The sequence below is a fragment of the Vibrio sp. D431a genome, assembly GCF_030248655.1.
In the GTDB taxonomy this organism is placed as follows: Bacteria; Pseudomonadota; Gammaproteobacteria; order Enterobacterales; family Vibrionaceae; genus Vibrio; species Vibrio alginolyticus.
Window position 1 is genome coordinate 224,717 of record NZ_JAHGAP010000001.1, and the last position, 114,155, is coordinate 338,871.

121 protein-coding genes, 1 pseudogene and 1 CRISPR repeat array (2 of these 123 running past the window's edge) are annotated in these 114,155 nt (G+C 40.3%); of the genes and pseudogenes, 62 read left to right on the forward strand and 60 right to left on the reverse strand.

Annotated elements, in window-relative coordinates; all coding sequences use genetic code 11:
• The 6 genes from KJB35_RS01240 to KJB35_RS01265 all read left to right on the forward strand — a co-directional run.
• Positions 1-2,614, forward strand: the 3' portion of a protein-coding gene (locus tag KJB35_RS01240) for an ATP-binding protein (protein WP_285469041.1). It extends 1,043 nt beyond the left edge of the window; 2,614 of the gene's 3,657 nt are visible here — the last part of the coding sequence; the start codon falls outside the window, past its left edge; the stop codon is at positions 2,612-2,614.
• Positions 2,611-3,246 (forward strand): hypothetical protein, encoded by a 636-nt coding sequence (locus KJB35_RS01245; RefSeq protein ID WP_285469042.1) that lies wholly within the window; start codon positions 2,611-2,613, stop codon positions 3,244-3,246. Before KJB35_RS01240 ends, KJB35_RS01245 begins: the two co-directional genes overlap by 4 nt.
• Entirely contained in the window at positions 3,243-4,532 is a 1,290-nt protein-coding gene (locus tag KJB35_RS01250) for a hypothetical protein (RefSeq protein ID WP_285469043.1), read from the forward strand. Before KJB35_RS01245 ends, KJB35_RS01250 begins: the two co-directional genes overlap by 4 nt.
• A complete protein-coding gene (locus KJB35_RS01255) occupies positions 4,529-5,386 on the forward strand; it encodes a hypothetical protein (RefSeq protein WP_285469044.1) in 858 nt (285 codons plus the stop codon). Before KJB35_RS01250 ends, KJB35_RS01255 begins: the two co-directional genes overlap by 4 nt.
• A gap of 84 nt (positions 5,387-5,470) precedes the next feature.
• Complete coding sequence (locus KJB35_RS01260) at positions 5,471-5,839, forward strand: hypothetical protein (protein ID WP_285469045.1); 369 nt, start codon at positions 5,471-5,473, stop codon at positions 5,837-5,839.
• 125 nt (positions 5,840-5,964) lie between these two features.
• A complete protein-coding gene (locus KJB35_RS01265) occupies positions 5,965-6,597 on the forward strand; it encodes a bifunctional 2-polyprenyl-6-hydroxyphenol methylase/3-demethylubiquinol 3-O-methyltransferase UbiG (RefSeq protein ID WP_285469046.1) in 633 nt (210 codons plus the stop codon).
• 333 nt (positions 6,598-6,930) lie between these two features.
• Here KJB35_RS01265 and KJB35_RS01270 read toward each other — a convergent pair whose 3' ends face one another.
• Both KJB35_RS01270 and KJB35_RS01275 read right to left on the reverse strand, forming a co-directional pair.
• Positions 6,931-7,812 carry a hypothetical protein gene (locus tag KJB35_RS01270; protein ID WP_285469047.1) on the reverse strand — a complete coding sequence of 294 codons (882 nt, stop codon included), beginning with the start codon at positions 7,810-7,812 and terminating at the stop codon, positions 6,931-6,933.
• Positions 7,813-7,838: 26 nt separating this feature from the next.
• Positions 7,839-9,641 carry a hypothetical protein gene (locus tag KJB35_RS01275; protein ID WP_285469048.1) on the reverse strand — a complete coding sequence of 601 codons (1,803 nt, stop codon included), beginning with the start codon at positions 9,639-9,641 and terminating at the stop codon, positions 7,839-7,841.
• A 168-nt stretch (positions 9,642-9,809) separates the two neighbouring features.
• Between KJB35_RS01275 and KJB35_RS01280 the strand changes: the two genes are divergently transcribed.
• Positions 9,810-10,079, forward strand: coding sequence for a hypothetical protein (locus tag KJB35_RS01280; RefSeq protein WP_285469049.1), 270 nt, complete (start codon positions 9,810-9,812; stop codon positions 10,077-10,079).
• A 70-nt stretch (positions 10,080-10,149) separates the two neighbouring features.
• On the opposite strand, the gene KJB35_RS01285 is transcribed toward KJB35_RS01280, so the two are convergent.
• Entirely contained in the window at positions 10,150-11,832 is a 1,683-nt protein-coding gene (locus tag KJB35_RS01285; protein ID WP_285469050.1) for a hypothetical protein, read from the reverse strand.
• Between the two features lie 283 nt (positions 11,833-12,115).
• Between KJB35_RS01285 and KJB35_RS01290 the strand changes: the two genes are divergently transcribed.
• Entirely contained in the window at positions 12,116-12,481 is a 366-nt protein-coding gene (locus KJB35_RS01290; protein ID WP_285469051.1) for a hypothetical protein, read from the forward strand.
• On the opposite strand, the gene KJB35_RS01295 is transcribed toward KJB35_RS01290, so the two are convergent.
• Together KJB35_RS01295 and KJB35_RS01300 are read right to left on the reverse strand one after the other, a co-directional pair.
• Entirely contained in the window at positions 12,468-12,791 is a 324-nt protein-coding gene (locus KJB35_RS01295; protein ID WP_285469052.1) for a hypothetical protein, read from the reverse strand. The genes KJB35_RS01290 and KJB35_RS01295 overlap by 14 nt on opposite strands.
• A 652-nt stretch (positions 12,792-13,443) precedes the next feature.
• Positions 13,444-14,673, reverse strand: coding sequence for an RtcB family protein (locus tag KJB35_RS01300; RefSeq protein ID WP_285469053.1), 1,230 nt, complete (start codon positions 14,671-14,673; stop codon positions 13,444-13,446).
• A gap of 251 nt (positions 14,674-14,924) precedes the next feature.
• Here KJB35_RS01300 and KJB35_RS01305 point away from each other — a divergent pair, with 251 nt between their 5' ends.
• Positions 14,925-15,239, forward strand: coding sequence for a hypothetical protein (locus KJB35_RS01305; RefSeq protein WP_285469054.1), 315 nt, complete (start codon positions 14,925-14,927; stop codon positions 15,237-15,239).
• A gap of 2 nt (positions 15,240-15,241) precedes the next feature.
• Positions 15,242-16,864, forward strand: a complete 1,623-nt coding sequence (locus tag KJB35_RS01310; protein ID WP_285469055.1) for an RNA repair transcriptional activator RtcR family protein — start codon at positions 15,242-15,244, stop codon at positions 16,862-16,864.
• A 225-nt stretch (positions 16,865-17,089) separates the two neighbouring features.
• Here KJB35_RS01310 and KJB35_RS01315 read toward each other — a convergent pair whose 3' ends face one another.
• The 3 genes from KJB35_RS01315 to KJB35_RS01325 form a co-directional block, all read right to left on the reverse strand.
• A complete protein-coding gene (locus KJB35_RS01315; RefSeq protein WP_285469056.1) occupies positions 17,090-17,494 on the reverse strand; it encodes a hypothetical protein in 405 nt (134 codons plus the stop codon).
• A gap of 66 nt (positions 17,495-17,560) precedes the next feature.
• A complete protein-coding gene (locus tag KJB35_RS01320) occupies positions 17,561-18,340 on the reverse strand; it encodes an endonuclease (RefSeq protein ID WP_285469057.1) in 780 nt (259 codons plus the stop codon).
• Positions 18,341-18,597: 257 nt separating this feature from the next.
• Positions 18,598-19,056 carry a hypothetical protein gene (locus tag KJB35_RS01325; protein WP_285469058.1) on the reverse strand — a complete coding sequence of 153 codons (459 nt, stop codon included), beginning with the start codon at positions 19,054-19,056 and terminating at the stop codon, positions 18,598-18,600.
• A gap of 126 nt (positions 19,057-19,182) precedes the next feature.
• On the opposite strand from KJB35_RS01325, the gene KJB35_RS01330 reads away from it, so the two are divergent.
• The gene (locus KJB35_RS01330) at positions 19,183-19,809 is read left to right on the forward strand and encodes a trypsin-like peptidase domain-containing protein (protein ID WP_285469059.1); all 627 of its coding nucleotides are present in this window, start codon (positions 19,183-19,185) and stop codon (positions 19,807-19,809) included.
• 53 nt (positions 19,810-19,862) lie between these two features.
• Here KJB35_RS01330 and KJB35_RS01335 read toward each other — a convergent pair whose 3' ends face one another.
• From KJB35_RS01335 to KJB35_RS01360, 6 genes are all read right to left on the reverse strand, one after another.
• Positions 19,863-20,372, reverse strand: a complete 510-nt coding sequence (locus KJB35_RS01335; RefSeq protein WP_285469060.1) for a carboxymuconolactone decarboxylase family protein — start codon at positions 20,370-20,372, stop codon at positions 19,863-19,865.
• Positions 20,365-20,967, reverse strand: coding sequence for a peroxiredoxin (locus tag KJB35_RS01340; protein WP_285469061.1), 603 nt, complete (start codon positions 20,965-20,967; stop codon positions 20,365-20,367). The genes KJB35_RS01335 and KJB35_RS01340 overlap by 8 nt, the downstream gene beginning before the upstream one ends.
• A 111-nt stretch (positions 20,968-21,078) precedes the next feature.
• Positions 21,079-22,131 (reverse strand): hypothetical protein, encoded by a 1,053-nt coding sequence (locus KJB35_RS01345; RefSeq protein WP_285469062.1) that lies wholly within the window; start codon positions 22,129-22,131, stop codon positions 21,079-21,081.
• A gap of 139 nt (positions 22,132-22,270) precedes the next feature.
• A complete protein-coding gene (locus KJB35_RS01350; RefSeq protein ID WP_285469063.1) occupies positions 22,271-22,552 on the reverse strand; it encodes a hypothetical protein in 282 nt (93 codons plus the stop codon).
• Between the two features lie 21 nt (positions 22,553-22,573).
• The gene (locus KJB35_RS01355) at positions 22,574-23,416 is read right to left on the reverse strand and encodes a hypothetical protein (protein WP_285469064.1); all 843 of its coding nucleotides are present in this window, start codon (positions 23,414-23,416) and stop codon (positions 22,574-22,576) included.
• Entirely contained in the window at positions 23,413-24,210 is a 798-nt protein-coding gene (locus tag KJB35_RS01360) for a hypothetical protein (RefSeq protein WP_285469065.1), read from the reverse strand. Before KJB35_RS01360 ends, KJB35_RS01355 begins: the two co-directional genes overlap by 4 nt.
• A gap of 151 nt (positions 24,211-24,361) precedes the next feature.
• Here KJB35_RS01360 and KJB35_RS01365 point away from each other — a divergent pair, with 151 nt between their 5' ends.
• Positions 24,362-25,102: a hypothetical protein gene (locus tag KJB35_RS01365; RefSeq protein WP_285469066.1), complete on the forward strand. Its 741-nt coding sequence runs from the start codon at positions 24,362-24,364 to the stop codon at positions 25,100-25,102.
• A gap of 590 nt (positions 25,103-25,692) precedes the next feature.
• Here KJB35_RS01365 and KJB35_RS01370 read toward each other — a convergent pair.
• The 8 genes and pseudogenes from KJB35_RS01370 to KJB35_RS01400 form a co-directional block, all read right to left on the reverse strand.
• Positions 25,693-26,313 carry a hypothetical protein gene (locus tag KJB35_RS01370; protein ID WP_285469067.1) on the reverse strand — a complete coding sequence of 207 codons (621 nt, stop codon included), beginning with the start codon at positions 26,311-26,313 and terminating at the stop codon, positions 25,693-25,695.
• Between the two features lie 117 nt (positions 26,314-26,430).
• Positions 26,431-27,420 carry a hypothetical protein gene (locus KJB35_RS01375; RefSeq protein WP_285469068.1) on the reverse strand — a complete coding sequence of 330 codons (990 nt, stop codon included), beginning with the start codon at positions 27,418-27,420 and terminating at the stop codon, positions 26,431-26,433.
• A 140-nt stretch (positions 27,421-27,560) separates the two neighbouring features.
• Positions 27,561-27,845 carry a hypothetical protein gene (locus KJB35_RS01380; protein WP_285469069.1) on the reverse strand — a complete coding sequence of 95 codons (285 nt, stop codon included), beginning with the start codon at positions 27,843-27,845 and terminating at the stop codon, positions 27,561-27,563.
• Between the two features lie 86 nt (positions 27,846-27,931).
• Positions 27,932-28,747 (reverse strand): methyl-accepting chemotaxis protein, encoded by an 816-nt coding sequence (locus KJB35_RS28415; protein WP_373417387.1) that lies wholly within the window; start codon positions 28,745-28,747, stop codon positions 27,932-27,934.
• Between the two features lie 24 nt (positions 28,748-28,771).
• Positions 28,772-29,923: pseudogene (locus KJB35_RS28420) on the reverse strand (FIST signal transduction protein); the annotation flags it as partial.
• Between the two features lie 290 nt (positions 29,924-30,213).
• Positions 30,214-30,687 (reverse strand): hypothetical protein, encoded by a 474-nt coding sequence (locus KJB35_RS01390; RefSeq protein WP_285469071.1) that lies wholly within the window; start codon positions 30,685-30,687, stop codon positions 30,214-30,216.
• A 310-nt stretch (positions 30,688-30,997) separates the two neighbouring features.
• Positions 30,998-31,285, reverse strand: coding sequence for a hypothetical protein (locus KJB35_RS01395; RefSeq protein ID WP_285469072.1), 288 nt, complete (start codon positions 31,283-31,285; stop codon positions 30,998-31,000).
• A gap of 11 nt (positions 31,286-31,296) precedes the next feature.
• Positions 31,297-31,971, reverse strand: a complete 675-nt coding sequence (locus tag KJB35_RS01400) for a hypothetical protein (protein ID WP_285469073.1) — start codon at positions 31,969-31,971, stop codon at positions 31,297-31,299.
• 438 nt (positions 31,972-32,409) lie between these two features.
• Between KJB35_RS01400 and KJB35_RS01405 the strand changes: the two genes are divergently transcribed.
• The 4 genes from KJB35_RS01405 to KJB35_RS01420 all read left to right on the forward strand — a co-directional run bounded on the left by KJB35_RS01405 (position 32,410) and on the right by KJB35_RS01420 (position 38,226).
• Positions 32,410-32,970, forward strand: a complete 561-nt coding sequence (locus KJB35_RS01405; protein ID WP_285469074.1) for a hypothetical protein — start codon at positions 32,410-32,412, stop codon at positions 32,968-32,970.
• Positions 32,971-33,143: 173 nt separating this feature from the next.
• A complete protein-coding gene (locus KJB35_RS01410; protein ID WP_285469075.1) occupies positions 33,144-35,804 on the forward strand; it encodes a phospholipase effector Tle1 domain-containing protein in 2,661 nt (886 codons plus the stop codon).
• Complete coding sequence (locus KJB35_RS01415) at positions 35,794-36,426, forward strand: hypothetical protein (protein WP_285469076.1); 633 nt, start codon at positions 35,794-35,796, stop codon at positions 36,424-36,426. The genes KJB35_RS01410 and KJB35_RS01415 overlap by 11 nt, the downstream gene beginning before the upstream one ends.
• Before the next feature lie 342 nt (positions 36,427-36,768).
• Positions 36,769-38,226: a hypothetical protein gene (locus KJB35_RS01420; RefSeq protein WP_285469077.1), complete on the forward strand. Its 1,458-nt coding sequence runs from the start codon at positions 36,769-36,771 to the stop codon at positions 38,224-38,226.
• Positions 38,227-38,630: 404 nt separating this feature from the next.
• On the opposite strand, the gene KJB35_RS01425 is transcribed toward KJB35_RS01420, so the two are convergent.
• Positions 38,631-39,047, reverse strand: a complete 417-nt coding sequence (locus KJB35_RS01425; protein WP_285469078.1) for a hypothetical protein — start codon at positions 39,045-39,047, stop codon at positions 38,631-38,633.
• Positions 39,048-39,103: 56 nt separating this feature from the next.
• Positions 39,104-39,727 carry a hypothetical protein gene (locus tag KJB35_RS01430; protein ID WP_285469079.1) on the reverse strand — a complete coding sequence of 208 codons (624 nt, stop codon included), beginning with the start codon at positions 39,725-39,727 and terminating at the stop codon, positions 39,104-39,106.
• Positions 39,728-40,111: 384 nt separating this feature from the next.
• Between KJB35_RS01430 and KJB35_RS01435 the strand changes: the two genes are divergently transcribed.
• The 9 genes from KJB35_RS01435 (at position 40,112) to KJB35_RS01475 (ending at position 48,643) form a co-directional block, all read left to right on the forward strand.
• Positions 40,112-40,633: a hypothetical protein gene (locus KJB35_RS01435; RefSeq protein ID WP_285469080.1), complete on the forward strand. Its 522-nt coding sequence runs from the start codon at positions 40,112-40,114 to the stop codon at positions 40,631-40,633.
• A 16-nt stretch (positions 40,634-40,649) separates the two neighbouring features.
• Positions 40,650-40,913, forward strand: coding sequence for a hypothetical protein (locus KJB35_RS01440; RefSeq protein ID WP_285469081.1), 264 nt, complete (start codon positions 40,650-40,652; stop codon positions 40,911-40,913).
• 152 nt (positions 40,914-41,065) lie between these two features.
• Positions 41,066-42,844, forward strand: a complete 1,779-nt coding sequence (locus tag KJB35_RS01445) for a hypothetical protein (RefSeq protein WP_285469082.1) — start codon at positions 41,066-41,068, stop codon at positions 42,842-42,844.
• A gap of 131 nt (positions 42,845-42,975) precedes the next feature.
• Entirely contained in the window at positions 42,976-43,467 is a 492-nt protein-coding gene (locus KJB35_RS01450) for a hypothetical protein (RefSeq protein WP_285469083.1), read from the forward strand.
• A gap of 50 nt (positions 43,468-43,517) precedes the next feature.
• The gene (locus KJB35_RS01455; RefSeq protein ID WP_285469084.1) at positions 43,518-43,895 is read left to right on the forward strand and encodes a hypothetical protein; all 378 of its coding nucleotides are present in this window, start codon (positions 43,518-43,520) and stop codon (positions 43,893-43,895) included.
• A 148-nt stretch (positions 43,896-44,043) separates the two neighbouring features.
• The gene (locus KJB35_RS01460) at positions 44,044-44,715 is read left to right on the forward strand and encodes a hypothetical protein (RefSeq protein WP_285469085.1); all 672 of its coding nucleotides are present in this window, start codon (positions 44,044-44,046) and stop codon (positions 44,713-44,715) included.
• Between the two features lie 372 nt (positions 44,716-45,087).
• Positions 45,088-45,231 (forward strand): hypothetical protein, encoded by a 144-nt coding sequence (locus KJB35_RS01465; protein ID WP_285469086.1) that lies wholly within the window; start codon positions 45,088-45,090, stop codon positions 45,229-45,231.
• A gap of 164 nt (positions 45,232-45,395) precedes the next feature.
• Positions 45,396-46,292 carry a M48 family metallopeptidase gene (locus tag KJB35_RS01470; protein WP_285469087.1) on the forward strand — a complete coding sequence of 299 codons (897 nt, stop codon included), beginning with the start codon at positions 45,396-45,398 and terminating at the stop codon, positions 46,290-46,292.
• Between the two features lie 86 nt (positions 46,293-46,378).
• Positions 46,379-48,643 carry an FtsK/SpoIIIE domain-containing protein gene (locus tag KJB35_RS01475; protein ID WP_285469088.1) on the forward strand — a complete coding sequence of 755 codons (2,265 nt, stop codon included), beginning with the start codon at positions 46,379-46,381 and terminating at the stop codon, positions 48,641-48,643.
• 61 nt (positions 48,644-48,704) lie between these two features.
• Here KJB35_RS01475 and KJB35_RS01480 read toward each other — a convergent pair whose 3' ends face one another.
• The 3 genes from KJB35_RS01480 to KJB35_RS01490 form a co-directional block, all read right to left on the reverse strand.
• On the reverse strand, positions 48,705-49,088 hold the full coding sequence (locus KJB35_RS01480) for a hypothetical protein (protein ID WP_285469089.1): 384 nt from the start codon (positions 49,086-49,088) through the stop codon (positions 48,705-48,707).
• A gap of 32 nt (positions 49,089-49,120) precedes the next feature.
• The gene (locus KJB35_RS01485; protein ID WP_285469090.1) at positions 49,121-49,453 is read right to left on the reverse strand and encodes a hypothetical protein; all 333 of its coding nucleotides are present in this window, start codon (positions 49,451-49,453) and stop codon (positions 49,121-49,123) included.
• A 72-nt stretch (positions 49,454-49,525) separates the two neighbouring features.
• Entirely contained in the window at positions 49,526-50,146 is a 621-nt protein-coding gene (locus KJB35_RS01490; protein ID WP_285469091.1) for a hypothetical protein, read from the reverse strand.
• Positions 50,147-50,629: 483 nt separating this feature from the next.
• Between KJB35_RS01490 and KJB35_RS01495 the strand changes: the two genes are divergently transcribed.
• Both KJB35_RS01495 and KJB35_RS01500 read left to right on the forward strand, forming a co-directional pair.
• The gene (locus KJB35_RS01495) at positions 50,630-50,974 is read left to right on the forward strand and encodes a hypothetical protein (RefSeq protein WP_285469092.1); all 345 of its coding nucleotides are present in this window, start codon (positions 50,630-50,632) and stop codon (positions 50,972-50,974) included.
• A 145-nt stretch (positions 50,975-51,119) separates the two neighbouring features.
• Entirely contained in the window at positions 51,120-51,491 is a 372-nt protein-coding gene (locus tag KJB35_RS01500) for a zf-TFIIB domain-containing protein (RefSeq protein WP_306309399.1), read from the forward strand.
• Positions 51,492-51,546: 55 nt separating this feature from the next.
• Here the strand turns inward: KJB35_RS01500 and KJB35_RS01505 are convergent, their stop codons facing one another.
• The 4 genes from KJB35_RS01505 to KJB35_RS01520 are packed head-to-tail and all read right to left on the reverse strand — an operon-like array spanning position 51,547 to position 53,202.
• Positions 51,547-51,870 carry a hypothetical protein gene (locus KJB35_RS01505; protein ID WP_285469094.1) on the reverse strand — a complete coding sequence of 108 codons (324 nt, stop codon included), beginning with the start codon at positions 51,868-51,870 and terminating at the stop codon, positions 51,547-51,549.
• Positions 51,871-51,872: 2 nt separating this feature from the next.
• Positions 51,873-52,361 carry a hypothetical protein gene (locus KJB35_RS01510; protein WP_285469095.1) on the reverse strand — a complete coding sequence of 163 codons (489 nt, stop codon included), beginning with the start codon at positions 52,359-52,361 and terminating at the stop codon, positions 51,873-51,875.
• An 8-nt stretch (positions 52,362-52,369) separates the two neighbouring features.
• On the reverse strand, positions 52,370-52,816 hold the full coding sequence (locus KJB35_RS01515; RefSeq protein ID WP_285469096.1) for a hypothetical protein: 447 nt from the start codon (positions 52,814-52,816) through the stop codon (positions 52,370-52,372).
• Entirely contained in the window at positions 52,813-53,202 is a 390-nt protein-coding gene (locus KJB35_RS01520) for a hypothetical protein (RefSeq protein ID WP_285469097.1), read from the reverse strand. The genes KJB35_RS01515 and KJB35_RS01520 overlap by 4 nt, the downstream gene beginning before the upstream one ends.
• Positions 53,203-53,343: 141 nt before the next feature.
• Here KJB35_RS01520 and KJB35_RS01525 point away from each other — a divergent pair, with 141 nt between their 5' ends.
• The 4 genes from KJB35_RS01525 to KJB35_RS01540 all read left to right on the forward strand — a co-directional run bounded on the left by KJB35_RS01525 (position 53,344) and on the right by KJB35_RS01540 (position 57,574).
• Positions 53,344-55,044 (forward strand): ATP-binding protein, encoded by a 1,701-nt coding sequence (locus KJB35_RS01525; RefSeq protein WP_285469098.1) that lies wholly within the window; start codon positions 53,344-53,346, stop codon positions 55,042-55,044.
• Between the two features lie 62 nt (positions 55,045-55,106).
• Positions 55,107-56,780 (forward strand): phosphoadenosine phosphosulfate reductase family protein, encoded by a 1,674-nt coding sequence (locus KJB35_RS01530; protein WP_285469099.1) that lies wholly within the window; start codon positions 55,107-55,109, stop codon positions 56,778-56,780.
• 443 nt (positions 56,781-57,223) lie between these two features.
• The gene (locus KJB35_RS01535; RefSeq protein WP_285469100.1) at positions 57,224-57,367 is read left to right on the forward strand and encodes a hypothetical protein; all 144 of its coding nucleotides are present in this window, start codon (positions 57,224-57,226) and stop codon (positions 57,365-57,367) included.
• Between the two features lie 9 nt (positions 57,368-57,376).
• Entirely contained in the window at positions 57,377-57,574 is a 198-nt protein-coding gene (locus KJB35_RS01540) for a hypothetical protein (RefSeq protein WP_285469101.1), read from the forward strand.
• A 28-nt stretch (positions 57,575-57,602) separates the two neighbouring features.
• Here KJB35_RS01540 and KJB35_RS01545 read toward each other — a convergent pair whose 3' ends face one another.
• The gene (locus KJB35_RS01545; protein WP_285469102.1) at positions 57,603-58,283 is read right to left on the reverse strand and encodes an ATP-grasp domain-containing protein; all 681 of its coding nucleotides are present in this window, start codon (positions 58,281-58,283) and stop codon (positions 57,603-57,605) included.
• 47 nt (positions 58,284-58,330) lie between these two features.
• Positions 58,331-58,978: a hypothetical protein gene (locus KJB35_RS01550; protein ID WP_285469103.1), complete on the reverse strand. Its 648-nt coding sequence runs from the start codon at positions 58,976-58,978 to the stop codon at positions 58,331-58,333.
• A gap of 228 nt (positions 58,979-59,206) precedes the next feature.
• On the opposite strand from KJB35_RS01550, the gene dnaB reads away from it, so the two are divergent.
• The gene (gene dnaB / locus KJB35_RS01555; protein ID WP_285469104.1) at positions 59,207-60,595 is read left to right on the forward strand and encodes a replicative DNA helicase; all 1,389 of its coding nucleotides are present in this window, start codon (positions 59,207-59,209) and stop codon (positions 60,593-60,595) included.
• Between the two features lie 108 nt (positions 60,596-60,703).
• Here the strand turns inward: dnaB and KJB35_RS01560 are convergent, their stop codons facing one another.
• From KJB35_RS01560 to cas3f, 7 genes are all read right to left on the reverse strand, one after another.
• Positions 60,704-61,726 carry a hypothetical protein gene (locus tag KJB35_RS01560; RefSeq protein WP_285469105.1) on the reverse strand — a complete coding sequence of 341 codons (1,023 nt, stop codon included), beginning with the start codon at positions 61,724-61,726 and terminating at the stop codon, positions 60,704-60,706.
• A 98-nt stretch (positions 61,727-61,824) separates the two neighbouring features.
• Positions 61,825-62,283, reverse strand: a complete 459-nt coding sequence (locus KJB35_RS01565) for a hypothetical protein (RefSeq protein WP_285469106.1) — start codon at positions 62,281-62,283, stop codon at positions 61,825-61,827.
• 29 nt (positions 62,284-62,312) lie between these two features.
• Positions 62,313-63,057: a CRISPR direct-repeat array (repeat unit 26 nt; unit sequence TTTAAGCTGCCTGCGCGGCAGTGAAC).
• A gap of 130 nt (positions 63,058-63,187) precedes the next feature.
• Positions 63,188-63,742, reverse strand: a complete 555-nt coding sequence (gene cas6f / locus KJB35_RS01570) for a type I-F CRISPR-associated endoribonuclease Cas6/Csy4 (RefSeq protein WP_285469107.1) — start codon at positions 63,740-63,742, stop codon at positions 63,188-63,190.
• Entirely contained in the window at positions 63,742-64,728 is a 987-nt protein-coding gene (gene csy3, locus KJB35_RS01575; RefSeq protein ID WP_285469108.1) for a type I-F CRISPR-associated protein Csy3, read from the reverse strand. Before csy3 ends, cas6f begins: the two co-directional genes overlap by 1 nt.
• Before the next feature lie 9 nt (positions 64,729-64,737).
• The gene (gene csy2, locus KJB35_RS01580) at positions 64,738-65,661 is read right to left on the reverse strand and encodes a type I-F CRISPR-associated protein Csy2 (RefSeq protein ID WP_285469109.1); all 924 of its coding nucleotides are present in this window, start codon (positions 65,659-65,661) and stop codon (positions 64,738-64,740) included.
• Positions 65,661-66,947 (reverse strand): type I-F CRISPR-associated protein Csy1, encoded by a 1,287-nt coding sequence (gene csy1, locus KJB35_RS01585; protein WP_285469110.1) that lies wholly within the window; start codon positions 66,945-66,947, stop codon positions 65,661-65,663. Before csy1 ends, csy2 begins: the two co-directional genes overlap by 1 nt.
• 85 nt (positions 66,948-67,032) lie before the next feature.
• The gene (gene cas3f / locus KJB35_RS01590) at positions 67,033-69,984 is read right to left on the reverse strand and encodes a type I-F CRISPR-associated helicase Cas3f (protein WP_285469111.1); all 2,952 of its coding nucleotides are present in this window, start codon (positions 69,982-69,984) and stop codon (positions 67,033-67,035) included.
• 114 nt (positions 69,985-70,098) lie between these two features.
• On the opposite strand from cas3f, the gene KJB35_RS01595 reads away from it, so the two are divergent.
• The 3 genes from KJB35_RS01595 (at position 70,099) to KJB35_RS01605 (ending at position 71,769) form a co-directional block, all read left to right on the forward strand.
• The gene (locus tag KJB35_RS01595) at positions 70,099-70,518 is read left to right on the forward strand and encodes a hypothetical protein (protein WP_285469112.1); all 420 of its coding nucleotides are present in this window, start codon (positions 70,099-70,101) and stop codon (positions 70,516-70,518) included.
• Positions 70,511-71,329, forward strand: a complete 819-nt coding sequence (locus tag KJB35_RS01600; RefSeq protein ID WP_285469113.1) for a hypothetical protein — start codon at positions 70,511-70,513, stop codon at positions 71,327-71,329. The genes KJB35_RS01595 and KJB35_RS01600 overlap by 8 nt, the downstream gene beginning before the upstream one ends.
• Before the next feature lie 89 nt (positions 71,330-71,418).
• Positions 71,419-71,769 (forward strand): hypothetical protein, encoded by a 351-nt coding sequence (locus KJB35_RS01605; protein WP_285469114.1) that lies wholly within the window; start codon positions 71,419-71,421, stop codon positions 71,767-71,769.
• Between the two features lie 51 nt (positions 71,770-71,820).
• Here KJB35_RS01605 and KJB35_RS01610 read toward each other — a convergent pair whose 3' ends face one another.
• From KJB35_RS01610 to KJB35_RS01625, 4 genes are all read right to left on the reverse strand, one after another.
• The gene (locus tag KJB35_RS01610; protein WP_285469115.1) at positions 71,821-72,138 is read right to left on the reverse strand and encodes a hypothetical protein; all 318 of its coding nucleotides are present in this window, start codon (positions 72,136-72,138) and stop codon (positions 71,821-71,823) included.
• Between the two features lie 66 nt (positions 72,139-72,204).
• Positions 72,205-72,627, reverse strand: coding sequence for a hypothetical protein (locus tag KJB35_RS01615; RefSeq protein WP_285469116.1), 423 nt, complete (start codon positions 72,625-72,627; stop codon positions 72,205-72,207).
• Positions 72,615-72,833, reverse strand: coding sequence for a hypothetical protein (locus KJB35_RS01620; RefSeq protein WP_285469117.1), 219 nt, complete (start codon positions 72,831-72,833; stop codon positions 72,615-72,617). The genes KJB35_RS01615 and KJB35_RS01620 overlap by 13 nt, the downstream gene beginning before the upstream one ends.
• Positions 72,834-72,878: 45 nt before the next feature.
• Positions 72,879-74,246 carry a hypothetical protein gene (locus KJB35_RS01625; RefSeq protein ID WP_285469118.1) on the reverse strand — a complete coding sequence of 456 codons (1,368 nt, stop codon included), beginning with the start codon at positions 74,244-74,246 and terminating at the stop codon, positions 72,879-72,881.
• A 166-nt stretch (positions 74,247-74,412) separates the two neighbouring features.
• Between KJB35_RS01625 and KJB35_RS01630 the strand changes: the two genes are divergently transcribed.
• The gene (locus KJB35_RS01630) at positions 74,413-75,204 is read left to right on the forward strand and encodes a bifunctional 5,10-methylenetetrahydrofolate dehydrogenase/5,10-methenyltetrahydrofolate cyclohydrolase (protein ID WP_285469119.1); all 792 of its coding nucleotides are present in this window, start codon (positions 74,413-74,415) and stop codon (positions 75,202-75,204) included.
• Between the two features lie 32 nt (positions 75,205-75,236).
• On the opposite strand, the gene KJB35_RS01635 is transcribed toward KJB35_RS01630, so the two are convergent.
• Complete coding sequence (locus KJB35_RS01635; protein ID WP_285469120.1) at positions 75,237-75,830, reverse strand: hypothetical protein; 594 nt, start codon at positions 75,828-75,830, stop codon at positions 75,237-75,239.
• A gap of 134 nt (positions 75,831-75,964) precedes the next feature.
• On the opposite strand from KJB35_RS01635, the gene KJB35_RS01640 reads away from it, so the two are divergent.
• Together KJB35_RS01640 and KJB35_RS01645 are read left to right on the forward strand one after the other, a co-directional pair.
• Complete coding sequence (locus KJB35_RS01640) at positions 75,965-77,191, forward strand: site-specific DNA-methyltransferase (protein ID WP_285469121.1); 1,227 nt, start codon at positions 75,965-75,967, stop codon at positions 77,189-77,191.
• Between the two features lie 29 nt (positions 77,192-77,220).
• Positions 77,221-77,724 carry a hypothetical protein gene (locus KJB35_RS01645; protein ID WP_285469122.1) on the forward strand — a complete coding sequence of 168 codons (504 nt, stop codon included), beginning with the start codon at positions 77,221-77,223 and terminating at the stop codon, positions 77,722-77,724.
• On the opposite strand, the gene KJB35_RS01650 is transcribed toward KJB35_RS01645, so the two are convergent.
• Positions 77,721-78,170: a hypothetical protein gene (locus KJB35_RS01650; RefSeq protein WP_285469123.1), complete on the reverse strand. Its 450-nt coding sequence runs from the start codon at positions 78,168-78,170 to the stop codon at positions 77,721-77,723. The two genes, KJB35_RS01645 and KJB35_RS01650, sit on opposite strands and share 4 nt — an antisense overlap.
• Before the next feature lie 109 nt (positions 78,171-78,279).
• Here KJB35_RS01650 and KJB35_RS01655 point away from each other — a divergent pair, with 109 nt between their 5' ends.
• The 8 genes from KJB35_RS01655 (at position 78,280) to KJB35_RS01690 (ending at position 87,278) form a co-directional block, all read left to right on the forward strand.
• Positions 78,280-78,876: a murein L,D-transpeptidase catalytic domain family protein gene (locus KJB35_RS01655; protein WP_285469124.1), complete on the forward strand. Its 597-nt coding sequence runs from the start codon at positions 78,280-78,282 to the stop codon at positions 78,874-78,876.
• Positions 78,877-78,995: 119 nt separating this feature from the next.
• Positions 78,996-79,541 (forward strand): hypothetical protein, encoded by a 546-nt coding sequence (locus KJB35_RS01660; RefSeq protein WP_285469126.1) that lies wholly within the window; start codon positions 78,996-78,998, stop codon positions 79,539-79,541.
• Positions 79,542-79,630: 89 nt separating this feature from the next.
• On the forward strand, positions 79,631-79,999 hold the full coding sequence (locus KJB35_RS01665; protein ID WP_285469127.1) for a hypothetical protein: 369 nt from the start codon (positions 79,631-79,633) through the stop codon (positions 79,997-79,999).
• 106 nt (positions 80,000-80,105) lie between these two features.
• On the forward strand, positions 80,106-85,088 hold the full coding sequence (locus KJB35_RS01670) for a hypothetical protein (protein WP_285469128.1): 4,983 nt from the start codon (positions 80,106-80,108) through the stop codon (positions 85,086-85,088).
• A complete protein-coding gene (locus KJB35_RS01675; RefSeq protein WP_285469129.1) occupies positions 85,085-85,348 on the forward strand; it encodes a hypothetical protein in 264 nt (87 codons plus the stop codon). Before KJB35_RS01670 ends, KJB35_RS01675 begins: the two co-directional genes overlap by 4 nt.
• Positions 85,349-85,463: 115 nt before the next feature.
• Positions 85,464-85,952 carry a hypothetical protein gene (locus tag KJB35_RS01680; RefSeq protein ID WP_285469130.1) on the forward strand — a complete coding sequence of 163 codons (489 nt, stop codon included), beginning with the start codon at positions 85,464-85,466 and terminating at the stop codon, positions 85,950-85,952.
• An 83-nt stretch (positions 85,953-86,035) separates the two neighbouring features.
• The gene (locus KJB35_RS01685; RefSeq protein ID WP_285469131.1) at positions 86,036-86,722 is read left to right on the forward strand and encodes an AAA family ATPase; all 687 of its coding nucleotides are present in this window, start codon (positions 86,036-86,038) and stop codon (positions 86,720-86,722) included.
• Positions 86,715-87,278 (forward strand): hypothetical protein, encoded by a 564-nt coding sequence (locus KJB35_RS01690; RefSeq protein ID WP_285469132.1) that lies wholly within the window; start codon positions 86,715-86,717, stop codon positions 87,276-87,278. Before KJB35_RS01685 ends, KJB35_RS01690 begins: the two co-directional genes overlap by 8 nt.
• Here the strand turns inward: KJB35_RS01690 and KJB35_RS01695 are convergent.
• The 7 genes from KJB35_RS01695 to KJB35_RS01725 form a co-directional block, all read right to left on the reverse strand.
• Complete coding sequence (locus KJB35_RS01695) at positions 87,271-87,741, reverse strand: hypothetical protein (protein ID WP_285469133.1); 471 nt, start codon at positions 87,739-87,741, stop codon at positions 87,271-87,273. The two genes, KJB35_RS01690 and KJB35_RS01695, sit on opposite strands and share 8 nt — an antisense overlap.
• Before the next feature lie 75 nt (positions 87,742-87,816).
• Complete coding sequence (locus KJB35_RS01700) at positions 87,817-89,193, reverse strand: ParB N-terminal domain-containing protein (protein ID WP_285469134.1); 1,377 nt, start codon at positions 89,191-89,193, stop codon at positions 87,817-87,819.
• Positions 89,193-90,494 carry a ParA family protein gene (locus KJB35_RS01705; RefSeq protein ID WP_285469135.1) on the reverse strand — a complete coding sequence of 434 codons (1,302 nt, stop codon included), beginning with the start codon at positions 90,492-90,494 and terminating at the stop codon, positions 89,193-89,195. Before KJB35_RS01705 ends, KJB35_RS01700 begins: the two co-directional genes overlap by 1 nt.
• Positions 90,495-90,625: 131 nt before the next feature.
• Positions 90,626-90,817: a hypothetical protein gene (locus KJB35_RS01710; protein WP_285469136.1), complete on the reverse strand. Its 192-nt coding sequence runs from the start codon at positions 90,815-90,817 to the stop codon at positions 90,626-90,628.
• A 114-nt stretch (positions 90,818-90,931) separates the two neighbouring features.
• The gene (locus KJB35_RS01715) at positions 90,932-92,011 is read right to left on the reverse strand and encodes a hypothetical protein (RefSeq protein WP_285469137.1); all 1,080 of its coding nucleotides are present in this window, start codon (positions 92,009-92,011) and stop codon (positions 90,932-90,934) included.
• Positions 92,012-92,126: 115 nt separating this feature from the next.
• Positions 92,127-93,158, reverse strand: a complete 1,032-nt coding sequence (yejK, locus tag KJB35_RS01720; protein ID WP_285469138.1) for a nucleoid-associated protein YejK — start codon at positions 93,156-93,158, stop codon at positions 92,127-92,129.
• Positions 93,159-93,266: 108 nt separating this feature from the next.
• Entirely contained in the window at positions 93,267-94,010 is a 744-nt protein-coding gene (locus tag KJB35_RS01725) for a Crp/Fnr family transcriptional regulator (protein ID WP_285469139.1), read from the reverse strand.
• 77 nt (positions 94,011-94,087) lie between these two features.
• On the opposite strand from KJB35_RS01725, the gene KJB35_RS01730 reads away from it, so the two are divergent.
• The 3 genes from KJB35_RS01730 (at position 94,088) to KJB35_RS01740 (ending at position 97,009) form a co-directional block, all read left to right on the forward strand.
• Positions 94,088-94,834: a hypothetical protein gene (locus KJB35_RS01730; protein ID WP_285469140.1), complete on the forward strand. Its 747-nt coding sequence runs from the start codon at positions 94,088-94,090 to the stop codon at positions 94,832-94,834.
• A gap of 119 nt (positions 94,835-94,953) precedes the next feature.
• The gene (locus KJB35_RS01735) at positions 94,954-96,798 is read left to right on the forward strand and encodes a hypothetical protein (RefSeq protein WP_285469141.1); all 1,845 of its coding nucleotides are present in this window, start codon (positions 94,954-94,956) and stop codon (positions 96,796-96,798) included.
• Between the two features lie 13 nt (positions 96,799-96,811).
• Complete coding sequence (locus KJB35_RS01740) at positions 96,812-97,009, forward strand: hypothetical protein (protein WP_285469142.1); 198 nt, start codon at positions 96,812-96,814, stop codon at positions 97,007-97,009.
• A gap of 123 nt (positions 97,010-97,132) precedes the next feature.
• On the opposite strand, the gene KJB35_RS01745 is transcribed toward KJB35_RS01740, so the two are convergent.
• Positions 97,133-97,777 (reverse strand): RNA ligase family protein, encoded by a 645-nt coding sequence (locus KJB35_RS01745; RefSeq protein ID WP_285469143.1) that lies wholly within the window; start codon positions 97,775-97,777, stop codon positions 97,133-97,135.
• The gene (locus KJB35_RS01750; protein WP_285469144.1) at positions 97,759-98,223 is read right to left on the reverse strand and encodes a hypothetical protein; all 465 of its coding nucleotides are present in this window, start codon (positions 98,221-98,223) and stop codon (positions 97,759-97,761) included. The genes KJB35_RS01745 and KJB35_RS01750 overlap by 19 nt, the downstream gene beginning before the upstream one ends.
• A gap of 93 nt (positions 98,224-98,316) precedes the next feature.
• Between KJB35_RS01750 and KJB35_RS01755 the strand changes: the two genes are divergently transcribed.
• From KJB35_RS01755 to KJB35_RS01800, 10 genes are all read left to right on the forward strand, one after another.
• Complete coding sequence (locus KJB35_RS01755; protein ID WP_285469145.1) at positions 98,317-99,552, forward strand: AAA family ATPase; 1,236 nt, start codon at positions 98,317-98,319, stop codon at positions 99,550-99,552.
• Positions 99,553-99,628: 76 nt separating this feature from the next.
• Positions 99,629-100,093 carry a hypothetical protein gene (locus KJB35_RS01760; protein WP_285469146.1) on the forward strand — a complete coding sequence of 155 codons (465 nt, stop codon included), beginning with the start codon at positions 99,629-99,631 and terminating at the stop codon, positions 100,091-100,093.
• A gap of 50 nt (positions 100,094-100,143) precedes the next feature.
• Positions 100,144-100,563, forward strand: a complete 420-nt coding sequence (locus KJB35_RS01765) for a hypothetical protein (RefSeq protein WP_285469147.1) — start codon at positions 100,144-100,146, stop codon at positions 100,561-100,563.
• 108 nt (positions 100,564-100,671) lie between these two features.
• Positions 100,672-101,124, forward strand: a complete 453-nt coding sequence (locus KJB35_RS01770; RefSeq protein WP_285469148.1) for a hypothetical protein — start codon at positions 100,672-100,674, stop codon at positions 101,122-101,124.
• Between the two features lie 84 nt (positions 101,125-101,208).
• Entirely contained in the window at positions 101,209-101,745 is a 537-nt protein-coding gene (locus tag KJB35_RS01775) for a hypothetical protein (protein WP_285469149.1), read from the forward strand.
• A 13-nt stretch (positions 101,746-101,758) separates the two neighbouring features.
• Positions 101,759-102,148, forward strand: coding sequence for a hypothetical protein (locus KJB35_RS01780; RefSeq protein WP_285469150.1), 390 nt, complete (start codon positions 101,759-101,761; stop codon positions 102,146-102,148).
• A gap of 130 nt (positions 102,149-102,278) precedes the next feature.
• Positions 102,279-104,099 (forward strand): hypothetical protein, encoded by a 1,821-nt coding sequence (locus KJB35_RS01785; RefSeq protein ID WP_285469151.1) that lies wholly within the window; start codon positions 102,279-102,281, stop codon positions 104,097-104,099.
• 156 nt (positions 104,100-104,255) lie between these two features.
• On the forward strand, positions 104,256-105,983 hold the full coding sequence (locus tag KJB35_RS01790; RefSeq protein WP_285469152.1) for a hypothetical protein: 1,728 nt from the start codon (positions 104,256-104,258) through the stop codon (positions 105,981-105,983).
• A 206-nt stretch (positions 105,984-106,189) separates the two neighbouring features.
• Positions 106,190-107,047: a hypothetical protein gene (locus KJB35_RS01795; protein ID WP_285469153.1), complete on the forward strand. Its 858-nt coding sequence runs from the start codon at positions 106,190-106,192 to the stop codon at positions 107,045-107,047.
• The gene (locus KJB35_RS01800) at positions 107,034-107,249 is read left to right on the forward strand and encodes a hypothetical protein (RefSeq protein WP_285469154.1); all 216 of its coding nucleotides are present in this window, start codon (positions 107,034-107,036) and stop codon (positions 107,247-107,249) included. Before KJB35_RS01795 ends, KJB35_RS01800 begins: the two co-directional genes overlap by 14 nt.
• Positions 107,250-107,385: 136 nt before the next feature.
• Here the strand turns inward: KJB35_RS01800 and KJB35_RS01805 are convergent, their stop codons facing one another.
• Both KJB35_RS01805 and KJB35_RS01810 read right to left on the reverse strand, forming a co-directional pair.
• On the reverse strand, positions 107,386-108,672 hold the full coding sequence (locus tag KJB35_RS01805) for a Y-family DNA polymerase (RefSeq protein ID WP_285469155.1): 1,287 nt from the start codon (positions 108,670-108,672) through the stop codon (positions 107,386-107,388).
• Positions 108,660-109,361 (reverse strand): S24 family peptidase, encoded by a 702-nt coding sequence (locus KJB35_RS01810; protein ID WP_285469156.1) that lies wholly within the window; start codon positions 109,359-109,361, stop codon positions 108,660-108,662. Before KJB35_RS01810 ends, KJB35_RS01805 begins: the two co-directional genes overlap by 13 nt.
• Positions 109,362-109,559: 198 nt before the next feature.
• Between KJB35_RS01810 and KJB35_RS01815 the strand changes: the two genes are divergently transcribed.
• A complete protein-coding gene (locus KJB35_RS01815; protein ID WP_285469157.1) occupies positions 109,560-111,080 on the forward strand; it encodes a hypothetical protein in 1,521 nt (506 codons plus the stop codon).
• A gap of 48 nt (positions 111,081-111,128) precedes the next feature.
• Here KJB35_RS01815 and KJB35_RS01820 read toward each other — a convergent pair whose 3' ends face one another.
• The 3 genes from KJB35_RS01820 to KJB35_RS01830 all read right to left on the reverse strand — a co-directional run bounded on the left by KJB35_RS01820 (position 111,129) and on the right by KJB35_RS01830 (position 113,354).
• Positions 111,129-111,353: a hypothetical protein gene (locus KJB35_RS01820; RefSeq protein WP_285469158.1), complete on the reverse strand. Its 225-nt coding sequence runs from the start codon at positions 111,351-111,353 to the stop codon at positions 111,129-111,131.
• Positions 111,354-111,571: 218 nt separating this feature from the next.
• A complete protein-coding gene (locus tag KJB35_RS01825; RefSeq protein ID WP_285469159.1) occupies positions 111,572-112,600 on the reverse strand; it encodes a hypothetical protein in 1,029 nt (342 codons plus the stop codon).
• Between the two features lie 76 nt (positions 112,601-112,676).
• On the reverse strand, positions 112,677-113,354 hold the full coding sequence (locus KJB35_RS01830) for a hypothetical protein (protein WP_285469160.1): 678 nt from the start codon (positions 113,352-113,354) through the stop codon (positions 112,677-112,679).
• Between the two features lie 278 nt (positions 113,355-113,632).
• Here KJB35_RS01830 and KJB35_RS01835 point away from each other — a divergent pair, with 278 nt between their 5' ends.
• Complete coding sequence (locus KJB35_RS01835; RefSeq protein ID WP_285469161.1) at positions 113,633-114,103, forward strand: hypothetical protein; 471 nt, start codon at positions 113,633-113,635, stop codon at positions 114,101-114,103.
• Positions 114,104-114,108: 5 nt separating this feature from the next.
• Positions 114,109-114,155, forward strand: partial view of a 3'-5' exonuclease gene (locus KJB35_RS01840; RefSeq protein ID WP_285469162.1) — the start only. The gene runs 520 nt beyond the window's last position; the window shows 47 of its 567 coding nt (coding positions 1-47); the start codon lies at positions 114,109-114,111; its stop codon lies off the right edge, out of view.

Sequence of the window (114,155 nt, forward strand, 5' to 3'; positions counted from 1 at the left end):
AAGTGTTCAACTTGATTTCTTGCCTGAAAAACGAAAGCAACTTGAGCTAAATGAGGCTAGACACTCTGATTTACAGAAAAAAGTTAGCAATGTGGAGTCTCAGTACGATAAGGACGTTTCGGTTGCCCAAGCAAACTACAATGAGCAACTACAAGGGATTCAAAATCAGATCGCTAGCTTAAAGCTTAGTGAGCAAACGGGCATTAATGAAGTTAATGAAACCTTGCGTTCAAAGAAATTGACACTAGATAGCGGATTCCGCTCAGCGTTTGGTGAGATTGTAGAGCGCGAAAGTGAAGACTCAAAAACTCTAGCTGTTTTGAATCAACAACTTTTGACCGTTAACGCTCCAGAGAAAATGCTCAAAGAGCGCTCAGAACTTGAGCGAACAATTGCACGTGAGCAAGATGCATTATCTAGTCAAAGACTAGAGCACAAGGAAAAAGAGAACGAACTTTTTAGGGCTCGAACTGAACGCAATAACGAGCTTGATAAGGTTGCATCTTTAAGCTCGACGATAGAAGCAACTCTAAATGAACTTGGTAAAGTTCAACTCAGATTAGATCCTAAAACTGGGACGCTTTATTCGTTTTTAGAGGAAATGATGCCAGAATGGCGTTCATCTCCATTAGGTAAACTACTTCCAGAATCAATCCTCATGAGTGATAAGCTTTCGCCTGAACTTGAAATGGCAGGTGGTGACCTCATTTACGGGTTAAAGCTTGATGTAACGTCTCTTCCTGAGTGTTCAGTGACCAATGATAGTGACAATGAGAAGCTTTTAGAGCTTATTGCACAGCTCGACTCATTGAATGAACAAAAGGGTCAGTTAAGCTCAAAGATTGAAAAGCTAAACTCACTAATCCCAAGTCTTGAGCGTGAGATTTCAACTCTTGAGGGTGAAATTGAAATTATTTCTGCTCGTCTAAATCAAGCTAAAGATAACTTCGAAAACAAAGTCGTAGCAATTTCTCGTGAAAGAGAAAATGCGAAGAAATCTCTGGAGACTGAGGTTAAATCAGTATCAAGTCGCTTATCATCTCTTGCTCAAGAGAAGTTAGCACTAACTACTAGTCATGATGAGTCTGTTTCCAATATCGAGAGCGCAGCTCTTGAAGACAAGATGAATCTATCTACCGCTACGGAAGCTAAGATTAACGCCCTTGATACGCAAAAGCTTGAACTGACAAGTTGTTTTGACCAGACCCTTACTGCATTGAAGTTGGAAAAGGAGCAAAGACTTAGTGAGCAAGGTGTTTCACGTGAGGTCTACGCAAAGTATGAGTCTCTTATCTCTGAGTTAAAAGTTGATATTGATAAGATTCAAGAAAAAGAGAAAGAGATTCTTCGCTATCGTGAATGGCTAAAGGAGTACCACACACTTCAGCCTTCGCGTCGCAAGGAAAAGGCCGATCTGAACTCACAACTGAGTCAATTAACGAGTGCTATCTCCAAGCTAAAGCATGAAAGAGAAAAGATTGAGAGCACCAAGAAGCAACAGACTAAACAACTTGAGTCTGAGAAGGCTCGTTTGACTGACCATTTAGAAAAGATCTCTTTCTTAACTGCTCGTATTGCAAACAACCAAGAGTTACACAGCAAGCCTGCATCTGAAAGTATCGGATACCAAGGTGATTTACTGACCTTGTTGAATCAAGCGGAGTCTTCACTAAAAGATTACGCTGACAGAAAGGTGGTGCGCTCAAAGGATGTGCGTGAACTTGAAGAAGTTACTCGAAGTCTAGGTGAGGGTGAACTACTTGCTCTTTGGAGAGATACGTCCTCGCAAAGAAGTGGCAACTCAGATGGTGAGCACATTCAGGTTCTAGATGAGATAATTACAAACATCATTCCTCAAATTACTGCAATGACAATTGCTAGTGCCACAAATATGGGCAGTATGCTCGTTAACTTCAAAGATGCTTTGTTGGACTTTGACAAGGAGATTAAAGGGCTAGGTCGCAAGATCTCAGAGCAGGTGCGTCAAATTAACAATTTCACAATGGTTGAAAGTATTGACATAAACGTTGCTAGCACACTTAGCAAAATCAGTGGGTGGGGTGATATAAACGATTTCGCTGCAATCTTTGCTGAGTGGGACAGAAGCGGCGCTAATACATTACCTTCGAAAGAGTTCTTCTCTGCACTAAAACTAGTAGCAACTCACATCACTGAAGATAAACTCAAAAAGCCAGCGGAACTCTTCGATATTAAGTTTGAAGTCGTTGAGAATGGCAAGAGAAAGGTTGCAGTCACAGACAATGACATGAAGATTCTGTCAAGTAATGGCACCAACCTTCTGATTCAATCACTGCTCTATGTTTCGATGCTGTCAAATCAGCGTGGTTCAAGTTATTTGTCAATCACCTTTCCTACAGATGAGATTGGCAAGCTAACAGCCGAAAACCAAATTGTGCTCATGAAGCTACTTGAGGCAAACAACTTTAAGATTGTTGCAGCTCTACCTGATCCGAAAGGGCAAACTATGAGCTTGTTTAAGCACTTGTACCACATTACGCCAAAAGGTGTGATTACAAACAAGAAAAACCCTTCAAAACTTGAGCTTGCGAAGGAAAAGAAGCGTTTAGCTAAGGAACATGAGGAAAGCAAATGATTACTGCACGAGTAACAGAGTCACTTTTAAGCCAAAAGTTTATCTGCCCACATTCAGATCGTGAGGGTTATGTTGCCCTCAACGATGAAAAGAATCGAATTAAGATTGCATCAACTCTAAGTGATCTTAATCGCGTGCTTAAACAAACAAGCCGTGGTGGTGCGTATTATGCAGCTTACAAGAGCGTGAACGGGTCTAACAAGGCAACTTTGCGTAGAACGCTACAAGATTGCCATGAGTTGATTAGACCTGTTGTAGGGTTCATTGCGCTCGTTTCTGAAGCTCAACAGGCGGATTCAGTGTTGGGTTCAGGTGCAATTCTTACTCAAGAAAAAGTAATAACGCAGATCAACTCTAGTCAATCGCTACAAGGTCGTCTCGATAAGGTGTGTCGACTGCCAAAAGTAAAACAAAGAAAACACTTAGAGACTACGCAGGAAAAGGTAGAGCAGGTCTTTGAATTCTTGAAGAGAAACAGCCTTGTTGCTTTATCAAATAAGGAGCGTGGAGAGTTCACGGTTACAGGTAAAATGGACTTTATGTATGAACTAATAGAGTACATTGATAATCGCGAAAACATTGTAGAGCAGATGGCTGAGCAGAAAGATGCCCAGCAGGAGTTGGGAGTTTGAGTGGATTTAGTAAACACGGTGGCGTCGAGCACCTTCTTAAACTTTTAGACTCAGGCAAGGATGTTTTAGTCAAGGCGTACGTCGAAGGTACAGTTACTGAGGACTTCAACAATGCTGGCCGCATTGCAAAGCTATGTGAGGGTCGAGCGCTTATTCGAACAGCACGTGGCTACCGCGTGCATCCAAAGCTAGAAGGCTTTTTCAATTATTTTTTAGAGACTGAAGCATCTCAGTATTTAAACACTCAACACGCTGAACGAATTCCTGAGATTAGTGAGTTGTGTGACCGATACCTTGAGTTGAAACTTAAGGGGTCGAATAAGAAGCTACAGGACGACACCTTTGATCTGCTTGAAGCTGTAGTATACGAATTAATCATGGACTTGACCGAGTCATGTCGTCGACTAAGGGCGCGTGTTGAAGATGACTTTGGTTACGGCAAAACCTTGCATCAAAAACGGCTTGAAAATGAAAAGGCTGTTTTACAAGCGGAGCGGCTCGTAAAAGGTCTTAAGTCATTCTCCTTTAGATTGCTAGCTGAGTTTGCTAGTGATTGCACAGAGATTAACTCGTTGCTTTGCGGGGAGCTTTATACTGCCATTAGGCGCTGTCAGGCAGACTTAGAAGTTACAATGGAGCGACTTCGAGCTCTCATGCTCAAATATCGAGAGCGTGAAAAAGACCGAGATTTGATCTCGTCGTTCGATAAGTTCTTAGATCAAGAGCACGAATGGGTTGTGGACTTAGACTCTTACTTCCCAGATGAAAAAGACCTTGAAGAGCAAGCTTTATTACAGAAATTCCATGTAGCAGAAGGGCTCGAATTAGCTTCTTGTCCAGACATAGATGACTGCGATCAAGATGATGACCTGACTTCAATTACTGAGGCGATGCTAACCTCTTCAAATTCAGAACGAGAGGTTAAGGAGTTGAAGATTTCTGAAGCCTTGGAGTTTTCAGAAGAAGTAGATGAACGTGAGGTTGAACTTGAGGAGATTGAAAGTCACTGTGATAACTTGTTCACTAAGGTCTTTGAAACTGAGTCCAGTATGTCAGCTGTCGACTACTACAACTCTATCGAGTCTTTGAATTCAGACATGCCACTACAATGTGATTTGGATGTTTGGTTATTCGGTGTAATGAGCTTTTATGGAGCTATGACTTCCGAAAATAAAGAGACCTTTATCTGTGAAGGGGTTGGTGAACGCACCTACAAACCTGATGGTTTCACAGAGTCGTACGGGAACACACATATAGAAGATGTGATTATTGAGTATGTAGAGTGATAGATTCAGAAAAGTTAACCAACAAAGATCTTAACTGGCTGTTTTCTCTGAAATTGTCAATAGCAAAGGACTACACATCGACCCGACGCAGTGGAATAGCCAAATATCTTAATGAAGAGTTTGGTGTTGGGTTTGTGAAAGGTGGCTATATTCACCTGAGTAGAGATGACAGAATTAAAGTGAGAGGGCTTTTAAAGCGTTCTTTAGGGTTTGATATCTATCGAGACCCTATGCCTAAAAGTAGAATCGAGACAGCCAAGATCGTCTCGAACGAAAAGCTTTGCACAAAGCCTGTTCGCAACAAGTTAATCTCACTATCGTCTCAAAGCGGTGTGATAAAAGTAAACGGTGAAGAGTTTAAGCTTTTCTCTGGGGGCTACATGACACTTCCGATGACGGAATTAACTTCAATTGAGCATAGCTCAGTCGTGGTTGTTGAAAACTTCGAGGCATTCATCGCATCTGCAAATGTTGAGTTTGATTTGGACGACCCTCTAATTCTCTACCGTGGGGATAGTATGGGGGCTGTTGTTTCGAGTGATATACGTGATGTGTTAGGGGTCGACTTTATTTACGGTTGGTTTGATTATGATTTTGCGGGTATTTCGCTCGCGAAAAGTATGAAGTGTGATGCCATCTTTCTTCCAGAGGTGTCGGATTTAGAACTACTGAAATATGGGCGCGAATCTCTCTACGAAAAGCAGCAAAAGTACCTTAAGGGCATTGAAGGCTGTATTGAGCATGAGAAGTTAGAACCATTGGTGAGAAATAAGGTTGGGCTAACTCAGGAAGCAATAATCGCCCATGAAATTAAGATGGAGAGCTATTCGATAATTGGTTGCCGACAAAATTGATCTTTAGCTATAATGCCACAAATTGTCTTTATTGATGAACGTAAAGAAATTGTTCATTAAATAGTTTTTAAGGAGATTTTGGCGATGGCAGCTCAAAAAGTAGTCCGCAAGTACGTTAGGTTTACAGAGTGGAACGATCATGAAGGTGAGCGTTGGCACCGTTTCATAGATATGAATGACCCAAACCTACCAGTGCTAGAAAGCATAGTGAATTCTCTATCTGGGGAAGAAGATTGCCCTTACAAGTTCAAGAGAGACGAGAGTGGGGAACTTGCTCTTTATTCTGAAGAGTCGGTCAACATGATTATTGAATCGTTCGATGATGACTGCGGTTACATGGATGCGTATGACCGCGCTGAGGTTAAAGAAGACCTTCAAGATAAAGTCCCTTCAGGCAAAGATTCTTTTGAGTTCTTTGACTCTCAGATCTACAAAATGCAGTGGGCTAAATAAGCCACTACCAAACTAATTAGCGTTTCCACAGGGAACGCTTTTTTTACGCCTAAATCATGCGATCTGGGTGAGCGGTAGTGTCTTAGATCGTGTGGTTTAAGTGCGTCAAGCATAGGAAACCACAGATGAATCCAAACTTTAAGTACTACTCAGAGAACTCGGAAAAATTAAACCAACAATACAATTCAGTAACTTTTGAAAACGTGCACAGCCAGTGGATGGAATATTGGCCTAAGGCAACCAACGAAAACAAAGTTATTCATGTACTTGATGTAGGCGCTGGTACTGGTAGAGATGCAGCATGGTATGCCTCGGCTGGTTGTAAAGTTACAGCTGTAGAGCCCGTAAAAGAGATGTTGGAGCATGGTTGCTTGAACACTGAGGGTCTTGATGTTGATTGGGTATGTAGCTCCCTTCCGGACTTGAATGGCGTGCCAAAGTCAGCTGGTGGGTATAACTTCGTTGTATTGTCAGCTGTTTGGATGCATCTGAACAAAAGTGAGAGACGATGTTCACTGAAAGTCATTAGTGAGTTACTGACCGAAGGAGGGTTGTTGATTGTCTCTCTACGTCATGGAGGATTTGATGACGGTAGAGTGTCTTACGATTTATCGGTTGAAGAACTTGAAGAGCTTTGTTCTGAGGTTGGGTTGATTGCAAAGGTGTCCACTAGCGCCGAAGATCGGCTAGGGCGAGGGGGTGTTTTCTGGGAAACGGTTGTTATAGAAAAGGCAGGGAGTGTTCAAAAAGCGTTCTAATTTGGCTTAACTGTACATAATGGTACTTTTGATACGTTGAGAAAGGATCTCAAATAAACAAAATAAAACAGTTTTTGACTACAAATTGAACATTTTGCCTTGCGGTATGAATTCGCCACTTTGTGGGGGATTTCGGTTTGGTATCATTGGGAAGAATAGCGGTGCCTATTTCTTGAACTAGAAGTGGGTTAAATTGGTTTTAGATTCAATATTAACAAGTTAGAAAAAGCACCAAGCAAGGTAAAACATCGGCATCTATGTGGAGAAAAGTTAATAGCAAATGGAGCTAGTGGCTAGGACTTTTCTTCACATAGAAACCTTCCATTTCGCAACTTAGCTCTTTATATGCTGAAGATTTAATCTATTTATGATTTCATCAAAGCTTAAGTTCTCACCTGACATATCGGTCTCGAAAAGTACCTTATCAAAAATGAAGATTCCATTTTTACTCTGGTCATCACTTCGGGTGATTAATCCATCACTTCGTATGGTTAGCATTGGCATTTCAAGCAAGGTGTGGTGTTTATGGGTCTCGTCGTTGCCAACAAATACAAGTCTGTTAACTTTTCGCACAAGCTTTTCAAAATCGACACCTTTGAAATTTCCGCCTTTTTCAGGTTTTGATTTTGAATACTTATGCGTTACAAAACACGCCAGAGCCGTTTTTGGCTTAAATCGTTTTACAGCTTCGTTCCCATCAACCCTTAGAACATTGCTACCGTATCTTACGAGTTGGTTTCCGGAGTTTTGAAGCTCTTCCATTAAGACTTTATTGTGCTTTTCAACCCTAAAATCAGGGTGTTGCATATAGTTGTCAGTGGCCTTTATACCTAATTCTTTTGCAATAATCCCATTACCAGAACCAATTTCTATAGTTTTGGTAAGATCTGGAATTAGTTTCCTTAAATCCTCCATCAACTCGATAGTCGGTAGAACATAAATTCCACTTATTTGCATACATATTTTTACATCGCGTAACGAAAAGCGTGACAAAAGGTCTACATGGTCAACGATTCGAGGTAAACCATTTTCATCAACAATGTACGGAAGTACGTTTTTTCTGACCAAGTTTACTTCTTCTTCGTCAACGACTGAGAGTCCCGATAAGCCCTGAGTGGCTAGTCTATTTAAGATTAATTTGTTCATAGCGGAAATAGTTAAAAAGGAAAATAAGGTGGTAATTTTACATGCTGACCACCGTGGATGCCACTCCACGATGATCTCATTTTTCTTTTAATGAGCTAGATATGATTCTTTGCTAGCTTCTTGCCTCTTTTGATTCGGCTATCAGGGAGGTCAATTCCCGTTATAGAGCATAGCTGGTTTAGCGCTTTGGTCTCAGATAGATTGTTAATTATCTGGTATAGTCCGAAGAGGGTATCTTGATAATCTTTGACTTTTGTGTGAATAGATTTGTTATTTAGGTAATCTGTTAATGCTGTTTTTCTATATAGAGACAATGCATGTTCGACGTACTTAGCAAGATCTTTTGTGGTTTGAATTTTACCACCCGATGGAATTATTTTTGCTGGGTTCCCTAATCCATAACCCGCTGAAATACTTTCAGGGTTTGAACGAATGATTCTTCCCATCATCATATATTTATTATAAATAGACTCTCTATCATCTAGATTTACATTCAAAAGTTTTATTTCTTTGGTGTTACTTATAGACTCAATGTTATTAAAAGAATGAAATAATAAATTTATCGTATCTTCTATTGATGGGATGAAATCTATTCCAAAATGATAACCCCAAAGTGATGAACTTGGTAAAATACTTTTTAACTCTTCTATTTCCTTTTCAAATTCGAAATAAAAATCAATGAACTCCTGATTGTATGTGTTTTTGATGGTATTTCTATTTGATGAAGCAGCATAGTTTAGCGATACCGATATCATATTGATCGATGAATCATCTTCCTCTTTCATTGCTAAATAACGATTCACAGCTTTGTTGTATAATGTTTCTAGTTTATTAAAGAATTCTTTATTTGAAACTAAATATGAGTAATATGCTATAGAATTAGTTGCAATCATATCAAAAAGATCTGAGTCGGGTAATTTTTCTAGCAATTTATTTTTGCTTGGAGTGTTAATATCACGCTTGAAAGCATCCATTTCTCGCTCTGCGTATGGGTCTTCTGATTTGTCAAAATGTTCTTTTATTGTGTCTCGGTAGTTTTGTGAGCGCTTAACAGCATTGGTGAACGAGCGTAGATCTGTTAAATCAATGTCTTCAAATAATAATTGGTGTTCATCAAATATCTTATTAAAGTACTTTTCCTTTGACACTTTATCTGGCAGGTTTAGATACACTTCGCCTATGAAAAGTTTAAAGAGTCGATTGAAATCTTTATCCTTGTATGGCTTATTGAGGTTCTCAATTAAATCAGTTTCAAGCAAAATATCTTTTGCAAAAATAAGAGCTTGTTCAAATGATGTGTTTTTATCATCATAATATAAATCAATCGAAGATATGTAAGTCTCTAAACCGTTTCCTTTGGTGTATTCACACGGTTTTACTGATACCCTTTCACAATTAAGTAGTTTTTGATCGCGATTGATTACTAGAATCTTATATTCATCAATTAAGCTAGATAATTTATTACAAGTAAACTCTGTAAAGTTATTCGTTAGCTCTACGGCTTTTTCGAAGTCTTTAAATAGTTTTTCGTCAGACGATGCTTTTAATGCCCCGTTCGTGAAAAGGCTTATATTCCATTGAACGTGGTTTAAAGCTATTACATCATTAATCAGACCTTTTAATGTTTCAATATCATCGCAGTATTCATTAGGAATTCTAATTGCACTCCTATTTGCAGTATCGTTTTCTCTGAGATGGATACTGATAGATTCCAGTAAAGACATTCTTGAATCATTACTGAATTTAGATAAGTAGTTCTCTAAAGCACCGTAAGCCTCAAACTGGTCTCTGTATAAATGGGAGGTAATGTTATAAAAGACTGCGGTTTCTAATGCTTTAAATAACTCTTCTTTATAATTTTTCATTCTTCGTAAGCTCTTTTGTGTGACAGGTTGCATTTCTATCACTCCCATAGCTGATAGTCAATGCGCCTAACACAGTCTCAAGATTTATGTCAATATCAATACTTAAAAAAACACATGTGTGATAAGTCTAAATCTCTTTTGCTAGATTAAAAACCTCAAGCGGCGTCATTGTGATGCTGCACTTAGCAAAGGTAAAAAAAAATGACTAATTTCCCTGTAGTTCCTCAAAGCCCAGTGGAAGGTGAATTTATTCCAGCTCAAAATGAAAATGAAGATTTCTTAAGAGGCTATGTTAAAGGAGCTCAAGACATGACCGATTTTTTTGCGGAAAATATAGAATCTTTGTTGCCATTGATTGCTCTGAATCGGCTTGGTTTTGATTCTTCTGACATTAATAGGGCTTTGTCTGACGGTCTTCGGAACGGGAGTACGGAATGTGCAAGGCTTATGGGGTCAATGCCGAGAAGATAAATTTCGGGCGACATCTAAGCTATCCAGTGATGTGAGCAAGAGATGCTTGCTCACATCACACTTCTTGTATCTATTCGATTCCTAGAAGTCTGTACGTTCTTATTGCTTCCTTGTCTTCTACGCGAACAAGAATTTCCTTGTTCGTGTTTAGGCTAAAAGAGATGCCAATTGCAGGATCTGTAACAGGCTCGATTCGTGTGTTAGCCAACGCTGAATCGATAGCTGCCCTATGCTTGAACAGACTTTGTTTTAAAGCTGTCCCGTATGATGAGACATTTTGCTCACTCCCACCATTGTACTCACCTTGTAGAATAAACAACATTGATGGATCAAGGTTTGATACGTTAGAGTGCGTACAATCTTCACTAGTCCATGGAGTAGGGCTAATTTTAACTACATCATTCCATGAGTTATTTAGTCCATATTTCGAAACACGTTCATCAGTGTTACTTACGCACGTGCAGTACTCGCGGCGCTCATTCTCGTTATCCCAGACAAAAATTGGACGTGAAGTTGTTGTTGGTACATTAAGGCGAAACAAAGAAGCGTAGTTTCCAAGCTTAATCTGACAAGCAAGAGCATTTGGCAAAACTTCTCTTAAGAATGTTTTGACAGTCATGTCCTTAACCGTATTTACGGTTGGCTTCTGTTCTCCGAATTTGTGACCATTAACGGCTTTCATCGCAATTTCAAAAGGATTTTGGGATTTTTGTTCCTTTGTATCGAGAGCTACAGATTTTTTCCAATACGTAGGCAAGTCATCAGGTCTCGCCATTCTTCTTACAAGGGCGCTCATTAAGCCTTCTTGCTCAAACTCCTTCATTGCCACGGATAGCTGACTCATGGATACGTTTGAAATATCCTTTGATTTATAATTTTCGACTGCTGTCCTAGAAACGATTTCACGTAGAGCTTTTTCGACAGACCACCCTTTATCTAACTCATCAATTGCGGCACCCAAGAATGAACCTCCTAGATGATGCAATGAGAATAATGCATTGCGTAACGTTTCGTTCTCATGACAAATGTTGTAAAGAGTTGGTACGATAACTTCGATTCGACCACTTAAATCTCTCACAACGGAAAGGATGTTTTTAAGTGCCATAATGCGAGATTTGTGAGATTTGCTAATACCCTTATGTGGTTCAGAGAATATAGAAATTTCGTTCACGTAGTCGTAAGCTCTTTTGAGTCCATAACGCTTTTTGAGACGAAGCAGTGACTCTTTGACCTCGTTGTACTCTTCAAGATATGTACGAGCTCTGTAGTCATCAGAGATGCGACCATGGAAGTGTTTGAACTTACGATCATCGTAACCCGCAGTATTACCCTCTAGTAAATTAGATCCGTTGGCGTTTAGCATCGACGGCGAGAAAGCGCGAATGATTTTTGATTTTTGCACTCGATGTGCAAATTCACCTAAGGCCACTTTTAGGTGGGGATTCGTAGTAGGTATACTTTCGTCTAAACTCCAGAGAGCTGAAATCAGATCCCCATTGTCGTCCATGTATGCAAGTGAACCGAATTTTCGAAAAAAGTTCGCGCATTTTGTGCAGTTGTAGGTTTGCTTTAGCTCGGTTGGAAGCAACTCAATTAGCTCTGTTCGAGAAATTACGGCATTAGTAACAAACAAAGGACGCACCTCTGAGATAAGGTGTAGTCGATGTGCGATCGAGCCATAGATTGGGTCATTAAGAAAATCTTCGCTTGAGTGGTTGTGTGAGCAGGTTTGAGTAGAGATTGAATTCTTCATTTTATTATTCCTAGTAATTTTATCTATACACATAGCCAGCTTCGTGCCAAGTTTTTGCGTAAGCAGAAAGAAAATTATAAATTACTGTATTTAAAAGAAAAAAATTGTAGGAATAAAAAAAAGAGAGGGTAAGGTGAGTTTGACTACTCGAACTTCGTTATACACAGTGAATAATTTAATATCTACTCCGTATACATGAAAGTGTAGATTCTAAGGTAGATCATCTGAACTTGAGTAAATGTTGTGGTATTATGACCAAATATTTTCTCCTAAGGATTAGTCAGTGAACAAGTATCTCGTATTAATGAAGTCCAAGGAAGTTGGGTGTGACTACACAATTGCCTGTGGTCAACAATTTCAAATGGTTCTGTCCGAGTTGAATATAAAGGATTTCGCCTTGGAGCAGGCGAAGCAGTACGTTGCCTCAGATGGCGACCTAGAAGACATCAATCTAGGTTTTGTAGAGCCTTTAGACGTTCTTACTATTATTGATGTAAGCAACTCTGAGATCGAACACTTCGACATGAAGTCTTGGTTGAACGACCTTCAGGACGCAGTTAAAAAACAAGATAACGAAGATGAAGAGCGAGAGCTCTTAAAGGCTCTTTTGAGCAAGCATGGGCTTCCAGTAGACTTTAAATGTCAGTGAGTGGGGTGGCAATCCAAGCTACTGGGCCATCTTCTGACTCATGAAATGAAAGAAAGAATGAGTTTTCGGTAGGAAGTTTGGGGAACCACTTAGAAAACCCTTTGTAAGGTTTATTTAGGTCTGATAGTTCTTCTACGTAATCTTCAGAAACATCGGGGTCGTCATATATTTCAAGAATGGTCAGGCTAAAATTGTTTGCTAGTGCCCAAGCATTTAAAACATGTGGGGCAACATTTTCTCCGAAATTTGGAATTTCAGGGTGAGTCCAGCAACCTTCGGCGTTACGGTCTACTTCTATAGGCTTAATCATTTTTAACTCCTGCAAAATTTGATATACCTATAATGCCACAAAAATGGAGCTCGTAACGGTGTGGTAAGCTACGGGTTTATTAAATCGCCTTTCTTTTAAACAAAAAATCGGGGACTGTTGCCAGACCCCGATATATTATCGGTTCATCCTAAGATAAACCTTCTTGTTTCATGGTTGGGTGAGCTATTACGCACTCTTTAAAGGATTGCTGCTTTTAAAGCCAACCTCCCCAGATTCACAGATTCAGTATGGTCAACTGACCTTGAGAGTAACTGAAACCCTTTCCAGCCTTCACGTAGCTTTATGGGCGCTCCCTGAGCGCACTACGGTAGCGAATAAAAAACCGTTTCGCACTAACGGCTTCATCTACTCTCGCGCTCCCTTTGTCTGTGATCAACATGCCGAGAATATATGAAAATTGCGTTCTTAACGTGATCGCTTACGTACTACCATGTAGATTTTAATATGTGTTAGCCACCCAAGATTTCATACTTCTGTATGTTGAAGCGTCGGTCTCGCCGTGTATACCTCGCGACATATTAGCGCGGTGCGTTCGGAATGTACTCAAAATAGTCTTTTTAGTCCCGCTACTGAATACGCGTACATTCAGTTAATTAAAGTTAGTAATCTGAAGTAAGGATTACAACTTTTTTTACCCCTTAATGTTTAAAAATTGGCAAAGTGTATGTGCAACCTCGACGAGATCGCTTTGAGCTGCCATAACCATATCAATGTCTTTGTAAGCCATCGGGGTCTCATCAAGAATGCCATGATCAGTTCTTGCTTCTATTCCGGCCATTGCTTCCTTGTGTTGTTCAATGGTAAAGCGTTTTCTCGCTTCACTTCTAGACATTGCTCTTCCTGCGCCGTGAGAGCATGAATTGAATGAGTGTGGATTTCCTTTCCCTATTCCAATGTAGGTTCTTTTTCCCATGGAACCCGGTATCACAACCTTCATTCCAGCACGTGCACAGAGCGACCCTTTTCGGGTAACCCAGACGTTGCTACCAAAGTGGTTCTCTTTGGTAATGTAATTGTGATGGCAGTTAATCACGTCTTCACTTAATTGTGCATTTGGGCAAAATCCTTTAAGTGCGTTAAACGTTGCTTCAACCATAGCTTCTCGGTTTTGTGTTGCGTATTTTTGTGCCCAATTCACTGCCTTCATGTACCCTTTAAAAAGATCTGTACCTTCAACAAGGTAAGAGAGGTCTTTGTTTGGGAGTTTGTCTAGTATGAAGTACTTCTCCATCTCTTCTTGAGCCCACTTCACAAATGTTCCACCGATTTTTGCGCCTGCACCTCGTGACCCTGAGTGTACAAGTATCCATACGCGACCTAACTCATCTTCGGCAAGTTCTAGAAAATGATTTCCTCCGCCTAATGTGCCAATCATTAGTGATACATCCGACAATCCTTTTAATTGAGGGTACTCTCGAACTAATTCATTGTACTCATCTTTTAGTGAGTCCCATCGACGTTTATGTGTTTCTGGGAGTTTTTTGAACTTACCGACATCATTTTCTAGACCGTTGTCTGTTCTTCCGTGTGGCACTACTGATTCAATTGCCGATCTAACAATTGAAAGGTCACTAGGAAAGTCGCTCTTTCTAAGATTTGTTCTTTGAGCGATAACGCCGCAGCCAATGTCGACCCCAATAGCTGCTGGGATAATTGCCTTTTGAGTAGCAAATACAGAACCAATTGTTGAGCCTTTTCCTGCATGGATATCTGGCATTGCTGCTATATGTTTGAAGATGAAAGGCATCTGAGCGACATCTTTTAACTGTGCTATTGCAGACTCTTCTGCTTGTACGCCTTTTGTCCAAAGGAATAAGTTGGCGTTTGTGGTTTCAATGTAGTTGTAGTTTGTTTTTTGCATGAGCTTGATTTGTTTTTATCTGTTGTATCTACCAATAGCTATTTTCATGCCAACATTTAAAGGTCGTTTTTGTCTTGATGTAAGTTATTGTTTTGATTGGTTTAATTTAGGCGCCAAATTAATAAATCACATTTTTCAAATAAGCAAATAGGGCGAGTGGGTATATGGAAAGGATACGTGTATATACACATTGAATAGCCATAGAGGGTGTGGCATTATAGGAGGATGGTTTTTAAAGTCGGTTAGTGAGAATGAGTAATACAATTGAACTGGTGTTAGTTGGTAATGCCGGAGCGGCAGTCCAATCAAAGATTGATAGCCTGAATCTGGGTTTTCTTGTTTACCCAAACCAAGGTTTGGATGGTGGTATACAACTTGTTTTTTCAACCCAGATTAGAGCAACGAGCGTCAATGCCGATACAAGCAGAGCTCAAGTGACTGAGTTGATACGTATTGTTGAGAGTGTTGGGGAGAGCGATATAGATGGATCGGTACTTTCTCTGACTGTGGAAGACGATAATGATATTTTAACAGGCGCTTACACATCGAAGCCATTTGAGGTGTGAACATGAACTTAATTGGATTTCTTGGTATTCAACGTGACAAGCGCGGGTGGAACGCCAATCGTTGGAAAGAGTGGCGACCTTCGGTAGCTGCTGTAATGCAAAATGACATCTTGATACAGGACTACTACTTAATCTACCCATCAAGTGAGTTTGAGTTGATGAGGCTGATCAAGTCTGATATTGAGACCGTGTCTCCATCAACGAATGTAATTCCTGTTCTCATGGACTTGGAGGACGAATTTGAGCCTCTTTCTGTTCTTGATGGATTGATGTCCTTTTTGCAGGAAATTCCTCGAAACAAAGAGTACTTGATTAGTTTGGCTACGGGTACGCACGTTTCTCATATGGTGTGGTTTGACATAGTTCGCCGCAATATCCTCAATGCTAAACTCTTGCAGCTTCATCCTTTAACAAGAGACGAAAAGGCTAATGCTGAAATTGAGTGTATTCAAAGAGGTAAATCTCGTTGCCTTGATATGAACATGGCACGTTACTCGAATTACAATGTAATGCTAGAAGAGGATACCCGAGTCCTTCAGGAATTTCTAAAGGATGGGGTTATCACTCAAAATAAAGAGTACAACCAGTTAATTTCGACCATTGAGCGCGTTGCTTTACGCAACAACATGCCAATTTTGATTGATGGTAAGACGGGGGCAGGTAAAACCCAACTAGCCAAAAGGCTTTTTTCTCTGAAGAAAGATAAAGGCGTCTTGTCTGGAGATTTCAAATACATCAACTGCGCTACACTAAGACCCGAAACCGCTCAGTCTGTATTGTTTGGTCATGTTAAAGGTTCTTTTACGGGCGCGAGCTCGAACCGAGTTGGTTTGCTTAAAGCAGCTGACCAAGGAGCTTTGTTCCTTGATGAAATTGCTACTCTGCCATTAGATGTCCAAGGTATGCTGTTGCACGCACTAGAAGAAAAAAGCTTCATGCCAATGGGGTCAGACACTCCAGTAAGCAGCGATTTTTGTTTGATTTCGGGTACAAATGTAAACTTGCTTGAAGCTGTGGAGAAGGGGGCGTTCAGGGAAGACCTGTTGGCACGTATTGACTGTTGGCATTTTACTTTACCTTCGCTTTCAGAGAGACCGGAGGATATTGAGCCCAATGTAGACGTTGAGCTTGCTAAGTACGAACATCTAAATGGTGATCGAGTCCGCTTTCAGACCGAAGCTAGAAAATCTTACTTAAACTTCGCTATGACAGGGGTGTGGAAGAGAAATTTTCGAGACCTGTCCGCTAGTATAACAAGGTTAGCAACTTTGGCTGAGGGTAATATGATCTCAGAAGAGGACGTACAGGAGGAGATCTTAAGACTTGAGAAAAGCTGGGGGATTACTAATAACAAATCTCGTGCTTTCGCGGCACAGGGGTCTTCAGAGAATTTATTAGGTAAACTTGGCATTGATGTCTCATCCAAGACCCTTGCAGAGCGAGCAGGTCTTGAGGCTGTCATTAAAGTCTGCATGGAAAGTACTACTGCAAAAGAGGCGGGTTTAAAAGCTTACCCAAACAGCCAAGGAGTCAACATTATTTCCACGATTAATAATTACCTCTCTAGAGCCACAGGTATGAAGTTTAAGCAAATTAAAGAGTTGCTTAACGAACATGGCGACTAGAGATTTCTGTTGGAAATGACTTCAGTTTTGGAAACAGCCTGAGAACACAAGGAATGAGTGTTGAATATCTTTAATTGTTCGCTATTGTCCATCATTGTCCATCGATGGACAATGACGGACAATGACGGACAATGACGGACAATGACGATGATATTTTGTCGTAAGGTGTTGTGATTGGAGGCTAAACACAGAAGAATGAAACACCTGTGTTTAGCTTGGAGCGTGTTATGCCAACTTTGTGTATTTAGAGTTGTCGGCTGGTTTTGATAGTGCGTCTTCGAGTTTAAATCTTTTGCGCAACATTTCAATTTGGCTTGGTGTGAAACGTTTTGTAGAGAACTTATTTCTGAATTTCATGACATTCTGTCTTGCAGTTCTGTCGTAACTTTGACCATTTAAGGCTCTGTTATTTTCAACATGTTCTTCAACTAACGCTTTTTGATATTCAATTTCATTAACTGCGTAACCAAGTGCACGGCGTAGACTCTCTGCCTCTCTTCGACTAAAGATCTTAGCCGCGATAAAGGCTCCGATACCCGCAAGAATGGGTGTGAAAAGCACCTCGATAAACTTAATTAAAAGAGTGACCAACTCTTGTGGGTTGATTGAGCCACTAAATATTTCTGTCATGTTCAATTACCTATCCTGTGAAACCATAGGTATTATCTCAAAAACACACTTACGAATCAATTGTTTTTAAAAACAGATGCGAGTCGTATATGGGTTCTCAACATTGAAATCTCTTTTAAGTAGATTGTTGTAATCGCATTCCCATTTTGTAGGCTCAAGCATCGACCAACTCTCCATAAGTCGACGGTAAGACTTGCTATATCTGACTGGGTATTTATCTGCCATGTACAAGTGAACGCGACCAATCCAGCCCCATTTTTCTTTCGGCGGCATAAAGCGCCTGCCTGTTTCGTCAAAGTAAATTTTACCTGCAAGCCCATAATCAAAGCCTGATTCTAGTTTTGCGTACTTGAAGTGAGCTCTATCCCCGTTTATTTCACCAACAGCGTATTGAAGGTTTACCAGATCGCCTTCCGCTCTATTAAACTCGTTGCTAGTTCTCTGGCAATATGAACGTGCCTCTCGACTAGATTTGCCGTTTGAGCACTCCATTCCTCGGTACACCCAACTTATCGGTAAGATATGTTCTGCTTCACCTCTAGAGGCTCGTTTAAGGTCTTTGCGGACTTTGTAGTTGCAGGAATGGAGATCAATACGTATTGAGCGACCAGAGGTTTTTAGCTTGCACCCACTGTAGAAGGCAAAAGGGTGGTATTTGAGAGTAATCTTTGACAACCAAGCCTTGGCATCACTGAAGTTTTTGGGTGGGGTTGGGTCAATTGATGATTGAATTTCACTAACTGTTCCAGAGATGCTTCTAGCAAGAAAAAAGGGCGTGCTGGCAAGTGTCGATGTGGAGAAGGTTAGGGTTGATAAGGCTGCGCCTAATAAAATGTAAGTTTTCATTATGACTCGTTCTTTCCCTTAATATTAACGAGCCATAAGTGTATGTTCAAACAAGATTTGGTTAACTTCCTTTAACCAACGGATAGGTAATTTTCCAAAACCATGTTCCATGTTAGAAGGAAGTAGCCAATATATGTAGTAGTAGGTGGTGCTAGAAACGCAATTGAGCAAGTTGCAAACAAAATGAAGTTTAAGGGATTGCACACGATTCGAATCCCTCTAAAAATACATTAGGAAATCGTGAAGGTATGGCGTTGCTAGGTGACGTTGATGCGCCCTGTAAAGAAGCCGATTGGCCAATTGGTTAGATAACCTTCGTCATCATAATGTGCAGTGACTATCTCATCTCTGAACAATAGGTCAATGCTAACAACATCCTTCAGCCAAGGTCGTGTTTTGTCTTCAATGTAGTCACCGATGAGGTTGATAATCTCTTTACTGTGAGTGATGACCGTAATTTTCATGTTTGGGACTGCCTCAGCTAGATCACAGATTTGTTTAACTACATTAGCGTGGTGAACTGGATGTAAGCCAATTTCTGGTTGCTCTAAGGTTACTGAAGTAAGCTTTCGTAGTTCCTCAATCCCAACGACAGATCTGATGCCATCTTCATTCTTATTCAGGAAACGCTCTTTGGCGATGAAATTTTCTCTATCTTCTCTAGATATGTAATCGTTGTAAATCTCAGAATCTCTGTAAACAACTAGCTTAATCATTGGATAGTCCATTTTGATAAAAGTATGGTCAAGAATGTTATAGTGCTACAAGTTTTCAATCAAGTGTTTTTAGAAACAAGAAATAGATTTGAGATAGGTTTTTTCTTCGGTTACGTTAAATGAAAAATGAGAAAACTAGCTCTAATTTTACCTGCACTTTTACTTCAAGGCTGCGCTTATGTACAAAATGGTACGTTCGATTATGCGGAAAACTCTCCAGATCTAAATTATTTACCAATTGGTATCCCTTATTTGGCTGGTGGGCACGGGACAGGGGTTCCAATTACAGATAATGTAAGTATTACTGCCGCTCACCTTGCTACTTACGACTACAGTAAGGTCATAGCATATCACCCAGATTGTGATATTGCTTTGATTGCCGCTGATAATACTGATAAGGAGAAACTAAAAATTGGGACTGTGTTTGAAAACCAAAAGGTCTCTAGTTACGGCTTTGGCTTGAGCAGCACCGAGATTGTTAGTCATGGTCAATTTATTATGAATGTGACTTTAGATGGTTACCCTAAGTGTGTTTACAGTCTCAGTACTTCAGCACAAAAATCAGGCATGTCAGGAGGAGCTGTCGTGAATGACAAAAATGAACTAGTGGGTGTTATTCATGGTGTTGGGTTTAATCCGCCTATAGACAACATAACTGGAAAACCAATTAAGTTGCCTCGATATTCTTATTTTGTGTCAATGAACTTTATTAGAGGGTGGTTAGAACAGAATGTGCCAGAATTGGCAAAGTGATGTAATTTTTTAGATGGAAAGATTAAGCCTGACATTGTGTCAGGCTTTTTTTATTACAATTTATGGGCAAAGCTATTAATGACTGATGCGATGCGTATAGATTCATTAACAACATCGTGTGAAACACCATGATCAAGAAGAACTTTTTCATGACCAGCCATGCATGGTTTACAGTGATTCACGGCTGACACTGCTAGAGCGTAGAGTTCAAAGTCAGTTTCGTTGACACCATGTTGTTTCATAAATGTCATCTTCAGCTTTGGTTTTGTTGTTGCAAGGCTCTTTAAGTTCATTCTTGCAGAGTAATAGATGTTCGTCATCGACATTAAGCTAGAAGCCCCCAGTGACGCATGTGCGACTTTTTCACCGTGAGTGGAGATAACATACCTCTTTGCAATCTCAACTAGGTCTTTGCGGCCTGTAGAGGCAAGACAAGCTAGGATTATCGCGTCACTTTGCTCTCTAGATAAAATACCTGATGCATTATCGATGATATTGATCATATTCATCTCTAAGTCCTTCTCATATGGTTCGAAGGTTACACCCATAACTAAACTATTCACTTAGGTATCCTCCTAAATCAACATCTAGTGTTTCACCAACAGAATCTCCAAGCGAGCAGGCAGCACATAGTTCACCAGTCTGCAAACGATCTAGTATACGAACGATCTCTGAAGGGTTTCTGCCAACACTGTCATCATTAGCTGACGCGTGTCTAATTATCCCTTTGTCGTCTACTATGAATGTTGCTCGCAAAGTCACTCCAGCAGCCTTATCAATCGTTCCAAGCGAGGTTGAAAGCGTGTGGGCAGGATCTGCTATAAGAGGGTACTCAAGGTTTTCTATTCTTTTGTCGGCTTTTCTCCAGCCTAAGTGACAAAACTCGGAGTCAGTACTAAATGCTAACAAAGTTGCATTATGTTCTCTTTCGAGTTTCTCTCGAACCTCTTGGAAGGCTTCTAGTTCGGATGGGCAGACGAAGGTGAAGTCTTTCGGGTATCCAAAGATCACTAAATACTTGCCTTTAATTGTTTCGTTTCCGCGCTTTTGCACAAGGTTGCCTTCGCGGTCATAGTTAACAGAATAACTAGATATTTTTCCATCTTGTTCTGATGTGTTTAGGTTAAACTCTGGGAATTGGTCATTTACTGTAAGCATCTGAAATTATTTGTGTTTGTGAATTCTTATAATTACAGATTAAGAAATGATGTTGATAGGTAGCAACAGGATTTAACTATAGATTTAATAGTTAAATCCTATCAAAGGGGACTATCGGCAATCTAAATATTCGCTGAACTTATACTCAAGAACGCCTGATGTTGTATTGGTGTGCATGATAAGAGTCCCAAATATATCAAGCAATTCATCCTTGTAACTGCCTTGTTTTGATTTGGCATGAATGAGCAGTGACTTGTAATACTCCATTAAGTACTTGGGATCGGTATCAGCTTTGTTTAGTTCCAATGATAAAGGGAGAATAGATACAATCTCTTTGTGAGATGTAGGGCTTAAATGGTCTACAACAATGCTTAACATTACCTCAAGAATGTCTTCAGGAAAATGCTCTCCTTCTCCAGCTTGTTCAAAGCCATTGATTACAGATTGAAGTAATTTACGCTTACCACAAGTGAGCTTATCTGCATCAAACCAAGTCAGTTTTGACAATGATTTTATTAACGCGCTTGGTGAAGACTTGCTGCTGAACATAGCCTGCTTGAGCATATAAATTAGCTCATTTGATGATAGGTCGGTTTGATTTTTTGACGGCAAAAATCCTTCACCCCCAATGCTCTTTATAGCAGCAATCATTTTTGAACGCATTCTAAGTTCTGGGTACGCCCCAAAATCTGTGTGAGTAGATTGATTTATAACGTAATTCCAGAGATCTAACTTCGAGATTTGTCTATCAAATGGAAACCAAACTAAATTAGCGGTGAAGAATTTTTCCATCACATCGCTAGAAAGTGGGGAGTAATGCAGAAGGCTGCTCAATGTAAGTCTTGGTTCCATTTTCTCTGAAATTGGAACGCCAGTATTCTCTTCGAGACTTGCCATCATGTTGAAGCGGATGGACTCTCTACCTAGCTTAACCACTTCGTCAAATGTAATTTCATCGGGAATGCCATCGACAAAAACGGGGTACACGGCGGTTGTTAAAGCGTCGATTATCTGCTGTCTGGTCATCATAGATGCTAGGAGATCGTACAGTTCAATGATCATACGTCCAACGGATACAGCTTTGTTGTGCGGGGGCGTATTTTTCTGCTTGTATTCGAGGGCAGACATGACTTGCTCGAACACTAATTCTTTATCGATATCCATAACACCTATAACAGCGAATTAAAAACGAGTTTAAGTCTACTGGGTTTTGAAATCTCAGCCAAGAAATCGATAAGAAAAAGGTCAAATTGCAAGAGCGAGTGCAGAAAAATAAATCACTGTGGCATCATGACGGTAGACTTTACCAAGACTCTGAGAGGTTCAATGTTGAATATGAAAGGTTAAAGAGTGTTGAGCGTTTGGCTTTTGAGTCATTTGCAGAAATAACGACTGTATTAGCATTAAGAAAGACGATTACTTTTGTTAATGAATCGTCATCTGCATTTTTAACATAGCCATTCAGTATAAATTTGCTTGCAGTTGTGGGTTGGAGTTCGCTGATGACTACATCACGAAAAGTAAGCCGCACCAATCTACCATTCATGTCAAGGATCGACACAAGCTTACGCAAGACTGGGTTCATGGGCGGCTCCTTTTTTGGGTGTTACTTAAAGATCGTAGTGTGGTATTTGTCTACAATCTCCATGAAAGGTTTGTACTTTTCAACTGCTTTTTCAAAGTCTAGCGCTTTCAGTAGCTCGCGGACATCAGACGGAGCTACTTGGTGCATTCGGTCGCGGCGCGAGGCTGATTTTTTTTCGAAGTATTGACGACTGACTGTCCTCACGTGGATGGATTTTCGTGTCGTTGAAACTTCATAGTAAGTACCAGCTACCTGAGTAATGAGTTTCAGGTTTGTTTTAAACTCACGATTGAGATGGAATATTTCCAAGAACACTTTTACACCATTACGGGTTAATATGTTCTTCTCTTCATAGATACCAGTTGCCGCAAAGTTGGATTCCGTTCGAGAGCTGGTGGGCAAACCAAAGCGTAACATCTCCAAATGGCGTCCTTTGGTGTCGAGATTGGCAGTAAACTCATTTTCTAGTTCAGCTAACATATCTTTGCTCAATTTTTCGCGGATGTTGCTTGGAAGTTCCTTCTCTTCTCTGTGCCCTAGTTCTTTAGCGATTGTTTTGGCCGTGCTATTGATTTCAGTAAAGAGGGCTTCTTTTACTTGTTGGTACTGTACGTGTGCTTTAAGAAATCCGATTTGACCCAGTTTTTGTAGCACCAATGGATGCAGGTCGTATGGGTTGGTTGTGTACATGAATCCATTGAGAGTGCTGTTCACTTTGTTAAGTAAGCTAGCGCGTTCATCAATGCTAAACACTTCTTCTGAAAATACGAGGGCTTCTACGTACTTTTTGTCTGTGGCTTCAGCTTTTTGCTTTAGCTTTTTGATAAATCGCTTTAATTGATTAGTGTTTTTTAGATTGCTCATAGCTCACACTCTTCATTAAGTTTGTTTTTATGAAGTTCGATTGCCTTATCGGTAGAATCTAGGATTAGCTGTTTCACTGTTTGTGTGAACTCCTCAAACTCTTTTGCAGGTAGCCCCATTTCTTTTGGTAGGGGCTTATCGAAAATGTCATCACTGTAGAATGACTTAATATTCTTGTCATGGATTGTTTCAATGACTTTGATCGTTCCATCAACTACGTGCAGAGAAACAGTAGGGATGAAATCGTCGTCTGAATATTCATGCCCATCCCAAAGAGTAAAAGTGAAATCAGCATAAGGGCAGTTATTGGCAATATTGCGGAGGTCTTGGTAAATTTCCTCTGAACTTGCCCATTTGCTGTATGAGTTAGTGCACCCTCTGATTTCGCCAGTTTTGATATTGTACCAAGTAGAGAACCCGCCGAGGCTTGCGCTATTGATGGTCGATAGGTAAAGGCTGTCACCAGCTTTTGCCCCCATAGCTTCAAAGAGGCGGTCTGAAAGCATGAAGTTTAGGTAACTGTTCTCAAGGTACTCATCTTCATTTCCGTAAACCTCTTTGCAGAATTTTGCAAAATAATCATAAAGGCCAACTTCATAAGAGAACTGCTCTGCCAAAAGTCGTGTATTGCCAGCATAAACAACAGTAAATGCTGATTCCAAAAACTTCTCATTGGCAACCTGAAAATGGATTCGCTTGTCTTCTGGGATGGGGTTATTGCCAACCAAAACAAAGTGGGGGTATTTTGCTCCTAAACGCCCTTTCTCAAGTGCCTTAAATGCTTCTACAGTCATTTCTTAATCTAACCTGTGTGATGTTTAAGTGGTATAATGCCACATAGTGAGGGTTGGTCAAGTGTTTTTAAAAACAATTTTGTGTTGAAAATTTCGGTGTTAGATTATAAAACCCTCTTAGATTCAATTTATGTGAGAGATTTTTGTAGTTATGGAGCAACAGATTGCGAGTCAAATTAGCCTTGAGAGGCTAATAAAAGCAGGCGTACAAGACCTTGATGGTAAACCAATTAAAGTGACCTCGTTCCGCGACTGTGACTTTCTAGTGAAAATGGAAGATACTCTTGATCGTGTGGTGATTAACTGGATTCCATCTAAACAAACAGGGTTTAGCGGAGAAGAGATTGTCGCAGCGGTATACATTCAATCAAAAGACGGCAGTATTTCTTTAGATTGCGACTACCAAGACAACTTAAGACTAAGCGATTTAAAGACTAGCTCGGTGCAAGAGATTCATGTTCAGAATGAGCTTGCCTACAATGCCAGAAAAGCAGCTCTTAGTATTTTGGAGGTCATTGCGGCCAATAGCCAAAATTTGTTTGTAAGTTGTATAGCGGAGTTGCAGGCTGAAATAGAGAGAGTTCAAGAGATTAAGAAGCAAGCTGACGATGAACAAAAGCGTGTTTTTGATAACTTCACGGCACGACATGAGCAAATATCTCGTGTTGAAGCTAAGAGCATCGTCAAAATCCTACAACGACAAGCGGATGAGAGAGCTATGTCAGAGACAATTGAAGTGCTTCTCTTTAACAGTAATGGTAAAACGGAAAAGAGAGGTCTTCACTGCGCCTCATCAGGTACAAGTAAATATTACTGGTTCGAGTCGGATGGCAGTATTGTTCCTGAAAACAAAGTGACGGAGTTCATTGAGCAAGGTTGGAAGGAAAAATAGGTCTGACAAATCTAACCCCGCAAATTAGAGCGGGGTCGTGTCATTTTTGGAGGCTAAAAATTCTAACGCCTTTTCCATAGTTGTGGTCTGTGTGCTCAATGCGCTTGTATTTCTTAAGCTGGTTTGCTGCGCGTTTCGATAATTGAGGCTGACCAACAACATCCCAATTATTGTGGTTTTTAATTTTTTGCGTAATTAGTTGAATGCAAAAACCATTGTCCATGAATCGGTCATGTTCTCCTATCTCGTATTCATAGCGCCCAACTTTTATACAACAAATCAAACTCACTCTCCTTTAATTAGTTTTCGGTAGAGACGATACCCAGTATTACCGTCCATGTTCTTGCAGCTTAGAAGAACAATATGGACGCTATCGCAATCAAATTCAACACTCGTTGTGATTTTGTGGGCTAGCGACCTAGCATAACTTATTGGGCTTCCATGCGTGCTTGATTCGATAACGTAGGGCGTAGGTTTGAACCCATTTGCTGTTAGAGTTTTTTCACGACTACCGCTGATCGTTATATTTTCTTTCTTTAGCCAAGTTTGATAGTGCTCTGCACGGTAGATGGGCATATCGAACCTCCAGTCTAGCAAGTCGATTCATAAATAGTATTCAGTTCGTAAATTGCTTGTTTATCACGGTTAACTACTAAGTCATCGTAAATTTTCAAAACCACAAGTTTTAGGATTTGAGTCTTAGACGTAAGCTTTGTGTTCTTGGTGATTTTGTTGATGTGATTTGTAACGCGGCGTCCTTTGAAGGAGATACGACCATCTAAAGTGCCTGAGAGTATAGGGGATGTAAGTCTTTCTTCGGTGTTGCCAAGATAGTTTTTATCTCTAGAGGCTTGGCAGAGGTAGTACTTTAACACATTGTTGCTGAATGATGCCGTACCAACTGCGTTGTATGAAGCGACATACAAGATGTCACAGAGGTGACTAGGCACTCTGAACTCAATTGAGGCGCGTTTAGGAACCTTTTCTGTGGATGAGTCTTTAGTTGAGGACTCTACAGAGCTAGCTGGTGCACTTTGCGGTGCTACCACAAAGAAGTCGAAGCAAACATCACATACAAGGCATAGAATCCCTTTTTTTAAAGTTTTCTGTTCGCCCGATGTAATATCAAGTCTTTTATATGTTGCTGGTGTTTTAGCTTTGCAGTTGCAACAATGAACAGTACCGTGGTCTCCGGTTTTATGGATTATCATGAAAGCATCTCTTTGTTAATAATGCCACAATGGTACGACAGATTTCGTAATAGGGCAATGGAGATATAAAAAACCAGCCTTTACGGCTGGCTTTCAACATGAATTGAGTCTTGCGCCTTACTCTGTCGGTGGCTTGATACCAAAGTAGCTGTCTTGCAATAGATACGGTGTACACATTGCTGGTGGCAGAAGTGGTTGGTTCATTGATTCAAAGTTGATGATTCGGCCAGTAACATCTCCACGAGGCATGGCAACCGCAGGGATTGCTCCTACGTCTGTTGTGTCATCAAATAGATTGTGAGAAATGTTAACGTATGTGCTTTGTTCATCACGCTCATAGTGGAAGAATGAATCATTTTCTGAGCGAGAGAAATGAACATTTTCTACAGAAAGGCCATTAACGTGAATATTTTCAATGGTATCAATAAAGGTTGTTCGACCATTTGCGCCAGTTGGTTCGCCGTAAATATCAAAGTCTTTTAGTTTGATATTGGTGAAATATGAGTCTTGAGTGTCGTCAACCAGCAAAGCTAAAACCCAGTCATTGCGACGTTGGATTGTAGCACCAGACAGGTTTAAGTTTGTGATTCGTGAATCGTTTACAAACTCACCAAGAAGAGTTTTAACATTTTCTAGTTTAACTCCAGAAAGGTCGATTGATAAATCAGTTAGCTCTACATTTTTCAGAGAGTAAAACAGCATCTCAAAAGGCTTACCAGTCGTCACTAAGTTATTAAAAGTAACGTTGCTCCAGCGCTTGTCGACCCATAGGAAGAAATCTTCATCATTGTTGTGGATGGTTGTGTTTTCAAATGTGATGTCTTGAAGATTTAATTTGCGAGCAAAAACCGAGCTAGTGCTGTCGAAGTTTAAGTTACTAATGGTAAAGCCATTGCCGTTAATTGTGTATGTGATGTTTTTAGTTAGAGTTGGTGAGTTTTTGCAATCAAGGTCGCGATTTAACTCAATGTATGTACCGTAATTACGGTTGTTGAAAAACTCTACAAACTGATCGCAAGTATCAATTGTTAAATAGTCGGTTGCAGATACAGATGGAGCAAAGAATGTAGGCGCAATGAGTCCTAATACTGGTAATAAGTGTCGCATTTAGACAGTTCTCTTATGGTGTTGTTAGTGCGCCAGATTGTACACTCAACTTCACACATATCCAGAAATATTTTTGCCATAACGCTACATATTTTTCCTGCAACTGTGAAAAAGAACAAAGAACTGTGCTGTTTTATTGATTAGGAATCCAATAACTGAATTACCTTTGTTAGTACATCCAATAGACAGTTTGGGTTTTGAGTTAATTCTTCAACAAGGGCATTGAGTTCAGATACTGTGTTTTGTTTTTGCTGCGCTCTAAAAGCTATGACCATCGACACCATGATGCCAATGCACACTTGGGCGGCTTCTGAAGACAAACCTTTAGATTTGATGTCATCGTGTATCGTGAGGATGTATTGACTGTACAGCTTTTCGAGTGTGATTGTGTTGTTGGTTTGGAGGTGGGTTACATTTGATGCCATTGTGAGCTCCTTGGTTGTTTCGAATGAGTGTAGGAAATATTTTCAAAAAAAATAAGGCGTCCTACGAACAGGACGCCATATTGAGTTTATCTTTGGCTTCCACCTTGAATCATATTTTTCACTTCTTTCAGCTTTTCAATTTCTGACTGCATATCGCGGTACTGATGTACTGCATCCGTAAGCCCTTTAGATGCATTCCTCATTGAATCACTGGCTGTGTGGAACTCTGAAGTAAGAAACTCTAAGTTCTCGTTCAACTGGGCAGAGTTAAGGCTTAACTTCTCTACAGTCTCCTGATTAGTAGATAGCTGATCACTCATGTCAGAAACGCTACTATTAAGCTCACTTATGCTCTCAGCGCTCTCACTTAGCGATGTTTGAGTTGATTGAGCCAGCTTTCGAACTTCATCAGCTACTACAGCAAAACCACGACCATGCTCGCCTGCACGAGCTGCTTCGATAGCTGCATTAAGGGCAAGCAAGTTTGTGTTGTCAGCGATTGTGTGGATAACATCCATCACTTTACGTATGCTTTCTGCTGATTCGTTTAGTGAGTTGGTTTTTGGTAAAAGCTCTTTGCTATTTTCAAAAGCTACGTCCAGTTCAACAAAGTGGGCTTTAATGGATTCATCAATATCCGAGATCGCAAAGGTGATTTTTTCACTCAGAGTTTCGATAATATCAAGACCTGATGCTAGCTGTATCAGGTCGGAAGAAAGCCTTTCAGATGTATCAAGCAGCTTTCCGTTAATTTCAGATACTGTCTCGGCACGCTTCCTGCGTAGACCGCTAAAGTATTCTATTGACTCTGAATAGAATACAGGGAAGTGAGTGATGTTCTCTGATAACTTGATTGTTGGTGTTTTTTCAAAAAAGAGTAGGCTTGTTAGCGTCTCGTTCATATGTAAGCCATGGAGCTCACCAAAGCTCGAAAAGCCAGCAATAGCTCCGAAGTTTGTGAAAGAGTTGAAGTGTTTGAGACGATTGGAATTGTTAAGTCGGCGTAGAATGCAGTCCACCGCTATGCCGCCAATGGGTTGGGGTTTTCCAGACAAGAAGTCTCGAAGATCTCTCTCTACTGAGCTTACAATATCTTCCCTAGAGACAATGAAGAGCTCATCGCCAGCCTCTATTTCGCAGAAGAAACTAACAAAGTTATTTTCAAAGTCCAATCCAGCAATTGAGCGAACAAAATCATGTCCTTCATTCACGATAGCAAAACTATGAGCGCTTAGTTTTTCTTGAAGTTGTTCCGGCGTTTTAGTTCCAAATGCAAGATGCATAGCATCGATGATTGGTACAGGTTCTTGGTTTTCACCTAATACGTGGGTTACTTTCCTTTGGAGTGGGTTGGCACCAACTACTTTCAAGCTTCGTTTAGTATGGCTAAAGTTACGAGAGGTGAAGATGTCAAAACAGTAATTTTCCTTAACCTTCATAAAAGCAACAACAGCAGAGCCTTGAACTACGTTTGTGCCATCAAACATAAGTGTTTTGTCGAAGTCCAAGGAGCCACCAGCGGAACCACCAATGAAGTTACAAGGGAAACACTTGCTTCTGTATACAGCCTCCATAAAGGCCGTCTCAGAGCTACTAAGTCCGTCGATTAGAGTTAAGGCAAAAGAGTTACTATGGTCAAGTGTGAACGGGATGTTTAGCGTACTAAGATGATCTTTAATTCTTCTGGCTTGAGCATTAGGTTTACCCTGCTCGCGGTGATCTATGTAAAGAGGTATCGTGTGGATACTTACTTCATCGATTAGATCGGCGGAATAGGCCATTAATGATACTTCCGGCGTAGTTTCTACACAGTAAAAATCATCTGTTTCATTATTGATTTGTCCGGAGCCCGTCGTTGCAATAAAGTTGCTGTTTTCAGGGAGCGCGTTTTTGATGTCGTTGATAGCTTGTTCGAAATGAGAAACCTCATAAGATACGAATGCAATTGCAAAAGCTGCGTCACTAGGGTTTAGTTCGGAAACAGCTTTTGCGACTTCACTAGCACTTCCAGAAAACAGCTTAATCGGTTCATTTTTAACAGATTGTGACTGTTTAAATCTAAATATGTCTTTGAGCATAAAAATATTTCTGTTTCTAATAACAGTAAATTTATTTTTCAATTCCCAACAACAATGTAAATGCAAAAAAGATGTTAATTCTCAAACCTGAGAAAAAGAGTCTTTATTTGTAATAAATGCAATTAATTCAATAAGTAATGTAGATCATAAGTAAGTGGCTATCTTGAATGTAAAACCGTTTGCGATGTAACAGTAATGTAGACTTTGCATAATCTTCTAATTGTTTTTTGTCGTTTCTTTGAAGTGTATCAAAGAGTGCGTTGTTCCACTTTTGTTTAACGAACTTGTGTTTATGCTTTTCTAAATCCGAGGTTTGCCAGTTCTAAATTAATTTCGCATAAGCGGTTTAGTTTTTGAATGGTTTTGCGCTCAAGTTCTTTTACTCTTACCCACGTTTGCCCAGCTTGGGTTATCAACCTTTCATGTTGTTCTTGAAGGTGTTTTCCTTTTTCAATTTTTTGTGCGAGGCGGGTTTGGATTTGTAAAACTGCATTCATGTCTTCAGAGTAAAAGGCTGACGTTCTTTCGTTGATAAGTTCGAATATTTCGTTATTTTCTTTTGCAATTTGCTCTTCAGCTTTTTTAATTTCGATGAAGATATATTGGTGAGGGCTGTTAGATTTCAGGCTAACAACTTCTATCTCATGGCCTTTAATCTCAGCATTTAGTGTGTTTGATTCATTTGAGAGTTTTTTCAATGCCTCCATTGCTTCTTCTTTTTGTTTTTTGTTTTTCCCGTGCGTATCTAATTTTAGCGCTAACATACTGCCTCCAATAACTATTGAGATGGAAGGTACAAGGATGTGCAGGGCTTTGCAAACAAGTGCTTGAGTGCATGAAATGGGAGTATTTTATGAGGCAATGCTGAATAACGTAGACAAACCCACGTTCATTGAAAGTTAAAGGTGGAAAAGTAGGGTTGGTAACGTAGAGATATCAACGTTATGAGGTTAATTTTTGAGTGCTTTTCTAGTTCAGGAAAATATTAAGAACTGCACGTTTTTGTTAGGTAGATCACATTGAGTGTTTGGATTCTGATTGAGAGCCGGATTTTCTCTCCGGCTTCTCGGTGTTCTAACGATTTGGAAATTCCAACTCTTGTTTGAGTAAGATGAGTACTACTTTGACCATTTTCCCCCAGTCGTTGTCATCAGCCTTTGGATCGGGATCTAATCTGTCTAGTTTAAGGCAGACGTCCAGAGGAAGTTCGCCTGCTGTTCTTAAGTGGTGGGGCACTTCCGCGATCGCTTCAGCAACATCGAACTTGTACTGCGTGGCCTGAGCAATTGTTGATTGGTGGTTGTTTGGGTGTCTTAGCAGTATGCACACAAGGTCGTGCATAATCTCGTCATGAATATGCATTTGGTTCATTTTTAGAAATTAAACGTTGCATTAAAGCTAACTTCGTCTTCCCCTAAGCCTTCAACGATATATTGGTAACCTACATTAAAATCAGCATTGTTGACCGTGTAGCCAATTTTTGGTGTTAAGCTGATTGCAGTTTCGTCATCAACAGCAGCATCAACAGAAGCGCCGATATAAAGGGGGTTTTTTACATAAAACGCACTTCCACCAGCAATGAACTGAACCTTTGAGTCTTCGACATTGTAGTAGTCGGTGGTGATGTATCTACCTCCGATATTTCCAGTCAGCAGAAATTCACGTTGTCTGTTTAGGTATTCACTTACAACAAATTTTGCGTCGAGAGACGTTTTTGTTCCAATTTCGTCGAAGTCATTGTGTTCAGCGCCGAAGGATACGCCAGTACGAATAAGTCCGGTTCCCCACTCATCGCGTTCCGACAACTTGATCACAGCACCACCGCCAAATGACATGCTTCCTTCATCAGTAACATGTGCTCTTGCAAGTATGTTTGGTGATACATTAAGGCCAAGGTCTGCGCGTGCGGCACCGTCTGAATAATGAAGGGCAGCTAGAGACTTCATATTGAGTGGGTCTAGTGGGTGTTTGTAAGTTGTTTTGTTGTGAGCAAGAGCAGGTGTAGAGCATATTGCTAACGTGAGTAGTGAAAGAGTTACTTTTTTCATGTCACTTAATTTTTATCTAATTAAAGTAATTCTTTTGGTAGAAAGCAAATGCAAGAAAGCCCCGACACTTTTCGTATCGAGGCTTTCGGAGCTGACAGAGGGTGGTTAGTCCTCAGCTAAATCTTGAATTGGGTGGTTGCCCTAGCGCGGTAGAAGAAGCGCAAATTCAATTTAGCTACAGTTTAAAATTTTCCCTTATTTCTAAGGGTGTTAGGCAACATTAGTCGTAGAGTGGTTAGTTCCACGCTTGGATGGTAAGTCCATTAGAGCCTAAAGTATTACTAGGTTAAGTAAAGTACTTGTAAACAGTGAAATCATTTGGAGTCTGATTTCTCTGTACGGGAAGAACTCTAGCATAGTGGTATTATGAGTCAATGTTTTTTTTGGTTTTTTGGAAAGTTTTTTTGAAATTTCGTAAAATTTAAATAAAACAACCAAATGAAAGTTATCAACTTTGCCGCATCCAGTGACGATCCTAGTTATTTAATGGATGAGCTTTGCTCTTCTATTCGCTATATGCTGGAAAATAATGTTTTTGGGAGTTTGAAGACAGAGTCCATTATTGTCTCGACTCTACAAGAGAGAAGATGGTTAAATTCACCAGAGCGTGTGGCAGAGATCGAAAGTCGATTGTCTGATAATACGAAGTTTTTAAGTGTTCTTCATAGGCATGTGAAGTATGCAAGCAATATTCCGCAAGAAAGAAGAAATGCGTATTACGGCGAGTATTTAAACTATGAGGCGGCAGAAAGATTGTCCGTAGAGCCAGTATCAATCGGTGATAAGGTCTTCAGCCCTGAGCGACTAGCGATGCTTAAGTCAGAAAAGGAAAGAAATCGTCTTGAGAAGAATAGTGAACAAAAGATTTTGCGAAGTGAGGCTCCGCCGAATCCTTTTGCTGATAAAATAGCAAGGATGATTAAGGAACGTAAAGATTCATATCCTTCCATGACAGAGCCTGCTTCGGTGAAACGAGAAGGTGGGCGGTTAACACTTTAGTGAATCTAACTTTTCGATTTAAAGAGGCTTTGGTTAAACCAAAAGCCTCTTTTTCTTAAATCGTTATTTTGCCTATTATTTTGGTAGAAATGACGTCTCAATCAGACACTCTGCTTAAAGACCAAACAATATGCTACTGGTAAAATATACATTTCGATTATGAAGTGTATTTTATGCCGATAGAATTCCCAGAGCCTAAGTGGTTGAGAAGTGCGGGTTATGCGCCTGTTCAGGATGACGTGCCCCTTTCGCCTCCAATGCCTATACCTGTAACCAATTCTGAGCCTACAGCAAACTACGAGTGCCGTATAAAGGTTCACGCCCCAAAATCCGATATATCTTCCCTAAAACTGGGCATTTTCACGATTGGAAAATCTGAGAATGAGCCAGCGGTAAAACGTTGGCAATCGGAGGAGGGGGTGGAACCGACCCTTCACACAATTATGTCAAGTGAATGCCTTACTGACGACCCGAAGGCGCTTCTTCATGAATATCATAAGGATTTTGGGCTGAGTAGTGCTTTCGACATTACACCAAAACCCATCGGTTCAGACTATATCAATGCTGAATTTGCTCCTTTGCTTCCATCCGTAGAGTCGGAAGGGAGGTTAGGCTGGGCAACACATGGATTTTATTACTACTTCTATGATGGAAAGCTATATTACGAGCTGGACATATTAGGAGATGGGAAGTGGGGTTGGAAGGTAACGCGATCAACCCAAGAAGGAATTTTAGAAGACCCAATTAGTGGTCAGATTTATAGTGCGCTTCTCATTCCTGTCAAGATTGAAGGGCAAGAGCCAAAACCTCAACATATCATGTACTCCCGCAGGAAGATGACGAACGATCAGTTAGCTGAAGTGAACGCAGAATGGTTGGGTACTAACGCAACTCTTCTGGACACGGTGGCAATGGTGGAATCATTGAACCAAAAGCCGATGGAGCGACAGTTGTTAGCTGAAGGCTCTTCAGAATCTGTTGAGAGTAAGAAGCATACGGTCAGACCTAAAGATGGTGGTCAACATGAAACTTGGTCTGATATTGCTTCGATGTATGGTTTGTCCCCTAAGGGGCTTCTTGGTCTTAATCCTGAGTTTGAGAGTGACCCTATGTCACTCAAATCGGGTGATAAGCTTATTGTTCAGGCGACCACATCATCAATAAGTGAAAAGCAGAACTCAGAATCACCATCTCCTTTATCGGAACTTGAAGAGGGAGGGTTTTATATTCTGGGTAACGTGTGGGGGCAGTATAGTGACCCAAGGCTTTCTCCTTCAGTAAAAAATATCTTCGCACAAAAGGGGGTTTCTCAAACAACCCCAGTATTGAATGTTCGAAAGGTGGAAGAGAAGATTCTACGCATTGGTGTTTTCTTTGATGGTACAGGGCAAAACTACCTTAACGACAAGTACAAGGAGACAATGGGTGTTAAGTCTCGAACCAATGTAGCTCGGCTATTTGAGGCTTACCCTTTAGCTGACGGTATTGAGCATAAAATCTATGTTTCTGGCGTGGGAACGGTCGATGACGCATGGAAAAACCCTCAGCTAATCGATGAAGGTAAAGACGAAAGCGGTCTTGCTCAAGCGTTCGGCGTTGATGTTATGAATGTGCCTCTGGCAGACAGTGCTCTTAACTCGATCTATAACGACAGCTTGTCAGAAACAACGGAAACTGGTGCATTTTACAAATGGCAAAATTGGACAAATCAGTACTACGACATTATCAGTGGCCTGATTAGAGATGGGTTATACGATGCTATCACTCATGTTCAGTTTGATGTTTTTGGCTTTAGTCGTGGTGCAGCCTTGGCAAGACATTTTGTGAATGCTGTTAAAGATGGTATTCCTGATTACTCTAAACCACGAGTTAAGAAGAAATGTGGGGATATCTATCCGAATCTACTTGGTGATCAGACAGTTGCATGTTTTGACAAAATGAATGGTTATTTCCCAGAAGAAGATAAGACTTGTGGAGTTCGGTTTACTGGGCTTTTCGACACCGTAGGTTCATTTTATCTAGCAGGTAATCAGGATGACGGTAACTTTGTTCTTGGTTTGGATATGGATAGTTCCGAAGTAGTTTACCAAGCGTGTGCTTATCATGAATACAGGAAAAATTTCCCATTAACATCTCTATTCGCAAGCGATGGACTCCTTGCTAGTAACTTCCATCAGGAGGTATTTCCGGGCTGTCATACAGATATTGGTGGTGGTTACCCTTCCAAGGAGCAATATAAGAATACAAGCCTTCCTGAGCGGTATGGCATTCCACCAGCTGCGACTTACAACAGAGAGCTTATTAAAACAGAGTCAATTGTTGAGCGTGTAAGAGGAGCTCAATCCTCATATGAGGCATCAGCGATATCGGATTTGGCATTCAAGGAAGCAGATTCGCGATGGCAAATGGAATGTAAGTCTCACGGTGTGCATGGTTTGGTTACGTTGGTTAATGGTGTCATTTACTATTACGAACTCCAAGCGATAAGTAACGGTCTATCTGCATTGCCATTAGAGAGGATGAAACAGCAGGCTGCTAAGGTGGGGGTAGCGTGGCAGGATGACGAATATATTTTACCAATAGACTACTCCAAACAGACAGGTGTAGATGTTGAATTAGGGTCTCTATGTGGCAAGTTTCTCGATCTTCCTGTAGGGTCAATTCAGCCAGCGGTTTGGCAACGTGAAATTGAACAGAACGGCAAGTTCTGGGTTCACCGTCCTCATGACGCCTTGATAAATGCAGGCTGTGAAACGATGTATGACAGAGTCGTGAATGATGTAACTAGAGAAGGTAATCAGTTGAAGCGTGTGGTGTTCGATAATGAAGTGTAAGGCATTAACTGTTTTAGGTTTGACGGTATTGATGACTGGTTGCGGCAAAGAATCTGCGCCTAAGACCGTGGCCTCAATAGGGCAGGCAGGCAGCTTGGGCGGTTACTACGGTATATCGCGGATGGTAGTTGGCGATATTAATGGTGGTGGTGCAGGGTTTGGGTATGGCTCGGTTAGTGGTTGCTGCGCTAGCGCTTCAATTGGGATTGGGGTTCCGTCTTCAATAGAAGGTGAGTGGCGCAGCGGGTGGACTAGTGATAAGAGCAAGGAGGAGTGGCGTGAAAAATGGGAGCCGCGTCGAGGTGAGTTTCCAGAGTCACCTACTTGGTATCGTATCAAGAGCACTATCGATAGTGAGCAGGCTGAAAAGAAAATCCTAACAATGAACAGGTACTATAAGAATCATACTGCGAATCCAGTAATGAGAGTCCTTGTGGATGGTGACAAGGTTATGCTCTTCTATGGACTGAGTTGTACTCCTGAGCTTAACGATGATTGTACGGTTCGTGAAAATGCCGATCCTAATGGATGGGTGATTACATCGCCTAACAGTAAACATAAGGGTGCTACAGTGGTAAAGCTCTTTGAAGGAAAAGGTGAGTCATCTACTTCCCCATATTAGTAGAAGCGTATATGTGATTTGAATCGCATTAATCTGATTGACGCTTAAGTTGATGTCGGGCACGTTCAAAGCGTGTCCACCTAAGCTCTGGGCGTTAATCCTTCTCCGCACAAGACATTCCGTAATCAATGGTGCAGAGGATAGTCAGGTGCAATGGTAACACCTGTTTTTCTTCGTTAGATTAGTTTGGAGCTGGTGGTTGTTATTTTGCATTTGGTTAACTAAGTTTATCCAAAAATGTTTTTCCATAAAAATCATCTCAAAACAAGATCTGCTGTTTTTCATTCTGCTTACTTAGCTTACTCCTCTCGTTTTTTCGATATATCACAGGACAACAAATGCATGGCAAAGCAGGAGAGCCTCTACAATGCCATGAATTCATTGTTCGAGTATTTTTCTAAGCCATTCATCGACGATAGTTATTCATCACGAAAAGTTAGGAAGGTGAAAAACAAGTTGGTTTTAAGCACTAATGAGTTAGAGGTAAGTAAGCGCTTATTTATCGATGATACATTGTGTAAATTACTGGCACATCATCATGACTACGTTGATGATAGAACGTTTGTAGATGGTCTTTCTTCTAGTGTTAGGGCTAAATTAGACACTTGGACAGAGGGTGTCGGGTTTCAAGATGAGGAGTTGCCTCGTAGTCCCATTGAATCAGTAGCTTCATTTAGCCAAGTGGAGCTCTCTAGAGGTAACATGTTTGTTGGTAGCGCGATGTCCATGTGCCGCGATGCAGTATTGGTTAACAACTCGGTTATTCATAATGGCACCATTTGGGCAATTGAGATCGGCTCTGTTGAGCACATTGCATCTGCTCTTAACGAAGCTGGAGTGTCTAGCAAGGTGATACAAGGCTTTGACGTCGATAGCTTGTCGCAAAGTAAGATTTATTTTGAGAACTTACATGACGAATTCATCCTTGAAGTATTATTTGGCTCTCTTCAAACATCCCTAAGTAAGTTAGGCAGATGTAGAGAAGAGAAGAATGCTTATTCAGAGATGATGAGTGCTTTGCTACGACAGTTAAAGAGTGCTGAACAAGGTTTGGATGGTTTTGTAAGGAAGGTATTGTCTCCTGATTTATATACGTTCAAAAACCTATTAAAAGCATTTGAGCGTGAAGAGCTGAATGAAAACTGGGGCTGTAAAACTAAAGCATCAGATGTAATACCCTTATTCTCTCGAATTTATGGATGTGACCTAACGGATCTCGATAGCGTACCAAGCGGCAAGATGAAGGAAGTTACCGCTGCGCTCGAAGATGTAAAGAAATTGGTAAGTGTACTTTCTAGAATCACTTCAACCAACAGAAGTGATTGCAAGTTTGATGCGAAAGAGATCATGTACTCAAGCGGGGAACACAACATTTTTGTTGGAGAAGAACTCGCTTTCTTAATGGCGGTCTATGCAAAAACATGTCGCGTAGTATACAACTTAGATTTTAGTGGTAACGTGCTGGATGCTAACTTACCTAGCATCTTTGTTGAATCCAACAAGAGAAAGCTCGATTACTACTTTACTATGCCGTCTGTAGGCCGTTTTGGTAGTCCCATGAACATGTTCTATTGCGAGCACGAGGAGGATTCTGACACCTTGTTAAGAGATGTTCCTGCACTTTACGCAAATAGTTATATTATAGTGCTCGATAAGATTAACTCTGTAGACAGGGTCAGTGAGTATGTTCTAAGAAGAACTTTTGGTTACTCCCCTCGTAACTCAGACTCTTTAGGTGTGCTAGAAGATTACGCAAAAGATTTGGCCGAAAGATATAAGTTATTTATCGTTCACGCTTAATTCGCTTTTGGTGAATTGACCTCTCAAACCACTAATCTAAGCTCTGAATCTTCAGGGCTTTTTTTTGCACAAAGTATTCCCTCCCTTCATCTATCAAGCTGGGAAAGTAAGTCGTTAAGTGTTAGACATCCACCAGCATCAAAAAAAAGACCCCGCGTTAGCAGAGTCTTCATTGGGTATTTTCCATGGCAACCTACAAGAAATTGTGGCACCTGAATTTTAGTTTCACACTTAACGGTAGTGACTCTCCGATTTCTTTAACTTCACACTTAACGGTAGTGACTCTCCGATTGTTTACCAATCAAAAGCAATCTTCGCGATTGGTGAGAAAAGATTAGGATATCCTTTTCTTAAATGGAACCCCTACCTTCTAATCACACAACAAAAGCACGATACAGGTACTATTATTGCTCTTCAGTCGACTTAGGGATGTTATTCAAAAGTGATGCAAATGGGTCTGCTGAGTTTTTAGGTAAAAGCATGGCGATTGCGTTTACTAATTGGGTCTCGAACTCTTCTTTTGTGATAGGGGTGTAGTAACCTTCAAGTTGGTCTTTATGATTAAAACCTTTTAGCTTGTCACTCGAAACGCAAACAGTTTGCCCACAGTCGAAAAACTCGATAATTGTCATATTGCATTCTTTGTCAACGAACACATAAGAGTCATCACCTGTATGGTCTTCATCTGGGTTTTTTCTGTAGTGAGGAAGTTCAATTGTGCGGCTTTCTGTTTGAACCTGTACTTGTACATTGTGTTCGTAGGTGAAAGATACGCTTTCGGTATTTATCTTCATCGCTTCGTTATTTTTTTGAGAGTTCATGCTTAATTACTTTTTGGTTAAAACACCCATCTAAATGAGTGGTGATTAAAAGAGCTCTAGTAGTCGGAAAACTCAGTTTGAGCTTTACCTGTTAGAGCGAATGAGATTAAGCAAAGTACGTTTGGGACAAACGTGTTCCCCATGTGTCCATCATAGAAGTATGATGCTGATGCTAACTTTCCAGATTCATCCAAAAGAGACGTGTGGGTTAACTCTAGTGTTGAGTTGGTAAAGAACCCGCAACATTCGCAGTCATGGTCAGTAGATTCTCCGTCTACCATAACCTCACTCGGAAACAACGAGCTTAGTATGGTTAGAGCGTCGCGTTCGTCGACCGAGCACTCGAAGTCCATAAATGCAGATATGAGGTTGAATACGTTGTTGTTGTACTTTCCGGACTCTTCTTGATCAAAGGGGTTGGCCTCCACCTCAACGACACTACCATGATAGAGTGTATTGCCAATTGAGTCTCTGATTAGAATCTTGTTCTCAAACACACTTTTGACGGCATTCCCTTTATAGTCAGTGTCGTCGTACTCAAACCCCTCGATAGTTACAAGCAATGGTAACTTCCAATTAGTAAGAGTTTTAAACTGATCTGTGTCTTTTGTGAGCTTAATTAAACACTCAGATTTTAAAGGGGTAGACATCAGTTGTATGACTTCAACGCAGTTTTGCATAATCTATCTCTTCTTGTTGGTTTATGTTTAGCTCGACAGGGTAACAAGCACCACGATTGCACATGCTTTACACCGTCCATTCATAGGCAGCATTAATGAGACAATGATTCACTATGACTAAAGAATTTACAGCCAAAGAACGTAGTATGTCTTATGAGTCGTCTATAGCGGTTGGAGTGCCGAGTTAATTTCTGATTTTACCATCAAAAAGAGTCCCACTATTCATTTGAACAAAACTATTAGGCGTTTTTGTTTGTTTTGAATATTGAGAATTGAATCATAATGCCACTATTTTGGTGTTGTTACAAAGTTTTTTAAAACAGTTGATACTGTATTTATTTGTGGTACTATGGCTCAAAATTTACAACGGGAACCATGACAATCATGCTTTCACCATTAACTGAAAGACAGAGAACTGTCCTACTTACAATCATTCAGCGAGAACTTTCTGGCGGCGGTTATTACACCATCAAAGAACTGGCTGAAGCCTTCTCAATGAAGAGCCAAAATGGGATGCAAGAGCATGTCAACGCCCTTAGGAAGAAAGGGTATTTGGAATCAAGTGAAAAGGGTAAGTCCCGAAGTATTGTTGTAGATCGCCGTGTGCTACTTATGATTGCACAAAAGGGGTCTCCTATGATTGATGAGTTCTCACTCAAGGCTGCCGCTTTAGAAGACTTGATTGGCCTGAAACTCGCTATCGAGCATGAATGCTCAAAACGCCAGTTTAATGTTGCGGGTTTGAGCGTAAGAAGAACCAATTACATGCCAAGATTGATTGACTCCAAATTCCGTGACGCTTGTTATGGTAAACCTATTTTTAGGGAAAACTCACAACTGACAGACGACGACATTGAATCAAACCTGTTGTTGCAAATGGACGAGAACTTTCGCGAGGTTGGGTAAAATTATGGGGGCAGTCATGCTTACACGAGATGAAGAAATCATCGCAATGGCTTTGTTTGGGCGAGGCACCGAAGAGGTAAGTTTTGCGAATGCAGAAAAGATTCACTCGCGATCAAAAGCCGCTTTGGATGGGTTAGTGGATAAGCAAGCCATCACCGTGAGCAAAAGCGGAAACTCGCTTTACTACAAAGCTTGCAAAGACGTAATAGGTCGTCCTTTGAGTGACTTTAAACCCCAAACAAAGGAAGAAGATTTCCCATTAACACTTGGGAATTATTGAAAGATCCAATGAGCCAAACAACAGAAGGCAAGCGTTATTGAAGTTTGTTGTTTGCTGTGTTTGTTCGATTTTAAAAATTAGGGCAGCAATGCCCTTATCACTATGACTCCACCCGACTTCTGTTTAAGAGGGCGGCAAAAGGTAAGTATTTTATGAACCAATTTCTCTATTGGACGACATTAGCCATTGTTATCCAACTTTGTATGGGGATTTTCGCACCCCATGTTATGTTCCTGAATCGTACACGATCAATATTGGGCAATGTTGCAGTTCTCTTAAAGGGTGTATCCTTCGCGGTAATTATAGGGTACATCTTTGGTTGGTGTGCAATGGCCTCACTGTATTTCTCTGTTAACTTTCTGATCGTACTTCTCGCAATTTTTGCACTGGCGGTCATTCACAGAACCGCCTTTACTGGAGGTTTGGGAGAGTACATTGAATACCGTCAGGAGATTATCCGATTACGTTGGGTTCTGGGTGTTTGTGTAGTAATGGTTGCTGCATTTTGGGCTGTCACCTCTTCAAGTATTACTCGACACAAAGAGATTGCAGAACTACTTGATATCTCAGAGGTGGAACAGTCTCTATTTGCATCGGTTGAAGAGCCAGAAATGCGCGTTATGCCAAAAGATGCTGCATATGAAGTCGCTAAAAAGGCACTGGGTAAGCGAACAGACGACGGGCTTCAGTTAGGTGCTATGTACGGCATCAATAAGGAAACAATGACTTTACAGTACTTTGATTCGCGCCAGTACTGGATTGCCCCTCTGGAGCATAAAAGCATCCTGAAAGAGATGCGAGCTGACGGAATTTATGGTTATGTGAAAGTGAAAGCTGACACTGCTGATTATGAACCTGAGCTAGTGAAAAGCCACATGCGTTTCTCTCCATCCGCCTCTTTTGGTGACAACTTGAAGCGCCTGATTGTGACTAATTATCCAGCTCGCAATAAGCAAGAGCGAAAGTTCATGATCGACGACAAGGGACGACCTGTCTTCGTGCAGTTCTTTAGTAAGAATGGTGTTGGCTATTCAAACGACATCTTTGATGGTGGCGTAATTGTGGATGCTGTTACTGGCGACATGACGGAATTTGAACATGGCAACCCACCAAGTTGGATGAACTACTCAATATCAGAAAAAGTTCTCCTATCACGCCTGAATAGCTGGGGACGATTCCGAAACGGCTTCATTAAAGGTTTGTTTGGGAACCAAAGTCTGATGGTTCCAACTTCTCTGAATGAAACTCAAACACTTTACTTCGTTGATGTTGTAGGTACTTCAAACGGAAAGGCGTTTTACACGGGATTGACGAATAAGAGTGGCAACAACGCAAGTGCGGGTATGGTCTATGCTGACCCTATTACTGGCAATATCTCACTCTATTACCCTGATAGCACAGCTAGTCCAGATGAAGAGGCGATTATTAAACAAGTAGAGGCTGCTTTAGGTATTAACGCAGATCGTTGGACTCCGACAGAGCCAATTCCTTATCGTGTTTATGACACCATTGATGTTTGGTTGACCCCTATTGTTAGTAAAACAAACATCGTGGTAGGGTATGCGTTCTCTGATGTGAATACGCCGAATCGAACCGTATGGGATAAAGATCTGGCCGTTGCGTTGAATAAGATGATGAGCTTAGGAGTAAACTCTGGAGCAGTGCCAAACTTGAGCTTAGCAAGCACTTATTTCGGTGTAGTAAGAACGTACGTTGTTGATAACGAAAAGGCGTACATTACGATCAGAAGCAGTGATGGTGTTGTTCCTAAACTCTTTGAGTGTGATGGCTCACTTATCTCTGGAATGCCTGAGTGTTTGGCTCTATACACAGGTATGGAAATAGCAGTTGATGCTCACTCACGTGGTAGAAAACGCGCTTCAATTGCCCACATCCACGACTCAGTATTAGAGTCTGATGAACTTCACTAAAGTATGTGAATAATTGTTGAGTCCATTTGGGAGTAGATCTACAAATGGACTTAATATCGAATGTTTTTTAAGGTGGCAATAATTGTTAAAAAAAACGATTGTGGCACTATTGTAAAATTAAGAAAGGTCTTATGGCTGCAATAGAGAAAATTTGTGAGTTCTCTGGTGAGTATCCAGCTTGGTTAATGTATGGGTACAAGCGAAACCACATACAAGTAATCCCTAAGTATCGAAAAATGTTTCGTGGTGCTCAAGCAACGCTGCACTTCTTCAAAGGCGAGCCTTGCTTGGTTCGATTTAAGGGCGGGGAAATTGATAGAATCACAAGCTATCATAGCAATGACTTGTCCATTTATGGTGACGCCTTCGCTAACGAAAAAGAATATCTGCGCTTCCTTCGTAAAGAAAAGCGACAGTACCTCCGAGAGCGATGCTGGTTTGCACTAGAAGTTTTTGATGAGCAGCTAAAAGGTGAGGTCGAAGGTGTTTACACAGAGACAACTCTAAGTCCAAAATGCGTTATTCGTCGTATCAAAAGGCTTGTGGCAGATAACAAGCTAAAAGTAGTACGACATGACTGCTCCATTGTTCAATGGCAAAACGAAAGAGACGCTTCAGAGTAAAAGGTTATAGTCATTCAAATTTGATGCTGGTGGATGTTATTGGTGAGCGGATGAAACTAAATCAAGACGAAGTGAGCTTCTTCAAACGTACAGATGATGATTGGTGTGGTTCATTCCAACTGTCTAGCGGTGAAAAATTAGTATGTATCAGCTTTTTTTCTGATTATGATTTTGACCACTTGCCATACGACATCTACGAGTCTGCATATGATGAATTCAAAGCGGCTTACGGCAATGAAGTTACTAATCAGATGAACAAAACCTTTGGAATTAAGCATTGGTATATTGCAGCATCTGGAGACGATGATCTTGTGATTAAGGTTAAGTATAAAGATAGGGATGTCGCTATGTCTGACCTATCCGCATTGCTCAACAAAGAACTCGTTAACTTAGGTGACATGTCCAACCTAATCGGTGAAAGAGTTTAGTCAACAAATTATCCACGCGTCAGAGGTAAAGGTTTCTTTGGCGAAATTTCATTAACAAACATAAGGTGGTAGAAAATTGATTCGCTACATGATCAGAACAAGAGGTTATGAACGACTTAGTAACTAAAAAAACTAAGTAGGTAATAACATGATCGTATACTTAAAATCTATTGATGGTACAAAGAAGCGTTTTGATTCACTTAAAGACCTTTTTGTGTACCTTGAAAACAAACCGCCTTACTATGGGCGCTACAACCGCTGTTACAGCGTTCATACACTTATTGGTGACTCGTTTACTTCTTCTGCAAAGCCTATTGGCTCTGGTTTTGAAGATACGAGAAATCAGGTTTGTAGCTTCTCAATAAGAAAAAGTTTAGGATATGACTGTGGCAAATCTTATGTTCGTAGTGACGTTTGGTTAGCAACAGGAAACAAGTACATTGTACTTGATGATAAAGGTCGAGTAATTTCTAAAGAGCTTGTACTAGCTCGTTATCAACAGCGTTGGGACGCGCTAGTAAGGACTAAAGGGCTTGCTAGACGCATTGGAACGGGAATTAGCACGACTGTTCCGACGACTGGATACAAGTTCGATAAGAATTCACGCAAAAGACTGAGAAAACTCTACAGGGCAACTTCGTTCAACGGTAACGAGGCGAGAGCATTCGATAGCCGTGACGAGTATGACATGACTTTTCCGCCTAGAGCAAAGAGACGTGACATTGTGAAATGCCTTTGGATGCGTGATTACGACTACTACAACGAACGCTTTGTAAGCAAAAGTTGGAAGCAGTCAAAAAAACGTAGACAGTGGATGTAATCTTAAAGCCAGCCAGCAAGGCTGGCTTTTTTATTAAACATTGTTTTTACTGACATTTTAATCAACATAAGTGTTATATAAGGAGATGTTAGTTCATAAAAACCATGCCAAAATTTTATCTGTAATGCACACTTTTACACATTTATAAAGAGTATGAGTAGTGGGTCAAAAAATAGACACTACTGATAGGTCAATCTATTGACTCTAAGTGTCAAGCTGCATAAAACTATTCCTTGTGCGGTGCATCTAGAATGCTCTGTAAAACTATAACCATTAAAGAAAGTTAGATTCATGGTTAAGCATACGAATAGTCACAAACAAACAGAGGAAATCAATAACAAGTCAATTAAGAGGTTCAAGGAGTTTACTTTAATGCTTGGCGTTTTACTTGCTGCGCATCATGGCGTTGGCGTGTCGATCGACTTGCTTGAAAGATTACTTGATTTCTTAAGATTTGCTGAAGATCTTCTTTTGGTTGGGATTAAAGTATTGATAGTTTTGTCTATCTATAAATAGTTTCTTTCTACTAGTAGATAGAATACTGCACAGTAAAAGGGCTGGGCTTAGGCGTCCAGAAAAACGCTAAAGGCTCAGCTCTTTTCCCTCTCTTCATACGCACCTCATATCAACAAAGCAGTCACCGCTTTGCAGTTGTCTAATTCGGGAAGGACTATTTTAAGATGGATAAATTTCTTCAAAAAGAGACAGGCGTACCTTTATGGATAATAGCATTGGGTATGTTTGCTCTAACAATTTTAGTCACATACATAATCGCCTATGTATCTGTGATAATACATATGCTTGACCATTTAAATTGGTGGGGAAACCCCGATCCGCAAGAGCTAACATGGGCGATTCTAACTTTCTTTTCTCTTGCTACTTTGTACCCACTAGGCGCTCTTATTTACGCCTTCTATTCTATATCTGACTCCCAAACCAAAAAGTTCTTTGACCGATATGCGGGTAGTAGGCTAAACGAGAAAGAAGAAGAAATGTTTAGAGGGTTTATCAGTGAAGCCTCTTCATACACGGGTGAGTTTGATGCTTCAACAATAAGGAAGTACGAAAGCGCTGATATAAATGCTTGGGCGCTTGGGACTACTGATGCTGGATACATGAGCTTTTCGAGTGAAACACTTAAGTTACCAGAAAAGGAGATTAAGGGGATCTTCTATCATGAATTAGGTCACCTCGTAACAAAAGACACTCAAAAAGCGGCGTTTGCAAAGGCATTTCAAGAAGCTGTAATTTCTTTTGGTTTGGTAACACCATTAAAAAATATTCTCAGATACACCTTTTTTATCATGACTCAACTCGTCCTCATGAAAGTGAGTCGAGATAGAGAATATAGGGCAGACCAATTTGCTATTGAAGCAGACCCAGATTGTGGGGTTCTTGGAGCTCTGGAGTCAATTCGGGCAAGTAACTATGAAGTGGTTAATCCTGATGAACTCGATGTCTACATGTTTTCACTCAAGTTTGAAGAAGACAGCGTTTTTGCAACTCACCCTACCTTAGACAATAGGATTATTAGAATTGTCGACAAGAAGGCAGCGTCATCATACACAAGTGCTTAACAAAGGATTTAGCCGACTTCGACTATTAAGGAGTCGGCTTACTCTTTTAGATTGAAATCTCCATATTGACATAGAGTGGTATTGGCATGAGCAAGAAACCAATTCTTAGATATTCAGACTTATTTTCAGAACGAGGTAGGACTAAGCTAGCGTCAGTTCACATTGCTTCAGAGGGGGGTAAATATATTGATGCCTTAAAGGAGCATAACTACCTTTATGCAAAATATGGTGAGGCACTAAAGGTAGCTCGATTTGATAAGAAAAGAGGCTGGGAGTTACTCGGACAATTAATAAAGGAGATGGAGTCGGAGCAAATTTTACATGCCTACGCCAACTTTTGGAAAAAAGAAGACGCTGAGAAAGAATATATCGATCTAAAAGGTCGCGTTAAGCAGAGCTACGTCGATAGTGGTGTTTATTGGATGTCACGAAGTGATGATCTAGCGCATCGAGCTGTTTCGGTTCCCTATACCTGTGATATTAAATGTTCGTTAGGTGAGTATTGCATGGCTCGTGCATTCAAAGATCGCAGAGGTGACGAAGGTAGGTTAGCTATTCTTATTGAGCCCATTAAGGGAGCAGTAAACATAAAGACAGTGGAAGCTGCATTAACTGAGATAGCGAGGGTATGTGATTTCACGTACCCTCAATTAGTAGTAGATGGTAATAGGATTGTTGTACAAGAGAACCTTGATCTACTTGAACTTATAAAGAATGCAAATAGTGGTAGATTGTGGGACAAACTTAAGGCAGTGGCTGTTGCTTTAGAGATTAAGGATAAACACGATTCATGTTGTGTTGTTGACGTTACAGGTACTGAAAGTGAACCCGTGGCGATATTGAGCTCTCAATATAGCACCATAAGCTTATCTGAAATCAAGACACGCTCTAACGAGCTTGCTGACTACCTAGGTGTTAAAAGTGTACAAGTATCACCTTATGGCGAAGGTCGAATTAAAATCTGTGAAGACAAAAGCAGAGAAATAGCAGCCTCTAAAGCTGTGCATAAAGACCCTCATGTACGTGTATCTGGTCTATGTATGAATCTTGATTTGAAGGATTCTTCTGGGAGTCTATGCCAATCCTTTTGGTATTCAGTAGGCGGAAAGGAGGTAATTAAGTTTATTTCTGAAAGCGGGTACTTAAAGGCAGAGTTGGTTGAATGCGTCTCTAAGGGTATCTTGAGTTACATGGGATGGAGTGATTGTAAAATCTATCAAGAGGGCGGGACTGTCAATGTAGTTAGGGATGAGTCTGATCTAGAGTTTAGAGAGAAAGTTAAAAGCGACAACATGGCGTCAAGAGCATCAGCATTACCATATAGGTTCGCTCTGAAAGACGTGGTCGGTGGAGATGTAGTTGCAGAATATATTGAAGACGATAACTACATTTTATTGACCTCAGAGGGAGCAAGAGATGTCCCATTTGATTCAGTTATGAATAGGATTCATAGTATCGAACAGTTTTTGGAATGGAAGAATCTAATGGTATCAGTCAATAGAGCGGGCTTAATGATACACGACCACACTTGTAAGCAATCTTCGGTATATATTCCATCACTGGTAAAGCTCAACGATACTCTTGAAGATGAAAGTCGACTTATCACTTACGGGATTACAAATGGCGGAAAGAAAGTATTAGAAAATCTTGATGATTTTAAATCTACCTTGATCGTCGGAAAGGCAGGTTCGGGTAAATCTAATTTCATGAAGGCGCTTATCTATCAGCTAGCGCGAAATCTATCAAATGGTGTTGATGAGTTTGTCGGTATTGATTTAAAAGCCTTGCTAACTTTTGGTTCTCTGGAAGGTCTTAAAAACTTCAAAGTAACAGATACTGCACAAGGGGCAATTGAGATTATAGAGTACGTACTCTCTGAGGTGGAAAGGCGTAACGCAGAGGCAAGGGAATCTAGAAGTCCTAATGGTGTATATCAAGGGGGCAGTCTAATATTTCTTATTGATGAATACTCTGAGATTAAATCAAAAATTCCTCAAAGCGAAGTTGGACGGATTAAGTTGGCAATGGATCGGATTTTGAAAATAGGGCGGTCAGCAAAAGTACTTGTCTTAGCATGTATGCAAAATAGCACCAAAGATGCTGTTGAGAAAAGTACAAAAGACCAATTTAGCAATTTTTTTATGTTTCAAGTGCTCGATAAGGGGTACGCAGACAGTATGTACGATGGGGCAGAAGTTTTAGCAGAAAAAGGGTGGAGACCTATTACATTGAACAAAGGTAGATGTATTGTTCAGCTTGATGGCGAATCTGATTTATTCCAGATGCAAGTTCCGTTGATAGAAAATGATGCTTTTGATGAACTTATGGTCGATTTGGTAGGCAAGAAGTGATTCGACTACTTGCAATTCAAGTAAGCCCGAAACACTCGGGCTTACTTTGGCAGATTGTTTTTTATGGTGAGTCTTTGAGTATTTTCCATGCAAATTGAGCTGGGAGCGAGTAGAGGACAAAAAAGACTTCATCACCAAACCCATGATTGAGATGAGTGAAGCCTACATGCTTATCTCCAGTCTCTTCTCGAAGCTTAAATAACTCAGGCTTTGATGTTATCAATCTTGTTGCTGGGATATGCTCATTGAGTTCTCGAATTTCTTCTAAATTATCTTCATCAAGGAGGAAGCCAATGTGCATTGTTAGTGACAAACCTGTGTGATTGCAGACTTCATAAAGGCTGTCTTTTAGGTGGCTGGGTATTGTCGTAGTGTCTATGCCAAGGCTTGCAAGTCTCTCAAGCGGCACATTCCGCTTAATTCTCTTCTTATCTACGATTTTCAAGGTAATCTCTATTCTTTGCGTTGATGTTGAGCCTATCGTCTTCCTGAGACGATATTTGCTTGGACATTAAATAATTCTTCGTTTAACTCATCGATGCTTAAATGCTCACTGTACTTGCCAGTAAATGTTGTTACATCTCTGGCTGAAGTACCATTTGCTGACATTTGAAAAACACAATGCTCAAGCTTGTCTGATTTTGTTATGTAGGTGACTATGATGTGGCTATCCGGAGTGAGCCACAATCCTGCATCAAACAGGTCAGGGAAATTAATATTCCTTAAAGCTTCAACTGAACTAATTAACCAAGGCACAAGGGCTCTGTGTTTTGTATTGATAAAGTCTATTAGTGCTTGTTCGTTTCGCATTTGAGGTTACTCAAGGTATATCGATATTTCGATAGTCTAACACTCTAGTAAGCAAACAAAACAGCAAATACCTTACCAAGAGCGTTTGCGATCACGCTTATTGGCTTTACGGAGTTCACGAAGTCCACGTGCTCTACCAATGTGTGATGACTTAATTCGAATAGAGTCACCAAACCTTCTTGGGTAGGAGGTAAATGTAGTGAAGTGTCCATCAGTATCAATAAAACAAAGGCCGCTATCTCTAAGGGATGTCAGGTAGGTATTTGGACGCTCACCGAAATTTGAGGCAATCGAAAATAGACGGATAGCTTTTTTTAGGGTCGAGGTGCGAAACAAAGGCTGACTGAAACTAGCGTTGTTCGTATAGATGCGGTAATCCGTGTTCTTTGTTCTTTCAGATACCTCGTTCTTCTTCCATGCTGCATAAACTTTTCGAGGAAGCACCTCTTTGAATGGATTAATGCAACGTGCATTTCGCATTTCAAAGTTGTTGTATCTCTTTGCTCGCTCTTCTGTCTTGAATAAATAGCCAGCTTTCACTTCTTTGATGCATCCATTTGAAAGCATTACTTTACAATATTTGTTGAAGTCAAAATCAATCAACTGAACCTTTTCGATCTTAAGGTCATTTGTTGATAAATAAAGAAACGGATGGTGGGCGACGACAAGGTGTGAATGGATATTCTTATTCATTGGGTAACTCTAATTTTTTATAGACTTCAATTGTAAGCGTGTACCGTTAACTATCAAGCGTTTTTTATATAAATTCGCAGCCATAATGCCACAAAAATGCTTGAACATTTGATAGGTATTGATATAGTTCACACCAAGACCAACATGGTACGCGCTTAAATCCACTTTGGTCTCTTATCTCACTCGGTATGAGAAAATCAAAGAGCAAAAAAGGCTTATTGACCTCTAGGTTAATAAGCCTTTTTTTGTGCTACAAGAACGCAAACGCATCCCTCAAAATTGATGATGACACTGAAGTGCCAGATTGTTTTTCTTTTAAAAACTGAAAAATAACTAGACCAAAAAACCTTGCATGTCAAGTTTTAAGTGTGATTCGTATCACAAAATATAACTAACTCTGTTGATTTTTACGAATTCTCCTGTAGAATTTTTAACATCTTGTCATGAATGTGCCAAGATATTCACTTAAATAGGAGCTCAAATATGAGGAAACATAAATATGAAAACTTAGAAACAAACAAGAAGAACTCAATTAACAAAGGCTACGCAATCTTCGTCTTTTTGCATTGTCTATGCTACACACTTTCGGGTGGGTATTTAGGCTTTGAGAATCAGATAAGCTTGGGTGTTTTCAAACTTTGCCTTTGCTATCTAAAGTTTAAAGTATCCAGAACTCTCAATGTTATTGCCCTTAAGATTGCAGTTTTGTCTGCAAGAATAAGTGGTGACAGTTTTACTCTTTCAAAGATTAAAAGTGACATAAATAGAGAAGCTCGCGAAAGACTTGAAATCAAAGAAAGCAATGAAATTAGTATTGTTAACTATTAGCTATTGCGAATTGAGCATTTAGACTCGCACACCACCTGCTTTTGTAGGTGGTGCGAGCCTGCACATCATTAGTTCTGTATAATGGACAAATCGTTTTTCAGGTTTTGAATGCCTGAAATTAATTTCAATTAAGAAAGAGTTAATGATGAAATGTCCAAAGTGCTATGCAGCATTTGAGCAAGTACAAACACCTTTAGGCGATCTGGAGCGTTGTTCCGGTTGTAAAGGTCTGTGGTTAGACTATCATGAAATCGAAGACCTAAAACCAATTGCAGACGCTATTGATATTGGGTGCGAAGGCGTAGGCAAAACGCTAAACAATGTAGACCGAATTTCTTGTCCAATTTGTCCGAACAACAATTTGCTGCGAATGGTCGATCCAAAGCAGCCTCACATTTGGTATGAAAGCTGTCCAACTTGTAAAGGACGCTTTTATGACGCAGGAGAGTTTAAAGATCTTGCCAAAGTGGACTTGTTCGATTTCTTTAAGAGGTTTTCAATTAAAGAACGATATTAGATTCAAATTGGAAAGCAAAGCACCACATAGAGCGGTGCTTTGGTACAAACAACAGTTAATCGACAAAAACCTTACCTATGCTCGAAATCTCAGGAATTGAGTTTGGAGTGTCATCGATAAAAAAAGCGATTTCATCTACTGGAAAACCTACACGCTCCAGATAAGGCAATTTTTGCTCACCTTCAGTGAAGACCACATCTTCCTTAGCCCAATCTTGGTAGATTTGGACATTTGTAGGGTCGCTTTCGCTGCGTGATGTACACAGTACACAAGAGAAACCAGCTTTAGTGAATGTATTGCGAACAGACACAAAAGTTCGTCTGTCTAAGCTCCATGTATCATCAAAATCAAAAATAATTATGCCACGGCCAGAGCTCATGATTACCAGTTCCCTTGAGTCACTTGATGCACCTTGGGCATATTTGGATCTGTCGAACACAGCGTAATTGATTCAATTCTTTCTAATATTTCTTGGTCAGAGTCTTCAAAGTGCATTACAAACTTTAGAGATGCAGACTGGAAGTTCTCCTTGAACACTTCATCTATAGGAAGATTAAAGTTGTGATCGTAGCAGTACTCATCTCGAACATCTTGAATGTCAGTATTAAAGTAACATACTGCTTTTGAGTGGTTAGACTTTTCATCAATCTCCAATAGTATCTGAGATATCTCAAGAATGTAGTCTGCGTTCACATTACTGAAAGTCATTAGGCTGTCTTCACCTTTTACAGCGCTTAGGCACAGCCCTTGTAAGTCTGCTTCAAGAGTTCCACTTTGTGATGGATTAAGCTTTATTTCAAGCTTAAGTGTTTTGATTACATCTAGCTCATTCGGTAAGTAGATGTGTTTGTTCAAATGAATGTTAGGCATAACTGGTTTTACGATTGTTTTAGAGTTTTTGATAGCAGCTGGACAGCTTTGTCGTCGCAGCTCATATGGAAAACAGTTGAAGAGACGTTTGGTGGCATGAATGCTTGAATATCAATCGGTAACTCAATAATTAGAGCTTGCCCTAGACGTGTATAAGGCTCTTTCTGTTTTTTGTTGCTTGCCTTAATAAGGAGGCTGTTGAAATCAAATGATTCTAACCTTTGTTTGAGTAACTCTGCCTTTAAAGTCTCTAGATTATGGCGACACGCAGAAACAAAACTCTTAACGTTCAGGCATTGATCTATCGTAAGTCCGATGTTGCCGAGCTTTTCGTTAAGGTCACGTCTTAGTGCTTCTTCTCTAAATGGCTCTAAGACCTTATCTCCGTCTTTTGTTATATCTTCAGCAACCGAACAAAGGCAATCTGCATCTTGCAGTAACGCTAAATCTATCATTTACATTGATCTTTAATGATGAGTCTTGAGTCAAAGGCGCTTAGGTCTGAATGAATTAACTCTAGCTGACTTTCGAGAGATGCTTTTGAAGCTTCAAGGTTTTCTTTAATTATAGATTTGGCTAAATCCAAAGCCTTCGGAAGATCCGCCTCATCAAGAATAAAAGCAGAGCGCTGGTTGTTCATTAGGCACTTTTGGAATCCAATTTCTGGTAGTTGTGAGTACTCAACTGAATCAACCGTGAATTTCTTCTTAGTTGACTTACTGACAGTTACATCTCGCTTAACGGTTATATGGTAAGGCATTTCACCAAGTCCCATCACCTTAGGGATGACGATAGATATTTTGATAACCTTATCGCCAAATCGAATTTCGTTAGTGCACATAGATTCCTCCGTTTCTGTAATAATGCCACATGAGCGAAGTGAGTGGAAGGTTTTTTGTGTTTTTAAAAACACTTGACTGGTGGTTGCTAAGTGGTACTATGTACCTCGGTTAAAGAAACACACTACACAGGTATAATTAATATGTTCTCACAATCTCTAGATACTAATGCAGAAGTCCTTCCAATTATCCAACAAGCTCATGCTCTGACATCTTGGCGTCAAAGCGGGTTTAGTTTTCCAGCTTCAGTTGGCGAGTTGGTAGATAACTCCATTGAGGCAGGTGCATCTAAAATCGCATGTTATTTTTACAAAGGTTCAGATGGCCTAATTGAGGAGATTGCGACTTCAGATAACGGTTCTGGGATGAGTGAGTCTGTGCTTCATGGATACCCTGTGATTGGTCGCTCTACTCGTTATGGTTCTGTAAGCGGTATTGGTAAGTTTGGAATGGGCGCAAAACTAGGTGCGCTTACGTACTGTAAGAAGTTTGTAGTTTACTCACGCGAAAAAGGTGAAGACTCGTTCCGAAAAGTGGAGTTTGATCTTGAATTGGCTATGGAGCTTGAGCAGGACGGGCGTTCAGGAGAGATTGGTGTACACAGACCTGTTGTTGTCGAAACCCTTCCTGAAAAGTATAACAACATCGTAAATGAAGATACTCGAACGCTTGTTGTTTGGTGTAAAGTCGATAAATTGCAAGCAGGTAAGCGCCCTGATAGTGATATTCAAATAAGTGAAAATCTTATTTCCGAGGTAGGTCGAATTTTTCGATACTTCATTTACAATGGTGTTGAGATTGAGGTAAATGGCAACAAGGTTGAGTTTTTCGACCCTATTATGCAACTTCAAGGGTCGCAACAGGATCGTATCCTAACGACGTACTACAACCCCGAGTCTAAATTTTTAAATCATTATCCAGCTACTTCTTACCTCAAGGATATTGAGATCTGTCGTCTTGGTGATGAGGTAGCAACTTTAAGCGTCGTGTTGTACCCGAAAGAGGTTTTGCGAAAAGCAGGTATGGGTGGTGACCGTTTGGCTAAAGCACTACGAGTACCTGATAATAAAGGGAGAATTAGCTTTGTTCGTAACGGACGTGAGATTTCCTACACACATGTACCTAAGATTTTTGGGCGAGCGGTATTACCTGCTGACCGATTTATTGGTGTTGAGGTTAAATTCACTCCTGTCTTTGATGAATTTTTCGGTGTCCGCCATGTAAAACGCGGTGTAGAGCCATTCGATATTGTAAGAAAAGAAATTCGTGAGCACATGCAGAACATCCTCCCTGTACTGGCTTCGGCAATTCAAACTCAATGGCACGGTGGTGAGTCAATTGACTTCGATGAAGTTGAAAAGATTGTCCAGAAGGCTAACTCTATTATGCTTCATGCAGAGCATGAGAATGGTGTGTTGACAGAGCAAGAACGAGCAACACAACGTGACGCATTGATGGAATTAGCGAAAGAAATCGGCGTGGATGACTTAGAGGGTTTTGCAGAGAAGAAATTGGGTAAGCCTTATGTGATTGAGGTTATCGATTCAATCCATAACGATTTCTTAGACTTCCGTTTTATGGATAATCAAGTGCATATCGGCGTGAATCGAAATCATCTAATGTACAAAGAAGTGTGGGAACCTCTTTATACAATTTCAAAACAGAATGCTAATTCTGTCGCGTTGTTAAACCCAGTTGAGACGGCAAATATTGCCCTTAATGCATTGAACATCATGTTGGTGTGCATGGCAAAGACTAAGTCCTTAGAGGGTATCTCTGAGTTTGATAAGTTTGTAAAAGGGTGGGGCTTGAACATGGATCGCTTCTTGCGCCAAGTAAAATAACCTAAAGACAATTCTTCGACGGGTTGGTTGCCCGTCGTCAAAACAACTACACAGGTACGGGTATGAGTATTTTTGAAAAGACACTAAAAGCAATTAACAAGCCTAAAGGTGCTCCTGAGAAGACTTTGGCTGCTATTCAGAGAATGCGGGGGCACTTCTTAAGCGGGGTTCGCGTGCCGTGTATGATGTACTCTGGAGGGAAGGATAGTTCTGTCTCCCAAAGTATGGCCTTGGTAGCTTGGAAGATGGCTTGTGATGAGATGCCTCGGCTTAAAAAAGTGCCTTTTATTATCGTATCTGTAAATACATTAAGTGAGCAACCTGTAAAACAAAGCTATCTTGGGGATGAGTTTGCAGCCTGTGTCCAATTTGCTGAAGAAAATGGATTTACGCTGAAGATTGAGAAGCCTATGCCGACTGTAGGAAATCGTTGGGCAGGGAAGGTAGTTACTGGTGTGTACCGAAATTTTTCAACCGAAACTTCGCGAGATCACAAATGTGCGGTTATTTGGAAAATTGACCCTGCAACTCGTTGTTTGCGAAAGTGGGAGTCTGTGATTAAAGATATGGGTCTTAGAATGCTACAGATCGTGGGTTCCAGACATGATGAAAGTCAGTCTCGCGCAGAGTCTCTAGATAGATTTAAGGCAAACGGCTACAGCATTGTGCCTCCTTCGGGTGCCGTAAAATATGACACCATTTATCCAGTTTATGATTTTACTAAAGATGATATTTGGGATTACCTGTTGTTCGCTGAGAATGAGACAGGTGCTAAATTTCCAGCAATCAAGGATGGTTTTGATGGCACTATCTCACTATACAATGACCTAAGTGGTGGTGAGTGTAGCTTTGATCAGAGCGGCAGTTCTTCTTGCAGCGGCTCGCGAGACGGGTGCTGGTTGTGTTTCGCTTCCAATGCGCCGATGATTGACGAGTCTCTGGTTAAAACAAACCCACATGTATCTCCTCTTGCGGAGTTTCGTAGGTTTATGCTTGAAAACGACAGGAATGCTAATCTTAGAAACTATATTCAAACCACGATGGATAAAGGCAAGTTATTTGTAAAATATAACCCCAATGGATTGTGTGGGAGTTACTTGCTTAAGATTTTAGAGATTGGTTTGACGATTCAGCAGCGGGAATTAGAGAGAGCTGCTTTAGTTGCGAAGCAATTAAAAGAAGGGACTTACATAAACACTGGCGGTAAAGTGCTTGATAAGCCAACTTTTGAGATTTTTAGACCCGAAGATATCCTCTTTATTGATTTGCAGTGGGGGATGAGAGGAATGCAGTTAGAGCCTCACGCTGCACTAAAGGCTTATAAAAGAATTGTTCTAGATGGAGAGAGGGTTGATATTCCAAAAGGGTACGTTTTGGACAAACCTTTTTCGAAAAATTTAGACATTCAAGGGAAAATCTTTTTAGGAGATGTTCAGGTAGCTGAAAATTTGGAGCTAGACGATTGTCATATTAACGATGGCGGATGGGATGCTGACATTGACCTGTGTAAATCTATCTTATCCAAAGAGGTTCTTGAGGATTGGTTGTCTAAAGAAACTTCATTCATTGGTGCTATTCAACGCATTTTAGATAGCGGAGCAATTACGGTTCCTAAATCTCAAATAAAGGCCGTAAACCTGAGAGTTGAAAATGTTAAAAAGATCTACAGTAGCGGCTTAAACAAAACGGCATATGATGGAGGTACGATTAACTATAATGATGAAAAAGTGGCCTAACAGAATTGAAAACTGTGATTTAAGTATCATTATTTGAAATTTATGTGGCATAATGGCAAAATAATTGAAAACAAAGCAAGGAGTCAAAATGTTTAAGTTATTTTCTGTACACACATACTCAGGCGTTAGCGTTAAGAATACTCCATATAACTGGGTTAACAATCCAGTCTCTAGTTGGGGGCAGCTTTTTCTGCCAGTAGTTTAAGCCTCATTTCGCATCAAGAATTATAGAACCTTGGTTCGGCACTATCGCATACCAAGGTTTTTTTATAGCTGCTATTTAATGTTTTCAAAAACTATTGACTTGTGCATTTGTATCACTATAATGCTCATAACGCTTAACCATATAAGGTTGAACCATGATTAAGAATAACTCGGGTAAACAATTGAAATATAAAGTTTAATGTCGGGCATTTTGCCTGATACCAATTTGGAGATGGCAGATGACTGTTTTAGATTTATTAACTCTGGTACTAGATCGCGGAGGCGGTTTAGGAACTGTTTTGTTCGTTGTTTTGTTATTGCGTGTTCGAGTCACTGTTACTTGGACTCGTGCGCAAGGCTTACGTTTAGGTTTGCGGCTATAGGAGGGGGAGATGGAGCTGTTTGATGTGTTTGGTTATACGATATTGATAGTAAAGTGGCTTCCGCTGATCTTAATCTCTTGCGGTAATCTAATGCTGAAGCACAATTCATTCGGTAGCATTCGCATAGGGGATATCGACGCTAGAGATGATGTTAGAGTTGCATTCCAGTTCCCTGCGAGTAAACCATTTATTGACTTCAAATATTAAAGGCTCTTCAATGAAAGAGCCTTTTTTCTTAGATCTTATTGAGAGTTTGCCATCTAGCGAGCAGAAACTTGTAGTATTGAGCATCGCTGATGCCTTTATATCGGCCTATCCCAAATGCGTCGTTCATTTCAAGAAAGATTGTTTTCCTTTCTTTAGTAATTGCCCAGTCAAAAGCGTATGTGTCAGTCTGGTATCCGCTCTGCTTAAGGATTGAGGTTGCATTGAGGACTGAAGCCGTATCAAGGATTTCATCGTCATCATAGTCCCCAGTATACTGACATATTGAGGTCAGCTTTCCTTCGGTTACGTACGCTCTGAATTCACTTCTTATATCTACTTCTTCTGATAGCCAAAGCGGCTCTTTCGGGTCTAGGCTGCTGATTAGTGTGTACCCTTCATTCTGAGTGAACAACTGACCAGTGAATGATTTCCACTTGTGACGAGGTTTTGCAAAAACCCTATTACCTTGAGCGATTTCTTGCAAAACTGTTGTTGCAGTTCCTTCCCAAACTTTACGATGAAGAAATTCACTTAGTTGAGAAGGGTAGTAGTTAGGGTTTGGTAGTGTTAACCCTTTTGATTCAAGAACCATACGTACTCCTTCTACACTTCCAACAAATAAGTCGTGTTCTGGAGGATTGCTTAAATCTTTCTCTTCTATGTATTGATAAGGAATGCTGTCGTAGATAGCGTGATTTAGAACAGCCATTTCTTCTTTCCCGATGCGACCAGATCCTTGATATCTTTGAAGCAAAATCAAGCTGCTATCTCCAGTGGAACTTCATCAAGTGCTACAGACGTTAACAGCGACGAATGTAGTCGATCTAGAATTGACTCTCTTACGCTTGGGGTTGAGATTTTCAAATTGCTTGAAAGCTCAATGAGTTCAAATAGAAAAGTACAAGCATAGACAAGTTCTTGTCGCCAGATTTCTAGTGCAATCCTTGGGCATTGCTTATTGGCATATTTCGCAGGAACCGAATCTAGTATGCATTGATAATTTATCGATTTAGGCAGCGGATACCTTTCACTTTCAAACCAATGCTCAGTTGGCATATCTTTGACACTTCCAGCGTGATCTAGCGATCCGAAAATTATTTCCTCAGCATGGGACGTCAGGGTGTCAACAAACTTAGAGAGTGAATTTGTTGGATGCCTTATTGTAAACTCTTTGATTGTAGAGCTGTGTGAGGCACGTAAATCAGGTGAATACTCTTCGTAGCCTATAGCAATTGAAACTTCATTATCCTTATGCAGTTCCCACTTTGAAATTACATTGTTTACTGCATCGTCAAAAAAAATCTCACCAAGCGTCTCTGAGGTTTCAACCCCTTCTGTGAGAAAGCTGTTGCATATTGTCCCTTGGTACTTTATTAGTTCCCCAACGAGCTGAAGTTTGAACATTATTAATTCCGTAGCTAATGACTCGACTAATTTTCATTGTTGCATAAAGGCAAAGCTCCTTCAATTTATTTGTGGCATCATTGCTATGGTTGAATGCTGACCATATAAACAGTGTTTAGGGTGATTTGTATTGAATAACAGAGTGACTTTAGGTATTGTGCCACACCTAAATGATTGGCTATATAAAAATCGCCAACAATGAAAAAATACTTAAAGTGAGTTACATAGATGCAATTACCGCGCACCCAAGATCCTCAAGTAGAGGCGATTAAGCAGCCCCCTTATTCGTTTGAGGCTGAGCAGTCAGTTATAGGTGGCTTAATGCTCGATAACGAAAAGTGGGATGAAGTTTCAGATAAAGTCTGTAAGGAAGACTTTTACTCCCGCTCACATCGATGTATTTTTGCAGCTTGTAAAGAGATTTTTGAAAGTAACAACCCATTGGACATGATTACGCTTTCGGAGACTCTTGACAGCAAGGATCAGCTGGAAGATTGCGGAGGGTTTGCTTATCTAACAGATCTAGCGAAAAACACGCCTAGCGCTGCAAATATCAATGCGTATGCTGAGATTGTCCGAGAGCGTTCTGTCGTGCGTAATCTAATTGGTGTGGCAAACGAGATTGCAGATGCGGGGTACAATCCTGAAGGGCGTAATTCACAAGATCTTATTGATTTGGCTGAAAGCAAAGTTTTTGCGATTGCAGAAGGTCGAACAAATAAAGATGAGTCCCCACGCCCAGTAGAGGATATCTTGGAAGCGACCTTAGGTCGAATTGAAGAGTTATATCAAACTCCACAAGATGGTGTGACTGGTCTTGATACGGGATTTGACGAACTCAACCAAAAAACAGCTGGGCTACAGGGTTCAGATCTTATTATTGTTGCTGCTCGACCTTCTATGGGTAAAACTACCTTTGCGGTGAATATGTGTGAAAATGTAGCTTTTGATGACTCTAAATCTACTGATAAACCTGTTCTAATTTTCTCTTTGGAAATGCCTGCTGAGCAGTTAATGATGCGTATGCTAGCATCTCAAGCTCGTGTCGATCAGACTAAAATTAGAACAGGTCAGCTTGAGGATGGGGATTGGGCTCGTGTATCAGCTGCTATGGGTAAAATCATGAATAAGAAGAATTTATACATAGATGATAGCTCAGGTCTGACGCCCACCGAGGTAAGGTCGCGTGCTCGCCGTCTTGCTCGTGAACACGGTGGACTATCTATGATTATGGTGGATTATCTCCAGCTTATGCGTGTGCCAGCTCTATCCGATAATCGTACACTTGAAATTGCTGAGATATCACGCTCCTTAAAGGCTTTGGCAAAAGAACTTAATATCCCCGTTGTGGCGCTATCTCAGTTGAACCGTTCACTTGAGCAGCGTGCCGACAAGCGTCCTGTGAACTCAGATTTGCGTGAATCTGGCTCTATTGAACAAGATGCTGACTTGATTATGTTTTTGTACCGCGATGAAGTTTATCATCCAGACTCTGAACATAAAGGTCTAGCAGAGATTATTATTGGTAAGCAACGTAATGGCCCAATTGGTAGCTGTCGAGTTGCGTTTAAAGGTCAATACTCACGATTTGAGAATGTTCATACTCCAACTTTTTGAGGTTCTTCATGAAGTGCGGTACTAATTTCCATCTATCGAACTTGGAATTGGCATAATGTTTAAGGGAGCCGCTGTGGCTCCCTTAAGTGTATGTTCAGGTTTGGATGTTTAGCTTTTATCAGAGCCTTGAGTGTATGGCTGACCTTCACCAACTAGGGTTTCTTTTACCAGAACGAAACGTTCTCCAATTGGAATGCTTGAAAACTCACCTTTGTAATAACGCTCTGATGTAAATTGTCGTATGTGTTCACTTCTTACGTGGGTACTTACTTTATGACTGTCTGATTTGTCTTGAGGGCGGCTGAATACATACTTATTACTAGCGTTCCCAAGCTCTTTCAAAAGTCCCATGTGTTTAGGGGATAAACATCCTTTTGGCACCCCAGTTCTGAAATACTTGTTGTCGGTTACTTTGTTGTAAATAAACATTGCGGCGATAAGCCTTAACATTGTTAATTGGAGCAAGATGTCATCTTTATCTAGCTCATAAGCATCGGATGAGGAAAGTCCGAAAATCTCATTATAGAGCGTTCTGTCAAAGTGTTTGATTGGGGTGTTGAGGATTGTAGGTAGCTTTGATACAGGGAATCCAGAAAACGTATGTGCTATCCCATTTTCACTTCTTGTTGGAATTATCATTCGGATGAACTGTTCATTTTCGTAAGCTGGGTCTGACGACGTATCTAAAATTGATTCAATCTTGGAGTCGGGAAGAGCTAACCCCTCTTTCATGAACTGGATGACTTTTGTTTTATATTCGTCAGGCGTGCAGATCGAGATTAAGCAAGGTAACAGATCTAAATTGCCTGATTTAGCTACATTCGGTAGGGATAGTGTGAATGTTTTAAATGGGAAGTAGCCAATAGTCGCAATCTTTGCTGTGAACTCTAGGTTCATAAGTTTGTTGATGGTGTATTGATCTTCGATAAAGACAATGTTTTTGTCGCTTTTAAGGAAATCGTACTCGCAAGCCATAATGCTAAAGTTCAAAGTGTGCAGGATTGAGTTAGAACCTAAATTTCTTGCGAAATGACTCAATTGCAGGTGTAGCATTTCAGGGAGACTTATTTTTTCTTTCTTTGCGACCTTAGTTGCCAAGTCCAATGTAGAGGTATAGCTTTTAAATTTCATTTCTTGTTAACATCCATCTCAAACATGGTGTTAACTATATCGCTCAAACGATAGGTTGCCAAGGGGATAGGTTTTAAAATCTTTGTTATTGGGCACATCTAGAAACTCAAATTCCTGATGCGTTCACTTTTTAAAATTGAGTTTCTTCGAGTGAACCAAAGTGAAGTTGATAGTACAGCTGCTGCTACTGCTGTTATCCCAACAACGAAAAAGGTTCCAAATGCTGGCACGAGTAACAACATGGCCTCATCCTGCATTCCGCCTCTATAGGATTCTTTGTAAGCAAGCAATCCGAATACAATCGAATTTATTACAGATGCTGGAGCGACAGACGTGGTTATTGTTAGCCTTAAATAGGAAGTTCCTTCAGGTGAAATGTTGTTTATATCAATTGGCTTAATTGTGGCAATAAGTCCTACAAGCGGTGCCCACAGGAAAAGCACTAATGCAAATGCAATATCCACAAGGTTGGTAAATGGCATGACTGTGCAAACAAAGGTTGCTGCGATTGCTAACGCTGACAAAAATAGCATTGATAATGAAGATGATGATTTCATAAATTTCTCTGTGTTGAAGGCGTTGTAATTTTTATCTGCCTGTTCGGCAGTGAACTCAGAAGATGGTCGTCACCAAGACACGTTAGAAATTTAAGCTGCCTGCGCGGCAGTGAACTGGTTTCATACTTAAATCTAAAGCCTTTGAACAATTTAAGCTGCCTGTGCGGCAGTGAACGCGGTTTTGGTCAAATGATGATGGAGTCTATTAATTTAAGCTGCCTGCGCGGCAGTGAACGCCAATCACTCGTTTTTCCGTAGCACCGATGTTACTTTAAGCTGCCTGCGCGGCAGTGAACAGTACTGGCTTCCGCTTCTCGCTAGATTTTCAATTTAAGCTGCCTGTGTGGCAGTGAACTTCTAACTGCTCGAACGCTTTATCTTGCTCTTAATTTAAGCTACCTGCGCGGCAGTGACCTCAAGCTACAGAAGCCCTGACTTCGTTTATGATTGCAAGCTGCCTGCGCGGCAGTGAACGACATTGTTTGTGCGTGGGTCTGTGACCTTTTAATTTAAGCTGCCTGCGCGGCAGTGAACCTTTGAACTCAGCCATTTTGTGTACGTTGGACACTTTAAGCTGCCTGCGCGGCAGTGAATCTAACCTTTTAAAATACCTTTGCCTCATGACTATTTTAAGCTGCCTGTTCGGCAGTGAACCGCGACACATTTGAAGTTTTGAATGATGCCAAACTTTAAGCTACCTGCGCGGCAGTGAACAACTCTACAAAGAAGATATTAAAAATATTGATACTTTAAGCTGCCTGCGCGGCAGTGAACTGTTAGCTTTTCTCGTTAATAGGTTGATTTAACGTAATATCGCTCGTATTTTAGCGTATTACCTTTTTTGTTCGTTAAATAAATATCACTAAACAAATCAATTGTCTACCCGTACTCCATATGAGATGGGTTAAAACCAAGGGATTGTTTGGGATTTGCTTAATCCATAGGTTGAAACATCTCCTGTTGAAGGTTTGTCAACAATGTCTCCGTGTTTAATAAACAGCTTAATGGGGTTACCATTAGAATGACTTCTTGTGTTTATAAAAGGCAAATCTAACACCTTCCTTTTTGAGTCTGGAATCTTTTGAAGAGCCTCTTCTTCAGTAAGCCACCCTTTTTTCACTGATCGACGGCGTAGAGCTGCTGGAGATTTAGGAGTCACTCTAAAAACAGTTCTGTAGCCTGCAATTTGCTTTGGAACTTCTTTTAGTAGAGAGCAGTTAATGTAATCTTTGAATGCGTCTGTCCACCCAGTACTCATTAGATCTTGAAGTGCGTCAAGGCTACCGTGAAGCCTTAGGGTATTTCCAATATTGGAAGTGTGCTCAGGAAAACTGATAGCGACGCTCTTTTCTTTGGTATTAACTAAAGCAATGTGCAACTGAGAGTAGAGCTTACTCATTAATATGCCTAAGTTAAGGTTCTTGTTTTCAAGTAACTTGATGTCGATAAAGTAGTTCATCACTTGCTCGCCCCAAAAACTCCACCTCGGATTAGCATTGCCACGAAGTAATGTTTTTGGTTTTCTGTAATTTCTTCACCTTTGACGATCCAACGCGTTAGAAGTGAGTAGAAATCTTGCTTCTGTTTAGGGTTTCGATTTGCGACACCTTGGTTAGTCACACTCCCATATACCTCGACGGCTATTGGGGCTGAACCATCTTCATACCAGTTATCAATGGAGCGGATAGCGTTGCCTATTTTCTGAGAATGCATCGCGGCCTGACCATCGATTTCATAAAGAACTTTTGAGTTGTTCGAACTGTCTTTGTCGAGTAACAACTCTTGCGATGGGAAGACTGGCTGACCTTTGCCCAGTTTTACGAAAGCAGTCACATCTATCAGAAGATGCTCTTCTTGTGTAAATGCTTTTTCAACAAGCTTAGAAAAGCTTAGCAGGTCTTTGTCACTAGATTCGAAGACTTCCAGTGAATGTTTGTGAGCATCAAATGTAAAGTCTTTGCCTTGAGTGCTGACATTGATGATTATTGAATCTGCGCCAATTCGGTTGTTCCATAGGAATCGACCATTGGCAACGTTAATTGCGTAACGTTTTGCAAGTTCAGAAAATCCATACTCTTTCTTGTAAGTTTCAACTTTTGACTTTAATGCAATCAAGAAGTCTTGGTTGTTGCAAGCTGAAGGTTCAGTGATGCCTCCTAGAAACTTTAATGTGAATTCAAGTTTTAGAGTGTCGTGGGAGAATGGTAGTGATGTTGCATCAACTGTTTGCAAGTTTGCTTTGCAGACTTCCGCGTCAAGGTTATCCGCTTTTGCACCTTTGATTTCGTTCGAAATTGTTCCTCGAACAGACTTCTCTTTGATGATGAGCGGCAAGTGTGTTTTCGGCTCTTTGATTTCAGACCATTTGCACGATGACATAATGGCATCAGAAGGTGACATCTTTGAGCGGAAAGATAGGTTCGAAGGTCGAGTAATTTTTGACATGTTGATTTCCTAAAAGTCTAATTCTTCGTCTGCCGAGTTAAATTTGTGTGTTTGGCATAAATAAAAAGGGTGATTTGAGTAATAGTGCCACATCAGTTCGTCAATAGAATCAAGTCGACTTGGTGTACGTAGCCATTCACCTAATGTGTGAATTGGTTCAACGAAAGTGAGCGGCGTGAATTCGTCTCTTGAATTTTCGATCTCACCACCTTCAAAGATTCGCGTCAGCGCTTTAAATCCAACTTGGATTGGAACAATGTAGCCATCGCTTTTGTTTGTTTGAAGCCAATTGATTCGGGCATCGGCAGACACTTGGGTGCTTGGTATTAACGAGGTTTCAGCCTTGTATTCTGTTGTTGTTGTTCCGATTATTGCTTCAAGTTTTGACATGCCTTTTGATGTTTTTTCTATCAAAAGATCAGATTTCTCTATCAAGCACGCAAAAGGCAATAAGGGTCTAAGCAGTTCCTTATGGCAATTTGTTGATATTGAATAACAATCATCAATCTTTACGACATTGCCACCAGCAAGCGTCATTGTCTGCGCTAGATTTTTAATCTCCTCACATTGGCGCTCACAGTTAATTTGATCTGTCTTGTCGAGTCCTGTGGCTCGAACTACAAGAGACACCGTTAGATTCATCATTCCTTCCTCATTAACAGGAGAAGGCTCTCCTTTACTTGTTGGAGGGGTGCGTTTTTGAGAAAAACGATAATGATCAAAATAACTTTTTCGATGTGCTATCACTTTGTGTTTGTGACACAAGATGCCCACATCGGTAAGTGAAATTCCCTCTGTAGGTTCGAGCTTACGAGAAATTGCGTGTGCAAAACCAAGAAATGCTGTCACTGAAGGAAAGCCGTAACAAATTCCGGAGATGCAGTTTGCTGCTTGTACGCTTATGTTTTTAAGTATGACGAAATCATTTGTCATTACTTTAATCTCCTTAGGGCATTCTTCATATCTTTGCTCCATCCGTACGCTTCTGATTCGCCCAGTGTGTAAGCGTCTCCTGCGAGTTTGTTAACTTTTGAAAGAAGCCAAAGCGAGAAATCTTGAGATACTTCTGAAGCCCAATCCCCGTAGTATTCATTGCGATGTCTTTCGTTGATCCAAGCGAGTTGGCTTGGCGGGATACCTTCAAACTCTAAACCTTCTTTTATTTTAAAAGACCATTCGAATGAGATAGATATAACCGCATCAACGATTGAGTCTGTTGCTTTTTGAATCTTCTTTGATAACTCTTTGTTTACCTGTCCTTTTCGCTTTGCGGTGGCATAGAGCCTCGTCAGCTCCTTAACGTAAGGAAATGCTGAAGAGTTAACTTGTTTTGATTCAAAGATAGAGCCATTTATTGAACGCGAGTCCGAACTCTCAACTTGCGGTGGGGTGCATGGTAGGAAATAGTTAATCCCGCCACGTTTTGAATTCAAATAAGAAACGTTCTGTGGTTTTGAGCCACCTAACTTAAGAGCTCCGAGCGAATGAAAATTCACAAGTGCCTTGTCGTGATGCTTGCCTTCTCGTCGTGCTTTTCTGATCTCTTTCATTTCTTCGCTGTAGCGAGAATGGTTAATCGTTTCGCTTAACTTATGTACGATTGCCAAAGGGTAGAGTGGAGCAAGTATGGTGTAGCTTCCATCATCATTTGGAAAATATACCTGTCGAGCCAAGTGGTGGCTTTTTAGGTCATTATAGTTAAACGCACCTTTAAGAAGACTCATCCAGTGCTCAAGTTGATCTTTGGATTGTGCGAGTTCACTTAGGGGCGAGCTATCGTTATCTAGGATGTACTCTTTTAGAGTTTTCTTCTTCGAATCTGTCAAAAACAGAAGCCTACCGATAGAAAAGGCAGCCGCATTACCGCCTATATCTACAGGCAGGTCGGGTGTTGAATCGGTATCTAAATAGCGTTCGTCTATTTCAAAGTTTGGGTTCGCGATGTTAGCACCATTAGCAGAAGAGTTTGGGTAGCTAGAGGTGTGCGTGCAAATTCTGATTTGAGAAATTTTGGTTAGTTCATTATCCAGCCAGTTATGTGGCAAAAAATCGCTTTGTAATGAATGTAACTTCTCGGTAAAACCTTGTTCGATGGTGTCAATGGTATCGATATTGGCTTTACTTATTGCGACTTCGCGTTCCTTCTTGAGCTTTTCTTGCTTTGGGAGATGGCGCTCGGCGATGAAATCTTTGATACTTTTAGTAAGTGTTGCAGTCATTATCTTGCTGTTTCTTATCTGAGCCAATTAGGCATTAATCGGCTCGGATTGTGGCATTATTACAAACGATTATCAAGATTAGAAATCAACTTTTTCCAAGCCTAACCCCAAGCCACGGGCTGTACACAAATCCCTTATGGATATTGTATTCGGGTAGTGAGACCATTCCAAAATGTCTATGAGTGTCTTCAGGTGTGAGCTCAAACCTATTTTCGAGATGTTTCATACAGAGACCTACGTCAGTTGGGTAACCCCATACAGAGACTGAATTGTGTGCTGCTTCCTTATGCAATAGCTTAATCAACGGCGTCTTAACTAGTTGACGATTCGCTTTATCTATTTGATAGAACTCAAGCGAGTCATTGGGCTCTTTTCGATGGAGGCAGAATTCGATTTGTCTCGAACCATTTCTGAAAGGGCTTATCATTTGAAGCTCTCCAAACATCGTCGAACAAGGGGTTGTAGCCCATGGGGTTACATAGTCTCGGACAGATAGGTTTGTCGCTAGATGTTCAAGTTCTACGATTCCGGCTGCTTTGCCATTTCTGATGAGTGACTTTTTGGGAGGTTCAATGTTACGCACAGATGCGTCTAACCTTTTTAACCATGAGTGATTGTAAGGGCTATTACTTAGGCATTTGTCTTGTAGAACTAGGCATTTAGCATGTCCACCATTTTTGGTCAGTCTAAAAGACTTTTCTGATTCGAATCCGGGTCTTGAATAGGCAATTTCTTCCCCTTTAATAGCTTTAATGTTTCGATCTAAAACAAATATATTTGCTGTATTAACAGGTATTTCTCTGTGTCTTTGCACGCGACCAGAAGTTTGAATAATTGAGCGAGAGGAACTTGGTTCAATGATTGCCCAGTCGTAATCATGATCGCGACCGACTTCAGCAACAGGGCTTGCAACAACGATGAACACATGGTGTTTTTCTGGGGTGGTGGTAAGAGCTGTTTCCACAATCTCATTTGTAAATACTTCTTCAGGTGAGGTTTTGCTTCTCTTTAATAGCGAATCGAGGTTCTTTTCGATTTCTGAACGAACAAAGAGAGGGTGCTGACTGTGATAGAAGCAGTAGTGAATTCTAGTGTTGTCTGGCGATGGAATTAGCAGTAACTGTTCTGCAATTTCTGTTAAAGGTTGAATATTCGCAATCCTCACAATGCCAGCGGAAACAGTTTTAGATGCGTATACACCAGTGCTACATATAGTCTTATGCTCTTTAGATAGTTCACATGCTTTGTTGTGAATGAGTTCTGCAAGGTGCTCGAATAAGTGTTTTGGCTCCTTCAAAGACGAAGTATCAAGCCAAGAGCCTAACTTTGACGTGGATTTGATGGAGGTGATATTTGCGCTCTTAGTTTCGGCAAAACTCTGGAATGCTGACTTTACGCTCTCCATGTCGGTTGCGCCTATCCACTTTGTTGAGAATTCATCAAAGAATCCAGTTTGGATTGCTCCGGCAGGCAGACCGTTGTATTCGTTGAAGGCTTTTCTTCCTTGATAATAGCAAAGGAATAAACTCGCTACGATTGAAGGTGGGATTGTGGCTGATGAGATTAGAACCTTTGAGCCCATTAGCCCTGCAAAGTAGACCAATCTTGATAATGCGGGTGTATCTTCAAGTGAGTAGTCGTCAACCTCATCAAGTATTAGATCACTATTTAGCAATCTAAGGAGAGGTGCGATTTGTTTACCACCCGAGATCCCTTCAGATGCACCAATGAGTTGGTCTACTGTGCTGACCGTTATAGGGGCTTTTATCAGCTTTGTTATTTTAGGGTCATTATGTAGTAGGCCAGATATCTCTTCTACGTGGGAGGTCTGGTAGATCACGCTAGAGTCTGCAATCAAAGGTGATGAAGACTCACTACCAGTCTCTATTGATTGGTTTGATTCAGGTAATAAACCTCCGATAATCGTTGCAATTTCATCATCTTTTAGCGAAAGGGATTCCTTCAAGTTATCGCTCGTTTGAATTGTTAGTGAGCGAAGTCCTAATGCCACGCTGTATCGAGCGCCATTAGATGATATTGATAAACCTTGCATGATCTGTGCGTTGGCGTATGTCTTTCCAGTTCCCGTAGATGCAATATTTACGCCAAAAAATCCAAATTCATTGGCTTTTTTAGACATATCACATGCTAAGTTGTAAGCATTGTCTTGCCATAAAAAATGCTTAGGCGTATCTGCTTTGGGAATTATCGATCTCAGCTTCAGTTTTTTGGCCGTACTGCTTAATTCAGCTATTTGCTGGGCTGCATCTATTGAGTTACGTGAAACTCCAATGCAATGTTCATCCAAATGTTGCTTTAGGCATCCTTGTGAATCGGTGTTAGCGTATACATTGTACTCGGCGGAATGGGTTGATGAGTTCGCCTCAGAGCTTGAGTAAGCGTGATCGGCTAGCATCAGTGTTAGGCGAGCCATGTGAACATGAAACGAGTTAAGAACGCTCTTATTATCAAGTAACTTAAGATCGATTAAGCATTGTTTGGAGACTTTTTTTGCTTCTTGTCTCCAAGTTGGGCTCATAAACGGAGAACCATGTTTAAAACGAAGGTTTTCTTTGTACTCGCGTTCACCGAAGCAATCTTTGGTGTGATTAAGAGAGTTCCAGCTTGAATCTAGTTTAGATGACAGCCAGTTTTCGGCATTCGATATATCGTTGTTTCGGTGAAGGTTGTCTTTGGGTAAATGGTGGTGTGAGAGAATTAGCCAAGAGACAAGTTTTGCAAGTGGAGCCTTGCTAGCTTTGGAGAAATCCAGCCCCTCATTTTGTCCAATGGAAGTTACTTTTCTATCTAATTCCGTAAAAGATTCCGAGGATAAATCACTTAACCATTCGGTGTCAGTTTTTCCATCAACAAGATTCAAAAACATCTGTGCGGATAGCCATTCGTGACGGTATGGCTCCGAGCCTTTCCCGATTTTTAGTTTCTTTTGAAATAGTTGATTGCCCTTCCCGAAGTCATGAAATAAGCCAGCAAGAGATGCAGCGTGAGCGTAGTTTGGGGTTTTATTTGTAGGCATTTAATTAAAGCAACATGCTAACTTAGTAGCATAAAGCCCTTGATAGTAAAAAGATGGCCACGTATTATCCACAACCGAGGTAATAATGCCACAATCTTAGTGAAGAACATTCTGATGGATAAAGTCAAAGCTAATGTCGTAACATCAAACAGAAAGGCGGCTTTAGAAAAAATCAAAGAAATTCTGAGAGTTGGCGATGTAGAAGCTCAATTCCAACACAGATGTAGGGATTACCATAGTTCTGAAAAATTTATAGTCACTTGGGTTGCAAACTGGCAAGGTTATGCAGCCGAGTACAAGCTCTCTCTTACGGAAAATATGTACAGAGTAATGAGCGGTTATGAATGCATTTATGGAGTTGCCAATCTCTTTAATGAGCATCAATTCTCTGGTTACCAAAGTGTTGAGCGGGGGCTTTTGGAAGTGGGCTTAAAGCTATGCGCGAATAAAAGCCAAAAAAACGATTTCTTTGAAGAGTTTGCCGTCCCATACAATAACCGTCTAAAACAGAAACAGGAAAGTAATAATGATTAACTGTATTGAATACGCAAACAAAAGGGAAAGTGAATTCTTATCCACTCTAAAGAGCAATGTGGAAGAGGGGACTCATGAGTATGAGATAGGTAAGCAGATTTGGAAGAATGTCACAGGCAAAGGGAATGCATTCTTTTTCCTTTGTAATGACATGAATTATAGAAAAGCAAACAAGGTTGTTACTGAGTCGTATGGCAAAAGTAATCCGGAACTGTTAAAGCCATTTAATGAGTTAGACCTAAAGGGGATTACAGAGTCCTTCGTTGAAGTGGGCTTTGCAATTTATGGCGTCGAGTTTACTCCTGACTTACATGACGATATGGAAGAAACTTTCTTTTATTCAAAGCAGGAAGGAAGCGAAGATGAAGAAGATTTTTACAACATCTATAACGGTGAACTGATTAAATCGGAAAGTGCTCTAAAGACAATCTGTGAAAAGTACGATCTAGACTATCATCGTATTCTGTCTAACCGATTTTCTGTACCACATGGGAAACCTTTTGAGTTTGTGATTGAAACGGATGAAGATGGCAATGAGGTTCGAGATATTTGCAATGCAGAGTATCAATCATCTCGTGGGGATGTACCACACCCTCACACAGGTAAGGAAGGGTTCGATCCTCTTTATCATGTGCACCGCATTGTACGTGGCGTTGGTGACATTGGCTTCTTTGATGTTCGCAACATGAATGTTAGTGATGGGGCGTTGAGAGACTCTCTTCTTGATATTGCTAAAGAGCGTCCTGACTTGATGGCGGAAGCTCGTAAAAGGGCTCTAAAGAAGGAAATTGAAGAGTTAGAAGCTAGATAATAAAGACTAAGCAGTCGTAATGGGATCTATTTCTTGACTAGAAATACAAATGTGGCACTATAGCTAAAACACTACAAATTAGGCTTGATATGATCCCTTTACCGCTAAACGTTTATATCGATACATCTGAGTACAACTTTACTCTAACTGAGAAGAAAGGTTTTCAACGCTACCTTCCAGTAATGGGAGAAGACTCTAGCTTTCTTTTTAAGGTGGATGTAAACAATAAAGATTGTCGCCTCGGCTTCAAATCACTTGTAAAGCACATCAATATAGAAGATTACTCAGAAGAAGAATTGAACAGGTTTGCAAGGGGAGAAGGTCTTAAACTGCAAAGCGTTAAGGAGAGTAGTGATTGGAAGGCTAAGATGGCAGCAATTATTTTCAAAACAGACTTTGCTTTTGGTTTAGATCTTCGTGAATTAAATCGACCAAATTAGATTCAAGCCAAATAAAACCTCTAGCCTATCCAAGGTCTAGAGGTTCAACATTTACCAAATTCCTTTCTTTTTCAGTTCATGGTAAATACTCCAGCCAAGATCGCTTTCCAACATGCTAATTTGCCCATTAGAATCAGGATTGATTGCTTGCCCTAAGATGGCGCATGTTAGCATTACTGATGCCGTCATGCCTTCCATAACTCCAGTCTTAAATTCTTGAGTAGGAATCCACTCCTCAATGAAGTCAACAGCTGCATCAATGGATGTTATTTTCTCGATTTCGCGGAGGTGTGTTGCTTGTTTTCGATAAAGGCTCTGTTGTTCTGCCAATAGAATCTTGTAGTCTTTTAAATTCTCGTTAGTCGACATTTTGTCCTCTAAAAAAAGCGCGTTACATTAGCAAGGCGCTTTCGTTTCTTTTGACGCTGGTGGATGTTAATCGAGAATAGACTCGTTTTTATCATAAATGTTGTAACGGTGCATTTCGTGAAGCTTTCCGCTAGCGGCTAGTTCTGCGGTGTGCTCAAACATTTCGCATATTGACTCTTCAAGTTGTTCTAATCCGCCGCAATTGTATGCCAATGCTATCAAGTTGTGTTCCCAGCAAGCACTGTGAATTGCTAGATTGCAAACTTCATCGTAAGTCGGTTCATCCGGATCTCCGTTGAGCTCATCCATGCAGTAAACTTCAGTAAGTGGCCTTGTGATTGTTGGTTTTTCAAAGGAAACAAAGCTAGTTGTACGAGAAGATGCGTTAGAGTCCTTTGCAAACCAGCCGATGCTAATCTCAACACCTCTTTCTGGTGATTCACAATACTTAGTAATTACTTTGAATTTGTGTTTGTCTATTGCTGACATTTGATACCTCGGTTAAGCGCTTTTGTAGTATTTGATTTAAGCGCTTTAAATTCTGGAGAATTAATTATTGATTGGGCAGGGCACACAATGGTGCCCCTTCCGGTAACCTGTGCGCCTTCGACCTTTGAGTCATTAAAGGATTTCGCAACAGCAATAGCATCTTTTGACAGAAAAATGCTTTCAATTATTCTTATGATTTTTTTCATTCTAATATCAAGATGTTTTAAACAAAAAGGTGGTTAGGCACCGCGTTAATTAATATGAAGACCTTGAGACTCAAACCCTACCGTAACATTACTGAAGTTTTCAACGCTATTAGATAGTTTTTTATCGGCAAGGTAGATTGTCGCTCCAATATCATCGGACTCCATTACTAAGTGACTTAACTCTCCGCCTGCGAAAGAGATTACGACTCCACCTCTTTTGCCCACTCCTTCTGCAATTTTTCGCCATTTGATAGAGCAGTCAGGAATGACTACGATGTCGGACACTAATTGTTCTGTTGGTGAATTCATAAACTGAATAATGCCATTAAGATCGCTTTCTCTGTAAATAACCAAAGGAGTTAGTTCAATAAACTGCTCTTTGTGTTGGCTAGTTTTACAGCAATTCATTGCAACACTGTAAGCTTCCTTGTTTAGTTCACTGTACTTTTCGTAGAACAGTGAAGGATCAATTCCAGCGCTTAACACCCAATCGGTATGCGTTGGGTTGTCATTAATGGTTTTCCAATGCTGTGGAGACAATGGATTCCAATTCACGTCGGCAACCTTTCTTTGTGTGACAGTTGATGCCCATGCCAATAGAGGTTTTAATGCGACTTTGAATCCGGAAATAGTAACATATTCAGAGCCGTTCACATCCCAAACCTGTTTACCGAGTTCTACATAATCAGGTAAAACAGGCTTCTCTGGCTCTTTTGTGTTTGGTCTACTTTGCTCTCGTGTTGGAGCTCCACTCTTAGATGAAACAAGATCAAACCAGTACGAACGAGTCTCTCTCATATCATCAAGTGTGATAAGTCGAGAAAATGTATTCCCGTTTCCTACTAAGTTAAAGAAGTCTTTCTTTAACTTTTCTCTGTCCAACCATGGTGGGAGTTGATGAGAACTAGGAACTGTCCATACTCCGATAAACTTGTTTTCAAACCCCCCAGTTACTGGCTTGCTAATGTCATGGAATTGCTTGTCCACATAAAACTCCATTCGTGAATCAAGAACGGCTTCATCTGGCTTGTTGATTGTGGGTAGCTCATGACCATAAATGCCATAGGCATACTCTCCATCTTGAGGGTTTAATCCAACAATATGACATAGAGGCTTATAACACTGTCCACTTTCGATATAAAATTTTGAAAAGATTTGCTCTTGTTCAAATACAACTGCGTTGTACTCTTCATCGCTAGTTGACTCGAAAGCTGTTGTTCCATTTTCCTCAATTAATGTTCCGTTGCCAGAGAGAATTGCTTCAGCGTACTCATAATCTAGGCCAATAACAGAGTTCTTAAGGAGTTCATAGCCTTTTATCCAATGACCACATAGTACGAGGGAACGTGCCTGCTCTACAATTATTGATGGGTCTACGCTGAATGCTAATGACTTGATTTTTGTTTTATGCATTTTGATGCCCTTTAAAAATAAACTTCATGTATATTAGCATTACGAATGTACATATCAAATGTTTTTAAAAACAAATGATGTATTTTCGTGAACTTTGTTTGTTCACAATCAAATTGGAGCTTTGGACGATAGAATAATACTCTTTTCTTGATGTAAGGAGATGCGAATGAAAAACTTAATCGCCGGATTAGCTGAGCGAAAACTAAGCAAGGTTAAAGATAAAATTAAAAACTCAGGTATAAAACACAGCATCACAATTGTGAGTGTTGGGGATGATCCTGCAAGCCAGATTTATATTAAGAATAAAAAACTTAAGCTCGCAGAGGTTGGTATTGAGTGTAACCATGTTGAAATAGCCGCAGAAGAAGATAACAAAGGGCTCTTGCAAGAGATTGCTGACTCTAGTGAAACACCAATCTTTTTTCAGCTCCCTATTCCTGATGGATGGGTAGTTCCCGAATTACCCGCCAAAAGGGATGTCGATGCTTTTGGTCTAGAAGCGTTTGGGCTATTAATGCAAGGTTGTGAGCCTGTATTACCTTGTACTGTTCAGGCAGTTTTCGACATTGTTCATGAATACCGAGGTAAAGAAGGGGTCGCAGGTCTTAAGGTTGCTGTTATAGGCCGAAGCCCTATAGTTGGGAAGCCATTATCTGTAGCCCTCATAAATCGACAAGCAACAGTGACCGCTTTAAATTCTAAATCTAATTTGGATGAAGTTGATTGGCATTCATTTGACGTAGTTGTGGTGGCAACAGGTTACCACGGCGTTGTGTCTTCAAGCCAGTTTAGAAAGGGGCAGCTTATTATTGATGTCGGAATAAATCGTATCGATGGGGAAATTAAAGGCGATGTATTCCATGACAATGATAGCGAGGCGTCGATCACGCCTGTACCAAATGGTGTGGGGAAACTAACAGTCGCGAATCTCATTTCGAATATTGTTGAGCTTAGCTAACCAAAGTACTAAAGAAATGAGCGCTAACACGCTCATTTTGCCCCATTTTCTTCACTTTGAATATGCCACTGGTAAGGACTTTTGCTGGCTAAGAGCAGGCTAGTTGTCTTATAACCAGACGACACGGTTTCAACGCTCAGAACTCCTTCGGAAAGGAAAATCGGATAACAGTTAGAGCTAGGCGGCAACAACAGGTAACCTTCGGTTGATTCATTCCATCCGGAAACATCATCTTCAGAGAAGAAGGGAGTTGGTTCGCCGTATACTTGCTCAATAAGGCTAAGAATATTTGGTGAATTTAGAGCAACTGCCTTGAATCCTTTTACGAACTCAATGAAGCTAGAGACGTTTGGGAAGAGATTCAAGTCATCAACAGAAACACGTTCATTCGTATTCATTAAAAAGCCACTACCATCGCTTTCGATAGATAATAATCTGTCGCGTTTGTCATTTTGGTAAACATCTAGCAGCGGAAGTGCGGTAGACAGGTCATTAAGCAAAGTCGCAGATGGAGCGTGAGTGAAGTGTAGTTTCTCTCCAGTAAAAACGACTTGAATGGTCACGGATTCCAATTGTGGTGGTGCACTGATAAATTTAGAGGCATTCTGAATGCTCGGTAATGACATGCTTTGACCTTTTTTTGTAGTGAACTAATGGTTAATTGTTGCGTACATCCCAATATCAAGTCAACTGTTTTTAAAAACATTTGACGTAATAGTTCAGTGTTGGCAAAATACTCTCAGATTAATGAGAGGTAAACATGCAATTGTCATTATTAGAACAAGCTGTACTGGAAACTTACGCAGAAAGCGATGGCGCGGTCGACAATGAAACTGCGTATAACCTTATCGCTGATAAAATGAATTTAAGTGAAAAAGAACGCAACGAAGTTGCGCCTGTGGGCAAAACAAAGACCCTAAGAAATCTTTTTCATCGGTCTGTTCGCTGGTGTCAACAGAATTTAAAGGCAAAAAAATTATTGCTTAACCCTTCTCGCGGTAAGTGGGAAATTATCAAAGCGAAGAAAGATGAGTTACACGCAATTGAGCAAGGGAAATCGATCATTGCAATGTCGACCAGTTTGGGGGTTGCAATTTGCTCACGTAACGAAACAGTGTTTGGTGAAGGTTTGATTGATGAGCCTATTCATTTACTGATAACGTCTCCTCCTTATCCACTTCGTATTGCAAGAAACTACGGTAATGAAAACCAAAAAGAGTACGTCAATTGGCTAATGAAGATACTCAAGCCCATTGTAGAAAGGCTAGATGATGGCGGCTCTGTAGTGATTAACATTAGTAATGACATCTTTTTGGAAAAAATGCCTGCACGTTCATCATACTGGCATCGTTTGATTATCGAGCTTGAAGATCAACTCGGTTTGTACCTTATGGACACCGTTCCTTGGGAGTCAAATAAAATCCCTACACCAATTCAGTGGGCTTCTAAAACTCGCTATCAAATGAATGCGACATGGGAGCCTTGCATCTGGATGACCAACAATCCGTTGAAGTGTTATGCATCAAATCAAAGGGTGCTTCAGCCGCACACAGAGCAACATAAAAAACTCATGGCGTCAGGTGGCCTCAAAAAAAGCGCCGTGCATGGTGATGGGGCATACAGAAAGCCTGTGGGTGCCTTTGGCAATGTAACTGAAGGCAAAATTCAAAGAAACATCTTAAAGATTTCCAACTACTGCAAGTCAGGTAGAGAGGTTTCAAAATACGCAAAGGCACTAGGAATGAGCTCGCATGGAGCTAAGATGCCTCGTGCTCTATGTGATTTTTGGATTAAGTACTTAACTGAGCCTGATATGCTGGTTGTAGATCCTTTTTATGGCTCTGGGACAATGGGAGAATCGGCTCAACTTTTAGGTCGAAGATGGGTCGGTGTTGAGATGATATGGGAATACTTGAAACAGTCATTTGTTCGCTTTATTGACTTTGATGATACGTGGGTCAATCCGAAATTTGCAAACCTGTTCTAAAATCCTAATCTAGAAGCAAAGTTTCCGTTTTGCTTAATGAATATGTAATTCTTGATGTGGAGGCATCCGGCCTCCACCCTCTAAGTTATCCACTAGAAATTGCTTGGGTTTGTCTGGAAGGTAATAAATCAGATTCATTTCTAATTAATCCTGAATCAGCTTGCGATTGGAGTTATTGGTGCTCCAATGCAGAGTACGCGCTCCACAAAATCACTCGAAAGGAAGTTATCTTGAGTGGATTGCACATTAAAGAAGCGGCAAGAAGATTAAACAGTGCGCTTGAGGGGCGAACTGCCTTAACAGACGCAGTTGGTCATGATGAGTTTTGGTTAGATCAGCTTTTCTTCGAGGCAGCGGTCGAGCCAACATTCACGCTTTTAGACGTAAGAGATTACCTTGGTGCTAAAGACTTGGGTTTTGATGCTTATGATTGTTTTCTTGAGGAATTAAGGAAAACGGAAACTAAACATCGCGCTCTTTCAGACTCAATAAAGATACGCGATGCTGTTAAGGTTGCCTTGAAAGGAAATTAGATTTTTCTTTCAAGGAGTTTTTCGCTAAGTGAGTGAGCTGCAAGTAAAACAGTGGTAAGTGCTTCTATTTCATGAGTCTCAATAGGGATGGAATCACTTTCATCTTCCATGTCGTAAAGGGTTGTTAAGAATCTACCTAACTTGGGGTCAAAGTCAGCATAAACGCAATAGCTTATTGTACGCTGCTCGATTTTTGATTGAGAGAACGTAGGTAACCCATAGTCCAATCTCGTCATTTCTTTCTTTACGCTGTTTAATGTGCTCATTAAGCAGTTAGCTAAATCTTCCACTTCTTCTAGGTATACAGAAACGGAGTTACCTTTATCAAGGTCTATGTTAAATACGATTTGGATCGATTTAGATTTCTCAATATTTTGAGGTATGTAGACTTGTAAGTCTGCACTTCCCGCCACAGGTAAAAAAGAACCCATTGTTGAATTTCTCATTTCAAATCACACGTTGGAAAACTTTTGTTATTGTGCCACAAAAGTGAGTCTTAGCAATACTTTCATTTGTCTATAAACTGCGTTCTTACTAAGCTAACCAAAAAAGTAAATGAAGCTTATCCCTACTATCATTTGTCTATTTACTGTTCTTTTGTCGGGTTGTGCTGTTAGTGAGCAGACTATTGGGACTGAGATTTCGGACGTAGAAGGCTTTAATCATCGATTATTTGGTGAAGCTTTAGCAGAAATAGACTCGAAAGGTCTTAAGGGGCTTGAACGACTTGCACTTGTTGATTTTGGCAGTCCATCTGAAGAAGAAAGATTAAAGGTAATTGACCTTAGGACGAATCGCGTGCTTGCTAGTAGCTTAGTGGCTCATGCGAAAGAGTCAGGGTTTAGAGTTCCGTACAACTTCTCTAATGCTAAAGGTTCACACATGTCTTCCTTAGGGCTGTACTTAACAAATGAAACGTACATTGGTAAAAATGGGTACTCGCTAAGGATTTCAGGGATCTCTGAAGGTAGAAACACAAACGCAAGGGGACGATTTATTGTTGTACACGGGTCTAAGTATGCAAGTTACCAACACATAGTCGAGCATGGAATGTTGGGGCGATCTGAAGGTTGTTTCGCACTACCGTATGATAAGTACGTTCAAATTATTGATTTGATAAAGGGTAATTCAGCAATCTATGCAGGTAAATAGGTAAATTGTTTTTTAAAACCCATGATTTAAAAGAAAAATTCTATTTGTGTTAGTGAAAATTGACGCAGTATTGTAGTCTGTTATCATTATCATAATTGAGAAAATCAAAGGTTTTTAGAATGAAATTTTCCGAGTCACTATCTGCATTACTTGTTATTGATGATGTACCAGAATTCAATAAAGTTTTTGTGACTGTTTCTAATGATTTTGTTGAAATCTATTCACCAAGCCAAGAGAAGACTTACACGTGGGCTAGTGATTCTGGGGTGGCTGTCTCTGCATTTATTAACAAGTCTGATGACGATTTAATGAGTGGTGAGTTTGAGTTGCCAAGGTATATTGTCGACAAAGCTCGTCTGTCTAAGGTGATTGTGGGTGCCATTAATGAATTACGTGGTAAATATAGCTTAGAACAAGAGTTTGTAGATGCATTAATTGGGGTTAATTGGTCACGTTATGTAACTGAGGATATGAGGATTAAATGTCCATTTCTTATAGATATCGAAGACTTTAAAAAAACTAAGCTCGATCAACTAAATGTACCTCTTCATGAAAATCCAGAGTATATGGCTCTAAAAGATCTAGTAGGTGTTGTAAAAGTCGCCATTCAGACTTCTAGATATTGTCAGTGTGTTCAAGAATCGAGCGAACGGAATTCCTGTTGATAATTTAGTGAAAAATATGTGGCATCATAGCTAAAGAGTGTGTATTATCCGCGCCAACAAAATTTACAGATTTTACTAAGGTCTTTGCAATGGAACTGGATATCACTAAGTACAAAAAAATTCTTCAAGATCAAATTAAAGAAATTGAAGATGAGAGAAGCAAGCACGCTATTCAACTTCAGGAATTATCAAGCGAGGCTCTTGGAACCTCAGATATTGTAGACTGCGCACAAACCAATGAGCGCGAAACCATTTTGAACTCTCGCATCAACCAGTGCGCATCCAAGATTAAACTACGCGTTAAAGCTTTACAGCTTATCAGTGAAGGTGAATTTGGCTACTGCCAGTTGTGTGGCATAGATATTGATGAAGAGACTCTTACAAAGCATCCAGAGCGTGAAAACTGTATTTCTTGTATGCAACTCAAAGAGAAGCAAGGTAAGCACTACATCAAGTAGTGAAAGTCTTAACTAATCTCAAATGAAAGGGAGCCCGATTGGCTCCTTTTTTTATTGGAATTTTTATATGCGCCGTAGAATTTAATATAATTAAATTAAACGTTTCATGACTACTGAGTTAAGACAAGTTATCGTCGAAGATGTGAGAAGTAAGTTTGGTGATGACATGGTTGATCGCATCCTTAATAAGGATCTAATCAAATCTCTTGCAGACTTCTATCAAACAGAAGACAACTACCGCAAGCACTCTATGGGGCTCCCTCTCAATCCTACTGAATGGATTGAATCAATCAAACCAAACGCTACTGGAAACTTAACAAACCTCTTTCTATCGGTTTTAGAGAAAGATGAAGATATTGTTTTCGTTGTCGACAATGACAAGGAAGCAGAGGTTTCTAGGGTAGCTATCAATGCAATAAGTAAATTTTTGAATAATAATAACCGCAAGGTTACTGTTGTTCAAAAAGAGCCGACAGAAGATGCTTACAATACCATTAAAAAATGGGTTAAGTCCTACGGAAATGAATCAAAACCACTGAATGTTGTGGGGGTTGGGCTTGGTTTCAATAGCTCACTTAAAGACGTTGGTTTTGAAAACTTTGGTAACATTAAACAAGCTTTTATTGATTCAAAAGACGCGTCTTCAAGAGATGACTTGGTAACGTCTATTTCGACAAAAAATGGTGCTCACCAAGTTGGTCTGTCTCAAATTTTGTCTACCTGTTTCACTGATGCTATGCACAATGCAAATGAAGGTACGTTATCTGAAGAGTGGGGATACTCGTCTTTAGAAAAACAACTTCAAGAGCTTGTGTTTTGTGAACATCAATCCCCTACAATAAAAGCTCCAGCAAGCGCTCGTACTAGCGATCTAGAAAGCCTTACTAAATACACTGAGTTGCAATCAAACTACAACTTTCAAGAATCACTTGGGTGGGCAATTGGGCTTAAATACACTCTAGGGGCAGCTGGTGTTGACGACTTTCATAGAATGCTTACTGAATCCGGTGTGAACCCTAGTAAGTTCAATGATTATGTCACAGCTATCTTTGAATCGAATGTTTCGAGTAACGTAATTTACGACATCCTTGAGCAGGCCGAAAGAAGTGAGATTCCTCTTGATGACAAAGGTAAGCCAGCAAAATTTTCCGATGTGTACAGCGAAAGGATTATGGAGGTTGTTCCGGTTAACCTACAACAACTATCAAGTAAGAATGCTCTTAGGTCTCTAAGAGAGAAAATAATTACTCTTGAGACTAAACAGAACTTATCTGAAATAGAGTCTTCATCTCTCAAACAACTTAAGTCTTTATCATTTAAGTTGAGAGCTTCTGTTAAGGGACTTAAGGATACACTCCGTGAGTCCGATGCTGTTGATTTTATAAGAAGTGAGGACTCTGTAGTCGCTATTTGCAAATACAAACATGGTATCGAAAAGTATATTGATGAAGGGTTCCTTAACTCTCTCAACAAAAAACCTTTAGATGGTGTTTTATTATCCTATCCAGAAGTTAATGATGAAGCTAGTCGCATTCATCTGAAAATTCATAGCTCTAGTGATGTTAGGGATACCATGTTAGATGAGTCTATGCAGTTTAAAATGGGTGGCTTAGAGGTTACTCAACCATACAAAGCCTCCCCAAATGTGATACAGCTATCTTCGTATGTTAGGGGGCGCGGCGTAGATGATGACTCTGTTCGTAGGTTCGCTACATCGTTTAATTCCATAATTTCTAAAAATGTAGCAAAGCTAACGAAAAATGTAGACTCGGTGATCATTGCTGAACCTGACTCTTTAGGTCAAGCGCTTGAGTTACTAAATTATGTGGGTGCAGGGCATTCAAATTCAGTAGACCCAAATGTGAACTTGCGTATACCTAAGAAGATGCCTTTAAAGGTAACAGTTAAGGGTACTGGTGAGCAAAGGTTCATGACTATTGATGAAATCACTTCTATGGGAGTAGAGAATTTTTCTACATTTGAAGTCTTGTATACAGATCCAGATCCCTCTAAAAAGGCTTCTCCTAAGTCTCTGTTTGTAGATGAAAGGACGATTAGGGATATGGCTAATGATATTGGCAAAAAGAGATTCTATGGCCCGTTAAGGCTTGGGTATTCAACCAATGGTGTTAGCGGGAAGTTGCATATAAAAGGTTACGATCCTGCCTTTAGCATAAGATATAAGAAGGATGTGGTTCTAAAGCCGAATAAACAACGTCATCAAACTTCTGATAAGTTTTGGGCTGACATGAGAAAGGCAGGACAAGTGGAGCGTGGAGTTCCTGAGGTTTCTTTTAAGAATGTTAATGGGGTCGACCTCAACAAGCATGAAAACTTCGAAGTCTTTAAACGAAATGCTCTTGAGGTCATAGACCGAATGAATGGAGGGGTGCCGGATACTACTGGTGATGCGGCTTATTGGTGTGTGGATACAGAAACTACAGGTTTGTCAGCAGATGCCGATCTTCTTAACTTCGGTGCAGCTGGTTACAGTGTTGTGCCAGATTCAGGTGAAGAGATTGCTAAGACTATGATCGTTAAAAGTCTCACTGGTCAGCAATATGTTCTTAATGAGAACTCAGAACTTGAAGAGATAACAAGTAAAACTGAACTTGCAAATGTTAGCTCAGGGCATGTTATACGTGTTGGTGAATTCGGTTCACAGAGAATGTTTAGGTTCAACCCAAAGACTCTGACTAAGGTGAATAATGTAGCGTCAATTGATGGTGAGACTGCGATCGTAAACCGTGAGCTACAACTGGACTATATTTCTGCTTTGGTTAAAACGGATGAATTTACAAAAGTACCTACTGTCATAGAAGAACTTTCAGGCGTATCTACAGAACAAATTGAAAAATATGGAATTTCGATTTCTGAGTTAGAGAACATCTTCGACCGTGAAACCTCCCGATTTAAGTCAGGAAATGCATTTGCAATACACAACGCTCCATTTGATATTGGGGTTATGACTCGTCAGTCTAAGAAGATTTCAAATATATTGAACGATTCAAACAACATGGTGGTTGATACCAGAGTTATGGCTGGTGGTGATGAGCCTTTACTTTATAACGAACCTGAGATTCTACATTCAATAAAATCTACAGGAGCTGCACCCGTGGAAGCAAAATTTGCTGACCGAAGTGAACTGTTGAACTTTTTGAAAACAGCAAGCGCAGGTGATCGATTAGAGGGGGTTAAGGGGGCAATCGAAATCTCTAAGACTGGATTACTAAGTGTATTCCCTACGCATCAGTCGCCAAAAGGTAAAGGTTGTAAGGACTTTGATAAAAATGACCGTTCGACTGAATCTGTAATGAAGGTCATATCAGAAAGTAAGTCACTAACATTGCCTACCATAGGTGACCATAGGTTCGAGAATAAATCAAAACTGAAAACCTTCCTCACCCAAGCTGTAGATGGCAGCAAAATGTCAGATATGTTTGGTAGTGGCTACATTATGTTTGATAAAGGGGCGTTGCTATCCGTAAAAGCAGGTGTAGCCGCGTCCAGCAAAGTAATCGCTAATAGTGAAGAAGATCTTCTTTCAATGATATCAACAACTCAATTGAATAAGACAACGACTCGAACAAATATGGAAGCCCTAATGGGTTACCAAAAGGTTGTTGACCTCATTAAGTCGACAATGGATGTTAAGTTGATGTCGGTAGAAGAAATTTTGAAATTTGATGAGGATTTATCAGAACACGAACTAGCTGATCTTGCAGGGTTTGTTGAGGCGTTTGACTTGTCCAAGACGCCAGAGCGAAACCTTGAAAACTACAAGGCCACAAATGCACTTTATGTTGATGAATCACTGATGCTATCAATAGGAAGGGCTCATTCAGAAATGAATGCAGAGATAGTTTACGCTTATCAGAATAAATCATCTTTACTGAAAGCTTTGAAGGCTTTAGACAGTGAGCGTTCGCCATGCAATTTGGAGTTGGTGGAAGCAAAATCACATGAGATTGGCGTGGATGCCAATACTGTTATTTTGGCATCTAATATTCTAACTCGCGCAAAAAAAGGCAAATTGGCTTCAAGGGTGTTTAAAGACCAGAGCCACTGTAACGCGGAAAGGTACAATTCTGATGTTATGACCGAATTAATGGTTGCTACAAATATGGCTCATAACAAGTTAGGGAACAGCTTCTCAGTCGAAGAGTCATTAAAGAGAACAACTGATGCGGTTGCTAATGCGGCAATCACAGCTTCTGCCGCAGGATTAGCTCAAGTGACAAACATTGATGTAGTAACTCCAAGCAGTGCACCAATATTTACTGGCAATGTTCGTAAATCATCAATTGTCAGTGATAGTGCGCATGGTTTGAAAAAATCAATCTCTTCAGGCTCTACATACGACAAAGTTGTAGCTGATATTGAGACAGACCGTTTTAATAAGTTTGATACACCAAACAGCTACAGCAAGTTATACGAAGAACTACCTCTGGCTATAGCTGCCTTGAAAGTTGAATCAAACATGTTTGCTAAGAAGGCTTCAGGATTCATAGATATAGCTTACGATTCAGGTGTTATGGAGGTTGCGCTGGGAGCATGTTCTGACTTAAAAGAATCGGGTATCTCTATTAACGGTATAGGGCTAGGTGAGGAGTATAGATCGGTAGTAACTAATATCACGAACGAAATCCTCATGAAGGCGGAAAATGGAGAGTCTATAGATTTAGGGCATAGTTTGTTGACCTCTGTACCAAAGGAACAAGCTTTTAATGTGAAGAGAGATGTACTTAACAGGATCAACGGTTCAGTTGGTGCCGCAAGGTTACTCCCTGAAGAAAAAAGGGTTGAATTCGCAAAGGGTATTAGCAATTCAACTAAGGCTATTGGAGAGCTAACTGATATAACTGGAGACTTGTACAATTCACTCAGAGACTGTGATGATGTACTGGTTGCAAAAGGAAATCCGTTGTCCTCACGAGAGCAATCTGTCTTAACGGAGGCAATTTTTAAAACTCCGTATGTAAGAAGTAAACTGTCACTATTGAATACTGATGAGATAAACAGTATTCGAGAGAGAGTAGAAAACAAATACAAAGAGCAGCAGATGAATGCTATGAGGTTTACATTATGATGGTGAAGGGCAGAAAGTTCAGGCTATATAAACGAGGATACCCAGATAACTTCGAATTATGGTTTAGTTTTGATAAAGCAGCAGAGTTTGAGGGTAGGCATTTTCCTACCCATAACGAGGCGCACCTCGAAATGATAAGGCTTTGTGAGGAAGCTGGAACTCATGATGACCCCAATTTCGTATCTGGCCGTCCATTGGTTGTTTCAGAGGAAGAGTATGTTGAGCTAATGGGTGAAGACACTGCATTTAGTTGGTACTAGACTTTGAGAATCTTAAAAAAGCCAAGCGTTAGTGCTTGGCTTTTTTGTTTTTAAAAACACTTGCGAGCCAATGTTAAATTTGGCAAGATGGAAAATATCAAAATATGAGGTGAACATGTACATTAGGCTTCAATATCAAGTATCAAACACTCCATCGCAAAGAAAACTATGGTTAGGTGGTGTGGATATTGCTACGGTAAAATCACTTATGCGAGGTAAGTCCATTAAAGCAGAAAATGCGAATGGAGGAGTTTTGTTGAGTTACACATCTCCAATAACTTACGACTACATATCAATACCTAAAGATGAGTTTTTTGCACTGGTCGGAAATGAAGTTTTTGAAGGGGTGTGTAGAAAACTAGAACGCCATGAATTAATGAATATTTTTTCTTTAGCTTTGAAGGAGTCTAATAAATCTAATGCGCGACCATTTATGCATGAGTTGGTTAACTTCTCAAGGATTTACAATCAGAGCGATGAAAAACATGAGTTGTTCCTTACTGAAGAAACCTCTGAATTGAATGAGGGGGTTGCTGTGTATGCTTTGTTGGGGCGGTTACAGAAGAAAGTAAGTGGCATTTCATGTAATCGCCTTGAGTTTTGATGCAACAACAATAATTGTAATTTAGTTTGAATGTGATGTTTCAAAATCCTAAGTTTAAGCAAATTATCTTAGGAGTTGGAACAATGAAGGCGTTAACAATTGCTGTAACAAGTCAGAAAGGTGGTGTAGGAAAGTCTACGCTGGTTGCAAATTTGGCAGTACTTTTTTCTGAGGCAGGTAAAAAGGTATTGCTCGTGGACAGTGATCCGCAACTAACAACATATTATTGGCATCAAGAGAGATCAGAGAACAATCCAGATGATAACTTAACATGTATTCAGCTAACTGGGGATGTTCGTTCTTCAATTGAAAATTTGAAATCAAACTTTGATATTGTTCTCATAGATACGATCGGTTCAGCCAAGATTAAGTCAACAATATCCTCATTGATGTGTGCTGATGTCGCCTTGAGTCCAATACGACCAAAGCGTAGAGATCTAGCAACATTGGAAGATCTGGATGACCTGATTCACGACAATGTCATGCCGATTAATTACAATCTTAAAACCTACTTCGTGATCTCTCAATGCCCTTCGCTCCCGAGTCAGTACAACCGAATTCTTGCAGCAAAAAAAGCAGTACAGGAATTCGATTTTGAATCACTCGACTCTCTTATCTTTACGAGAAACTGTTATGACGATTCAGAGGAAAATGGGCAAAGCGTTGTCGAATCCTCTGACGTGAAAGCTAGGACTGAAATGAAACAACTTTTCAAGGAATTGTGCTTGAAAGTTAGTATCGATGTAGATTTTGGTGACCTACATGAGTGATAACGTTTTAACAATAAAGAGAAGGCGAAAAAAATCTGGTGAAACACCTTCTCATAAAGACACAGCTACCATTCTTAATAGTGCTCTAGATGGATCTGACTACAAAAAATCAAATGGTGATTTTACCAAACCAAAATCTAGAAGCGTTACCTTTGATTTGAATGCCAATAGATTATTAAATCATTTATCTGAAAGAGTAGGAGAGGGCAACACGACTTTATGTAGAGTTGCTTTATTGATGTTGCGGGAATCATCAAGAGATACGGTAATTGAGGCTCTTAAAAAGACTGTTGTGGTTAAAGGGATGGCAGCAAAGAAAGGGCTCACTCCAGCTGAACATAAAGAGTCTATGGGCTACCCTGCTAATCGAACGTTAGGCATGACACCGTTTGACAACATGCTTTTAAAGCAGCTTGACAAAGAATATGTTAGTGACGTTTCTCATCTGTACAGAGCTGGTCTTTGGATTGTAGCTGGTATGGATAAGGCAGCAATATCGCCGTTGGTTGATAAAGTGCCTAAGACAAAACGGGGTGCTCCAAAGCGCATTAATTGATTTTCATAAAATCTTGATAAGCAGAGTTGGTTCCGTGAATAAATGCTCTGCTCTCTTTGCTGTATGGAATCATAATGATTCTCGACTTTGAAAAGTCTGCCCAAGGCTTTTCAATATATGAGTCAAAAATCCTACATAACAAAACATAAGACATGTCTTCATTGTCTATAGATTTTTCATCGATGTATAATGATGTGATACCATAAAAGTATCCTGTTAAATACTCTAATGCTTTCGCATTTCCTATTTTAACTCTTTGGGTTGGCAATCCAATTGAGTTTATTTTATCGAATATATTGTCAAGATGTTTATTTAAAGAATGCTTATCCACTCTATTGAATGCGCTAGCTTCTTCATTAATTGCGCGTTTCAAATCCAATTTAAATTTAGTCGCAAGTTTTGCGATATATAAAACAGATACAATAATGAAGGATATGGTAACTGATGAAATAGTTAGCATCATACTTTTTAGTGATAGTAGCAAATTACTAGATAAAAGAAAGCCCCTTTAAACGGGGCTTTCTTGGTTGAATAAAATTTATTTATTTAACCCGTTCTCTTCAATAAACGTCTCTAGGAATTTCGCAAACTTAGCTTGATGTTCCGGATTATCGAGCTTTACAGTTGCATGATATGGTTCGCCTTCAGTAATTTTAGATTGACGTACGAAGTTTTTTGATTTCGTATTCTTACCGACAACAAAATCATATTTTGGCGTAGTTCTTTCTTTTACTGACTTAGGCTCACTGCTGAACAATTCAGATTCAACGTATTTAAGAGCCGAATTGTGGAAACCATCTTCCCATTCGCTGCTGTCATCAGATAGCTTGGCCTTGTATTTGCTAATGAGTTCAGCAACATAACGACTTGTAGCGCCGATAGCTTCTGCTTTAGATTCCTCATGTGGAAGCAAGTCGCTTTCCATGATTCTCTTTAATAAAGGCATTAACTTTGTTTGGCACCAGTTTTGAGTACAAAACTCTAGCTTAGGAAAGTCATTGTAAAAGTTAGGGTCTACACATCCATGATCTACGTAGTTGTAAGCGTGTGACTTACCGTATTTAGTCTGTGTTTTCGCATACTCGTTAACGCTCAGCTTTCCGTCTTTCTTTTCTTTTGCTGCAAAATAGCGATTCGCGAATCGAGTTGCTGATTCAGGGTAGCTTAGCTTATCCTGAGACTCGAAGATCTCCGCTAGGAACTCAATTTGCTCATCTGTAAGATCTTCGGTCGTAACAAACATTCGGAACTTACGTTTGGCAATTTTACAACCCATTCGACGGCGGGAACCATCAAGAACTGATGCTTTCTCTTTCCCTTCGGGTAAGTAGGCAAAAGCGGGTTGAGACTGACCAACCTTTTTAATTAGTGACGCGAGGTGTTCTACACGCTTAACTTGACCCTGAAAACGACTGTTATGGACGTCAACAATTTCCGTTTTCTCGTCGATTTCATCTGGTTCGACTTCAACGTACTCGAAAACGCGAGGCTCATCCTCGTTTGGTAGTTGAATAGGCCAATACAGTTTGCCATCCCCTTCGCTTACCGTTTTATTGATTTCCTCAGCTAGTTCCTCTGAGTTTGGCTTGTTGCCTTCAGCGTAAGTAGAAATGGTCTGTCCCTTGATCTTCGCGTCTGCACGAGCTTGGAGTTCGTGAATTAGGGCTTCAAGTTCAGGGTTGCCGTTATTGCTGGTGATTTTGTCGATTGCACCATGAAATAGCCTTTGATAATCAGGTTGTGGATTGGCCTGTTTAATTAGAAAATCAAAAACCTTATGAGCTCTCTTTGCATCTTTTCGTTCAGCAAGAATGGTCTTGATGAATTCCAATTCTTCAGGTGTCGCCTCTTTAAGGTAGAGCCCACACTTTTGAGACATGATTGAAGTGGTCATTTGACCTTGGCGGACGTTCATTATAAACGACCCTCCCATTGTTCTTTAACTGAGGTTAGAATGCGTTCAAAAACGGAGCCCCATTCCAGAAGAAGGGTCTCTTTTACTTGATACGCTTTGTTTTCGTTGCTGCTAGAGTCTAGCTCAAACACTGTTTTGTATTCATCAGTTAGATGTCTGTAAGCTACTTTGTCACTAACTGTATGTGTATGGAAGTAGTCTCCAAAAACATAGCGTAATCGAGCTGCGACCTCTTCAGTCATATCAGAGCTACGACTTTTAATCATAAAGGCGTGTAGTGACTTTAGTTTCTTTTCTGGGTTGATTAACGGGAACTTGTCGCGGTAACACTCTTCAACAGAGTGAATAAAATCATCTGTACTGTCAAAGTCCATTCTGTGAGGTGGACATGGTACAACAAGGTGATCTGAAGCGTAGATAGCTGAGTGTGTCACAATTGAGTTAACTGGGGCGGTATCAATAATGATTACGTCATAGTCGTCCTTAATAAGCTCGATAAACTCTTCACTAAGAATGCTATAAACGTTCATTAAGCCGTATTTTTCAGCGAGTCTGTCAAACGTGTCTTCGACTGGGTTTGTGTTCATAACATTTAAAGAGGCATCGAGTCGGTTGTCATCAGAAAATGCAATAGTGTAGTGCATGTTCGGAATTTTAGACTGACGAATGATATTCTCTTTGAGGAATGTAACTCTCTCTTCATTACTCTTAATTAAATGCTCATAGTCACCCATTAAATATTTAGGTAGAGAGTATTCTTGGAACATAGATACTTGTCGCCCATCACAAAATGAATGAACGCCACCTTGCGGGTCTAAGTCAATAATTAACGTGCGAGTTCGTTTGAAATCTTTAATTGAGAATTGAGCGCCTAGATGTACAACAGTTGTTGTTTTACCAACGCCACCTTTTTGGTTTGCTACAGAGATAATAGCAGGTGCACTATTATTTTTGTTAAACGGTTTTGGCAGCTTATCGTAATTTGGCTGAAGTTTAGGATATTTATCTTTAAATTCTTTGATTAAATCTTGTAGCTTATAGATCTCTTCTAAAGAATAAACATATTTATCAGAAAGAATGTTCTTCTCACCAATTAATAATTCCTCACCATATTCGGCTTCATAATATTTTTGAATTAGGTTCTCGACGCGGGTAAATCCGTTAGTGCCAGCAGCTCCTAGAGCAGGTGCAGCTTCTGCACGTGTGTATTTGCGGAACTGGTGGATTTCTCCGTTGTACATATCATCATCACTTTGACGTGTTTCGTCGAAGCGATTAACGACTCCTGATAAGTCTACCATTCTCTTTTCCTTAATAGGTTATAAACGCACCATTCATTTTAGGAGCATTATTAAGGCAGTCAATAAATTTATATAAGAATTGTAGAGATTGGTTAAAAAAGCACTTTCCACAGGTCTGGAAAGTACAATTTTCATTCAGTAGGCGTGCTCTTAAGGTCTTTGATCAGATTTAAAACGAAGTAGAGCCCGAGGCAAGTGAAGAACATGACAACGTGGTAACCTGTTTCTTTGAGTGATCCTGCAATAACAATCCAAGCAGAGAAGAATAGGAACACGAAAGCCAAGAGAGCATCCATCAGGACGTTAATTTTATTAAAAAGCATACTAACTCCTTCTTGATTAGACTTTTAAGATTTGCGTTATAACCTAATTAAGAGCCTAAATCAAATCTGACAAGCGGTGGTTGAATCCACCGCTCATTAAAGAGTTTATGCGTGTTAATTGCTCATCGCAGCAACAAGAGATAATTGCTCCTTTGACAAGTTCATGCTTTTTAGCAATTTGTGCATATTTACTGCACTTTCAAACTCGTCGTGACTCATGCGATTTTTTAGCTCATTGATAGCTTTTCCGCAAACAACAACGTTGCCTCGAATGTAGCCTTTGTCGCTGTCAAGGCGGTCGATGGTCAAGTAGTTGTCAGGCAGTTCATTGTTTTGGTACTCCTCACGTGTTTGCGGGAAGTGAACCAGAGTTTCATTTGTAAAATGACAAATTGGGTTTCGTAGTAGCGACTCTAGGTCAGCAAGGTTTAATGTAAAATCTAGTCCACGCTTTGTAGCGGAACGGTCTAGGCTCATGTATTTTCGACAAACAAATAATGAGAATTCGTCGCGCTTACCATGCCCCTTATCAACACCAAACGTAAAGTCCGTATCACCTACAGATTCAGTTACATCCGCTGCTTCTGAAGCATTCTCTTCTGTTGCTGATTTTGATTCCTCAGCAGTTAAACTCAGATTGCTGCGCTGCTCAGGAAATTTCGTGTTTTGAAGTTCACTTATAGCTTCTTCGCTAAGTGCATTGCCAATTGTAGTACGAAGCGGTGCAGGCTTGATTTCTTTGTTCAATCGAAGAATGAAGAAACCGTGGTATTTCGGGTTTATCGTTGATGGATCAACTGTCGCCCAGTTATATAGGAAAGTGTAACGGTGCACAGAGTTTTCTGAAAGAACACGCCATGTTTTAGGTAGCCATTCAGGAGCTGTTAGCTCATAGTACTCAAAAATTTCGCGTAAGCGGTAAGCGTCCACAGCCTTAAGCAAGAAGTAGTCTAGGTCACGATCAAGAACGTATTCATTAAGGTTTTTTAAGCCTTTCTCTATGTAAGGGCGGTGCTTAGAGTACTCAGAAATGGTGTTATTAAGGTAAATGTAAGTATCTTCTACTTTTTGAGGGTTAAGTGAAAGTGAAATATCGCTTTGAGACTGGTAAATGTCTTTAGAAAAATCTTGTGTCTCTAGTAGTTTCTTGTTTTGTTCAAAAGTTTGTTTAATTTCTTCAAATTTATTATTCATAATTCACTTAACTATAGATTGAGGCAAATGCCTAATTAATTTCTTTGGCTATAATGCCACATTTGAGTTTGTGGTCAACAAAAATGTGGCATTATTAATAAGAATTTTTGATTCTTTAGTTGTTAGCGGTACTTAGAGGAGCTGCAATATTACGGCGGTTTAGTGCATCTCTCATGTTAGGTGGAGTGCCTTTAATGGTTAATGTGTCAGTCTCTGGATTGTAGAATACACGCTCATTCAGAAGGATGGAGTCAAACGAAATGTTTACACCGCCACCAGCGCCTACAAACTTAGTAAGCTTTCTTAGTTCAGATGCTTTTGCAGGGAATGTCTCTTCTAGCTCGTAACCGTTCTCTTTAGTGAAGTCTGCAAAACTCAACCCTTCAGGAGTGCTAGGTAGTTCGCCACTAAGTTCAGTAATTACAATCTCATCACCGCTACCATCAACATCTTTGGCGTAGTTTGATACAGACTTACGGATTTCATCTGATTCGTGCTTTTCAAGTTGACTGGATGAGCAGAAATCATCAACAGCCTGCATTAATACGAGGTTCTGCGCTTTCGAGTCGAGGCCAAGTTCTGCTTCCCACATATCTAGGAAAAAGTGATGGTGCTTCTGGTTTCCTCGACCGTTTTTGATGGTGATGTAACGGTTAGAACCGCTGTCTACTTCATACGTAGTCAAATCAATTGAAGAGATGAGGTCGATCTTTGATACATCGATGTGTGCTGTTGAAGATAGTTCGCAGTTCTCACCAACTTTAAGGGTGGTGTTATGCGGAATCAATGCAACAATCATGTAGTCAGTCGCCAGTGATTGGTATTTACAGATGACTAAGAAACCATCAGTAGCAAACGGATATTTCACTAGCTCACTTTGAAAAGAATCGGCTAGATTTGTTGATAGAGCACTGAAATCATTAGGGTTTTGATTTAGTGTATCGATTTGCTCTTTCATAAAAGATTTGTCATCAAAGTAAGCAAAAGAACGACCCTTAGTGTTTCTCATGCATTTGTGAAGACTATCAACTAATGTTTCTTCTAAAGCTGTGATTGTTGTGGTTTCTGAACCAACTTCTAAAGTTACTTCTTCTTCTGTGTTTCGAACTAACTTATGGATTGCCATGTGTTTGATATCTAGTGACATATGTAACCTTTTAGTGTTTGAGTGTTGCGTGGGATTATCTGTAATAATGCCACAATTAGTCAATAAAATTTCTCACTTTTTTGAAAGTGAGAGTTTTTGGTGTCCAAATTAAAGACTAGAATGACATTGTGTGTTATTGATTTTAATTGCGCCTTCGGCAATTTTTGAGAGCATTCTTTCGTCTTTTACAACAATGTGCCTTCCTTTCTTGATTAGGATATTTCTGCGCTTGAGCTCTCTAAATAAGCGCGACACTTTTTCTTTACTCACGCCAATTATCTCAGCAATGTCATTGTTTTTGATTGGCAGTGTGAAACTTGATGTTTCTTCTGGTTTTGCTTTATGTAAATAAAGTTTGTAAACCAAGTCGACGATCAGGTGGGCTCTTCCTTGGTTAAGCTTTGTAACGTGTGATCTTGTTGCGCTTTTAGATGCCATTAATCCTTTGCTTAGTAACTTGTAGCTAGCCTGCCTTACTGATTTATCATTGTTGGCGAGGTCATCTAGGTGGCTGAGGGAGATTTGGCACACTAGGCAGTCCTCTAGCGCTCTAGCGCTCATCTCTTGTTTGCCGCTAGCAATCGAATCTAAGCCCATAAGTGTTCCTTCCAATTCAACCGAAACACTTTGCTCTTCAACAAAGTCGATTTTTTTGGTCAAAATTGCAGAACCATCTATCAAACGATAAAGGCTTTTACTTCTTTTTCCTTCACTGAAAATGCTTTGTCCTTGGGGGATGACAATGCACTGTTTTGCATAATCACTGAATACGAGCTTAGCCTCATGCGTCATATTGCGAGTGAAGCATGTATCTGAGTGCTTGCAATTTAAGCAGTTATGTCGTTTTTTCACTGTTAATCTTTAACATCCATTCGAAGTATTTAGCTATAATACCACGCTATATTTTTACCAAGCAATGGATTGAAAGAATGCTTGCTGAATTTTTATCCTATATAAAAAAGAATCGCGTGTTTTGTTTGTTGAGAAAGATTTTCTTCCCTGATCCAATTAAAGACTATGTAGAGGGTAATGTATTAATCCTCGGTGTTAAGGGGGCTGGGGCTGTAACCGTATCAGAGTTGATTAAAAGTACTAATGAGAAATACAGTGCATTGGAGAAAATTTCCATAGTGCCTTCTTATAGCACTTCTGTTGACGCGATGAAGCGAAGCTTTGGTTTACCTGTTGGAAAGACAAGATTCATTAAAACAACACTGATTAATGATTTACGTGCTACTCAGGCTACACCTAGCGTTAGAGGGGTAACTTTAGCCTTGGATGGAAAGTCCGAGCGGTTGGTTTATGACAAGTTAGTGAATAAAGTGTTAGATGTCATTCCACTTACCAATAGGGTTGCCAAGGTTTTGATATCAATCTCAGAGGTGGAGTTGTTAAAGCCATCAACAGCTATGCGCATATGCGAGTTAGCTAAGGATGAGAATGTTGTTTTTGTCTTAACAGCTTATTCCTTGAGGGTGAGGTCTGAAGAATTGATGAGTTCACTCGATAGTTTGGTCGTTACTCGCGTGCAAGGGGCTCGGTTGCTTTTCTCTAAGTTCCACCAGCGTTTTCCGATCGACGGAGCAGATCCAATAGCGCTGACAGAAGGCGGGAGGGGGGAGTATCACTTGTTTACTGCTTCTGGGCGTATATTTTCACAAAAAATAAAGACGTAGTTCGCCCCCTATTGCTAGGCAAATATTGTTAGAATAAAACCTCTTTGTGTTGTTAGCTTTTGAGCAGAATTAATGTTGAATTGGCTAATCTGTATTGAAATTGTACAATTTTAGAAAAGATGACCGTATCACTCCCTTCATTTGTAACTAAAAGGTTAAATGAGAAAAATCTCGACCTGTTGGCTGTCGTTAGAGAGCTTAATGATGCTTTTTCAGCGGCAGGTTACTCGTTAGATTTGTCTATTTTAACAACTGTGACTTGGTCTAATATTCCAAAGTCATATGGAATACATGGTGCTTGCTTTTTACTAGATAGTGAAGAGATAGCAATTGTTATAGATGAACGCTATAAGGGGGAAGGGATGTGGAATGAGTTGCGACAACTCGTGGCTCATGAATGTGTTCATTTTGCTCAATATCAAGCTTATCTTAGTGAACGTGATGAGTTCTATCTTGATAGGGGGAAGGTCAATAAATCAATTGGTCACTCCAAGGGGCATGGAGAGTTCTTTTTTGAAGTTGCACATAAAGTTAATGAGGTAGATCCCTCTCTTGTAATTCACGGTCGGCATCAAGGTTATGAGGACTATTCTTCTCTTGCATCCAAGATGAATGTTTTCTCTGTCTCATTTCAACGAGATGTTTATGTTGATGGATTTGAGCATCCAGAATTAAGAGTATTTGAAGCGGCTTTTGCCGCACAGAACGTAGATTTAGAGGCTTTGCGTAGTTCGATTGAGAATATGTATGGCTCTGCCGCAATATCTTTCACGCATTACGAAACTCTGTCACCTGTAGCAGAGGGTTTGCCTGCATTGAATGCATCATCACAGATACCGTCAGGCAACGCCTACCTTGCGGACTATTCAAAAGTGCTAGACAAGATCAAGGGTCACAGTACAACTGAATTGATTTTACGGAGTGATGTGCGTGCTGAGAGTGGAAAAAAAGTAGACCTCATCGTTGCTAAATCGCGAAACGGTGCTTTGGTCGGGTTTCATGGTTCACATCCGATTAACTTGTATAAATTTGCAGATGATGTTGTTCCGTTTCTAGGAGGCAGTATTTCTGAAATTTGTCACTTTGTAACTGAGAATCTCAATGCAACAAAGACTCATAAGCTGACTAAAACAGGGGGTATTAGGAAGAATCAGAAGCCATCAGGGCATAATATTGATTTTATTAATGCGTTGGTATCTCACAAGACCACATCATGCATAAATAAGCTTGAAGAAGCTGAGATTTTCTCTAGGTATATAGAGTCTTCTTTTTCTGGCAACTTAACAGGTTTGGATAAAGATAATCATTCGTACGATCTTATTAAACATGTCGTAAAGCACCTGAGTTCATTTCCTGTAGTGGGGGAAAAGATATTGGGTACGGGTGCAGCTAAGCGTATTCTTGAGATTATAAACAAGGATTGTAAATATGTGCCTATTGAGGTTCAAGAGCGAATTATGGGTGGTTGGGAAGCTCTAAATTTAAATTCAGTTGGGAGCCTGCTTAAGGAACTAAGCTCGTCTATTGATAGTTTAGAGCTCGGTGAAACAGATTTGAGTGAGATCTTTAGGATTGTGGATGACGTCCATTTTAAGTTCGGAGATATCAGGCATTGCTCTTCAGAAGATTTTTTGAGAGACGCTCTTAAGAGATCTGGCTACAAGGGTGATTTGACCGACGATTTAATGAGTTGGGAGCCCGACTATGAATGGATAAACGAAAGGTTTGATGCTAACTCGAAAAACATGTTGGCGTCTGCTGTGGCAGCGGGATGGGGTACAAAAGGGGAAGTTGAAGAGCTCTTTGGCACCGTGTTTAAAGCTAAATATCGCGCAAATGTTAATAAACCAACGTTAAGCTTTGGTGATTTGCTACAGTCCAGCGCTCAATTGTCACTAGACTTGAAAAAACATAACTTGAAACAAGAAGCCAATCTCACTTCACAAATGAGTTTGGGCTTTTAAATTAAAACACCTAATGGATAAAAAAAGACATTTCTCCATTGCAGTTGGTTGGCTAGCTGCAATGCTATGTTCAGTTCTTATGGAGTTGAACTTAATAAAGGCATTGGCAGTAGGCTTTGCTGTAACTTTACCGCTGGTATATTTAGAGTTTAGAAAAGGCAGGCAAGAGCAAGCATGTGGCTTAGAAATAAAAGAAGAAAAATTGGATTAGGTGAGTTGTTTTCGCTCACGTTGTTTGCATCGATACTGTTGCTTATTTTTTTGGCTCCCATGGTATTGGTGGCTTTCATCTCAAAGCCGCTCGATTAGAGCAGCTTGAGAATGAGAAGATGCATTACTTCAATTTGTTGTATTCAGGATTGTTGGGGTTCCATAAATTACAGTCGTTATCGAACCCTTTACGAACTAGCTTAAATACGCTTTGTTCGAAACTGTCCATGTCAAAAGACTCATAAAGTCGACAAACCAGACCTTCGTGCTTTTCTTTGTCTAGTTCACGCCAGAGCTTACTTACAATCTCTTCAGTGATTATGCCGTCATAGACAACATCAACACATTCAACTCCTGCCTTATTGAAGACTTTCAATGTCTCATCCCATGATAGGCACTGAGCACCTTCCCAAACAGAGAATCCTAAAAAGATCGGTAAAGGGTCTTCATATTTGACCTTGTGCACTGTGGTCATGTTTTCGCCACACAGTCTTAGATTGCTTGGGATTTTGTATCCAATTTCTGCCGCATATCTTTTAATATGAGCTTGGTACGGGAAATACTTGGCTGAATTTGTTGCACGCGCATGTGTGTAGCCATTTGGGTAAATGGTAGCGCTTTCTCCATCCATCTTATAGGAAAAAATACCTCTTTTCCCGTACATATTTTTAAGCCCAGTGGGTTTAATAACCTTGTCGTCAGAGAAGATTGTGCCCGACAATGGGTGATGAGGTGTTCTTGGGTATTTTACTAACTCTTGTTCGAGCATATTTGGATGATTCCTTCGTCTTGATTGATGGCGGCAAACTGTTCTATGCAAGGTTTTAGAAGGCTCATTGCTCTGAGTTGGGCATAACAGTCGCGCAACCCCCATGCATCAATAAACTCGTTAACAACCGATTCTACGTGGTTGAGCTCAAAAGCTCGAATAGGAAGTTTTTCGGTATCAACGACCCCCAACTTTCCTGTTGAGAATGATAGCGAACACGAGAATTGTATTTTTGAATCTGTTTCCTTTAGACACACAGTTAAATGTGACTGACAGGAATCTTCGTATATCGTGGTGTCAACATCAATCTCACGACACAATAGTAGTGCCGGAGGGGTTTCTTTATCAACTACCCATCCGTCGCTAATTAGACTAAGTTCGCGTGCGTATTTGTCACAAAACTTATTTAGAACAGGTGCACTATGAATTAGATCACTCAACTTCATTTTAACTCGCTTAATCTTGATTATTGTTTGATGTATAATGCCACAAAAAATCAGTTATTAAACTATAAAATGCCTTTGGGTTGAGAGTGCGCTATGTTACTGAGTTATCGGAATAAGCCTGATATTGATGATTTCATATCAAAATACGGAAACGAACACCCTTTGTTATCCCAGTTCGAAGAAACAGAGCAGGATAAGGTCTTTCACGGAGAGGGAAATGTAAAAATTCATGTTTCGTACGTTTTGGCAGAACTTTATAAGTTGCTAGATGGTGAATTTGCACACCTGTCCGAACGTGATAAAGAAGTGCTGATGTTTGCAGCGGCTTATCATGATTACGCGAAGCCTATAACAACACGACTCGATTTTCGTAGTGAAAGAGAGTGTGTGGTATCTCCGCGTCACGAAGAGGTTGGTGCCTCAAGACTTCTTTTGAGCCATCGCCCTGAGGAGTTAACCTCTTCCGAGTGGTTGCTTGTGAATAAGCTCATTGCGAACCACCAAATGCCAAAACGAGCGATAAGCAATAATTACTCAATGGGAAGCACTCTCCGTCTACTAGTGGATTCTGGTGATCTTGGTTTGCTATATGTATTGAGCTTAGCCGACTTTAAGGGTAGGGTTGCTCCTGATATGGATAAGCATATTGAGTACCTTGAATTGTTTCAGCTAGAAATTGATTTCCACTCTCTTCGCGGACGATCGCATGATGTTTTGTCCAAGATGAGGTGTGAGTTGGCTGATGAGTCTCTGATTGGGTTGGGTAGGTACACTCGTAATGGTACGTACAATGATGACTGTATTTTCAATCAGATTGTTGCAGCTATGTACAAAGACAGAATTCTATCTCCTTCAGAGGGGTTGTCCCTTCCATTTAACTATGAAAACAAGAGCAAGGTTATTGTTCTTTGTGGGTTGTCTGGCGCTGGTAAATCTACCTCACTTGTGAATTACGCTGTTAAGTTACAGGCCGAGATTATCTCTCTGGATTTGATTCGAGAGGAAGTGACAGGGAAGCATTACTCTCAAGCAAAGGAGGGGGAGGTTAGGAAGATCGCAACTGACCGCCTTCGTGAGTGCTTAAGGGTGGGTAAAAACGTTGTTTGGGACGCAACTTCATTGAGAACCGATTTTAGAACCGCCGTTACAGGGTTAGCTAGGGGGTATGGGGCTTATACAGAAATAGTGTGCCTAATGACTCCAGTTAAAGAGTGCATTCGTCGGGATGCAATGAGGCTTAATCCGGTTGGTGAAGCCGTCATTATGAAGCAATTCGAAAAGTTCCAGATACCAACGGCCAAAGAAGCAGACTTGGTTGTTTTTGAATAATGAATGAGTGTTCTTATGTCTACGTCTTGCGTTGTAATGTAGTATTATTGCTACAAATTTGCAGACGTAAGAAAATATGACCGAAAATTTTGCTTCAAAGAGTTTCAGTACGGACGACGAGTTTAATGTAATCGACCGATTAGCTTTTGATACAAGAGTTACGAAGAAGTCGCAGCTTTATCGTGATGGAGTGCTAGATGTAGCAAGAACTCAGAAACTAACTAAGGACTTTCAAAATGAGCTAGCAGGAAAGGGGGAGTTGTTTAAGATCTCTCTTGCTAGCAACAAAAACCTGTCCGATGAGTTGTTTTACAAGTTATCGAGGAATGAAAGTGTCGATGTGCTAAAGGCAATTGCGGCCAACCCTTCTACTCCATTTGATGTAATGGTTAAATTGGCTAAGAGCGTTTTCACAGACGTAAGAGAAGCTCTTGCAGAGAACCTTTCAACGCCTAAATCTATTCTATTTGATTTAGCAAATGATGAAGACTGGGATGTAAAACACAGTGTGGCGATAAATCCCAACTTCAATTTAGGTTAATGATGTTGATTTTGGGTTTGTGAACTTATTAACCTCATACAAAAAGAACAATGAAAATGTTTAAAAAAGGAATGATGATCGCTGCCTTAACGCTTAGTTCTGGTGCCTTTGCGAACACATCAAATTTTGACTTTCAGCTCGATACTGTTGAGGCAAAAAGGGCGCTTGAAACTTGTAATAATGACCTGACTATTACTTTTGAAGAGCCTTCTAATATTCGAATTATTTGCAATGGGGTTGAAGAACTCAAAGGCGGCTTTTCTGGCGGAAAGGCACCATTGTTTGATGAAATCAGAACTTTAAACAGCAGTGTTCTTGTTGGCTCTCAGACAAAAGAGCTCATGAAAACCTTCAGCCCTAACTTATTGCGCGGTTATTACAATGGATGGCTAGCGGAATTCACCGAATCATATTTACTTGATATGGCTGGTAAGGCTGCAAACCTGAAGCTCTGGGAGGGGTATATTTAGCTAGCGCGTTATAATGAAGGACTTTTACACAACCGCAGACCTAGAGCTGCGGTTGTTGTTTGTACACGTGATTTGTAGATTTTAATGGTAATTTAAAACGTTTAAAGTATGAGTTTTCTAAAAGATAATAAGGCGGGACTTAGCTTGTTGTTAATAATGGCTGGTATTTCTGGTTCATTGTTTATGACAGATGACGTCGCGTACTATACAACCACTGCTGGAGCGCACCCTATCGAGAGTGAGCTTTATCCAAGCAAAGAGTTCAACGTTTCTATCGTTCAAAGTCTTATGGTTAAAGAGTTTTATCGTGTCTGTGGTGCTGAGTCGACGATCAAGAAAACTGAAAACTCATCCTATGTTGTGGATTGTAAAAAGGCTTTAAAGACAGCGGCTTTTAAGGCTAGTGATGATGTGTATATCTCAGGCATAGAGGCTAAATTACGTGGGGCTGTCCTTGTTGCGCATGACAAGGATATAGATCTTAAGTTAATGCATGACACTGTAGGTGAAGCTGATTGCGTCATAACTTTAGCGTTAGGTTCAATCCAAAAAACAGCATAACTTTTGAGATAGATGATTTATTTCATATTCTTTTAGTAAATTATGAATTTTGTTGGTTTATTAAGAAAGGCAATTAACTCAAAAGTGAAAAAACTTTGTGTCTCTGCAAACGTAGATGGTGCTTTTGCTTTTTCAGATAAAGCATTCGATGATCTAGAGGTTACATTTTACAAGTCAAGAGAGACTCTCGCGTACATGACACCAGAAGACTTTCTGGCTGTTGCAGAGAAAGGGTTTGATTCAAGCAAGGAAGGGGTTTGTAAAGGTGTAATTGAGTCTGGTGAAGGCTTTACCTCTATCCCCTTCTTAACTTTTGAGCATGATGGTAAGGGTAATGCTCGCGTTGTAGGTCACGAGGGTAGGCACCGAGCTATGGTACTTTTCAACGAAGGAGTTTCTAAGATTCCGGTAGTATTAAAATCTGCGGCGGGTGGTGAAGGGATGAGTATCCGTTGGGGGAGTCAAGATGGTGGTTTTGATGCTTTATCAACTCATGGACAGGTTTTGCCATTACGACTTATATCAGAGGAGGGGGATTGCTCTATCGCTATGCCTGATTCTCTTATTTTTGAGCAAAATAACCTCAACAAACCAAACGCTTTGAGGCCAAAATCTATCTAACGAGGAGTTACAGGTGATTTCAAATCCATTTCACGCGGAAAAAGCCGAGCCACTAATTGAACTAACTGTTTCTTTATCTCGATCTAGAGGTGGTGATGATGTTGAATTCTTGCTTAAGAGTTTTATTGCAACGGTAATTCCGCCTTTGTGTTTTCTGAGAGACACCGGAGGGAGAGATTTTGTCGTTCGTGATTTAGTGACATTTTGCAATCGCAAGGCTTGGAACCAACTAATGGCTGACGAACGATTAAGGGATTCAGATCGTCACTTGCTTGACTTGCATAATTCAATATGTTCGAAAAAAGGCGTGAGTTCGGAATCTCGATTTGTTTTGTTCGACGATGGGTATAGTGATTTATTATTTGTTGTTGGCCTCATAGAAGACGTTTATTCACGTATTTAGCCAGCGGCGGCACAGCTTGTTTGCGATTCATTCTCGAAACAAGAGCGTTAACATGCACATTTTTTTGGGCTGTTAACATTTCAGGCGATTGTGGTATTATAGCTAAACAATACGCTAAAAGGATTCAAAAATGAATCGTAATCAAGAAGAACGCTCTCTCGTTCGTAACAAAATCGTTGCGCACTTAAAAGATAGCATGAATCTAGGTCATGCAATTTACCAAGCCAACAACCTCTTTAACGATGAATTATCAACCGACTTATTCGAAGATGAAGAGTGCTTTATTCACCTCTACATTGAAACGAACGGACAGGAACAAAGAACTCTAAGGAGCTCTAGTGGGTCTCTTGATCACATGAGGGCAATGGGCTACACAAATGGGGATCTCCAAAAACTCCTAAGTGGACATTCATTCGATTATGTTAAGGACAAGATATCAAAGCGTGAGGTGAAAAGGCTAGGCAAGGCTGAGCAAAATAAATTTGCTGATGAGTTTGAAGTCTTTTGGAATGAAACATTTGGGTATATGGGGGATCTAGCTTGCCCTGTACACCTAGGTCATGTTGCATTTTCTTCTTACCCTTATCGAAAAGGGGAGTCTCAACTTCAGCAATTGGAGCGCTATTGCGAGACTAATTCATACAGTGAAAGTCAGAAATGGTGGGCGCTACTTGGTTTTAACAAAATGGAGCCAGCTAGTGGCTTATCCACGTTCGTTAAGCGATTGGTAAGAACGAGTACAATGCCTAGCGGTGTAGTGATTAATTCACGCTTTATGGATTTGAATGGAGCTCCGTATAAGGTGGAGGTCATGTCAGGTACTCACGTTATTCTAACTGTGGATTTGAGAATGTCTCCATTTGACCTTCACGATATGCTTGGTTCAATTGTTCTTGATTTAAACTCACTGTTGAAGAAAGTGGCAAATGATAGAGGCTTCTACTCGCTTGAACAATGGAACTCTATGTCTGCTGAGTTCCCTAAATCGTGCATCAAATCACCTCGTGATTATGAGCAAGCAAGGGTGGCTGCCTTAAAGAAACTAACTTCAAATGCTTTACAACCACAAGTTAAGAAGAGCAAGACATTTTTAAATGTTTCGTCAGTCATTGAGTCCGCTCAAAAAGATCCTGAGGGATTTGCTTTTAATTTAGCAAAAATGAACGCTGCCGCTAAGGGGCTTGATGGGGTTTCGTGTCGAGACCGCCGCGCTCTTTACGCGCTAAAGCAGAGAATCATGTTGATTCTTGAAAAGCAAGATATGGCGAAGTTGGTTAAGTTGTGTAAGCGTACAACAAAAGCGAAATTGGATGAGACTCATCTTCGTTCTGATGAGGAATTGGGTCTATTAGTCCTTCCTATGATTTTTCAAGGTAAGAAAAAGTTACTTCGCAAAGGGCATGTCGTCTTGCGCGATCTAGCCATGGAATTCAAGCCTATTGGGTGGAATAACCTTGTTTCGTCTGAGGCAGCTCTTACGGACTTAGGTCGTTCGTTCAGACGCCTATGTGGGCATTGGGCAGAGAGTTATGGTGAAACGACCTTATGGGGAATGCGCCGAGTACTCAAGAGTAACAAGCTTCTTTTGACATTTATTGATGAATCTAAAGTTTCAGAGTTAGACCTTGCCGAATTTAAGGCTTCAGGGAATAGCGAGCAGTTCCTGAGAGTAGGTTTCATGGATGTTTGGGAGTTTGTTATCGGAGGTCGTATTTTTCATATGCCTAAAGATATGCTACCTAACCATCTGCTACAAAATACGAAATCTCTTCCTGTTGAGAGTTTCCCAGTTGAGTACAGGTTTGGTGTAGAGACAAATGAGCCTTTTGTCACTGATTTAGCTGACCTAAAAATGGCGTTGTCTTCATTAGGAGTTGATATCGACTCTTGGTCGTTTACACAAACTATGAGGCAGAAGTTTAATTCTGTAGCAAGTGTAACTAGTGACTGATTTCACTGCTTGTTTCTTGAGGAGCCTTTATGGCTCCTTTTTTTTATTCGAAAAACACCCACCAGCACCAAAAAACGCTACTACCATAATCGAGATTAATGTTAAGATTGATTTCAGAAAAACGATGAAAATAAAGTATAATTTTTAGAAACAAACATGATTTCCGACTTTCAGAATAAGATTGAATCCCAAGCCCTTGCAGCAGAGACAAAGGGTAAGCCTGCTCGATTGGTTGCCATTGCAGGTATTAACGAGAGAAACTTTGTAAAAGTCGCTGCAAGAGGGGCGTTTACATCACCGAGTATTGCTATCACAAAGACTGACAAGAACTATAATCAGTTTGGTAACATCCAGATTCTATTCAAGGCTAGCGTGCTATTTGATGGAGAGACAGGTGTAGGTAACCGAAATAACGAATCTATAGTGGCAACAGGTGATTACTACTCAGTTCGAACGCCAGATCTAAAAATGCAATTGTATGCTCCCGCAATGAAAGAGCTTAAGGAGTTGGCTTTAGAGCATGGAGAAGATGACTTCTACAACAAGATTGCAAATTGGCGCAGTGGAATTAGTTTTGACAGGGTATTTGATTTTCTAGAGAGGCAGAGTTCATCAAAGCGTATCTTCTTGATGCAATCTGGTTTGGAAGTAAAGAATGCTTACAAGCGCAAACCTTTTCAAAATGACTCTATAACTGCATTTGCTCTAGAGAGGATGAAGGTCTCTGAGTTTAGCGACTTGTTAAATGGCGTATTGGCAGAAAAAGAGGGATTTGGTGATCGATTGAATGCCTTGGTTAGGGAGCTCTATGAAGAAAAATACAGCGGTGCCATAGATAGAGGTGTTTACATGGCAGAGGAAAGAATGGAATCTGCTATTGAAAGAAGGCTGGAGAATGGTGCTGTATATTGTGCCAAGAACGTCCTAAACGAACTTGAAGAGTATCGAAGTCGTAAAATGGTGATAGATACTAAGAGAACTTCAGAGCGTATCGAGAGGGCTTTCAGGAAGGCTGGTGGACATGCTGCATTTAACTTATGGATAGCAAGACTTGTTGATAGTTTGAAATGTGGGTATTACTCGGTTACTGAAGATGGCAAGAAGTTGAAAGACTGGGAAGCTGTTGATCGCTATATGAAATCTAATCGTGGTGAATGCCAAGAAGCCCCAAGTTCTTTTGGTGTTGGGGAATTAAGAGCTATGAAAACTGAACGTCTCTATTCTCTACAAGAGGTTATTGAGTGCTCTGGCAACATCGCCACTGACGAAAAGGTTTATGATTCTGAAGAGTTATCTAAAGCCCTTCATGATTACCGAGGTAAGTTAGACTCATTGTCGGTTGCAGAATACAGTTTTGCATCTGATTCGACAGAAGTTGAGAGACGAAGTATTGAAGCATTAACTAGTGCTGGTCTTGGTCAGCGATTTGATGACGTTGTTATTGATAATATGAAGCGCCAAAAGATCTCACTAACCGATGAGAATATTAAAGCGATGACAGAGGTTTCTAGAGCTTTACTACAGGCATACACAGATGATCACTCACGAGTCCCTTACTTTGAAGCAAAAGAGATGCGAAGTATTCCACTAATGCCCGATAGATACAGTTACTCAACTTCAAAGAAGATGTATGGTGTATCTGAATCAATTGAAGCAATTCTTGTAACGAAAGAGAACAAGGATTTTGTTGAAGGGATTCTGATGGACTACGGCATCAAAGGCGTTAAGGTTAAGACTTATAATCCTCAAATCGAGGGGTCAATGTATCGTGGTATGAGTGATGAGGCCGATATTGTTAAACACTCTCACAAATTAGAGAGATATCAGAAGCAGGAAGCCAAAAAGGTTGCTGCAATGAAAAAGAATAGTTTGTCGAACCGTTAGAGATGTTTGCACTAATAAGCCGCAATCAATGTTGCGGCTTTTTTATATGCGTGACCTTTAAAATGAAACCAAATTTGTGGCATAATGGCAAAACTGGCGCGGATGAATATCTTAAACATTTGCACCCTGATGAAGAAGTGTAAGAAAACGAAAGTTATTAAACGCTTCTCATCCAGTCATGACATATATGATCAAAGGTAGTCGATATGAATAATAGTATCCCATTCGTGCTTAAGCTAAGTAACTCCCGCGAAATTGATGGTGTCCTTATCATTAAAAAAGGTTTCGCTCGGTTTATGATGCAAGAGGCATTTTTGTTTAATGGATGCTCGAAGGAACCTTCTTGTACTTGGGAGGTTCAGGTTGATGAGGTACACAACCCCAAAGGCTTCATCGTTGACAGGCTTTCGCGTATGGCAAAACATAACCCAAGTATTCTTGCCGTATCGTTCGAGGATGACTTTAAAGAGCTAACAGATCGTTTTATTGATGAAGTACAGACAAGGAAACGAATCCTTGTTGGTGGTTCTATTCTTCCGAAGGATTCTAGTGTTGTGATGATGGTTGTTGATGAAAATGGCGACTGTATTTCAAGCTTCACTAAGACAGAAGATGAATTGGTTCAAAGTTCGGGTTCCTGTTTCTGGAGTGCGGATAGTCTGGTGTTGCCAAAATCGGTAGACGATGAAGGATTTCCTCGATATACGCGCAACTCAAGGATCAATGAACTTTTGCTGTCTGCAAAGATTCCATTCGGAGATGACGCAAAGAAATACACAAAGGTTTTCGTTGAGAAGCGTAAATTTTTTCATGCTCTAGCTTCACTTGCTAAAAAAGAAGGTATTGATCACCTGTCCTCTTATGTAATCGATGCAGTGAACAACCTACGACTTCCAAAGGCTAGCGAAAAAATTAATACTGAAGTGCCTAAGTTGCTTAAAAAGGAGCGAGCATTCTTAGAATCACTTCACGAGTCTAAAGGGAGTAACTCGGGGGGTTCCAAAAAGCCGCTCTACTTCTTTAATGTGGATTTGATTCTGGAATTTTCAAATGAGCGTAAATAATGTTGGCAAGCCTAGTAAGGTTCATTATTACAATCATGTGGCAACAGCATGGAATTTGATGCTAGAAGGAAATGTCGATCGAGAAACGGCGTCGAACCAGACTGCTTGTGGTTACATTAGAAGCCAAGTTTCAAGCAACAAACTCGATGTAACATGCAAGAAATGTCTTCATGTGATGAAGCAGCAAGGTATATTGGTTTAACGCTTATGAATAAAGAATGGTTGATGTAAGGCTATATTTTTTTTAGCTTATATAGAACAACTAATCTTTATTTTGGTAGAGACAATGAGCCGCCAGATAAAGAAGAAAAAGCCGACCATTCAGTCGGCTTTTTCATTTATATACATTTGATTTCTACAATCTGGTTATAGTTTGTCAGGTAGTTTGATAATTCAAGTAACTCAAGATTGCCTTTTGTTTTCAAAGCTGTGGTCTGCTGTGATGCAAACGAGACCGATCCTTTGCCAAACCTCGCATTCAGTCCGTCGAGAGCTTTCATTAATCGGACGTTGTCTTTGTTCTCTTGAAACATGTCCAGTTGGCGCATTTCAGAGTTGATTAGTTTTGTAGCGCCTACACCTACTTTATACAAGGGTTGTGTAAGCAAGCAGCGTGGCAAAATTTCGTAGAGCATTTCCCTTACAGTCTTCAATACAATACTGGTATCTGAAGTTGCACTATCAAACGTGACTTCAGCTGATTTCGAGTGACGTGGACATTTATCATAAGGTGATGTTGAAACAAACACCTGTAACGCTTTGGCGTCAGAATTTTGGGCGCGAGCTTTCTTGCACACCTCAGCAGCATGGTTGGCAATCACAGTTGTTACCTCTTCGATACTTCTTAGTCTATTTCGACTAGAGCTTGTCGAGAATATCTGCTTTTTTGCTGGTGGCTTGTCTGTGAAATTGAGTACTGGAACACCATTTAGTTCGTGCACTACGTTAGCTACGTTGATGCTAAACTCCTTCTGTAGCTGTTTGGCGTTCGCGTTTTTAAGCTGGTACGCTGTTGTAATGCCCTTGAATTTGAGGTGTTCAGTCAACCTCTTGCCAATATTCCAAACATCTCCAAGTGGCATTAGTTTTAGCACTTTGTTTTCACTCTGTTCTGAATCCAGTACGCACTGACCTTTGTAATCCGGTAGCTTTTTTCCAGCAAACGATGCGACTTTGGAGAGTGTGAGTGTCCTGCCGACACCACCACCAGTACCGATTCTTGTCTCCTTGTATATTTGTTTTCTTGCAACAAGTAAGTGTTCATTTAGGTCTACACCCATAGCATGAAGTCGCGTAACGTCGATGAACATTTCGTCAACAGAGTATTGATAGTAAGGTAGGTCAGATCCAATGGCTTCCGTGATGCTAGCCATCATTCTATGAGAGATGTGGCCTAGTGTATTAAAATTGGCTTTGAATATGACCCCGTCGAACATGGCAAGCTTGTCTTTAACTTCAAAGATCGGTGAAAACTTAGGGATGCCTTTTTCTGTGCAAGCTCTTGAGGCCGCAATTGATATGCCATCTAAGCCACTTGCCACCAATACGGGCTTATCCCTTAAGTCAGGGTGCATGATGGTACTAGCTGAACAGTAGAACCTTGAGCCGTCGATTAAGCAAAACATGGGGATCTGAATATTTTAATGATTTTCACAACGACTCCTTCAATAGAAATGTTGTCAGAGTTGGTAATTCTGTGAGGCGGGTACTTCGGGTTGTCTGAGCTCAACAAACGCTTTTGGCGATTAACTCTTTTTAATACTAGGTCTCCATTCAAGGCGATTACACAGACGTCATCCTCTTCCATATTGAGATGCCTTTCGATCAGCATTAGATCTCCACTATGTACATATGGCAACATCGAGTCTCCAGAAGCTTTTGCCAATACTGTCGTGTGTTCTTTTTCGACGAGCAGGCCATGAAGGTTGGTGTCTCTCAGTGAAATGCTTCTTGATGTGTTGTGAGCTTCTCTGAAAAAATGCACGGATTGCTGAACAACCCCTACAACAAAAACATGATCATGCTTGGTTGTAGCGGATGCTAACCTCTCAAATGTTGTTACTCCATATGTACCATCAGCAACAGCATATATAATGTCCCCAGTCGTTGGAGTAAGTCGAGCGTTCACAATAAGCAAGTCACCTTTTGAGATCCCGCGTGATTGAATGTGATTCGGCGAGGGAATAATATGTGTACTGCTAGGGCTGGAGATGAAGAGTTCATCTAAGTTAATTGTTTTTTCAAGAAACGGAAGTGTAGGGTTTTCAAATCCAGTGATTGAAGCTGAAATCAAAGAGTCTGAAAGGTACTTCATATGCAAGCTCGTGTGTATAAAAATAAACATAACAACTGTATGAATAAACAGTATAGATCGTTGTTAGATTTTCTGTGAAGCAAAATTCTGCACGGCACACACTATGTGAACGTTCTTTGTTCAAATTTAACCTTTTAGGTAGGTGTTTTGCCGAATGTCGTAGTTATTTAGACTGGTATTTTTTAAACTTAAGAGAAAATGGGTAAGTTTTTAGTTCACGGCAGTAAAAAGAAAGGTTTTGATGCACTAGAGCCGATTTCGATGTTCGGTGAAAACGGATCAGTCGATGGTATTGGCATAAATTTAACGTCAGATATTGATGTAGCGCTGCGATATGCGGGAGATAGTGGTTCAGTCTATGTCGTTGATGTAGATACGGATAATTTCATCGAAATATCTGATAGTTCTCTGATAACAGAAGAGCAGGCTGAATTTATTTTAGGTGAAATCAGAGATTTGCATCACTTTGAGCAATACCGTTTATACACAGATATGTGTGGGCACGTCACTCATAAATTTAATGACAAGTATTTAGCCTTTGATTTTTACACTAAAGAAAAGGAAGAGGCTAAGAATTATCACTTAGATAGATTGAAGCCTAAAGTTGAAGATAAGGGGGATGGGTTCGAGATTCGTGCCTGCCGAAAGTCAATTACAGAGGCTGACCTTGTTGGGGTTTCACATAAGGATGCTCATTACATCCTGAATTTGTTCGATAATGAGTTTGCCACGCGGTGTTACAAACACTTTGCTAGTGGGTTGGTGCTGCCAAAATTGAATAACGGCACAAACTACCTTTCTTTTGCGTATCTAGAAAGTGTGGAGGAGGAGATTGATTTATCAACGCTGTCCAATTCTTCTGAAGGCAAACAATTCGTTCAGGAACGCCTGTCTAAGCTAGAAACTGGTGTTCAGGATGTTGAATTCGAGATAGATCGATATAAAACCTTGTTTATTGATGATAAGGGAAAGATTTACGAATCAAGTGACGAAATACGTTATCCATTGCAGTTAAAAACTGAGCTTGAAATAGAAATGTTCCCTAGACCACATATATGGGTCGAAAAGGATGCAGGCAAGAGTGATGCTTTAACAAGAGCTTTAGGAAACCTTCTTCGTAGTAAGCCGGAGTTTTCAGAGTTTGAGTTAAGGTTTGATAACTACAGGGTTCCGTTGAAAGACTACTTGAATGAAGTTCAAGCACCAAAAACTGAAATTGGTTATCACGGCACTTGTACTGGTTTAATTGAATCGATTGGCTTAGCGGGACTTGTTCCTCGTGACATAAGTGGTATTGAGGCGCACTACATTGGTTCCGCAAAAAAAAGTGAAAGTGACCGAGTGTATTTCACATCAAAAGAAGGTCTTGGGGCTGCTATTGCAGGAGCAAGAAGTGCGGCTAAATCTTACGGTGGTTCACCGATAATTCTAGAATTCCCTCTTGAATCGCTTGATATAAACTTGCTTGCTCCGGATGAGGATAGCAAGAAAGACTGTGCTACTAAGTCCTTGGAGTCTATAGGGACTGCGGCGTACAAGGGTAAGATAGACTCTAGCCAGTTAAAAATTTGCGTAGAAGAATTCGTGCCTGAGGATATGCGTCAGGACTTTCAGGTGTCTTTAGCTAACTCACTTTTCGAAATTGCAAAACAACAGACATTGGCTGAAGCGTGTGAAACTTCGGTAGCTTTATCGAATTACCTTACGCTGAAACTTTAAAAGGAAACGGGGCTTTTGCTCCGTTTCCAGACCTCTGGAAGATTTAAGTCATTGATTATTTTGGAACGCATCTATGGCAGCATCACAGAGTGGTTTAGTTACGGGCTTGAATGCTGAATTTGTCTTTACAAGACCGTGATCTGTGTAGTGCGCACACCAAACGCTGCGGATTCTACCTGAGTCTTTGGCTTTGTATGAGACGGATAGGTAGCTTCGATCGTTGATTTCTATTTTGATGATGTCTGATACGTCATATTGATTGGCACTTTTCACAAGCAATCTGTTTTGATTATTAGTGGCTGAGGAGTCACTGCCGTGAAAGGCGGAAGTTTGAGTGGAGGTGTCAAAGGCGGAAGTTTGCGCGTACGCTATGTTGGTAATTATGGTAGCGAATAAAAAAACTGATGTATACAACTTCACTTAATAATCCTTGTAATTGAAGTCTTAGTAAAGACAAGATGATATTCCATCTGTTTCTTATCATCAATTAATTATATTCCTCGCTCATTCATTTGACGCTTACACTCTTCTGCCAACCAAGGAAATTCGTTAAGTATCTGTCTTAGCGTTCGATCAAAGGCGGCATCATGGAACTGCTTTACTAGTTCAGGCTCTACGTGCCTCCAAGAGCGATCATAAGCCACACTATTGTGACGAATCACATTGACGATGTGTCTTTGCTGAGCTCTGACATCTAAATCATTCCAATTCCCTCCCTTTACACGAGTAAACCATCCTTCTGTTATGTTCTTCCAAGTTTGAAGATCGGGGATTGGTAGCTCGTGAGTTGTTATGCTCAATAATTCCTCTAGATAATGAGCTGTTTCGTGCTCAACCTTCCTACGTACTGATTGGTCTTGGGAGTATGACCACATGGCTAGGGGCTCGTCACCAAGGTTTAGTATGAAAATATTTCTTGTATAGAGAGATTTGATGTGTGACTTCTTAACAAGAAACACTTGGTTATCACCATAGTAATTTTTGAAGTTAGAGAAGAACTTCTTCGAGTCCGATTCTGGAAAACCGTAGTGTCTTTGCAGGTTTTTAGGGTTAAAAGAGGTCTTAGCTTCATCTAACAAGAACGCAGTTGGGTGAGCAGTGGTGGTAGTGTTTGCCTTGAGACGGCGTTGTGATTGATGCAGGTCTTCTAGTCGAGCAATTAATATTGGAACGGGAAGTCGTTTATCAAGCCCTTTGAATAGACTTTCATAAGAAGTTCGTTCGAAGGCATCGAATTCGGCGAGAGTAGTGTTTAGAGAATCAGCGTGTACTTTACGTTGCTCCGGAAACAATGCAATTTCGTTAATAAAGCAGTCTTTAATGTTTTGTAGTGAAGACCCAATGTAAGGCTTACCTCTATCGCCGTAGATCGAGGCTAATGGTAACAGCCATAAGCGATCTTTAACTTCTTTAGCCAGACCATGAGTAATGAATTCCTTTGTAAGATTAGCTGTAATTACCGAAATGGTTTCAGGATCATTTACTGTGATTGTTTCTGGCTTGTGTTTACCTGCTTCCATTAGGTGCTCTCAAAAGAAAAAGACAAGGAAAACTACCATGAAATTCTACCTTGTCAATTTTTTGCAAAGAGCTTTGCTATGTATGTTCTGGATTAAGCTGACAAATTACTAATTTAGTCCGTCTTAGTGTCTGGGCGTGCATATCAGGGAAGTCGTCGCAATCTTCGATGAGCCTGACTATTTCAATGAACTCATTAGAGAATGAAGATCTACCAATCTCGCCATAACAAATGATAGGCTTTTCGCATCCCCATGCCTTCGCGCAATTAAAATCAACATCATCAAAGCGGTGAGGCCAAGACAGTATAAGGACGTCAGCCTCATCCTTATACTGTTTTACAAGATCTGCTCCATCTGACTGAATGACGTCTGTCAGAGGTTCATCGAGGTATGGTTCGATGTCACCAGCGATTACATTGCAGCCTTGTTCTCTCAGTGCTTTAGCGATCCATCCTCTGCCTGCTAATGGATCAAGAAATCTTGCGTTAGGGAACTTATTTTTTAAGTAGCTAGCCCCTTCTACAGAAATGATTCCAAACATACCTAAACGATGAAAGTCATCATGAATTCTCATAGGGAACAAAAAGTTTAACGGGTTATCTTGGTGTTTCCGTATAAGATCGGTGGCATCTTCAAGTGTAATTGCTTGTGGCAATTTGAGAGGTATATTTCCAGCGCTCATGGATTGCATAACGCTAGTCCACTCAGTTGGGTTGAAAGCTTCAGAGGTGCCAGTGTAGTCGTAAGGATTCAAGTGGGTTGTCCTGAGCAGAAAAACTTAATCGTATCTTTGATTTTATCGGGCGGCAAGAATTTTGACACAGTCTGGAATTTGGCTTTTTATGGAATATTGAGCGGAATCTGAAATGTCGATCAATAACCGGACGTAGTTAAATACCAATTCAGTAAAAATATTAAAGAAAAACGTTAGGTTTAGTTATCTTAGTTTTACACGAGATCTGCCGTATGAGAGAATTTCTTTAGCAATAATGCCACAATGTATGCGGCTATAAGAAGTTTCTCGGGGGTAAAATGAGTTTCTTGATCTTCTCTAAAAAAGACGGTTTTCTAGATGACAATCTGGAATGGACAACAAAGATTGATGAAGCGAAGGTCGTTTCTGATTCAGACGCTAAAGCGATTGTTTCACAGATAGTTAAACAAGGCTTCAATCTTGTTCCAAAAAGCAAGTGTACGCTAGTGCTTGCTGAAGGTTTAACTGATTGGGTTGTTGATGTAGCTTTTTCAAAGTCACTTGATGAGATCGAGACCTTTTGTAGTTCAACATTAGGTATTTCTTGCCATCGATTGGAAAATGACAATTGGGTGGTACATCAATCTGGCGGTCACCGTACCAAATGTGAAACATCGAAAATGCGACATTTTGCCAATGAAGCGCTCAAGTATATGACAGGTGCTGAGTTGATGGATTTAGCTAGCAAGGCTTTAAATCAGTCTATTTACCAAATCGGTGTAGACATTATAGCTATTCAAAAAGGATAAAATGAATGAAAGTTGTCGCTTACGATATGGAGATGTTGTGCTGGGAAGATCG

Coding starts and splice junctions, on each gene's coding strand:
- KJB35_RS01245 (WP_285469042.1), top strand. CDS start 2,611: ATGATTACTGCACGAGTAACAGAGTCACTTTTAAGCCAAAAGTTTATC.
- KJB35_RS01260 (WP_285469045.1), top strand. CDS start 5,471: ATGGCAGCTCAAAAAGTAGTCCGCAAGTACGTTAGGTTTACAGAGTGG.
- KJB35_RS01265 (WP_285469046.1), top strand. CDS start 5,965: ATGAATCCAAACTTTAAGTACTACTCAGAGAACTCGGAAAAATTAAAC.
- KJB35_RS01275 (WP_285469048.1), bottom strand. CDS start 9,641: ATGCAACCTGTCACACAAAAGAGCTTACGAAGAATGAAAAATTATAAA.
- KJB35_RS01280 (WP_285469049.1), top strand. CDS start 9,810: ATGACTAATTTCCCTGTAGTTCCTCAAAGCCCAGTGGAAGGTGAATTT.
- KJB35_RS01285 (WP_285469050.1), bottom strand. CDS start 11,832: ATGAAGAATTCAATCTCTACTCAAACCTGCTCACACAACCACTCAAGC.
- KJB35_RS01295 (WP_285469052.1), bottom strand. CDS start 12,791: ATGATTAAGCCTATAGAAGTAGACCGTAACGCCGAAGGTTGCTGGACT.
- KJB35_RS01300 (WP_285469053.1), bottom strand. CDS start 14,673: ATGCAAAAAACAAACTACAACTACATTGAAACCACAAACGCCAACTTA.
- KJB35_RS01305 (WP_285469054.1), top strand. CDS start 14,925: ATGAGTAATACAATTGAACTGGTGTTAGTTGGTAATGCCGGAGCGGCA.
- KJB35_RS01310 (WP_285469055.1), top strand. CDS start 15,242: ATGAACTTAATTGGATTTCTTGGTATTCAACGTGACAAGCGCGGGTGG.
- KJB35_RS01315 (WP_285469056.1), bottom strand. CDS start 17,494: ATGACAGAAATATTTAGTGGCTCAATCAACCCACAAGAGTTGGTCACT.
- KJB35_RS01320 (WP_285469057.1), bottom strand. CDS start 18,340: ATGAAAACTTACATTTTATTAGGCGCAGCCTTATCAACCCTAACCTTC.
- KJB35_RS01325 (WP_285469058.1), bottom strand. CDS start 19,056: ATGATTAAGCTAGTTGTTTACAGAGATTCTGAGATTTACAACGATTAC.
- KJB35_RS01330 (WP_285469059.1), top strand. CDS start 19,183: ATGAGAAAACTAGCTCTAATTTTACCTGCACTTTTACTTCAAGGCTGC.
- KJB35_RS01340 (WP_285469061.1), bottom strand. CDS start 20,967: ATGCTTACAGTAAATGACCAATTCCCAGAGTTTAACCTAAACACATCA.
- KJB35_RS01345 (WP_285469062.1), bottom strand. CDS start 22,131: ATGGATATCGATAAAGAATTAGTGTTCGAGCAAGTCATGTCTGCCCTC.
- KJB35_RS01350 (WP_285469063.1), bottom strand. CDS start 22,552: ATGAACCCAGTCTTGCGTAAGCTTGTGTCGATCCTTGACATGAATGGT.
- KJB35_RS01355 (WP_285469064.1), bottom strand. CDS start 23,416: ATGAGCAATCTAAAAAACACTAATCAATTAAAGCGATTTATCAAAAAG.
- KJB35_RS01360 (WP_285469065.1), bottom strand. CDS start 24,210: ATGACTGTAGAAGCATTTAAGGCACTTGAGAAAGGGCGTTTAGGAGCA.
- KJB35_RS01365 (WP_285469066.1), top strand. CDS start 24,362: ATGGAGCAACAGATTGCGAGTCAAATTAGCCTTGAGAGGCTAATAAAA.
- KJB35_RS01370 (WP_285469067.1), bottom strand. CDS start 26,313: ATGATAATCCATAAAACCGGAGACCACGGTACTGTTCATTGTTGCAAC.
- KJB35_RS01375 (WP_285469068.1), bottom strand. CDS start 27,420: ATGCGACACTTATTACCAGTATTAGGACTCATTGCGCCTACATTCTTT.
- KJB35_RS01380 (WP_285469069.1), bottom strand. CDS start 27,845: ATGGCATCAAATGTAACCCACCTCCAAACCAACAACACAATCACACTC.
- KJB35_RS28415 (WP_373417387.1), bottom strand. CDS start 28,747: ATGAACGAGACGCTAACAAGCCTACTCTTTTTTGAAAAAACACCAACA.
- KJB35_RS01390 (WP_285469071.1), bottom strand. CDS start 30,687: ATGTTAGCGCTAAAATTAGATACGCACGGGAAAAACAAAAAACAAAAA.
- KJB35_RS01395 (WP_285469072.1), bottom strand. CDS start 31,285: ATGCATATTCATGACGAGATTATGCACGACCTTGTGTGCATACTGCTA.
- KJB35_RS01400 (WP_285469073.1), bottom strand. CDS start 31,971: ATGAAAAAAGTAACTCTTTCACTACTCACGTTAGCAATATGCTCTACA.
- KJB35_RS01405 (WP_285469074.1), top strand. CDS start 32,410: ATGAAAGTTATCAACTTTGCCGCATCCAGTGACGATCCTAGTTATTTA.
- KJB35_RS01410 (WP_285469075.1), top strand. CDS start 33,144: ATGCCGATAGAATTCCCAGAGCCTAAGTGGTTGAGAAGTGCGGGTTAT.
- KJB35_RS01415 (WP_285469076.1), top strand. CDS start 35,794: ATGAAGTGTAAGGCATTAACTGTTTTAGGTTTGACGGTATTGATGACT.
- KJB35_RS01420 (WP_285469077.1), top strand. CDS start 36,769: ATGGCAAAGCAGGAGAGCCTCTACAATGCCATGAATTCATTGTTCGAG.
- KJB35_RS01425 (WP_285469078.1), bottom strand. CDS start 39,047: ATGAACTCTCAAAAAAATAACGAAGCGATGAAGATAAATACCGAAAGC.
- KJB35_RS01430 (WP_285469079.1), bottom strand. CDS start 39,727: ATGCAAAACTGCGTTGAAGTCATACAACTGATGTCTACCCCTTTAAAA.
- KJB35_RS01435 (WP_285469080.1), top strand. CDS start 40,112: ATGCTTTCACCATTAACTGAAAGACAGAGAACTGTCCTACTTACAATC.
- KJB35_RS01440 (WP_285469081.1), top strand. CDS start 40,650: ATGCTTACACGAGATGAAGAAATCATCGCAATGGCTTTGTTTGGGCGA.
- KJB35_RS01445 (WP_285469082.1), top strand. CDS start 41,066: ATGAACCAATTTCTCTATTGGACGACATTAGCCATTGTTATCCAACTT.
- KJB35_RS01450 (WP_285469083.1), top strand. CDS start 42,976: ATGGCTGCAATAGAGAAAATTTGTGAGTTCTCTGGTGAGTATCCAGCT.
- KJB35_RS01455 (WP_285469084.1), top strand. CDS start 43,518: ATGAAACTAAATCAAGACGAAGTGAGCTTCTTCAAACGTACAGATGAT.
- KJB35_RS01460 (WP_285469085.1), top strand. CDS start 44,044: ATGATCGTATACTTAAAATCTATTGATGGTACAAAGAAGCGTTTTGAT.
- KJB35_RS01465 (WP_285469086.1), top strand. CDS start 45,088: ATGCTTGGCGTTTTACTTGCTGCGCATCATGGCGTTGGCGTGTCGATC.
- KJB35_RS01470 (WP_285469087.1), top strand. CDS start 45,396: ATGGATAAATTTCTTCAAAAAGAGACAGGCGTACCTTTATGGATAATA.
- KJB35_RS01475 (WP_285469088.1), top strand. CDS start 46,379: ATGAGCAAGAAACCAATTCTTAGATATTCAGACTTATTTTCAGAACGA.
- KJB35_RS01485 (WP_285469090.1), bottom strand. CDS start 49,453: ATGCGAAACGAACAAGCACTAATAGACTTTATCAATACAAAACACAGA.
- KJB35_RS01490 (WP_285469091.1), bottom strand. CDS start 50,146: ATGAATAAGAATATCCATTCACACCTTGTCGTCGCCCACCATCCGTTT.
- KJB35_RS01495 (WP_285469092.1), top strand. CDS start 50,630: ATGAGGAAACATAAATATGAAAACTTAGAAACAAACAAGAAGAACTCA.
- KJB35_RS01500 (WP_306309399.1), top strand. CDS start 51,120: ATGAAATGTCCAAAGTGCTATGCAGCATTTGAGCAAGTACAAACACCT.
- KJB35_RS01505 (WP_285469094.1), bottom strand. CDS start 51,870: ATGAGCTCTGGCCGTGGCATAATTATTTTTGATTTTGATGATACATGG.
- KJB35_RS01510 (WP_285469095.1), bottom strand. CDS start 52,361: ATGCCTAACATTCATTTGAACAAACACATCTACTTACCGAATGAGCTA.
- KJB35_RS01515 (WP_285469096.1), bottom strand. CDS start 52,816: ATGATAGATTTAGCGTTACTGCAAGATGCAGATTGCCTTTGTTCGGTT.
- KJB35_RS01520 (WP_285469097.1), bottom strand. CDS start 53,202: ATGTGCACTAACGAAATTCGATTTGGCGATAAGGTTATCAAAATATCT.
- KJB35_RS01525 (WP_285469098.1), top strand. CDS start 53,344: ATGTTCTCACAATCTCTAGATACTAATGCAGAAGTCCTTCCAATTATC.
- KJB35_RS01530 (WP_285469099.1), top strand. CDS start 55,107: ATGAGTATTTTTGAAAAGACACTAAAAGCAATTAACAAGCCTAAAGGT.
- KJB35_RS01535 (WP_285469100.1), top strand. CDS start 57,224: ATGACTGTTTTAGATTTATTAACTCTGGTACTAGATCGCGGAGGCGGT.
- KJB35_RS01540 (WP_285469101.1), top strand. CDS start 57,377: ATGGAGCTGTTTGATGTGTTTGGTTATACGATATTGATAGTAAAGTGG.
- KJB35_RS01545 (WP_285469102.1), bottom strand. CDS start 58,283: ATGGCTGTTCTAAATCACGCTATCTACGACAGCATTCCTTATCAATAC.
- KJB35_RS01550 (WP_285469103.1), bottom strand. CDS start 58,978: ATGTTCAAACTTCAGCTCGTTGGGGAACTAATAAAGTACCAAGGGACA.
- dnaB (WP_285469104.1), top strand. CDS start 59,207: ATGCAATTACCGCGCACCCAAGATCCTCAAGTAGAGGCGATTAAGCAG.
- KJB35_RS01560 (WP_285469105.1), bottom strand. CDS start 61,726: ATGAAATTTAAAAGCTATACCTCTACATTGGACTTGGCAACTAAGGTC.
- KJB35_RS01565 (WP_285469106.1), bottom strand. CDS start 62,283: ATGAAATCATCATCTTCATTATCAATGCTATTTTTGTCAGCGTTAGCA.
- cas6f (WP_285469107.1), bottom strand. CDS start 63,742: ATGAACTACTTTATCGACATCAAGTTACTTGAAAACAAGAACCTTAAC.
- csy3 (WP_285469108.1), bottom strand. CDS start 64,728: ATGTCAAAAATTACTCGACCTTCGAACCTATCTTTCCGCTCAAAGATG.
- csy2 (WP_285469109.1), bottom strand. CDS start 65,661: ATGACAAATGATTTCGTCATACTTAAAAACATAAGCGTACAAGCAGCA.
- csy1 (WP_285469110.1), bottom strand. CDS start 66,947: ATGACTGCAACACTTACTAAAAGTATCAAAGATTTCATCGCCGAGCGC.
- cas3f (WP_285469111.1), bottom strand. CDS start 69,984: ATGCCTACAAATAAAACCCCAAACTACGCTCACGCTGCATCTCTTGCT.
- KJB35_RS01595 (WP_285469112.1), top strand. CDS start 70,099: ATGGATAAAGTCAAAGCTAATGTCGTAACATCAAACAGAAAGGCGGCT.
- KJB35_RS01600 (WP_285469113.1), top strand. CDS start 70,511: ATGATTAACTGTATTGAATACGCAAACAAAAGGGAAAGTGAATTCTTA.
- KJB35_RS01605 (WP_285469114.1), top strand. CDS start 71,419: ATGATCCCTTTACCGCTAAACGTTTATATCGATACATCTGAGTACAAC.
- KJB35_RS01610 (WP_285469115.1), bottom strand. CDS start 72,138: ATGTCGACTAACGAGAATTTAAAAGACTACAAGATTCTATTGGCAGAA.
- KJB35_RS01615 (WP_285469116.1), bottom strand. CDS start 72,627: ATGTCAGCAATAGACAAACACAAATTCAAAGTAATTACTAAGTATTGT.
- KJB35_RS01620 (WP_285469117.1), bottom strand. CDS start 72,833: ATGAAAAAAATCATAAGAATAATTGAAAGCATTTTTCTGTCAAAAGAT.
- KJB35_RS01625 (WP_285469118.1), bottom strand. CDS start 74,246: ATGCATAAAACAAAAATCAAGTCATTAGCATTCAGCGTAGACCCATCA.
- KJB35_RS01630 (WP_285469119.1), top strand. CDS start 74,413: ATGAAAAACTTAATCGCCGGATTAGCTGAGCGAAAACTAAGCAAGGTT.
- KJB35_RS01635 (WP_285469120.1), bottom strand. CDS start 75,830: ATGTCATTACCGAGCATTCAGAATGCCTCTAAATTTATCAGTGCACCA.
- KJB35_RS01640 (WP_285469121.1), top strand. CDS start 75,965: ATGCAATTGTCATTATTAGAACAAGCTGTACTGGAAACTTACGCAGAA.
- KJB35_RS01650 (WP_285469123.1), bottom strand. CDS start 78,170: ATGAGAAATTCAACAATGGGTTCTTTTTTACCTGTGGCGGGAAGTGCA.
- KJB35_RS01655 (WP_285469124.1), top strand. CDS start 78,280: ATGAAGCTTATCCCTACTATCATTTGTCTATTTACTGTTCTTTTGTCG.
- KJB35_RS01660 (WP_285469126.1), top strand. CDS start 78,996: ATGAAATTTTCCGAGTCACTATCTGCATTACTTGTTATTGATGATGTA.
- KJB35_RS01665 (WP_285469127.1), top strand. CDS start 79,631: ATGGAACTGGATATCACTAAGTACAAAAAAATTCTTCAAGATCAAATT.
- KJB35_RS01670 (WP_285469128.1), top strand. CDS start 80,106: ATGACTACTGAGTTAAGACAAGTTATCGTCGAAGATGTGAGAAGTAAG.
- KJB35_RS01675 (WP_285469129.1), top strand. CDS start 85,085: ATGATGGTGAAGGGCAGAAAGTTCAGGCTATATAAACGAGGATACCCA.
- KJB35_RS01680 (WP_285469130.1), top strand. CDS start 85,464: ATGTACATTAGGCTTCAATATCAAGTATCAAACACTCCATCGCAAAGA.
- KJB35_RS01685 (WP_285469131.1), top strand. CDS start 86,036: ATGAAGGCGTTAACAATTGCTGTAACAAGTCAGAAAGGTGGTGTAGGA.
- KJB35_RS01690 (WP_285469132.1), top strand. CDS start 86,715: ATGAGTGATAACGTTTTAACAATAAAGAGAAGGCGAAAAAAATCTGGT.
- KJB35_RS01695 (WP_285469133.1), bottom strand. CDS start 87,741: ATGATGCTAACTATTTCATCAGTTACCATATCCTTCATTATTGTATCT.
- KJB35_RS01700 (WP_285469134.1), bottom strand. CDS start 89,193: ATGAACGTCCGCCAAGGTCAAATGACCACTTCAATCATGTCTCAAAAG.
- KJB35_RS01705 (WP_285469135.1), bottom strand. CDS start 90,494: ATGGTAGACTTATCAGGAGTCGTTAATCGCTTCGACGAAACACGTCAA.
- KJB35_RS01710 (WP_285469136.1), bottom strand. CDS start 90,817: ATGCTTTTTAATAAAATTAACGTCCTGATGGATGCTCTCTTGGCTTTC.
- KJB35_RS01715 (WP_285469137.1), bottom strand. CDS start 92,011: ATGAATAATAAATTTGAAGAAATTAAACAAACTTTTGAACAAAACAAG.
- yejK (WP_285469138.1), bottom strand. CDS start 93,158: ATGTCACTAGATATCAAACACATGGCAATCCATAAGTTAGTTCGAAAC.
- KJB35_RS01730 (WP_285469140.1), top strand. CDS start 94,088: ATGCTTGCTGAATTTTTATCCTATATAAAAAAGAATCGCGTGTTTTGT.
- KJB35_RS01735 (WP_285469141.1), top strand. CDS start 94,954: ATGACCGTATCACTCCCTTCATTTGTAACTAAAAGGTTAAATGAGAAA.
- KJB35_RS01740 (WP_285469142.1), top strand. CDS start 96,812: ATGGATAAAAAAAGACATTTCTCCATTGCAGTTGGTTGGCTAGCTGCA.
- KJB35_RS01745 (WP_285469143.1), bottom strand. CDS start 97,777: ATGCTCGAACAAGAGTTAGTAAAATACCCAAGAACACCTCATCACCCA.
- KJB35_RS01750 (WP_285469144.1), bottom strand. CDS start 98,223: ATGAAGTTGAGTGATCTAATTCATAGTGCACCTGTTCTAAATAAGTTT.
- KJB35_RS01755 (WP_285469145.1), top strand. CDS start 98,317: ATGTTACTGAGTTATCGGAATAAGCCTGATATTGATGATTTCATATCA.
- KJB35_RS01760 (WP_285469146.1), top strand. CDS start 99,629: ATGACCGAAAATTTTGCTTCAAAGAGTTTCAGTACGGACGACGAGTTT.
- KJB35_RS01765 (WP_285469147.1), top strand. CDS start 100,144: ATGAAAATGTTTAAAAAAGGAATGATGATCGCTGCCTTAACGCTTAGT.
- KJB35_RS01770 (WP_285469148.1), top strand. CDS start 100,672: ATGAGTTTTCTAAAAGATAATAAGGCGGGACTTAGCTTGTTGTTAATA.
- KJB35_RS01785 (WP_285469151.1), top strand. CDS start 102,279: ATGAATCGTAATCAAGAAGAACGCTCTCTCGTTCGTAACAAAATCGTT.
- KJB35_RS01790 (WP_285469152.1), top strand. CDS start 104,256: ATGATTTCCGACTTTCAGAATAAGATTGAATCCCAAGCCCTTGCAGCA.
- KJB35_RS01795 (WP_285469153.1), top strand. CDS start 106,190: ATGAATAATAGTATCCCATTCGTGCTTAAGCTAAGTAACTCCCGCGAA.
- KJB35_RS01800 (WP_285469154.1), top strand. CDS start 107,034: ATGAGCGTAAATAATGTTGGCAAGCCTAGTAAGGTTCATTATTACAAT.
- KJB35_RS01805 (WP_285469155.1), bottom strand. CDS start 108,672: ATGTTTTGCTTAATCGACGGCTCAAGGTTCTACTGTTCAGCTAGTACC.
- KJB35_RS01810 (WP_285469156.1), bottom strand. CDS start 109,361: ATGAAGTACCTTTCAGACTCTTTGATTTCAGCTTCAATCACTGGATTT.
- KJB35_RS01815 (WP_285469157.1), top strand. CDS start 109,560: ATGGGTAAGTTTTTAGTTCACGGCAGTAAAAAGAAAGGTTTTGATGCA.
- KJB35_RS01825 (WP_285469159.1), bottom strand. CDS start 112,600: ATGGAAGCAGGTAAACACAAGCCAGAAACAATCACAGTAAATGATCCT.
- KJB35_RS01835 (WP_285469161.1), top strand. CDS start 113,633: ATGAGTTTCTTGATCTTCTCTAAAAAAGACGGTTTTCTAGATGACAAT.